The following is a 114523-nucleotide window of genomic DNA, read 5'->3' as shown; positions in this document are numbered from 1 at the left end:
CGACAACGTCGACGGACCGACCGGCGTGTCCTTCGAACACGTGTTTGATCCTTCCCGCCGTCGGCGCTACCTTCTCGGATCAGGAGCACGCAGCGTCACCGGCACCGCCGTCCGCCGTCGGGTCGTCGTCGCCGGGGCTCACGCTGCGAACGGAGGAGGACTCATGGCTGGACGTCGACGCGAGGGAGCGACCGACCCGCCGGGCACGGACGACGAGGCGGCCGGGGTCGCCGCGGCCGTGACCGCGGAGGTGCACGCGTTCCCCGACCGGGAGCCCGAGCCCTCCGGCTCCGGCGCCCCGGGCCTCACCCCGCGCCAGCGCAAGGTCCTCGAGGTCATCCGCGACTACATGGACCGGGTCGGCTACCCGCCGAGCGTCCGCGAGATCGGGGACGCGGCCGGGCTGACGTCGACGTCCTCGGTCGCGCACCAGATGAAGGTCCTGGAGAAGAAGGGGTACCTGCGCCGCAACGCGAGCCGGCCCCGCGCCCTCGAGGTGTTCATGCCCGAGGACCTCGACCCGGAGCTCGGCGGCGGCGCCGAGACCGAGGGCGTGCGCGCCGACCGGCCCACGCCCTCCTACGTCCCCGTGGTCGGCCGGATCGCCGCCGGTGGGCCGATCCTCGCCGAGCAGGCCGTGGAGGACGTCTTCCCGCTGCCCAAGGAGCTGGTCGGCGAGGGCTCGCTGTTCCTGCTCAAGGTCGTGGGCGACTCGATGGTCGACGCCGCCATCACCGACGGCGACTGGGTCGTCGTGCGCCAGCAGCCGAACGCCGAGAACGGCGAGATCGTGGCCGCGATGCTGGACAACGAGGCCACCGTGAAGACCTACAAGCGCAAGGACGGCCACGTCTGGCTGCTCCCGGCCAACGAGGCCTACGAGCCGATCCCCGGCGACGAGGCGACGGTCCTGGGCAAGGTGACCGCGGTCCTGCGGCGCCTCTAGGAGCGCCGGCGCCACCACCAGAGCGAGCCCGCGGCCAGCGCTGCGGCGAGGACGACACCCGCGAGCACGCCGCCGAGGTCGTCCGCGTCCCGCTCGGCGGTCGCGGCGGGGGCGGCCGGGGTGGCGGCAGGCGCTGCCCGCGCCGGGGGCGGGCCCGAGGGCACCGCGACCTCGTGCAGGCGACCGAGCTGCCCGGACGACGACTCCCCCGCCGACAGCAGCGACCCGCCGTCGGTCAACGCGATCGCCTCGCCCTGCGGCTCACCGGGCAGCGGGACCTGGGTGGGGGCCGCCCGCAGCCCGGCCACCACGTCGTCGGCCGTCGGGCCGCCGACCGGAAACAGCCACGCGTCGGTGTACGTGCGCAGCGCGGCCGTCCGCCCGTCGGCGGAGAGCGCGCCACCCGTGATCAGACCGCGCCCGAGGAAGCTCGCCGGGCCGCCCTCGGTCGTCGACGACGGCAGCCGGACCTCTCCCTCCGCCCGCAGCGGGACCGGGCCCTCGCCGGCGTCGGTCACGGACGCGTCGGTCGTGTAGACCCGGCCGGTCCCGCCGCCCTCCTTCGTCACGACCACGGGGCGTCCGTCGTCGGGCAGCAGCAGCGCCTCGGCGTCGTGCGGGCCGTCCGGGTAGGACAGCCGCACCACCGCGCCCCGGCCCGAGGTGGGCAGCCGGAGGAGGGCGATCGTCGAGCGTTCCCGGTCGTTGTCGCCGATGTCCGCGAGCCACAGCGCGCCGTCCGCGCCCTGCGCGAGGTCCTCGACGTCGCGGCCCTTCACACCGACCGCGCGCGTCGCGGCCACCGAACAGTCCGCGCGCAGCGTGAACACCACCGTCGCGTTCCCACTGTCGTTCACGACGGCGGGTCCGGACGGGGTGGACACGAGTCCGGACACCTCGGCGAGCCGCGGGTCGGCCAGGGCGCAGTCGGTCCCCGGCAGGGCGACCAGCCCCGCCGTCAGGGCCGCCGCGAGGATCAGGGGACCGGGACGGCCACGGCCACCCGCTGCACGGCCGTGGCCAGCTCCGGCGCGACCCGGGCGTGCAGCACCGTGCCCTCCGCGACGTGGCGCTCGGCGAGGACCTCGCCCTCGGCGTGCACCCGCGCGACGAGGGCGCCCTCGGTGAACGGCAGCACGACCTCCACCTCGACCTCCGGACGCGGGAGCGCCTCGGCGATGCGGCGGCGGAGGAGGTCGATGCCCTCGCCGGTGCGGGCGGAGACGAACACCGCGCCGGTCAGCGTGGCCCGCAGCTGGGCGAGCGCCATCGGGTCGGCGTCGTCGACCTTGTTGACCACGAGCAGCTCCGGCGCCGTCGGGAGCGCCCGCTGCGGGTCGTCCCCGCGCGACGGCGGCCGCGGCTCGTCGGGCCCGCGGCCGATCTCCGCGATCACCTCGCGCACCGCGGCGATCTGCTCCGTGGCCGACGGGTCCGAGCCGTCGACCACGTGGACGATCAGGTCGGCGTCGCCGACCTCCTCCAGCGTCGAGCGGAAGGCCTCGACGAGCTGGTGGGGCAGGTGCCGGACGAAGCCGACGGTGTCGGTGAGGGTCGCGACCCGGCCGTCGGCGGTCTCCCACCGGCGGGTGGTGGGGTCGAGGGTCGCGAACAGCGCGTCCTCGACGAGCACGCCCGCGTCGGTGATCGCGTTGAGCAGCGAGGACTTGCCGGCGTTGGTGTACCCGGCGATCGCCACGGCGGGGACGTCCCGACGGCGGCGGCGGTCGCGCTGGGTGTCGCGCACGGTCTTCATGCCCTCGAGCTCGCGCCGCAGCTTCGCGATCCGCTGGTGGATGCGCCGCCGGTCGGTCTCGAGCTTGGTCTCACCGGGCCCACGGGTCCCGACGCCGCCGCCTCCGGCGCCACCGCCACCTCCGGCGCCACCGCCCTGCCGGGACATCGACTCACCCCACCCGCGCAGGCGCGGCAGGAAGTAGCGCAGCTGGGCCAGCTCGACCTGCGCCTTGCCCTCCCGGGAGCGGGCGTGCTGGGCGAAGATGTCGAGGATCAGCGCGGTCCGGTCGACCACCTTGACCTTGAGCTTCTCCTCGAGCTGGCGCAGCTGGCCGGGCGAGAGCTCGCCGTCGGCGATCACCGTGTCGGCGCCGGTGGCCTGGACGGTCCCCCGCAGCTCGGCGACCTTGCCGGAACCGACGAACGTGGCGGGGTCGGGCGAGGAGCGCCGCTGGACCAGACCGTCGAGGACCTCCGAGCCCGCGGTCTCGGCGAGCCGGGCGAGCTCCACCATCGAGGCGTCGGCGGCTGCAGAGGTCCCCGAGGTCCACACCCCGACGAGCACGACACGCTCGAGGCGCAGCTGCCGGTACTCGACCTCGGTGACGTCGGTGAGCTCGGTGGACGCCCCGGTCAGACCCGGCACCCGACGGAGCGACGAGCGCTCCTCGAGTTCCAGGGTGCCGGTGGTGGGGTCGTCGTCCTCCGGATCCAGGTGGATCGGGCGTCCGAGGGGACGGGGGTCGGGGGACGCGGGGCGACGAGCGGGTGCAGGTTCAGTCATCTTGACGTCCACTGTCCCACGACCCGGACCGCCTCACCACGTCTTATCGACGGCTGCTACGCGCGAGCCGCCTCCGCCACGCGGGTGCACGCGTACGGCTCGTCGGCCGAGCCCGCGAGCTCGACCTCGCCGCGCGCGATCAGCACGGCCGGGCCGGTCAACGTCGTCGTCGCCGGGGTGACGCCGACCCGCAGCACGCCACCCGGCGTCGTGACCGTGACCGTGCCGGTGGTCCCGCCCGCCGCGCGGAGCCCCGCGACCGCCCCGGCCACCGTGCCGGTGCCGCAGGACCGGGTCTCCCCCGACCCGCGCTCGTGGACGCGCAGCCGCGTGGTCAGTGTGTCGGTGAGCGGGGTGAGGAACTCGACGTTCACGCCGTGCGGGAAGAGCTCGGGATCGTGGCCCGGGGCGACCGTGAGGTCGAGGGCGTCGACGTCGGCCGACGTCACGCAGGCCAGGTGCGGGTTCCCGACGTCGACGGCCACCCCAGGGAACGACGTCACCGACCCGACCGGCCCCGCCGTGGACGGCACGATCGCGGTCGACTCCGCGCCCACGACCGCGGGCCCCATGTCGACGGTGACCTCGCCCGCGTCCCCGACGACGACGGACCGCAGGCCGGCCCGCGTCGCGACCGCGAACTCCGTGCTCGTGACCAGCCCCGCCTCCACCAGGTAGCGGGCGAACACGCGGACGCCGTTGCCGCACATCTCGGCGAGCGAGCCGTCGGCGTTGCGGTAGTCCATGAACCACTCGGCGCCCGGGACCTCGGACGGCGCGACCCGCAGCACGCCGTCCGCGCCCAGCCCGCGGCGGCGGTGGCACAGGGCCCGGACCGTGGCCGGGGTGAGGTCGAGCCGGCCCTCGGCGTCGGGCAGCAGCACGAAGTCGTTCTCCGTGCCGTGGCCCAGGACGTACTCCATGGGGTCCACCCTACGAACGCCCGTCCACCAGGGTCAGGACCTCGTCGACGAGCGTGGGCGACGCCGCGTCGAGCCACACCACACGCGCGTCGCGGCGGAACCACGACCGTTGACGGCGTACCAGCCGCCGGGTCGCGACGACGATCCGGCGTCGGGCCTCGTCGAGGTCGTCGGGGAACTCCAGGATCTCCTTGTACCCGACCGCGCGCGAGGCCGTCTCGCCCTCCCGCAACCCGCGTGCGACGAGCGCGCGCACCTCGTCGACGAGCCCGGCGTCGAACATCGCGTCCACCCGCTCCTCGATCCGGGCGTCCAGCGCGGCGGTGTCGCGGTCGAGGCCGACGAGCAGGGCGTCGTGCCGCGGACGGCCGGGACGCGGGAGGCTCGCCGCGAAGGGCCGGCCGGTGATCTCGACGACCTCGAGCGCCCGCACGATCCGGCGTCCGTTGCCGGGCAGGATGGTCGCCGCGGCCTCGCGGTCGACGCGGGCCAGCCGGTCGTGCAGCGCGCCCGGGCCGACCTCGGCCAGCTCGCCCTCCAGCCGCGCCCGCACCGCCGGGTCGGTCCCGGGGAAGTCGAGGTCGTCGAGGAGGGCCTGGACGTAGAGGCCCGACCCGCCCACCGCGATCGGGGTCCGTTCCCGACGGCGGATCGCGTCGAGGGCCGCCCGTGCGTCGCGCTGGTAGGCCGCCACGCTGGCCGTCTCGGTGACCTCGAGGACGTCGAGCAGGTGGTGCGGGACCCCGCGACGCTCGGCGGCCGGCAGCTTGGCCGTCCCGACGTCCATCCCCCGGTAGAGCTGCATGGCGTCGGTGTTGACCACCTCGCCGTCCCGGCGCAGGGCCAGCTCCAGCGCCAGGTCGGACTTGCCCGTGGCGGTGGGCCCCACGAGCGCGATCGGCCTGGTCATCGAGGCCATGGTCCCGTGGGGTCGGTGTGCGGTCGTGGGGCGGGTGGGGTCGCCGGGTCCGGGTCGTCGCAGGTCGGGGGTGCGGCACCGCCGGGATTGCTGTTTGAATGCCCGGACGATCGAGCGGGAGGTGTGCGGCGCATGGCCGACGAGCAGGCCAACGGGGTGGCCGGCGCGGTCCCGACAGCGGACGGGGCGACGGACGACGTGACGGACGACGTGACGGAGCAGCAGCCGACCATCGACGGGACGCTCGAGGAGCCCGTCTCCGCCTCCCCCGCCGCCACGGCACCCGACCCGGACCCGGCTCCGGCCGACGAACCGCAGTCCGCCGGCGCGACCGACGTGGCACCGGACGAGCTGGTCGCGGCCTCGCCGGCGGCGACCGCGCCGGACCCGGAGGACGCCGCAGACCCGGAGGATGCCGGGACTGCGGAGACCGTGACGTCCGAGACGCCCGAGACGCCCGAGGAGCCGGTCTCCGGGTCTCCCGCCGCCACGGCACCCGACCCGGACCCGGCTCCGGCCGACGGGCTCGACGCGGTCGACGACACCCCCGCGCCCCCGGTGCCCGCCCCTGGACCGGGCCCGGCCGCGGCCGACCCGTCGTCGGGAACGTCCGCCGAGGGCACCCCCGAGCCGACCCCGGCCGCTCCGGCGTCCGACGTCGCCGAGCTGCCGACCGTGCCCGCCGCGACCGACGACCCCGCGCAGTGGGGCCGGGTCGACTCCGACGGCACCGTCTACACCGTCGCCCCCGAGGGCGAGCGCGCCGTCGGCTCGTGGCAGGCCGGGGACGCCACGGAGGGCCTCGCGCACTACGCGCGCCGTTTCGACGACCTGCGCACCGAGGCCGACCTGCTCGTCCGCCGGCTGAGCTCCGGCCGTGACGCCGCGGGGGTCCTGCGCAGCGCGACGGTGCTGCGCGAGCGGCTGGACGTCGCGTCCGTCGTCGGGGACCTGCCCGGCCTCGTCGTGCGCCTCGACGCCGTCATCGGGGCCGCCGAGCAGGCCGGCAAGGCGGAGAAGTCCGCGAAGGCGGGCGCCCGCGAGCAGGCCGTGGCCCGCAAGGAGGCCCTGATCGGCGAGGCGGAGACCCTCGCCGAGGAGACCACCCGCTGGAAGCACGCCGGCGACCGCTTCTCGGCGATGCTCGAGGAGTGGAAGACGGTCCGCGGGATCGACCGCAAGACCGACGACGCGCTGTGGAAGCGATTCGCGAAGGCCCGCGAGACGTTCACCCGCCGTCGGGGGGCGCACTTCGCCGAGCTCGACCGCGCCCGCGCGACCGCCAAGGCCCGCAAGGAGGAGCTGGTCGTCGAGGCGGAGTCGCTGCAGTCCTCGGACGACTGGGGGGCGACCGCCGGGCGCTACAAGGAGCTCATGACGGAGTGGAAGGCGGCCGGGCGGACGTCCAAGGACGCCGACGACGCCCTGTGGGCCCGTTTCCGCGGCGCGCAGGACGCCTTCTTCTCCCGCCGCTCCGCGACCTTCGACGCCCGCGACGCCGAGTTCACCCAGAACGCGACCGCCAAGGAGGCGCTCCTCAAGGAGGGCGCGGCGATCGACCTCTCCGACACCGACGCGGCCCGCTCCGCCCTGCGGTCGCTGCAGGAGCGGTGGGACGAGATCGGCAAGGTCCCCCGGGAGCGGGTGCGCGAGTTCCAGAACCGGCTCAAGGAGATCGAGGACCGCGTGCGCGCGGCCGTCGACAAGCGTTGGTCGCGCACCGACCCGGAGAAGGAGGCCCGCGTCGGGCAGTTCCGCGAGCGGGTCGCGTCCTACGAGGCCCAGGCGGCCAAGGCCCGCGCGGCCGGCGACGAGCGTCGGGCGAAGGAAGCCGACCAGCAGGCACAGACGTGGCGCGAGTGGCTCGCGGCGGCGGAGCGCGCGACGGGCTAGTGCCCGTCGTCGGGCGTGCCGGGCGCCACGAAGATGCAGAACGGGTGCCCCGCCGGGTCGGCGTACACGTAGAGCGGTTCGTGCTCGTCGTCGGACCGGTCCAGGAGCATGGTCGCGCCGAGGTCGAGGGCGCGCGCGTGCTGGCGCTCCAGGTCGGGCGTGGTGGGCACCGTGAGGTCCAGGTGCACCCGCTGGTACCCGTGGGGCCAGTCGACCGGAGGGAGCGTCTCGACCGGCTGGACGGCCAGCACCGGCATCCCGTGCGCGTCGCGCAACGCGAGCCACTCGGTGGCCTGCCGGTCGGGTGCTCCGTCGGTCGGCGGCTCGTCGCCGATGCGGTAGCGCAGGCCGAGGAGCCGGCGGTAGAACTCGGCGATCCCGCGGGCGTCCACGGCGTCGAGCACGGTCTGGCGCAGGACCGGGAAGTCGACCATGGCGCCCACCATGCCCCGGGGGTCTGACATCGTCGATCCGTGGGCACCACCCGGACGGCGGCGACGCTGATGCTGACCTGCGGTCTGCCCGGCTGACGACACTGCGATCGAGCCGCAGGACGTCCTCCGCGAGCTCCCGCTGTGGACCCGGCTCGAGCGGGACGAGCTCCTGAGCAGGGCCCGATCCCTCGGCGTGCGGGTCGAGCTCCATGTCACGGACGCGCCCGTCGACGAGCTCTGGTGCCGGATCGAGGCCCGCAACGCCGAGCCGCCCTGGGACCGGGAACCGATCACGCGCGCCCGCCTCGACCGGTGGGTCGAGCAGTTCGAACGGCCCGGGCCGGAGGAAGCGGCACTGTTCGACGGGCCGTGACTGTCGGACCTCCGTACTAGTGTTCGAATCGTGGCCGCAGTGCTGGAGACTGAGACCCCCGGCGGGGACCCGTTCGCGGGCATCCCCGCCGGCCCGGAACTCGCGGTCGCCCTGGCCGCGGTCGAGGTGGCCGAGCTGCCCGGCCAACAGGTCGCGGCCTGGATGCGCGCCACCTTCCGGCAACGCAACCACGACGACGCCGTCCTGCTCGACGCCATCCGCCAGGCCTGCCGCTCCCGCGCCGACGACTGCCGCCGCGTGTACGACGACGGCTTCGCCCCCCGCATCGCCGCGGCCAACCTCGGCTGGTCCGCGGTCACCGCCTCCGCGCGCTACGGGCTGGCCTGCTTCGTTCACGACGCCCAACCCGCCCTCGGCGCCGCCATGCACTCCGGGGAGTTGGAGGAACGCAAAGCCGCGATCTTCGACGCCGCCACCGAAGGCCTCGATGACAACCAGATCACCGAAGTCGTACGCATCGTGCTCCCCGAAGCCCCCGGCCTGGCCTACCAGGCCCTGCGCGAACGCATCCTCGAAGTCGCCCGCGCCCTCGACCCGGCGTGGGCCGCCGGCCGGCTCGCCGCCGCCGTCGCCCGCGCACGGGTTGCGGCCCGACCCTCCCCGTCGGGCGCGGTCGACCTCGTCGGCTACGACCTGCCCCCCGACCTCGCCCAGGACGCCAAAGCCCACCTCGACGCCCTCGCCCACCGCGTCCAGGCCCGCATGGCCGACCTCGGCGCCGACCTCGGCGTCGGGTTCATCTCCGCGCGCATCTTCACCCGCCTGCTCGACGGCACCCTGACCGGCCTCGACGACCCCGCCATCACCGACGCCATCGTCACCGAATTCTGCAGCGGCCGCCCCGACGACGGGCCCGATGACAGTCCGCACGACAACGGGCCCGGTGACGGTCCGCACGACGACGGGCCCAACGGGCCCGACGGTCCCGACGAGGGCCCCGACGACCCGGACAGCGGCCCGAATGCCAACGGCCCCAACGGGCCTGACGGGCCTGACGGACCGACCGGCCCGACACCCGATGACGGCCCGCACGGCCACCGACCCGACGGCGACCCCGCCGGCGACCAGCCGGACCGGTCGAGACGAAAAGGCTCTGCTGCCACAGGGCCCGCACCGGACCGCTCACGCGCCGATGAGCCGGCCCGCGAGCCGGTCGTCGAGCCCTACCCGGCCGAGGTCGCGCTACGGATCCGCCTGTCGACCCTGCTCGGCCACGACCGACACCCCGCCGAACTCCCCGGACTCGGCGGCACCCTCCCCGAGATCGCCCACCGCCGCGCCCGCGAACTCGGCGCCGCCACCTGGCAGATCCTCGTCCACGACCACCACGGCCGCCTCCAACACCTCCTCGGCCTGCGCGCCCCACCCGACGCCGCGCGCCACCCCCGCCACCGCCGACGCACCGTCCAAATCACCGCCCCGGCGGCACTGCTCGACGCCCTCGGCCACACACAACAGGACGAGCCGTGGCTCGCCGGCCTGCTCGCCGCCTACCACCGCTCCCGCGACCGTCCACCCCACGAACACCCCGCCACCACCGACCGGGACGCCGACCGCCGCCTGCCCGGCGCTGCCCTCGCCCGCTGGATCGACGCCCGCGACCCCACCTGCATCGCCCCCGGCTGCTCGGTGCTCGCGAAGCGCTGCGAACACGACCACACCCTCGACTGGCACCACGGCGGCCGCACCCGCGCCCAGGGCCTCGCCAACCTCTGCAAGGCCGACCACCGCGCCAAACACCTCGCGCGGTGGCTCTACGAGCAACCCGAACCCGGCCGCTTCCAGATCACCGACCCCACCGGAACCGTCCACCACACCGCGAGCCGCGTCGTCCGCCCACTCCCCGACCCCGTCGCACCCCACAGCCCCATCCCCGCAGCACTGCTCGACCCCCACCGACCCACCGACGAATTCCTCCTGGCCACCCGCCCCACCCGACGAGCCGCCACACCCCCGCCCGAGGAGGACGACGACCCACCCTTCTAACGAGCGATCAGGTCCACCAGGCCGTCGGGGTAGAGGACGGCCCGTCCCGCCACGACATCGGCGAGCGGCAACCACCGCACGGGCGTGCCCGTGTCGAGGACCGGTCCCGGGTCGGCACGCTCGTAGAAGCCCGGGTCGGCGATCGACGCGGTGTAGAGCACCACGATCTCGTGCCCCGGGACGCCCTCGTACTCGAAGACGTTCTCCAGCACGCCACAACGCGCCACGTCGGTCAGCTCCACCCCGAGCTCCTCGCGGAACTCGCGGTGCAGCGCCTGCTCGGAGAGCTCCCCGAACTCGATGCCCCCGCCGAGGAGCCGGTAGAAGGTCTGCTGCTTCACGGAGTCGTGTCCCTCGAGCACCAGTAGCTCGTCGCCCCGCCGCACCACGCCCAGCACGAGGGGACGGATCACGACCGCCGTCCGACCGCTCGCGCGACCAGGTCCGAGTACAGGGCCGGCAGCTCGATCCCCGCCGCTGCGGCCATCACCGCGACAACGCTCGACGGCGAGAACGAGCAGTACGGGCCGGCCTCCAGGAACCAGGGCCGGCCGTCGGGGTCGATCCGGAAGTCGAACAGCCCGTAGTCCCGGCACCCCAGCGCCGCGTAGCAGAGCCGCGACGCCGCCCACACGGCGTCGACGACGGGGTCGGACGGATCCACGATCCACGCCCGACCCTCCCCCTTCGCGACGAGACCGAGGTCGCCCGAGTCGTTCCGGGCGAGCTTGTCGGCCTGCCCGCGGATCGGGGCGAGGTCGCCCACCGGGTACTCCTCGAGCGGCAGGCACTCGAGCCCCTGCCCGCGGTCCAGCACGCCGCAGCGCACCTCCCGCCCGGCCGGCACGAACCGCTGCACCAGCGCCCGGTCCGAGTGTTCGAACGCCGCCGCCAGCGCGTCCGGGTACTGCCCGGCCGCACGCACGAGCGTCGTCCCGACGGAGTTGTCGGCGTCGGCCGGCTTCACGACGACGGGTGGCGCGAGGCGGGGCGACTCCCCCGGCACCAGCACCTCCGACTCCGGCACGTCCACGCCCGCCGCCCCGACCAGCGCGTTCGCCCGCGGCTTGTCCATCGACGCCGCCATGACCTCGGGCGGGTTCCCGACGTACGGCACGCGCAGCACGTCGAACAGTGCCCGGTACGACGTCATCCCGGCCGGGCAGAACATCTGCGGCAGCATGACGTCGGGCGCCGTCCCGGCCAGGTGCGCGACGGCTCCGGCCAGGTCCACCGACGGTGCGGCCGCCAGCGACTCCGGGGACAGATCCCGCGGGAACGACCACCGGCCGTCCGGCGACACGTGGGCGACGACGTCGTCCGGCGACCCCACGGCCGCGAGCGCGCCCCGCGCATAGAGCCGGGACAGGTCGGCGAAGAACTCGTCGGTGGGCGACCCCACCAGGTGGATCGTCCTAGTCACCGCCCGGCTCCACGAGCTTGCCGATGTTGACGTCGATCTTCACCCAATCCCGGCCCGCGAGGAGGTTCGCCCAGAGCAGCGACGGGATCTGCAGGTGGTGCACCAGTAGGAACGGCAGCGGGTCGTGCACGGAGAAGATCGCGTCGGTGCCCTCCCACAGGGTCCGCAGCCGCTCCCCCACCGACGCCGGGTCGGTCAGCAGCCGCCACAGCTCCTGGTAGAGCCAGTACGTCGGCCGGCTCTCCGGCGTGGGCCGCAGCGTCCCGCCGTCGTCGGACAGATAGGCCGACGCCAGCGCGGGGCCCTGGTCGTAGAACATCGTGATCGCCGAGTGCGTGCGCGGGTTGCACTCGATGGCACGGACCGCGCCGTCCCGCGCCACGATGAAGTCGAACGAGTACTGCCCGGTCAGCTTCTTGTCGGCGACGAAGCGCGTCACCCACGCCTCGATCTCCGGGACGTCGACGTGGGCGTAGTTGAGCTGGAACGCCGACGACTCGCAGCAGCAGTACACGGTCAGCACGCCGTCCCGCGCGGTGCCGTGCGTGCAGTACTCGGTACCCGGCACGAATTCCTGCAGGATCCACGGGCGGTCCTCGGACATCGGCTTCGACGCCGCGAACGCCCGGGTCTCGTCGACCGACCCCCGCGGCAACGGCGTCAGGTCCAGCCGGTTCACCGCGTCGTAGGGGATCGACTTGAGCACGTACGTCGCGTGCGGCGGGAAGTCGAACGACGCGACGGAGTCCGCCGAGGTCACGCGGTGCGTGTCCGGCACCCCCAGGCCGGCCTCGCGGGCCGCCGTCGCGAACGCGCCCTTGTCGTCCACGGTGCCGATCGCCTCGGCGTCGCCGTGCACGACCTCGCAGTACTGCTCCAGCAGCGGCTTCGCCAGCGCGTCGTACCAGCTCGACGCCGGGCTGCACACCGGGACGTACACGTCGACGCCCTCAGCACGCACCACGTCGACGAGTGCGTCGGCGTAGCGCGGGGAGTCCGGCGGCGGCACCACGTGGAACGCGTCCACCGCCCTCGAGAACCGGTGCCCGGTGAACCGGTACTTCGCTGCCTCCACCAGCACGACCCGGTGCCCCGCGGCGTGGAACGCCCGCGCCAGCGCGAGCGCCTTCGTCATCTTCCCGCCGCTGATCATGACGGTGCGCGGCCGCTCCGGGCGCTCCCGGTCGGGCGTCCCGACGACGGCGCCCCACGCCAGCGAGCCGGCCGTCACCGCGAGGTTCGCCGGCAGCGCCGCGGCGAGCAGCGCCTGCATGCCGAGCGTGCGCAGCACCCGGTGCATCAGACGACCCGGATCAGCGTGATGCCGTCGCGCAGCGGCACCACGACCTGCTCCACCCGCGGGTCCGCCGCCACCGCGGCGTTGAAGTCGGCGATGGCCCGGCCGTTCGCCGTGTCCGGCCCCGCCCACGGCTGCCCCTGCATCAGGGTGTTGTCCACGCAGATCAAGCCGCCCGGGGCGAGCAGACCCGTCGTCAGGATCGTCTCCAGGTAGTCGGCGTAGCCCGCCTTGTCGGCGTCGACGAAGATGAGGTCGAACCGGTCGCCGGCCAGCGCCGCCAACGAGTCCGCGGCCGGACCGACCCGGACGTCGATCCGCCGGCCCGCCGCCGACCCGGCGAACTGGTCCTCGGCGAACGCCGCCACCGAGGCGTCCAGCTCCAGGGCGACCACGGACCCGTCGTCGGGAAGGGCCTCCGCGAGGGCGAGCGCCGAGTAGCCGGTGAACATCCCGACCTCGAGCACCCGCCGGGCGCCCGTCGCGTGCGCGAGCATCGCGAGGAACCGCCCCTCGACGTGCCCGGAGAGCATCTCCTGCTCGAGGGCCCCGGACGCGTCCCGCCAGTCGTGCGCCGCGGTGGCGGCGGCCAGGCGGTCCAGCGCCTCCGACGACGGCGAGGTCATCGACTCGACGTACGGGTCCAGCCCGACGGCGAGGTCGCGCACCGCGCGCAGCTCGTCCTCGAGCCCCGACCCGGCCGCCCGCTCCACGAGCGCGGAGAGGCGGACCGCCAGGATCGACGTGGGCGTGACCGGCCGCGCCGCGCCCGGGGCGGTCTTCATCAGGCCTCGCCCGGCACGACGAACATGTCCTCGCCCTCGCCCTGGCGCGGGTAGGACTGCACGACGCGCTGGTGCGTCTCGACGGTCTCGGTCAGCTCGTCGGCCGTGAGGTCGTTGATGAAGAAGCACGTCCCGATCGGCCGCGGGACCGCCGCGCGCAGCTGCCCGTTGCGGGTCTGGGTGATGGAGTCCGTGGCCTTCGCGAGCAGCTCCGGCGTGAGGTACGGGCTGGTCAGGGTCAGGCCGATCCGGCTCACCAGCCAGAAGATGCGGTCGCGCTCGCTGACCGATATGTACCCGCGGCGCTCGGCGAGCGTCGTGGACAGCGCCATGTCGATCGAGATCGCGTGCCCGTGGAAGTAGGGCAGCTCGGGCGTGAGCTCGATCGTCGGGCTCCAGGTGTGGCCGAACGCGATGACGCGGTCGAGGTCGAGCTCCCAGAGGTTGGGCACCTCGAGCTCGAGCATGGTGCGGATCGCGTCGTAGGTCAGCCGGTGGGCGATCTCGCGCAGCTCCGGCGTGCCGTCGAGGTGGCCGAAGCGGGTGTGCAGCAGGTCCTCGCCGTACTTCTCGAGCAGCTCGAAGATGCCGGCGTTCCCGACCGTCGAGATCTTCACCAGCTCCGCCATCCCGTTGCGGACCTGGTCGACCGGCAGCGTCCGCAGGAACGAGAAGTCGAGGATCACCTGCTGCGAGGCGTGGAACGCCCCGAGGCGGTTCTTGTTCTTCCCATGGTTCACCGCGACCTTGATCGCGACCGAGGCGTCGATCAGGCCGATCAGCGTCGTCGGGATGCGGATGTATGGCGTCGAGCGCCGGAACATCGAGCAGGCGGTGCCGGTGACGTCGGTGATCAGGCCGCCACCGACGACGAGCACCGGCTCGGTCCGGTTGAGCCCGAACTCCCCGAACGCGTCGACGATCGTCTCGACGGTGCGCAGCGTCTTGTCCGGCTCGCGGATCAGGACCGGGAAGGTCGTGAGCTCGAGGCCGTGGTGGTCGAAGTAGGCCTGCATCTGCTCGCCGTAGAGCTCGTGCACCGTGCGGTCCACGATCATCAGGGCGCGCCCGTAGGGCCGGTAGGTGTCGGCGAGCTGGGTGTTCGCGGGGTCGAAGACGCCGTCGACGTACACCAGCGAGTAGTCGATCTTCTCGTAGGCCTCGACGTGGAAGGCGGTGTCGGTGGCGGTCAGCGTGGGCTGGGGAGTCGGCTGCGGGGCGGCCATGGCGTGGGCTCCTGGGTGGTTCGGGCAGGTCGGAGGGCGGCCCGGCGCCTGGCCGGGCCGCGGGGCCGGAGGGGGTCCTCCGACCTACGCCAGGGCGCGCAGCTCGGCGAGGTTCAGCGCGTCGACGCGCGTGTCGGCCGCGGCGAAGTCGTGTCCCGCGGTGTTGGCGTTGGGGAACGCCACGGTCGTGATGCCGGCGTCCTTGGCCGACCGCACACCGCCGACGTTGTCCTCGATCGCGACGGCGTCGCCCGGCTCGATCCCCAGCTCGCGCAGCGCGGTGCGGTAGGCCTCGGGGTCGGGCTTGACGTTCTGCACGCGCGAGGTGTCCTCGACGACGTCGAAGTCGGCCTCGCGGATGTCCGGCTCCAGGGCGGCCAGCAGCGCGCGGACGTTGTCCCGGCTCGTCGTCGTGACGAGGCCCAGCTTCAGGCCGGACTCCTTTGCGCCGCGGACGACGTCGACGACGCCCGGCCGCGGCTCGGTCGGCCCGTCGGCGAGGGACTGCTGGAAGATCGCCGACTTGGTGGCGTGCACGGCGGCGGCGTCCACCTGCTCGCCGCGCTGCTTCGCGTAGTCGGCGACGCGGTCGGCGCCGCCGTTGCTCTGCAACATCGAGAGGTACTCGTCGCGGTCCCACTCCCAGCTCAGGCCGTGCTCGGCGAACGCACGGTTGAAGGCCTGTCGCTGCAGTTCGGAGGTGTCGACGACGGTCGAGATCGAGCCGAAGAGAATCGCGGAGGTCACGGAACGAGGGCTACCCGGGGTTCTCCGGCCCTAACGTGCGGACTCGGCCACTCCGCGCGCCAGCGCGAGGCCCGCGACCAGCGCCAGCACCGCGACGGGCAGCCACAGGTTGTACGGGTGCGGCAGCAGGGCCGTCGCCACCGCGACCGCCACGGCCCCCCAGAGCACCGCGAGCACCCGGCCGAGGGTCGGCGCGTCCCCCGGGCGCCGGGCGGTGCGGCGGTAGCCGGACAGGATCGCCTCGAACTCGTCCTGCTCCCGGGCGTCCAGCGGCCGCTCGCCGTCGTGGGTCACGTCCGGCGGTTCGTCGCGGGCACGGCCGCCGGTTCGGCCCGGAACCGGACCGTCTCCCCCGGTCGGAGCTGACCCGCGACGTCGGTGTCCGCGTCGAGCACCACACCGATCACCGGGTAGCCCCCGGTCACCGGGTGGTCCGCGAGGAACACCGTGGGCCGGCCCGACGGCGGCACCTGCACGCTGCCCCGGACGACGCCCTCGCTGGGCAGCTCGGCCGCGGCGTACCCCTCGGCCCGGGCGAGCTCCGGGCCGTCCAGCCGGAACCCGACGCGGTCGGCGTCCCCGGTCACGGTCCACGTGGTCCGCAGGAGGGCCGCCGGGTCGGCGAACCAGTCGTCGCGGGGCCCCAGGACGACGCGCAGCACCCCGTCCGTGCGGGGCGGCGGGGCGAGGTCGACCCACGGCACCGGGTCGGCGGGCTCCGGGCCGACCGGGACCTCGTCGTCCTCGGCCACGACGGCGGGACCCAGGCCGGCGACGACGTCGGTCGAGCGGCTCCCCAGCACCGGCTCGACCGCGATCCCGCCGCGCACGGCCACGTAGGTGCGCAGGCCGGTCGACGGCGTCCCGAGGCGCAGCTCCGACCCTGCGGGCACGACGACGGGGCGGAACGGGTCCGCGGCGCGTCCGCCGACCCAGACCGGCGCCGGCGCCCCCGTCACCGCGACCACCCCCGTCGTCGGGAAGGTCGCGGCGAAGCCGCCGAGGGTGACCTCGAGGCCCGCGGCGTCGGCCGGGTTGCCGACGAGCCGGTTCGCGAGCGCCAGGGCGCGGCGGTCCGCCGCCCCGGACACGCCGACGCCGAGGTCGGCGCGGCCGGGCCGTCCGGCGACGTCCTGGACCGTGGTGCGCGGACCGGTCGCGAGCACCCTCACGCGACCACGAACCGGATGCGGGCGCCCGGGACGAGGACGGCGGGCGGGTCGTGGTCGAGGTCCCACAGCACGTGGTCGGTGCGGCCGATCAGCTGCCAGCCGCCGGGCGAGGACCGCGGGTAGACGCCGCTGAACTCCCCCGCGAGGCCGACCGCGCCGCCCGGCACCCGGGTCCGCGACGACTCGCGCCGCGGCACGTGCAGCCGGTCGTCGGACCCGACCAGGTAGCCGAACCCGGGGGTGAAGCCGGCGAAGGCCACCGTCCAGAGCTGCCCCGTGTGCGCCTCGACGACGGCGTCGCGGTCCAGGCCGGTGTGCCGGGCGACGTCGTCGAGGTCCTCGCCGTCGTAGGTCACGGCGATCTCGACGACGCCCGCCTCCTGCCTGCGGTCGACCTGCCGGCCCTCCCGCGTGCGCAGGTCGTCCGCCACCGACGCCAGGTCGGCGGCCGACGCGACGCGCACCAGCACCGTGCGCGCCGCGGGGACGAGGTCGACCGCGCCGGGCGGCGGGTCCGCGGCCAGGGCCGCGTGCAGGGCGAGGACGTCCTCGAGCGAGTCCAGCTCGACGAGCAGGCCGGTGTCGCCGCAGGGCCGGAGGGTGCGCATCACTGGAAGATGGTGGGGATCCTCGCGACCGACTGCACGCCCGCCACGACGGTGAACACGAACGCGATCGCGCCGATCACCAGCAGCCAGGCCGGTTGGCGCAGACCGGCGAGCAGGTCGCGGCGGCGCCAGCCGATCCACAGCAGCAGCGCGAGCCCGAACGGCAGGATCAGCCCGTTGAAGGCGCCGGCGAACACCAGCAGCGCGGACGGGGCCTGCCCGAGCAGCAGGAACGCGATCGTGCAGACGGTGATGAAGGCCGAGATCGTCAGGTTGAAGCGCCGGTCCACGAACCCGGACAGGGTGCGCAGGAACGTCGCCGAGGTGAACGACGCGCCGATCGTGGAGGTCATGCCGGCGGTCCACAGGACGACGCCGAAGAGCACCAGCCCGACCGGCCCGAGGGCGAACTCGAAGGCCGAGCCCGCCGGGTCGGTCCGCGAGAGCTGGGCCCCGGCCGCCACCGCGCCGAGGATGCCCAGGAACAGCAGGATGCGCAGCACGCCGGTGACGAGAATGCCGTTGACCGAGCCGCGGCTGATCGTGCGCAGGTTCTCCGGCCCCGTCGTCCCGGACTCGATCAGCCGGTGCGCACCCGCATAGGTGATGTAGCCGCCGACCGTGCCCCCGATCAGCGTCAGCACCGGCAGGAAGTCCAGCCCGACCGGCGCGACGGTGCGCAGCGCGGCCTCGCCGACCGGCGGCGCGGTGACGACCGCGACGACCGCGATCAGCCCGATCTTGAGCACGCCGAGCACCAGGACCGCGCGGTCGATCGTGCCCTCGAGCGCCCTATAGTTGAAGATCGCGATCGCGAGGACCGCGCTGATCACGGCACCGATGCGGATGTCGAGACCGAACACGTCGTGCAGGCCCAGGCCCGCGGCGCTGATGTTGCCGATGCCGAACACCAGCCCGCCGACCACCACGAGGAACGCGAGCACGTGCCCGGAGTACGGCACCACGCGGTTGGCGAGGTCCTGCGCCCGCATCCCGGAGAGGCCGATGATGCGCCAGACGTTCAGCTGGATCGCGACGTCGATGAGCACGCTGGCGACGATCGCCGCCGCGAACGACGCGCCGTACTGCGCGGTGAAGGTGCCGGTCTGGGAGATGAACCCCGGCCCGGCGGCGGACATCGCCATGAGGAACATGGCGCCCGCGACGGCGAACGTCCGCTTGACGTCGACCTTCGGCGTCGACGTGTCGTTCTCCTCCGGGACCGTCATCCGCCCAACGTAAGGATCGTTCAACAATCCGTCAACGGGCTGTCAGGTGCGGGAGAACGCCCAGCCCGCCCAGCGGCCGGTGAGCACCACCATCGCGAGCAGCGCCAGGACGAGCCCGAACCCGGGACCGCCGCCGGGCACGGTGTTCTGCGACCACACCGCCCACACGCCGGTCACCGAGGTGACGGCGCAGCCGGCCGCCGTCACGAACACGACGACCCAGCGGCGGGTCATCACCGAGGCGACCGACGCCGCGACGCCGAACACGAGGGCGAGGACCGAGAACAGCCGCGGCAGGGCCGTGACCCCCGGGTCCCCGGCGACGACCTGCCATCCGGTGGCGCCGGACGCGGTCCAGCGCAGGATCGCCGCGACGAGCAGCACGAAGATCGCGATCGCGACGACGAGCACCTGGGGCCCGAAGTCGACCTCGCGGGAGATGGAGGGGCGGGCGGGCTGCGCCTCGGTCTCGGTGTCGTGGTCGAAGGGGTTCACGCGGGGCTCCCGACGGTGCTGTTCTCGACGCCGCATCCCGAGGTGGCGGGCAACGGCTCCGGCTTCCCCATCGCCGGCAGCCCCAACCCGACGCGCGGGGTCGTCGGGCGGGTGCCCGCCTCGTGGGCGTCGCCGGCGCGGGTGCGGCGGTGGTGCAGGACGTCGCCGTCGGCGACCACGTGGTGCGGTGCGCCGTACGTGGCGCGGACGGTGACGACGTCGCCCGGGCGGATCTCCTCCGCGACCCCGGTCGGGGTGAAGTGCACGAGCCGGCCGTCGCGCGCGCGCCCGGACATCCGTCGGGTCGCGGCGTCCTTGCGCCCCTCACCGGTCGCGACGAGCAGCTCGAGCTCGCGCCCGACCTGCTCGCGGTTGCCGGCCAACGACATCTCCTCCTGCAGCGCGACCAGCCGCTCGTAGCGGTCCTGGACGACCTGCTTGGGCACCTGGTCGGGCAGCGTCGCGGCCGGGGTCCCGGGGCGGGGCGAGTACTGGAAGGTGAACGCCTGGGAGAACCGGGACTCCTCGACCACGCGCAGCGTCTCGGCGAAGTCCTCCTCGGTCTCGCCCGGGAAGCCCACGATGATGTCCGTGGTCAGCGCCGCGTCGGGCATCGCCTCGCGGACCTCGGCGACGATGTCGAGGTAGCGCCGCGCCCGGTAGGAGCGCCGCATCGCCTTGAGCACGCGGTCCGACCCGGACTGCAGCGGCATGTGCAGCTGCGGGCAGACGTTCGGCGTCTCGGCCATCGCGGTGATGACGTCGGAGGTGAAGTCCCGCGGGTGCGGGCTGGTGAAGCGCACCCGCTCCAGCCCCTCGACGTCGCCGCAGGCCCGGAGCAGGTCCGCGAACGCGGTGCGGCCGGTGGCCCGGTCCTCGAAGCCCACCCCGTAGGCGTTGACGTTCTGGCCGAGCAGGGTCACCTCGAGGACTCCGTCGTCGACCAACATCGCTATCTCGCCGAGGATCTCACCGGGACGGCGGTCGACCTCCTTGCCGCGCAGCGACGGCACGATGCAGAACGTGCACGTGTTGTTGCAGCCGACCGAGATCGACACCCAGCCCGAGTAGGCCGAGTCCCGGCGGGCGGGCAGGTGCGACGGGAACGTCTCGAGCGCCTCGAGGATCTCGACCTGCGCCTCGCCGTTGTGCCGGGCGCGCTCGAGCAGCGCCGGGAGCGACCCGACGTTGTGCGTGCCGAACACGACGTCCACCCACGGCGCCCTCGACGTGACGGTGCTGCGGTCCTTCTGCGCGAGGCAGCCGCCGACCGCGATCTGCTGGTCCGGGCGCGCCGCCTTCACCGGCGCGAGACGCCCGAGCTGGCCGTAGAGCTTGTTGTCCGCGTTCTCGCGGACCGCGCAGGTGTTGAACACGACCAGGTCGGCGTCCTCGACGGCCTGCCCCTCCGGCGCCGGCTCCCAGCCGGCCTCGACGAGGACGCCCGCCAGGCGCTCGGAGTCGTGCACGTTCATCTGGCATCCGTGGGTGCGGATGGCGAAGGTCCTGGCGCCGTTCATCGGTCCCCAGGGTAGGCGCGGTAGCTGCGACGATGTCCGGGTGGACCCCGTCCTCGGCCGACGCGCGGCGCTCGTGGGCGCCCTGGCGCTCGGGGCCGCCGCGTGCACCCGCGGCCCGGCCGGGACACCGGTCGCGCTCGCGAGCGGCAACCCGGTCGGGGTCTACCACCGGCTCGGGGCGGCGCTGGTGGACGTGTGGCGCTCCGACCTCGGCGCGGCGACCACCCTGCTCGACAGCCAGGGGTCGGTGGACAACGTCGGCATGCTCGCGTCGGGCCTCGCCGACGTCGCCTTCTGCGCCCTGGACGTGGCCGCCGACGGCGCGGTGGACGGCGCCCGCCCCGACCGGCCGCTGCAGGCCCTGGCGCGGATGCACGACGACGCGATCCACGTCGTCGTCCCGGCGGCCTCCGACATCCGCCGGCTGGCCGACCTGCGGGGACGGCGGGTCTCCGTGGGCGCCCCCAACTCCGGGGTGCTCGTGATCGCGCCGCGGCTGCTGGCCACGGTGGGGCTGTTCCCGGAGACCGGCCTGTCCGCGGTGCAGCTGGGCCTGGGCGAGTCGGTCGAGGCGCTGCGCGCCGGCCGCATCGACGCGTTCCTCTGGTCCGGCGGGGTCCCGACGGCGGGGGTGGAGGACCTGGCGCGGACGCTCCCGCTGCGCCTGCTCGACCTCACCGCGGAGGTCGACGCCCTGCGGCGGGCCTACCCCGTCTACGACGTCACGACGGTCCCGGCGCGCACCTACGGCCTGCCCGACCCGGTCACCACGGTGGCCGTGCGCAACGTGCTGCTGGTGACGGCGGCGATGGCGGACACGACCGCGCGCGACCTGACGCGCGTGCTGCTCGACCGCGTCGACGCCCTGGTCGCCGCCGACCCGGCGGGCCGCTCCGTCGACCCGCGCACCGCCATCGGGACGCAGCCGGTGGCGCTGCACGCCGGCGCGGCCGAGGCGTACCGGGCGCTCAAGCCCTGGTCGTGACCGCCGGTGCTGGCGGGAACCACCGCAGCACGACCCGCAGCCCGCCGTCCTCGGGCAGCTCCAGCGTCAGGTCCGCACCGGCCCGCTCCGCGCCGCGCGCCGCGATGGCCAGGCCGAGCCCGGACCCGCCGTCGGGACCGGCGCGCCAGAAGCGCTCCGTGGCGTGCCCGAGTTCCTCGGGGGGCAGCCCCGGCCCGTGGTCGCGGACACCGATCTCGACGGTGCCCTCGACGCGGCTCGTCGTCAGCTCGATCGTCGACCCGGCGGGCGAGTACTTGACGGCGTTGTCCAGGACCGCGTCCAGCACGGTCGTGACCGTGACCGGGTCGGAGCGGACGACGAGGCCGCGGGCGCCGGCGCGGTGCAGGTCCAGGCCGGCGTGGTCGGCGAGCACCGACCAGGTCGCGACGCGCTCGTCGAGGACCCGGTCGAGGTCGACCTCGACCGGCGGGGCCACGCGGCCCTCGGTGCGGGCGAGCGCGAGCAGCGCATCGAGCACCGCGGCGAGGCGGTCGATCTCCTCGATCGCGACGCCCGGGCCGTCGCGGACCTCGTCGGGCACCGGGGCGTCCGCGAGGTCCTCGGCGTGGGTCGCCAGCCGGAGCCGGAGCGCGGTCAGCGGGTTGCGCAGCTGGTGCCCGGCGTCCGCGACGAACGACCGCTGCGCCTCCAGCGTGGCGCTCACGGTGGCCGCCATTGCGTCGAAGTCGCGGGTGAGGCGGCGCAGCTCCGGCGGGCCGCGCTCGCCACCGACCGGGTCCGCCGGGCGGCCCGCGCGCACGGCGGCGGCGACCCGGGCGGTCCCCGCGTCCAGCTCCTCGACCGGCGCCAGGATCCACCGCACGAGCGGCAGCGCGGCCAGCGCCGCCGCCGCGAGCGCGACCAGGCCGGCGAGGGCGAGCCCGCCCCAGACCAGCAGCACGCCGGTGCGCAGCGCGCCGGTCGGCGAGACGGTGACGGCCGCCCCGCGGACCTCCCCGCCGACCAGGACCGGCTCCGCCAGGAGCATCGGGCGGGCGTCCCACGGCCAGACCGTGTCGACCGGCGGCGAGCGGCGGCCGGCGAGCGCGAGGGCGATGCGGGCGTCGTCGTCGGGCGCGGCGGCCAGGGCTCCCGGCCGGGAGGCGACCAGGACGTCGCCCTGGCGGTCGAGCACGGCGGCGGAGGCGTCGTAGAGCTGGTCGTAGCGGGCGAGCTCCGCGCCCAGCGCGGTCGTGTCCGAGTCGGTGACCGCGCGCTGCGCGAGCGCGGCGAAGCGGGTGGTGTCGCCCAGCCGGTCGGTGAACACCTCCGCCGTCGAGCCGGCCGCCGCCGACATCGCGAGCGGGATCCCGAGGCCCACCACCACGGCCACCACCAGGACCGACACGACGACGAGCAGGCGGGTGCGCACGGGCTCAGCGGCTGAGGCGGTAACCGACCCCGCGGACCGTCGCGACGAGGTCGGGGCGGCCCACCTTGGTGCGCAGCGTGGCCACGTGGACGTCCAGCGTGCGGTTCGCGCCCGGCCAGGTCCGGCCCCACACCTCCGCGACGATCCGGTCGCGGGTGCACACCGCCCCGTCCGCCCGCGCAAGCAGGGCGAGCACCGCGAACTCCTTGCGGCTCAGCGGCAGGGCGGAGCCTCCCGCCCCGTCGTCGCGGACCTCCCGCCGGGCGAGGTCCACGACCAGCCCGCGCCCGAGGTCGACGACGTCGGCGGCCGGCTCCGGGCGGCGGCGCCGCAGCACGGTGTGGATGCGGGCCAGCAGCTCCCCCGCGTCGTAGGGCTTGACCAGGTAGTCGTCCGCGCCGGAGTGCAGGCCGAGGATGCGGTCGTCGACCTCGCCGCGGGCGGACACGACGATCACGGGGGTGTCGCCGGCCGCCCGGATCCGGCGGCACACGTCGATGCCGTCGACGTCGGGCAGGCCGAGGTCGAGCAGCACCACGTCGATCCCGGCGAGGTGGGCGACGACGTCGCGGCCGGTCGCGAGGCGCTCCACCTCGATCTGCTGGCGGCCGAGGGCGGTGCGCAGGGCGGCGGCGACGCGGTCGTCGTCCTCCACCAGCAGGATGCGCACGCGTCACCTCGTTCCGGTCATGTGACGGCAACCCTAAGCCTTCCTCAAGAGGCCTGGTCGCCGCGGCGGGGCGTGGGCACAGTTCACCTCCGGCCCGCATCGATGTGAGGAGGACCACTCATGACGCCGATGGTGCGCCTGGCCGGGGTGAACAAGCACTTCGGGGACCTCCACGTGCTGCGCGAGATCGACCTGGAGATCGCTCCGGGAGAGGTCGTCGTCGTGCTCGGCCCGTCGGGGTCGGGCAAGTCGACGCTGTGCCGCGCGATCAACCGGCTGGAGCCGATCGACGAGGGCACGGTCGAGATCGACGGGAAGCCGCTGCCCGCGGAGGGCCGCGACCTCGCCGCGCTGCGCAGCGACGTGGGGATGGTGTTCCAGCAGTTCAACCTGTTCGCCCACAAGACCATCCTGGAGAACGTCACGCTCGCGCCGCTCAAGGTGCGCAGGACCTCGAAGGCGGACGCCGAGCAGCGGGCGAGGACCCTGCTCGACCGGGTCGGCATCGGCAACCAGGCCGCCAAGTACCCGGCCCAGCTGTCCGGCGGTCAGCAGCAGCGCGTGGCGATCGCCCGGGCGCTCGCGATGGACCCGAAGGTCATGCTCTTCGACGAGCCGACCTCCGCGCTCGACCCGGAGATGGTCGGCGAGGTCGTCGAGGTGATGGCCGACCTCGCCCGCGACGGCATGACGATGGTCGTGGTCACGCACGAGATGGGCTTCGCCCGGCGGGCCGCGCACCGCGTGGTGTTCATGGCCGACGGCGAGATCGTCGAGGACTCCACCCCGGACGCCTTCTTCGCCCGCCCCTCCTCGGACCGGGCGCGCGACTTCCTCGGCAAGATCCTCACCCACTAAGGAGATACGGACATGAGACGCGTCGGCGTCATCCTGGTGGCCCTCGCCGCCCTCGTCCTCGCCGGCTGCGGCCGCGAGGGTGCACCCGGAGCGGCTCCGACGGAGCAGCTCAGCTACCCGGTCGCGCAGAACGTACAGGTGCCGGGCTCGGCGACCTTCGCGAAGATCCAGCAGGCCGGCCGGATCAAGATGGGCGTCAAGAACGACCAGCCCGGCCTCGGCGTGCAGGACCCGACCACGGGGCAGTACACCGGCTTCGACATCGAGATCGGCCGCATGATCGCCGCCGGCCTGGGCGTCCCGGCCGACCGCATCGACTACGTGGTCGTCCCGTCGGCCGCCCGCGAGGACGCGATCTCCCGCGGCGACGTCGACTACTACGTCGGCACGTACACGATCAACGACAACCGCAAGCAGCGCGTCGGCTTCGCCGGGCCCTACTACCTCGCCGGCCAGGACCTCCTCGTCCGCGCCGACGACCCGTCGATCACCGGCCCCACGACCCTGCAGAACAAGCGGGTCTGCTCGGTCACCGGCTCCACCCCGATCCAGCGCGTGCGCCAGCAGAACCTGACCCAGCCGCAGAACGTGGTCGAGTTCCAGAACTACTCGCAGTGCGTGGACCAGCTGATCGCGGGCCAGGTCGACGCCGTCACCACCGACGACGCGATCCTCAAGGGCTTCGCCGCCCAGGACCCGCAGCGGCTCAAGGTCGTGGGCCAGGTCTTCTCGCAGGAGCCCTACGGCGTGGGCGTCCCGCGTGACGACGTCGCCTTCCGCAACAAGGTGAACGACCTGCTCCAGCAGGCCGAGACCGACGGCACCTGGCAGCGCATCTACGACGCGACGCTCGGGAAGTCGGGCACGCCGGCCACCCCGCCGGCGATCCAGCGGTACTGATCGTTCGGTGACGACGGGGCCCGGTGCGAGCCGGGCCCCGTCGCGAGCGGAGGTCTGACATGAACGTCCTGATCGACAACCTCGGCGAGTTCGGCACCCGCTTCCTCGGCACGATCGAGCTGTTCGTGCTGTCCGCGATCGCGTCGCTGGTCCTCGGCACCGTGCTCGCGGCCATGCGGGTCAGCCCGGTGCCCGCGATGCGGATCGCGGCCACGGCCTACGTGACGCTGCTGCGCAACACGCCGCTGACCCTGGTCATGTTCTTCTTCGCGCTGGGCTTCCCGCGCCTGGAGATCGTCGACCTCTCCTACTTCACCCTCGCCGTCGTCGCCCTGTCGCTCTACACCGCGGCGTTCGTCTGCGAGACGGTGCGCGCGGGGATCTCGACCGTGCCGCCCGGCCAGGCCGAGGCCGCCCGCGCGCTCGGGCTCGGGTTCGGGCAGTCGCTGACCCTGGTGATCCTCCCGCAGGCGATCCGGGCGGTCGTCCCGCCGCTGACCAGCGTGCAGATCGCCCTGATCAAGAACACGACGGTGGCGGCCGGGTTCTCGGTGGTCGAGGCCGGCGGCATCTACTCGACGCTCTCCGAGCGGGGCTACTCCACCCTGGTGGGTCTGCTCTGGGTGGCCCTCGGGTTCATCGTCCTGATCACCCCGATGACGCTGCTGCAGCGCTCGCTGGAGCGCCGCTGGGCGGCGTCGTCGGGCGGAGTCCGAGTGGGGGCCCGATGAGTGCACCGACCGCCGTCCTGTTCGACGTCCCCGGCCCGAAGGCGCGGGCCCGCAACGGCGTCCTGGGCGTCGTCGCGGTCGTCGTCGTCGCGGCGCTGCTCGCCTTCGTGATCGTCCGGCTGGCCGCGACCGGCCAGTTCGACGGCGCGGTGTGGGAGTGGATCCTCTACGAGAACATCCAGCTCGCCCTGCTCGAGGGCCTGGGCAACACCCTGCGGGCGTTCGCGGCCGGCGCGGTACTGGCCCTGGTGTTCGGGGCGGTGTTCGCGCTCGGGCGGCTCTCCGACCACGCGTGGGTCCGCGGGATCTCGACGGCGGTCGTGGAGTTCTTCCGGGCCGTCCCGCTGGTCGTGCTGATGTTCATCTTCTACTTCGGCATGCCGTCCGTCGGGGTCACGGTCTCGACCTTCACCGCGGTCGTCGTCGGCCTGACCCTCTACAACGGGTCGGTGCTCGCGGAGATCTTCCGCTCCGGGGTCCAGGCCGTGCCGCGCGGGCAGTCGGAGGCGGCGTACGCGCTGGGGATGCGCAAGTCCGCCGTCATGCGGTTCGTCCTGCTGCCGCAGGCGATCCGGTCGATGCTGCCCACGATCGTCAGCCAGCTCGTCGTGCTGCTCAAGGACTCCGCGCTCGGGTTCCTGATCCTCTACCCGGAGCTGCTCTACCAGGCCCGGGTGCTCGGCTCGTCCGGTCAGCTCGGCCGGCCGCTGCTGCCGGTGGCGTTCGTGGTGGCGGTCGTCTACATCACGCTGTGCCTGCTGCTCACCCTGCTCGCCAACCGGCTGGAGGCCCGCACCCGCCGCTCGGCGGCCGCCACGCCGGTCCCGGTCGACGGGGGCGCCTGAGGTCGGGCCAGCTCACCGGGCCAGGTCATCGGGCCAGGTCGAGGACCTCGTCGAAGCCCGCGGCGAGGTCCTCGGCGAACCCGTCGAGGTCGGTGATCGCGGCCGCGTCCAGGTTCGCGGCCACGCAGCAGGCGTCGCCGTGGGTGATCATCGCGATCATCGCCGCGCACCCGGGCAGGGGCGCGAACGGGTAGCTGCGCCGGATGCGGGCCCCGGCGAGGTAGACCTCGCCCTGCAGGCCGGGGATGCTGCTGGCCTGCAGGTCGTTGGCCCCGGTGGTGCTGCCGCCCGCGCGGGCGACCACCGCCCCGGGCAACCGGATCAGCAGCGGCGCCACGACCTCGACGCTCTCCAGTGCCGGTTCGGCGCGCGCCGCCCGGACGCGCTCGTGGACGTCGGCGATGCGCGCCGCGGGGTCGACGAGGCCGACCGGCGCCGAGAGCCGGGCGGGCGCGAAGTGGTTGCCGCCGGCCTCGTGCTCCTCGCGCCGCACCGACACGGGCATCGTCACGGGCATGAGCCGTCCCGGGGGCAGCGGGTCCCCGCACCGGGCCGAGTAGCGGCGGAACGCGCCGAGCAGCGCGGCGACGTAGGCACTGTTCACCGAACCGCCGGCGGCCCGGCCCGCGGCGCGCAGCTCATCGAAGGGCACGTCGAGGGTGCGGAAGCGCCACGACGGGCTCCGATCCGCCAGGACCGCCAACGGCGCGGCGGGCGGCGGCGAGAGCACCCGGACGGCCGAGGCGATGTAGCCGAGGGCGTCGCGGACCGCGCGGTCGGGCCGCGTCGCCGCGAACGCCAGGACGCCCCGGGCGGCGCTGCCGAGCAGGGCGAGATCGGTGGCGGCCTGCCGGGCCAGGGCCCGGCCCGGACCGAGCGGGGCCGCCGCGGGGGCCGCGGGCTGGGGCTTGTCCGGCGTCGGCGCGCGGGTGCGCGAGTGCAGCCCGGCGAGCAGCTGGGCGATCCCCATGCCGTCGGAGAGCACGTGGCTGAGCTTGAACAGCAGCGCGGCTCCGCCGTCGGGCAGCCCGCCCACCACGGTCGCCTCCCACAGCGGCCGGGACGGGTCGAGCGGGGTCATCGCGACCTGCTCGGCGAGCTCGAACAGGTCACGCTCCCCCGCGCCGTCGTGGAGGCGGAGCCGGCGCAGGTGGTAGTGCAGGTCGAAGTCGGGGTCCACCGACCAGAACGGCGTGCCGGCGCCGAGGAAGGGCGCGACGATCCGTTCCCGCAGGCGGGGCACCACCCGGGAGGCCCAGTCGGTCGCGGCGACCATGCGGTCCCAGTCCGGGGCGCGGTCGAGGATCTCGACGACGACCACCGTCGAGCGCATCCGCGGGTTCGCCTCGACCCGCCACATCAGGGCCTCGAACCCGGTCAGCTCCGCCGACCGGGACCACAGCAACCGGCCGTCGGGGCCGCGCGGCGGCGCAGGATCGACGCTCACGCGGCCCCCTCCCGGGTCGTCAGGTGCCGACGGGGCCGATCGAGTCGGCCGGCAGCGGCGAACCGTTGTCCGGGCCGGCGTCGTCGAGCGAGCGCTTGCCGGTGGCGTCCTTGCGCTCCAGGTCCTCCCGCTTGAAGATCTTGCGCCCGAGCCACACCAGCGGGTCGTACTTCGTGTCGACGACGCGCTCCTTCATGGGGATCAGCGCGTTGTCGGTGATCTTGATGTGCTCGGGGCAGACCTCGGTGCAGCACTTGGTGATGTTGCAGTAGCCCAGCCCGTGGTCCTCCTGGGCGGCGTCCTTGCGGTCGCGGACGTCGAGCGGGTGCATGTCGAGCTCGGAGACCCGCATCAGGTAGCGCGGGCCGGCGAACTCCTCCTTGTTCTCCTCGTGGTCACGCACCGCGTGGCAGGTGTTCTGGCACAGGTAGCACTCGATGCACTTGCGGAACTCCTGCGGCCGGTCGACGTCGACCTGGCTCATCCGGTACTCGCCCGGCGCCAGGTCCTCCGGCGGGGCGAAGGACGGGATCTCGCGCGCCTTGACGTAGTTGAAGTCGACGTCGGTGACGAGGTCCCGGATCACCGGGAACGTCCGCAGCGGCGTGATCGTGACCGTCTCGGCCTCGTCGAAGGTCGACATTCGCGTCATGCACATCAGCCGCGGGCGGCCGTTGATCTCCGCCGAGCAGCTGCCGCACTTGCCGGCCTTGCAGTTCCAGCGCACCGCGAGGTCACCGGCCTGGGTGGCCTGCAGCCGGTGCACGATGTCGAGGACGACCTCGCCCTCCTCGACGTCCACGTCGAACGGCTGGAGCGCGCCCTCCCCGGAGGAGTCGCCGCGCCAGACCTCGAACTTCGCCCGGTATCCCATGGCTCACATCCCCTGATCCGCGCGGTGGGCGCCGAGCTCGTCACCGGTGTAGTACTTCTTCAGCTCGTCGAGCTCGAACAGGTCGAACAGGTCGGACCGCATCGCCGGCTGCGGCTGGTGGGCCAGCTCCACCTGCGGGCCCTCGGGGCCGTCGACCAGCGAGCAGTTCAGCAGCTCCCGCCGCCAGTTCTCGTCCATCGCCGGGTAGTCGTCGCGGGTGTGCCCGCCACGGCTCTCCTGGCGCTCCAGGGCCGCCATCGCGATGCACTGGCTGACCATGAGCATGTTGCGCAGGTCCATCGCGAGGTGCCAGCCCGGGTTGTAGGCCCGGCCGCCGGTGACGCCGACCCGCGGGATCCGGTCGCGCAGCTCCGCGAGCCGCTTGAGCGCCATCTCCATCTCGTCGGCCCGCCGGATGATGCCGACGAGGTCGTTCATCGTCTGCTGCAGCTCGGCGTGCAGCGTGTAGGCGTTCTCCTCGCCGCGCACCGAGAACGGCTTCTCGGCCTCGGCCAGCGCCGCGTCGACCCCCTCGTTCGTGACGACGGGTGTGCCGGCCAGGCCGTCGAGGTAGTCCGCGGCCCCCGCACCCGCGCGGCAGCCGAAGACCAGCAGGTCGGACAGCGAGTTGCCGCCGAGCCGGTTCGAGCCGTGCATGCCGCCCGCGACCTCACCGGCGGCGAAGAGCCCGGGGACGATCGTGGACGCGGAGTCCGGGTCGACCTCGACGCCGCCCATGACGTAGTGGCAGGTCGGGCCGACCTCCATCGGCTCGGCGGTGATGTCGACGTCCGCCAGCTCCTTGAACTGGTGGTACATCGACGGCAGACGCTTGCGGATGAACTCGGTGGTCCGGCGGCTCGCGATGTCGAGGTAGACCCCGCCCGACGGCGACCCGCGGCCCTCCTTGACCTCGTTGTTGATCGCCCGGGCCACCTCGTCGCGCGGCAGCAGCTCGGGGGGCCGACGGTTGTTGTCGGCGTCGTCGTACCAGCGGTCGCCCTCGTCCTCGCTGGTCGCGTACTGCTCGCGGAACACGTCGGGGATGTAGCGGAACATGAACCGCTCGCCCTCGGAGTTCTTGAGGACGCCGCCGTCGCCGCGCACGGACTCGGTGACGAGGATGCCCTTGACGCTGGGCGGCCAGACCATGCCCGTCGGGTGGAACTGGACGAACTCCATGTTGATCAGGCGGGCGCCGGCGCGGAGCGCGAGGGCGTGCCCGTCGCCGGTGTACTCCCAGGAGTTGCTGGTGACCTTGAACGACTTGCCGATCCCGCCGGTCGCCAGCACCACGGCGGGGGAGTGGAAGCACAGGTACTCGCCCGTGGGGCGGCGGTAGCCGAAGGCGCCGGCGATGCGGTCGCCGTCCTTGAACAGCTCCGTGACCGTGAACTCGTGGAAGACCTTCAGGTCCGACTCGTAGTCGCCGGTGCGGGCGTGGTCCTCCTGCTGCAGCGAGACGATCTTCTGCTGCAGGGTGCGGATCAGCTCGAGGCCGGTGCGGTCGCCGACGTGGGCGAGGCGGGGGAACTGGTGCCCGCCGAAGTTCCGCTGGCTGATCTTGCCCTCGGGCGTCCGGTCGAACAGGGCGCCGTAGGTCTCGAGCTCCCAGACGCGCTGCGGCGCCTCCTTGGCGTGCAGTTCGGCCATGCGCCAGTTGTTGAGGAACTTCCCGCCGCGCATGGTGTCGCGGTAGTGGACCTCCCAGTTGTCGCGGGGGTTCGCGTTCCCCATCGACGCGGCGATCCCGCCCTCGGCCATCACCGTGTGCGCCTTGCCGAACAGCGACTTCGACAGGATCGCGACCCGCTTGCCGCGCATCCGCGCCTCGATCGCGGCGCGCAGACCCGCGCCGCCCGCGCCGATGACGAGGACGTCGTAGGTGTGGTGGACGACGTCCGGCATGCTGGTGTCGGCCATCAGTTCACGATCCTCAGGTCGGAGATGGTGCCGCTCGCGACGAGCATGATGTAGAGGTCGGTGAGGATCAGCGTCCCGATGGTGATCCACGCGAAGAGCATGTGCCTCGTGTTGAGCGCCGAGACCCCCGTCCAGACCTTGTAGCGCACCGGGTGTCGCGAGAAGTGCTTGAGCCGCCCGCCGGTGATGTGCCGGCAGGAGTGGCAGGACAGCGTGTAGAGCCACAGCCCGATCACGTTGACCAGCAGGATGACGTTGCCGAGCCCGATCCCGAACCGGGCCGAGCCGTCCGGGGCGTCGCTCTGGAACGCCACCACCATGTCGTAGGTGTTGATCAGCGAGATCAGGAACGCCATGTAGAAGAAGTAGCGGTGCGCGTTCTGGAGGATCAGCGGGAAGCGCGTCTCGCCGGTGTACTTCCCGTGCGGCTCGGAGACGGCGCACGCCGGCGGCGACATCCAGAACGCCCGGTAGTACGACTTGCGGTAGTAGTAGCAGGTGAGCCGGAAGCCGAGCAGGAACGGCAGCGACAGCAGCGCGAGCGGGATCCACGGCGGGAACTCCGGCAGGAAGGTGCCGAAGTGGCTCGACCCCGGCACGCAGCTCGCCGAGAAGCACGGCGAGTAGAACGGCGAGAGGTAGTGGTAGTCCGCGACGTAGTACGCGGACCCCCAGAACGAGCGGATCGTCGCGTACACGACGAACGTCATCAGGCCGAGGGCGTTCACCAGCGGCGCGAGCCACCAGCGGTCGCGGCGAAGGGTTCGGGCCCGGATGTCGGCCCGGCCGGGGTTATCGGCCGAAGGCGCTCCGGGGTCGTGCGCTGTGGTGGTCACTCGCACCGGTCCTCGTCGACGGGGCTCGCGCGACGGCCGGGTCCGGCTGCTCGGACGTGGTGGAGAGCGCCTGACCACGGCGTCACGCCGTGTGGTGCGCAGCACACTACGACGCGGTGTTCCCGGCTGTCGTCCGGGTCACAGGTGATGTTGCCGTGATCCCCATCACCCGCTCGGTGGCGGAGCGTGACCCGACCGGTCAGACCTCGTCGTCGTCCGGGATCTCGCCGTCGAGCTCCGCCCCGCGATTGGCCATCTCGGTCCGGACCACCTCGTAGGCCAGGCCCGCGCCGTACCCCTTGCGGGCGAGCATCCCGACGAGCCGGCGGGCCGCGGCCTGCGGCTCCGCGCGGTCGAGCGACGGCAGGCGGCGCCGGACGAGCTCGACGGCCTTGGCCCGCTCGGACTCGGGGTCGAGCTCGTCGAGCGCGGCGTTCGCGACCTCGGTCTCGACGCCCTTGCGCCGCAGCTCCTGCGACAGCGCCCGCCTGCCCAGCCCCCGGTGGCGGTGCCGCGAGTCGACCCACTGCTCGGCGAACGCGGTGTCGTCGAGCAGCCGGACCTCCTCGAGGCGGTCCAGCACCGTGGCCGCCACGTCGTCGGTGACGTCGCGGCGGGCCAACTCACCCGCGAGCTCGGACCGGGTCCGCGCGCGGACGGTGAGCAGGTTCAGGCAGATGGTGCGTGCCACCGACTCCGGGTCGGCCGGCGGGTCGGGCGGGGCGTCCCGCTCCGGTTCCTCCCGGGCACGGCGTCGAGGCCGCTGCCCGAGCGCCATCAGAAGTCGACCGGGGCCGGGGCGGGCTCGGTCTCGTCGGCGTCGAGCTTCGGACCGACGCCGAGCTTCTCCTTGATCCGCTTCTCGATCTCGCCGGCGACGTCCGGGTTCTCCTTGAGGAACTTCCGGGCGTTCTCCTTGCCCTGGCCCAGCTGGTCGCCGTCGTAGGTGTACCAGGCACCCGACTTGCGGACGAGGCCCTGCTCGACGCCGACGTCGATCAGCGAGCCCTCCTTGGAGATGCCGTGCCCGTAGATCATGTCGAACTCGGCCTGCTTGAACGGCGGCGCGACCTTGTTCTTCACGACCTTGACGCGCGTGCGGTTGCCGACCGCGTCGGTGCCGTCCTTGAGCGTCTCGATGCGGCGGATGTCCAGGCGCACCGACGAGTAGAACTTCAGCGCGCGGCCACCGGTGGTGGTCTCCGGCGAGCCGAACATGACGCCGACCTTCTCGCGCAGCTGGTTGATGAAGATCGCCGTGGTGCCGGAGTGGTTCAGCGCGCCGGTGATCTTGCGCAGCGCCTGGCTCATGAGGCGGGCCTGCAGGCCGACGTGGCTGTCGCCCATGTCGCCCTCGATCTCGGCGCGCGGCACGAGCGCGGCGACCGAGTCGACGACGATGATGTCGAGCGCGTTCGACCGGATCAGCATGTCCATGATCTCGAGCGCCTGCTCGCCGGTGTCGGGCTGGGCGACCAGCAGGGCGTCGGTGTCGACGCCGAGTGCCTTCGCGTACTCCGGGTCCAGCGCGTGCTCGGCGTCGATGAACGCCGCGACGCCGCCCTGGGCCTGGGCGTTGGCCACGGCGTGCAGCGTCACGGTCGTCTTCCCGGAGGACTCCGGGCCGTAGATCTCCACGACGCGGCCGCGCGGCAGGCCGCCGACGCCGAGCGCGACGTCCAGGGCGATCGACCCGGTGGGGATGACGCTCACGGGCGCCCGGCCCTCGTCGCCGAGCCGCATCACCGAGCCCTTGCCGAACTGCTTGTCGATCTGCGCGAGGGCGAGCTCGAGCGCCTTGTCGCGATCCGGGGCCTGAGGCATTCGGGGTTCCCCCTCGGGACGGGTGTGGTCTTCGGCGACGACGTTAGGACAGGGGTCCGACAACGTCGTACGAGCTTCTCCGGCGGCTGTGGACAACTGCGGCGGCCGGTGCCGGTGGGGACGGCCGCCTACGGCGTTCAGAGTAGACGAACACGTGTTCGATCCCGAAGGGGGACACGCCGGTCACCGTCGCGAGACCGGCACGTCGAACTCGGCGCACACGGCGCGCCACACGTCGCGCGGTTCGTCGCCGTCCTCCAGCGCCTGTTCCACGGTGCGGCCCGCCAGGGCGGAGAACACGTGGTCCCGCGCGATCGAGGACGCCCGCACCGCACCGAACTCGTCCTCCATCAGCTGGCGGAAGTGGGTCAGGCGCACGCCGTCGAGGGTAGGTCCCGACCGGTCGTCGGGAACCAGCCCCTCAGGAGACGTCGAGGTGGCGCTCCCGGTCCCAGATCGCCGACCACGGCTCCTGACGGCCGGTGAGCAGCCACAGCTGCGTGCTGTCCGGGTCCCGGGCGTCGCCGAGCGTGGCCACCTGCCGGGCGGCGGCGAACGACCCCCGGAGCGGCCCCGGCCCGGTCCCGATCCAGAGCGCCGCGTCCAGCTCCTCCGACGGCGGGGCGAAGTACCCGTAGCTGCGGTTGAGCGAGTGGGCCCCCGGGGTCCCGAGCCGCGCCGAGTACACGTCGACGTAGGTCGCGTAGATGTAGGACTCGCCGACGATCGCCGTCCGGTCCCGCAGCCCCGCGGGCAGCGCCGCGTACGCCGCCGCCGTCCCGTCCGCGACCCGCTCGGGCACCTCCGGGCTCGCACTGCCCGCCCCGAGGTGCAGCACGACGGCCGCCAGCGCGACGCTCAGCACCGACGCCGGCCACGCCACCCACCGCCACCGCGTGCGCCCCGCCTCCCGGCGCCGCTGCAGGCCGACCGCCCCGGCCGCGGCGAGGAGCCCGTAGAGCCCGGCGAGGTAGTACGGCCGCCCGCCGGTCGCGACGAAGAAGACCCCGAGCGCCACCGTCGTCACCCCCAGGAACCGCAGGTCGGGGCGCCGGAGGAGACGCACGAGGCCGTAGCTGCCGAGCACGGCGCCGAGCAGGCCGGCCCCGACGACCATCTGGACGGCCACCCCGGGCCGGCCGCCGTAGAGGTACTCGGCCTCACCGGCCACGACCGGGCCCATGGCCAGCTGCGGCCACCCGTGCAGCGCCTGCCAGACCAGCGTCGGCGCGGCGATGACCGCGGCCAGCAGGACCCCCACCCACAGGGCCGGGCGCCGCAGGAGCGCCCGCGGGCCGCACACGGCGACCGCCACGACCAGCACCGCGCCCAGCAGCAGCACCTGGAACTTGGTCTGCGCCGCGACCCCCGTCACCAGACCGAGGGCGACCAGGAGCCGGTCGTCGCGCACCCGCACCCAGCGCACCACCAGCCACGCCAGTGCCAGCCACTCGACGGGCTCCAGCGCGTAGGACGTCAGCCAGTGCCCGTAGAAGGCGGCCCAGATCCCGGTGGCCTGCGCGAGGGCCGTGAGGGTCTGGGCGCGGCCGTCGCCCCCGAGCTCGCGGGCGATCAGGCCCGCCAGCAGCACCGCGCCCGCCGTCGCGAGGACCGCGGGCAGGCGCATCAGCCACTGCTGGTCCGGGGCGAGCGAGTCGGCCGCGGCGGCGAGCAGCGGCGCGACGGGGGGCTGGTCGGCGGAGCCCCAGTCGAGGTGGTGCCGGCCGATCGCGAGCATCAGCATCTCGTCGAACCAGCGGCCGTCGGCGAACGACAGCACGAGGTGGACGAGCCCGACGACGCCGGCGACGGCTCCGACGGACCTCGCGAGGGGCGCGACGCCCCACCCGGCGACGGGTCGGGGCGACTCGGGCGCGGACGTCTCGGTGACCATGACGACGAGCCTGGTCCGGGCGGGCCGGTCCGCGCCTCCGGTGTTCGTCCCCGGTCGGGTCGACCTTCGGCCATCGGGAGGTCGACCTTCGGACGAGGCGGACCGTCGGGGGGCGGCGCTACGGTCCGTGCCGTGACGGACACCGGTGCACGCCGTCGACTGGCGGACGTCGGCGCGCTCGCCGTCGCGCTGCTCGGCGTGTGGATGGTGCTCGGTCCCTACTCCCCCGTCGTCCCCGTCGAGGCACCGGCCTGGTGGTGGGTGGACCTCGTGGGCGGGCTGGTGGCGGCCGCGCTCCTCCTGGCCCGGCGCCGCGCCCCGCTCGCGGTGACGGTGGCCGTGTCCGTCCTGGGGCTGGTCGTGACGACCGCGTGGCTCGCCGGCCCGGTGGCGGCCTTCGCGCTCGCCCTCCGGCGGCCGTGGTACGTCGCCGCCGTCGTCATCGCCGTCTCCCTGGCGGCGAGCCCCCTCCAGTGGACGTTCCGCGCGCTCACCCCGGCCGAGTCGTCCTGGGGATCGCTCGCCTACGCCGCCGCGATCTCCGCGGCCGTGATCGGGACCGGGGCCGCGGTGCGCGCTCGGCGCCAGCTGCTGGACTCCCTGGTCGAGCGGGCCGAGCGGGCCGAGCGGGAGGCCGCCCTGCGGGCCGAGGCGGCGCGCACCGGCGAGCGCACGCGGATCGCCCGCGAGATGCACGACGTGCTCGCCCACCGGCTCTCGCTGGTGTCCATGCACGCGGCAGCGCTCGCCCACCGCCGCGGTGGCGGACGCTCGGTCGACCCCGCCGAGCTCGACGACGCGCTCGACGTCATCCGTCGCGGCGCGCAGGACGCCCTGGGCGACCTGCGGACGATCCTCGGGGTGCTCCGGGCCGACACGGACGAGCTGGACTCCGCCGGCCGGGCGCCCCAACCGACGCTCGCGGACCTCGACCGCCTCGTCGAGGGGGTCCGCGCCGCCGGGGCCGACGTGGCGCTGCACGACGACCTCGACGGCGGGGCCGCCGCCGTGCCCGCCGAGAGCGGGCGCACGCTCTACCGCATCACCCAGGAGGCGCTGACGAACGCGACGCGGCACGCCCCCGGCCGGCCGATCGAGGTCCGCCTGCGGGGGCGCCCCGGGGCCGACGCCGAGCTCGACGTCGTCAACCCGCTCCCGGTCCCGACGTCGGGCGGTCGCCCGACCGCGGGGGCGGGCGCGGGCCTCGTCGGGATCAGCGAGCGGGTCGAGCTCGCGGGCGGCCGGGTGCTCTCCTGCGGTCCCGACGGCGGGTCCTTCCGGGTCGCCGTGCGGGTGCCTGGCGGGCAGGAACGTGACCCGCGTGACCCGCGTGATCCGCGTCCTGATCGTCGACGACGACGCCCTGGTCCGGTCCGGGCTGCGTCTCATGCTCGGCGGCGCCGACGACCTCGAGGTGGTCGGCGAGGCGGCGGACGGCGACGAGGTCCCGGCCGCGGTCGCCGAGCACGCCCCGGACGTCGTGCTGATGGACCTGCGGATGCGCCGGGTCGACGGGGTCCGCGCGACGGCCGGCCTCGCCGCGCGGGCGGACGCCCCCGCCGTCCTGGTCCTGACCACGTTCGAGTCCGACGACGACGTCCTGGACGCGCTGCGGGCGGGCGCGGTCGGCTACCTCGTGAAGGACACCGCCCCCGCGGAGATCGAGGACGCGGTGCGGCGCGCCGCGCGGGGCGAGCCGAGCCTGTCGCCCGGGGTGGCGCGGCGGGTCATCACCGCGGCGACGGGCGGCCCGAACCCCGCCCGGGAGGCCACCGACCGGCTCGCCGCCCTCTCCGAGCAGGAGCGGGCCGTGGCGGCCGCCGTCGGGCAGGGCTGGGGCAACGCGCGGATCGCGGCCGAGCTCCTGCTCTCGCTGTCCACGGTCAAGACCTACCTGTCCGGGGCGCTCACGAAGCTGGACCTGGAGAACCGCACGCAGCTGGCCCTGCTGGCCCGCGACGCGGGGCTGGAGGTGCCGGGCGGCCGGTAGTCTCGGTGTCGTGGATGTCGTGTTCGCGCAGATCGGTATGCCGACCCCGGCGGGCTACGAGTGGCTCGGACCAGTCCTCGCGGTGCTCGGCCTGGTGGCGGCGCTCGTGGTGCTGCTGCGCTGGTGGTTCTCGCAGCGCCGGTGATCGGCCGGTGGCTGTCGGACCCCTGGGGTATCCATGACGTTGTGACCGTCCTCGACCGCTTCTCCCCCGCCACGCGCGACTGGTTCACCGGCGCCTTCGGTGAGCCCACCGCCGCGCAGGCCGGCGCGTGGGACGCGGTCGCCGACGGGGAGCACGCGCTGGTCGTCGCCCCCACCGGCTCGGGCAAGACGCTCGCCGCGTTCCTCTGGGCGCTCGACCGGCTGGCGGCCGAGCCGGTGCCCGACGAGCCGCAGCGCCGGTGCCGGGTGCTCTACGTCTCGCCGATGAAGGCGCTGACGATCGACGTCCAGCGGAACCTGCGCTCCCCGCTGGCCGGTCTCCGCCAGGCCACCCACCGCCTGGGGCTGCCGGAGCCGGACATCACGGTCGGCTCGCGCACCGGCGACACCCCGGCCGACGAGCGGCGCAGCTTCAACCGCACGCCGCCCGACGTCCTCGTCACCACCCCCGAGTCACTGTTCCTGCTGCTCACCTCGGCGGCGCGGGAGTCCCTGCGCGGGGTGGACACCGTGATCGTCGACGAGGTGCACGCCGTGCTGGCGGGCAAGCGCGGCGCGCACCTCGCGCTGTCGCTGGAGCGCCTCGACGCGCTGCTCGACGCCCCGGCCCAGCGGATCGGGCTGTCGGCGACCGTGCGGCCGGTCGAGGAGGTGTCGACCTTCCTCGCGGGCGGGCGCCCGGTGCGGGTGGTGCAGCCCGAGTCGACGAAGGTCGTGCAGGTCGGCGTGGTGGTGCCGGTCGAGGACATGAGCGCCCTCGACGCGGGCGACAACGCGAGCGGGCCGGGGGTCGAGGAGGAGGTCGAGGGCTCCGCGGCGGGGGCGGCGCAGCGGGCGTCGATCTGGCCCGCGGTGCAGGAGAAGGTGCTCGATCTGGTCGAGGCCCACCGCTCCACGATCGTCTTCGCCAACTCCCGGCGGCTGGCCGAGCGGCTGACCGCGCGGATTAACGAACTGGCCACCGAGCGGGCGGCGATGCAGGCCGCGGAGGCCGAGCCGGTGGACCTCGACGACGAGGCCGACGAGATCGCGCCCGTGGTGGGCCGGGTCGGCCCGTTCCCGGCCGAGGCGGTGGGGCAGTCCGGGGTGGCCGAGCCCGCCGAGGTGATCGTGGCGCGGGCGCACCACGGGTCGATGAGCCGCACCCAGCGCACGCTCGTGGAGGAGGCCCTCAAGTCCGGGCAGCTGCCCTGCGTGGTCGCCACGTCGAGCCTGGAGCTGGGCATCGACATGGGCGCGGTGGACCTGGTGGTGCAGGTGGAGGCGCCCCCCTCGGTGGCGAGCGGGTTGCAGCGGGTGGGCCGGGCGGGCCACCAGGTCGGGGCCGTCTCCGAGGGCGTGGTGTTCCCGAAGTACCGGGGCGACCTCGTCTCGTGCGCGGTCGTGGCCGAGCGGATGGCCGGCGGGAAGATCGAGGCGATGCGCTACCCGCGCAACCCGCTCGACGTCCTCGCCCAGCACGTCGTGGCCATGACCGCCATGGAGAACTGGTCGCTCGCGGACCTGACGGCGCTGGTCCGGCGGGCGGCCCCGTTCTCCGGGCTGCCCGACTCGGCGATGGCCTCGGTCCTCGACATGCTCGCCGGCCGGTACCCGAGCGAGGACTTCGGCGAGCTGCGCCCCCGGATCACGTGGGACCGGGTCACCGACGAGCTCGCGGGCCGCCCCGGCGCCCAGCGGCTGGCCGTGACCTCGGGCGGCACGATCCCCGACCGCGGGCTCTACACCGTCGTCACCCCCGGCTCCGGGGAGAACGGCACGGGCGGGTCGCGGGTCGGCGAGCTCGACGAGGAGATGGTCTACGAGTCGCGGGCGGGCGACACGTTCCTGCTCGGGTCGACCAGCTGGCGGGTCCTGGACATCACGCGCGACCGCGTGATCGCCGAACCCGCACCCGGCGTCCCCGCGCGGATGCCGTTCTGGAAGGGCGATGCGCAGGGCCGCCCGCTCGAGCTCGGCCGGGCGCTGGGCGCGTTAGTCCGCGAGGTCGCCGCGGCCGACGACACCGCCGCCCGCGAGCGGGCCGCCGCCGCCGGGCTCGACGCCTGGGCGGTCGACAACCTGATCGGCTACCTCGGCGAGCAGCGGGAGGCGACCCGGCACGTCCCCAGCGACCGGACGATCGTCGTGGAACGGTTCCGCGACGAGCTGGGCGACTGGCGGATCGTGGTGCATTCACCGTTCGGCGCCCAGGTCAACGCGCCGTGGGCGCTGGCGATCGCCGCGCGGTTCCGCGAGCAGCGGGGCCTGGAGGTCTCGGCGGCGTCGGCCGACGACGGGATCGTGCTGCGGCTGCCCGACACCCTCGACGAGGCCGGCGCGGAGATCCTGCCCGGTGCGGAGGACGTGTTGCTCGACCCGGACGAGGTCGACCAGCTGGTGACCGCGGAGGTCAGCGGCTCGGCCCTGTTCGCGGCCCGGTTCCGGGAGTGCGCGGCGCGCTCGCTGCTGCTGCCGCGCCGCGACCCGACGCGCCGCACCCCGCTGTGGCAGCAGCGCCAGAAGGCCGCGCAGCTGATGAGCGTGGCGTCGAGATACGAACAGTTCCCGGTGGTGCTGGAGACCTTCCGGGAGTGCCTGCAGGACGTCTACGACGTGCCCGGCCTGGTCGAGCTGATGCGCGACGTGCGGTCGCGGACGGTGCAGGTGGTCGACGTCGCCACGCCGTCGGCGTCGCCGTTCGCGCGCACGCTGATGTTCGGCTACGTGGGGATGTTCCTCTACGAGATGGACGCCCCGCTGGCCGAGCGACGGGCCGCCGCGCTGTCGCTGGACTCCACGCTGCTCGCCGAGCTGCTCGGGTCCGAGGCGATCCGCGAGCTGCTCGACGTCGACGTGCTCGCCGAGGTCGAGTCCGGCCTGCAGCGCACGGACCCGGAACGGCACGTCCGCGACGCCGAGGGCACCGCCGACCTGCTGCGCTTCGTCGGCGACCTCACCACCTCCGAGGCGGCCGCCCGCGGCGTGCGCGAGGAGTGGCTGGAGTCGCTCGAGTCGTCGCGGCGGGCGCTGCGGGTGAAGATCGCCGGCGAGACGCGGTGGGTGGCGATCGAGGACGCCGGCCGGCTGCGCGACGCGCTGGGGGCGGGCCTGCCGGTCGGGGTGCCGGAGGCGTTCACCGAGCCGGTCGCCGACCCGCTGGGCGACCTGCTGGCGCGCTACGCCCGCACCCGCGGCCCGTTCCCGGCGGCCGCGGCGGCGCGCCGGTTCGGGCTCGGTCCGGCCGTCGTGGCGTCAGTGCTCGAGCGGATGGCGGGCGCCGGACGGCTGGTGCGCGGTGAGCTGCGGCCGACCGATGCGCCGCCGGTGCCGGGCGAGAGCGGATCGCCCGAGGGCGGCATCGACTTCTGCGACGCCGAGGTGCTGCGGCGGATCCGCCGCGGGTCGCTGGCCCGGCTGCGGGCCGAGGTGGAGCCGGTGGAGCCGGCGGCACTCGGGCGGTTCCTGCCGTCGTGGCACGGCATCGGCGGGCGGCGGCGCCGGTCCCCGACGCCGGACGACGTGCTGAACGTGATCGAGCAGCTCGCCGGCTCACCGGTCCCCGCCAGCGCGTGGGAGTCGCTGGTCCTGCCGACGCGCCTGCCCGGCTACACCCCGGCGCTGCTCGACGAGCTGACCAGCGCCGGGGAGGTGACGTGGACCGGGTGCGGCACGCTGTCCGGCGGCGACGGGTGGCTCGCGGTCGCCCCGGCCGACGTCGCCGACCTGATGCTGCCGGACCCGGAGTCGGAGCTCGCGGAGTCGCCGCTGCACCGCGCGCTGCTGGAGGCGATGGAGGGCGGCGGGGCGCTGTTCTTCCGCACGCTCGCCGACCGGGCCGGCACGATCCTGCGCGACGCCGGCGAGTCGCTGCCGGACGACCCCACGACGGTCGAGGCGCTGTGGGACCTGGTGTGGGCGGGGTTCGCGACGAACGACACGCTCGCGCCGGTCCGCGCGCTCGTGTCGGGGGGCGGGGGCCGGTCGAAGGCGGCCCACCAGAAACGGCGGGCGCCGTCGCGCGGGCGCTACGCCCGGGTCGGGCGGCCCCAGATGCCGTCCCGCACCGGACCGCCGACGGTGGCCGGGCGGTGGTCGCTCGTGCCGGAGCGGGAGCCGGACGCGACCCGGCGGGCGCAGGCGCGGACCGAGTCGTTCCTCGAACGGCACGGCGTGCTGACCCGCGGGGCCCTCGACACCGAGCGGGTCACCGGCGGGTTCGCCGGCATCTACCCGGTGCTGCGGGCGATGGAGGAGTCCGGGCGGTGCCGGCGCGGCTACGTGGTGGAGGGGCTCGGCGCGGCCCAGTTCGCGGTGCCGGGCGCGATCGACCGGCTCCGCGCGACCTCCCGCGACGACGACGCCTCGGCCCGAGGGCAGGCGGCGCTGGTCCTCGCGGCCACCGATCCCGCCCAGCCCTGGGGCGCCGCTCTGGAGTGGCCGCCGACCCGGGCGTCGCAGGACGGCACCACCGGGCACCGTCCGGGTCGCAAGGCCGGCGCGCTGGTCGTGCTGACCGACGGCGAGCCGACCATCTACGTCGAGCGGGGCGGCAAGTCGCTGCTCTCGTTCACCGACGACGCCGACCGGCTCACCGAGGCCGCGAACGCGCTGACGGCCGCCGTCCGCGACGGGTCGCTCGGCGGGTTGTCGGTGGAGCGCACCGACGGGTCGAGCGCCCTCGACGGTGTGCTCGCCGAGGCCCTGTCGGAGGCCGGGTTCCGCAACAGCCCGAAGGGCCTGCGCATCCGGGCGTGATCCCCGGGACCGTGCGCGGGCCCGACGGCGGCCGGGCATGATGGGGCACGGCATGGCCGCCCGAGGAGGGAGACCGATGGCGCTGGCGTGTCCGAGCTGCGAGGCCGCGGCCGCGGAGTACGTCGGGATGGCGGACGACGGCCGCAACGAGATGCGGTGCACGGCGTGCGGCCACCACTGGATGCTCGGGGCGAAGCCGGTGTCGCCGCGGGCGGTGACACCGAAGCCGGTGAAGACCCCCACGCCCCGGGCGGCCCGGGCGCCGAGCACCCCGCGGGCCGTGCGGACCGCCCCGGCCGCGTCGGCCGCGTCTTCCGTGGAGGCCGCCCCCGTCGTCCGGCGGTTCCCGACCCTCGACGACGTGCCCGACGAGAAGCTCCGCCGGCTGGCGGCGCTCAAGGCGGCCTGGCCCCGCGAGCGCCCCCGGCCCGACCCCTACGCCGCGGACTTCCGGCGGCTCTACGAGCTGATGTTCAGCCGCGCCGGGCTGCCGCACGCCGAACCGGGCCAGCTCAAGGACTTCGTCACCTCCGACGTGCTGGCCCTCTCGGGGAACACGTCCTCGTTCTCCCGCGAGTGGCGCAAGCTCGGCGACCGGGACGCGTCGCGGCGGTTCCGGGACGCGGTCGAGTACCTGCTGCGCGGCGAGAGCGGCGACGACGAGCAGTCCCCGGACGACCCGCCGCTCGAGGACCGCTTCACCGCGCTCGCCGACCAGACCAGCCCGCACGCGATGCCGGGCGCCCGCGAGGCCGTGCTCACGCACGTGCTGGCCGTCGCCCGCCCGGAGCGGTTCCTGCCGGTCCTCACCGTCGACGGCGGGTCGGGCGGCGAGGGCAAGCGCGAGCTCGTCGCGTCGGTACTCGGCCTCGAGCTCCCCGCGGTCGACCGGACCCGGCACACGATCGGCCGGGTCGCGTGCGGCTCGAACGACCTGCTGGTGGACGCGCTCGGCGCCGGGTTCTCCGACCTCGACGACGCGGCGGCCTTCCTGCTCCGGGCGCACGCTCAGGGCTGAGCGGCCCAGGCGGCCACCTCCTCCCGGAGCTCGGCCCGACGGGTGTCGTCGACGAAGGCGGCCTCGACCGCGTTCGACGCGAGGGTGTGCACCTGCGCCCGCGTGAGGTGCAGCGCTTCCATCACGGCCCGGTGGTTGTCGTCGACGTAGCCGCCGAAGTACGCCGGGTCGTCGGAGTGCACGCTCACGGCGAGCCCGGCGCCCAGCATCAGCGGCAGCGGGTGGGCCGCCAGCGTGCGCACCGCCCGGAGGCGCACGTTCGACAACGGGCAGACCGTCAACGGCACCGCCTCCTCGGCGAGGCGTGTGACGAGGGCCTGGTCCTCCAGGGCCCGGATCCCGTGGTCGACCCGCTCCACGCCCAGCACGTCGAGGGCCTCGCGCACGTACGCGGCCGGACCCTCCTCCCCCGCGTGCGCCACGAGCCGCAGCCCGGCGGCCCGCGCCCGCGCGAAGACGTCGGCGAACCGGCCGGGCGGGTTCCCGGCCTCGGCGGAGTCGAGCCCGACGCCGAGCAACGGGACCCCGCTCGCCAGCAGCGCATCGAGGACCTCGTCGGCCTCCTCGGCGGGCCGGTCGCGCAGGAAGCACGGGATGAGTCCCGTCGTCATGCCGGCCGGCGCATCCGCCAGCCCGGCGGACACCCCCTCCAGCACCACCGGCACCCCGACGCCCCGGGCCAGGTGGGCCTGCGGGTCGACGAACAGCTCCACGTGCCGCACCCCGGCCCTCGCCGCCCGCTCCAGGTAGGCCCGCGTCATCGTCGCGAAGTCCTCCGCCTCCCGGAGGACGGCCATGTTCGCGTAGTACAGGTCGAGGAAGTGGGAGAGGTCGGTGAACGCGTACCGGGCGCGCAGGTCGTCGAGGTCGGCGTAGGGCAGCTCGACCCGGTTCCGCTCCGCGAGCGCCATGATCAGCTCGGGTTCGAGCGTGCCCTCGACGTGGACGTGCAGCTCGACGGCGGGCGGGGTGGCGGTCATGGGTCCGGATCCTGGCTCACGCCTCCCCGGCCGAGTCCCGCGGCACCGGGACCATGCGCACGGTGCCGCGTTCCGCGGGGTCGCAGCCGACGCGGTAGAGCCGCTGGGTCACCGCGCCGGGGGTGCGTCCGAACCGGTCCCCCAGCTCGTCGAGCACCGCGGTGCGGGTCTTCTCCGGGTCCGCCGCGAGCCACGCCTCGCGCAGGGCGGCGTCGTCCTCGGCCGACCACGGCAGTCCCCCGTTGACCGGGCGGGCCCGGCGCCAGGGAGACCGCGGGAACGGGACGAGGTCGCCGGGGGCGCGGTCGTCCTCCGGCCAGTCGTCCCGCCAGCCGAAGCGCAGCCGCTCCTCGGTGTACGGGTCCTCCTCGGGCTCCGGCTCGACGGCCGGCCACAGCGGCGGGTCGAGGGGGCCGTACGCCCCGAACTGGTCGTCGGCCCACGCGGCCCGCAGCAGGGCGTGCAGCCGCCGGGCCGGGAGCGACACCGTGAGGCCCGGGTCGGCGTCGTCCGGGTCCTCGTCCCGGCCGACCGGCACCACGGCGACGTACGCCCGGGCGTCGACGACCTGGATCCGCAGTTCGTGGTCCGCCTCGCGGACCGTGATCATCTCGCGCATGGCAGCCAGGGTCGGGCCGACCCGGCGGCCACGGCAACGAGCCCGCGGGCCCCTGTGGACAGGCGCCGGTGATCCACAGGAGCCGCTGCTCCGAACGCCCTCGTCAGGCCACCTCGTGGGCCTCCGGGACGGCGGAGAGCCCGCCCGCGGGGTCGGACCGTCCCAGCTTCGTGCGCACCCACTCGTGGAACGCGCCGATGTGGTGCTCGGTCGGCACCAGCACCCCGCCGTCGGCGTAGACGCGCGACGACATCCCGTGCTGGCAGCGCTCGCAGGCGTCGAAGTCCTGCCGGTTCACGCGGTCGAAGAGCTCGACCGAGCGGGAGACGTCCGTGCCGGCCGCCACGACGGCCGGGTCGACGAGCCAGTCGCACTCGATGACCGTCCGGTCGACCGCGAGGGGGAACATGCGGTGCACGATCACGTGGTCGGGCACCAGGTTGACGAAGACCTGCGGGGCGATCGTCACCGCGAAGTAGCGCCGGTCCTGCTCGTCGGTGACGCCGGGCAGCCGCCCCAGGCCCGCGGACCCGTCGACGGTGAAGCCCTCGGTGCCCATCACCGCGCCGAGCCCGACGTTGGTCTGCGCCGCGTAGCCGCCCGCGAACTCCGGGAGCACCTCGGTGAGCTCCGGGTGGATCGTCGCGCAGTGGTAGCACTCCATGAAGTTCTCGACGACGAGCTTCCAGTTCGCGGCCACGTCGTAGGTGATCCGGCGGGCGAGGGAGAGTCCCTCGATGCCGTACGCGTGCACCGCCTCGCGGGACCCGAGACGCTCGCCCACGACGTCCTCGACGGTCTCGGCGAACGACGGCGGGTCGTCCGCCAGGCAGACCCACACGTAGCCGAGCCACTCCCGGACGGCGATGGTGCGCAGGCCGTGGGCGGTGCGGTCGAGCCCGGGCATCGACGACAGGTGCGGCGCGGAGACCAGCGAGCCGTCCAGCCCGTAGGTCCACGCGTGGTACGGGCACTGGAACGACCGGCGGACGGTGCCGGACTCCTCGGTGCACAGCCGGGCCCCTCGGTGCCGGCACACGTTGAAGAAGGCCCGCACCTGACGGTCCCGGGACCGGGTGAGCAGGACGGACTCGCGCCCGACGGTGACGGTCCGGAAGGACCCGGCGTCGGGGAGGTCGGCGGAGGCCACGGCGCAGAACCACGAGGCCTCGAGGACGTGCTCGCACTCGGCGGCGTGGGCGGCGGGGTCGACGTAGGCCGAGCCGGGCAGCGTCGGGAGCAGGGACGGGTGGGACGGTGCGGTGGTCATCGTGCGTGCTCCAGCGGACCGGTGGGGTGCAGGGCGTGGGGGAGGTCGGGGGTGCTCGGGTCGGGGGTCATCGGACCTCCCGGTCCACGACCCGGCCGGGCAGTCGGCGGCCGAAGTACTCCACCGACAGTGCGGTGCCGGGCTCGGCCAGCCCGGCGGGGACGACGGCGAGGGCGAGCGAGACGTCCTCGGTGGCGGAGGCCTCGGCGACCGCGACGCGCCCGACGCAGTCGTCCCCGGCCAGCACCGGCTCGTCGCCGACGACCACCTCGCCGGGGTCGTCGAGGGCGAGGGTGACCAGGCGGCGGGACGGTGTCGTGGCCGTGAGGGCGGCCTCCCGCCCGAGGAACGGGCCCTTCGCCGGGTCGACGAGGTGGCCGAGGCCGGCCTCGGCCGGGGTCAGCGAGGCGTCCACCCCGCTGCCGAGGGTGCGCAGGCCGGACTCGACGGCGAGGCTGGTGACCGCGCGGGCCCCGGCCGCGACGACGCCGAGCGTGGCGCCGGCGTCCCAGAGCACGTCCCAGAGTGCGGCGCCCAGGTCGGCCGAGGTGCGCAGCTCGACCCCGTCCACGCCGATCGGCGTCCCGCGCAGCGCGAGGGCCGGGACCGGGCCGACGTGGGTGTCGGCGACCGTGGCGGTCGCGGTGCCGCGGCGGCGGGCGACCGGGTCGGTGAGCCGGGAGAGCAGGACCCCCGACGCCGGGCCCCACACGCCCAGCGCGCACGTACCGGCCGAGACGTCACGCACGCTCACGTCCCCGAGCACGTGCTCGTCGATCCAGCGCGCCTCCAGGCGGGTCCCGACCGCGACCGTGAAGCGCTCCGGGCCGAGCCGGGCGACGTCGAGGTCGGCGCGGATGCGGCCGGCCCCGTCGAGACACAGGGCCCGCGTGCGCGACCCCACCGGCCGGTCCAGGTCCACCGTCGCGAGCTGCTGGAGCAGGCCGAGCGCGCCCGCGCCGGTGATCTCGAGCCGGTGCGCGCTGGTGAGGTCCACGAGGGCGACCGCCCGGCGGACGACGAGGGCCTCGGCGCCGGCGACCGGCGACCAGTGCCGCCCCGCCCACTCGCGGCGCGGCCGGACCTCGCAGACCTCGGGGAGGTCGGCGTTGTCGGCGAACCAGGCCGGGACGGCCCAGCCGTCGCGCTCGGCGACCACCGCGCCGAGCTCGCGGTGGCGGGCGTCGAAGGGTCCCGTGCGCAGCGGGCGCGAGGACGTCGACAGGCCCTGCGGGTGGGCGATGTCGTAGACCTCGTCGAAGGCGGTGCAGGCCCGGCTGCGCACCGTGGACGGGGCGAGCACGGCCGGGTCGAAGCGGTCGTGGTGGGCCGCGGAGACGTCGACCGGGTCGGCCGCCCCGGAGCCGTCCAGCGCCGGCAGCGACGGGACGCCGTCGACCATCCAGCTCGCCACGGCCTGCGCGACCCCGGCGGAGTGGGTGATCCACACGGCCTCGGCCAGCCAGAAGCCGGCGACCGAGGTCTCGCCGAGCAGCGGCAGGCCGTCCGGGGTGAAGGAGAACAGGCCGTTGACCCCCCGTTCGACCTTGGCGTCGCCCAGCGCGGGCAGCAGCGCCTGGGCGGCGGCCCAGCTGGGCTCGAAGTCCAGCTCGGTGAACGCGCGCTCGCTGGGCATCTCGCCGCGGTCCGGCCCCGAGCGGTCCAGGCCGGTGGGGTCCGCGGGCATCGCGCGGTGGCCGTAGGCGCCGACGCCGAGCCGGTCGCCGTGCTCCCGGAAGTACAGGTCCGCGTCCTGGTGGCGCAGCATCGGCAGCACCGCCCCGCCCGGGTCGACCAGGCCGCGGAGCTTCTGCAGCACGTCCAGCTCACGCAGCGGCGTGGTCCAGGCGTACTGGTGGGCCATCGGCGAGAGCGGGACCCCGACCCCCGCCATCGCGCCGAGCAGCGGTCCCCACATCCCGGCCGCCGACACCACCACGTCGGCCGCCACCGGGCCCTCGGAGGTCTCCACGCCGCGCACCCGGCCGCCGCGGACGTCGACGCCGGTGACCCGGACGCCGTGGCGGAAGGTCGCGCCGCGGGCCGTGGCCGCGCGGGCCTGCGCCTCGGCCGCCCCGAGCGGCACGGCGAGCCCGTCGGACGGGATGTGCAGGCCGCCCAGCACCACGTCGCGGTCGATCAGCGGGTGCAGCGCCGCGCACTCGCCCGGGTCCAGCAGGTGCGACTCGATCCCGGCGGCCGTAGCCCAGCCGTGCCGGCGGCGCAGGTCGGTCAGCCGTTCCCGGGTCGCGGCGACCTCCAGCCCGCCGACCGGCCGGAAGCAGGCCCGGCCGTCGATGCGCAGGGCGCCGTACTTGGTGGCGGTGGCCCGGGCGAACCGGGTCATCGTCGGGTGCCCGGTGGTCTGGAAGACCAGCCCGGGAGCGTGCGAGGTGGAGCCGCCGGTCCGGACCGGTTCGCCCTGGTCGAGCACGGTGACGCGGGTCCACCCGCGTGCCGTGAGCTCGTCCGCGAGGGCGCAGCCGACGATGCCGGCTCCGACGATGACGACGCGAGGTCCCATGGGCGTCTCCCGGTCGGCCGAGTCGAAAGACTCGTGTTGCGCATTGCGCACCGTGTTTTGCGTACCGCAACACCGTGGGATTTCTGCCCGAGCCCTGTCAAGGGGTCGCCGGGGGTGGGTCGGCAGGCGTAACCAGGCTGTTTCCCGACGACGGGAGTACTCGCGGGTAGTCCGGGGTGGTGGAGAGGCGCGTCAGCGCAGCGCGCTGCCCGACCCCGGTTCGACCCAGCCGAGCTTCGCCGAGAGCTCGCGGGCGGCCTCGCGCATGTCGGCGACGATGGCGCGGGCCCGGCGGCGCGGGAGCCGGTAGGACGGCCCGGAGGCGGACAGCGCCGCGACGACGGTGCTGTCGTGCGCCCAGACCGGCACGGCGACCGCGTGCAGGCCGACCTCGAGCTCCTCGAACGAGCGGGAGTAGCCCTCGTCGATCACCCGGGCCAGCTCCGCGCGCAGCGCCGCGGGCTCGGTGATCGTGGCCTCGGTGTAGCGCGGGAGCCGCCGGCGCAGCAGGGCCCGCTGCTCGGCCTCGTCCATGTGCGCGAGCAGGACCTTGCCCGCCGAGGTGGCGTGCAGCGGGGTCCGGCGCCCGACCCAGTTCTGGGTGCTCACCGTGGACGTCCCGAACTCCTGGGCCACGTTGATCGCGGCCTCGCCGTCGGACACCGCGATGTTGACGGTCTCGCCGACGACCTCGGCCAGGGCCTGGCACGTGGGTTGCCCCAGCCGTGCGAGGTCCATCCGACCGGTGGTGGCGGCGGCGAGCCGCACGATGCCGAAGCTGAGCGCGTACTTCCCGCGGTCGCCGAGCTGTTCGAGCAGGCCACGGCGCTGCAGGGCCGAGACCAGCCGGGACGCCGTGGACTTGTGGACGCCGAGTTCCTCGGCGATCTCGGTGATCCCGGCCTCACCGCGCGCAGCCAGGATCTCGAGGATCGTGACGGCGCGGTCCACCGACTGGACGGACGAGCGCTCCCCCCGGTCACCGTCCGCCCTCGACACGCCCGGAAGTGTAGGCGTCCCGCGCGCCCCGCACGCCACCCACGCACCCGCGCCTCTTGACGCGATCCCGGAATACGTCCCACGCTGTTGCGTATCGCGCCCACCGTTCCCCTGTGCGCAACAACCCCTCGATCCGGAGTGTGGCCCGATGCTCGTCCCCGTCCGTCCCCTGTCCGACCTCTCCCCCGGCGACGCGGTCCGCCTCGAGCCGGAGCACACGCTGGACCCGACCGGCCCGGGCGTCGCGATCTTCTGCACCGACGACGGCGAGCTGCACGCCATCGAAGACTCGTGCACCCACCAGGACGCCGCCCTGTCCGACGGCTACCTCGAGGGCTGCTTCATCGAGTGCCCCCTGCACGCCGCGCTGTTCGACCTGCGGACGGGGGAACCGGACGGGCCGCCCGCGTCCGTCCCGGTCCGGACCCACCCCGTCGTCGTGATCGAGGGCTGGATCCACGTGGACCTCGGCGGAGCGACCGAGATCGCCGCCTGACGGAGGACCCGCTCACATCCGCGGGTCCCTCCGTCCGGGTCGGTACGCGAGGGTCCAGACTGAGAGCCGTGTCCGAGACGCGGGTCGACGCCGAGCCCTCGCGCGCCGACCCCGCCCAGGAGCACGGCACCCATCCGCGGCCGCCGGCCGCCCACGTGGTGCACCGCGGGCCGGGTCCCCTGGACCGTGCGGGGCTGCGCTGGCTGCGCGTCGACGGCCTCGGCCTCGCGGTCGGGGTGGCGTTCGGCTCGCTGGCGATGACGCCGTCGCTGATCCCGCGCGACTGGTTCGTGCAGGGGCTCGCGACCGGCCTGTCGGCGGCGGTCGGCTACGGCGTGGGGACCGTGCTCTGGTTCCTGATGCGGCGCACGCGGGTGGGCATCCGTCTCTTCGCGCGGGCCCGCGCGCGCGTGCCGGCCCGCGTGCGCCTCGCCGCGTGGCCGATCCTGCTCGTCGCCGCCGCGGTCGTCGTGCTCGTCATGCTCGTGGCCGGGGCGCAGTGGCAGCGCGACATCGCCCTCCTCGTCGGCATCGAACCGCCGACGCTGCTCGGCTACGCGCGGGCGGTCCCGCTCGGCGTGCTCGTCGCGGCGGCGCCGATCGCGGTCGTCCGCCTCGTGCGCCACGCCGACCACCTGCTCGTCCGGGGCCTGCGCCGCTACGCCCACCTGCCACGCCGGATCGCCGGCGCCGTCGCGGTCGTCCTGCTCGCGATGGTCATCGCCGCGGTCGTGAACCAGATCGTGCTCCGCGGCACACTGACGGTCGTCGACCAGGCCTTCTCCGGCGTGAACGACGAGACCTACCCCGGGTTCGACCGGCCCACGAGCCCCACGCGCTCGGGCTCCCCGGCGTCGCTGGTGCCCTGGGAGACCCTCGGCAAGGAGGGACGCCGCTTCGTCGCGGCCGGTCGCGACGCGGCCACGCTCGCGGCGGCGGGCGGACGTCCGGCGGTCGAGCCCGTCCGGGCCTACGTCGGCCTCGAGACCGCCACGGAGCCCCAGGCGCGCGCCGACCTCGCGGTGCGGGAGCTGGAGCGCGAGGGCGCGTTCTCCCGGCCCGTCGTCGCGGTGGTGACGACGACGGGCACCGGCTGGGTGGACGACCCGGTCGCGGACTCGCTGGAGGCGCTCTACGCGGGCGACTCCGCGATCGTGGCCACCCAGTACTCCTACCTCCCGAGCTGGCTGTCGTTCCTCTTCGACGGGCCGCGGGCCGAGGAGGCCGGGCGGCTGCTGATCGACGCGGTGCACGCCCGCATCCAGGCCATCCCGCCCGGTGTGCCGCGGCCCCGCATGATCGTGTTCGGCGAGAGCCTGGGCTCGCAGGGCTCGGAGGGCGCGTTCTCCTCGCTCGCGGACGTCCGCGCGAACACCGACGGGGTCCTGTGGGTCGGCCCGCCGAACTCGAACCGGCTGTGGTCGCAGATCGTCACCCGCCGCGACCCGGGCTCGCCCGAGGTCCTGCCGACCTACTCCGACGGGCTGGTGGTCCGGTTCGCGGGCGGGCCCTCGACGGCCGCCGTGGCGCAGAACCCGTCGACGCCCTGGATCGCGCCGCACGTCCTCTACCTCCAGCACCCGTCCGACCCGGTGGTCTGGTGGTCACCGGACCTGCTGTGGGAACGCCCGGACTGGCTCGTCGAGCCGCGTGGCTCCGACGTCGTCGGCGCGATGAGCTGGTACCCGGTGATCACGTTCTGGCAGGTGTCGATCGACCTGGTGAACGCGGTGAACGTGCCGCCGGGGCACGGGCACGTCTACACCGACGAGATCCTCGACGGGTGGGTCGCGGTCGCGGCGCCCCCGGGATGGACGGCCGCCGACACCGCGCGCGTGCGCCAGGCCCTGGCGGGCTGACCCCTCACGGCACCCCCACGGCCCCGGATGGCACGGTGGAGGCGATGACCGTCCCCGCCGCCGCACCGTCCGCTCCCCGCCGGGTCCCCGCCGCCCTGGTCCTCTCGGCCGTCGTCGCGGTGGTCGCGGCCGGGCTGGTGGCGTGGAACAACCTGCTGGTCCCGGCGCTGCCCGCGGACCCGGTGGTCCGGATGATCGCGAACGTCGCCGGGGTGCTGGTGCTGGTGCTCGCCGCGCGGGCCGGTGGGCTCACCTGGCGGGACCTCGGGCTCTGCCCGACGACGTGGAGTGCGGGCCTGCGCTGGGGTGGCGCGGCCGTCGGGGTGGCGGCCCTGGGCTACGGCGTCGCGTTCCTGCTGCCCGCGACCCGCCCGCTGCTCGAGAACCCCGGCGTCGAGTCCAGCCCGACGTCCGCGCTCGTCCTGCGCGCGCTGCTGCTCATCCCGGTCGGCACCGTGCTCTGCGAGGAGCTCGCCTTCCGCGGCGTGCTCCACGGCCTCACCGAGCGGGCCTGGGCCGGCCGGCTGTGGGCCGGGCGCGGCGTGGTGTTCGCGGTCGCCTCGGCGTTCGCCGTCTGGCACCTCGCGGGGGCGCTCGCCGCCCCCGTCGGGGGCGTGCCGGTGTTCGGCGTGCTGGTCGTGCTCGGCGTGACCGCGCTCGGCGGCGTCCTCATGTCGGTGGTGCGGCGCCGCACGGGCTCGCTGTTCGCCTCGATCGGCATCCACCTGGGCACGAACGTGGTCGGCCTGGTGGCCGTCCTGCTCGCCACCCGCTGAGGGTGAGATAGGGAATATCCGGGCACCGGGAGCCGTTCCGCACGTCTAGTGTTTCGTTGCGCAATACACGAAACCGGGTGGAATCGGAGGACGGGTGGCGCAGGCTGAGATCGGCCGGACGGAGACGAAGCCGGCGCTGGTCGTGGCGGTCCTCTCGTCGGTCGGCCTGATCGCGTCCCTCTGCATGACGCTGGTGGTGCCGATCGTCCCCCAGCTCCCGGCCCTGCTGGGCACCACGCAGGCCAACGCGTCGTGGGTGATCACCGCGACCCTCCTCGGCGGCGCGGTGGCCACCCCGATCGCGGGGCGTCTCGGGGACATGGTCGGCAAGCGCCGGGTCCTGGTCGCGACCCTCGTCCTGCTCGTCGTCGGCGCCCTCATCTGCGCGGTCACCTCCTCGCTGGTCCCCGTCCTGGTCGGCCGGTCCCTGCAGGGTGTCGCGGTGAGCGCGGTGCCCCTGGGCATCAGCCTCATGCGCGACGCCCTGCCGCCCGAGCGGCTCGGCTCCGGCATCGCCCTGATGAGCGCGACCCTCGGCATCGGTGGCGGGCTCGGTCTCCCGCTCTCCGCCCTGATCGTGCAGGTCGCCGACTGGCACGCGTTGTTCTGGACGGCGGGTGCGCTCGGCGCCGCCGGCGTCGTGCTGATCCTCGCGGTGATCCCCGAGTCGGCCCAGCGCTCCGGGGGCCGGTTCGACGGCGTCGGCGCGGTCGCCCTGACCGTCGGGCTCGTGCTCGGGCTCCTCGCGATCTCGAAGGGCGCCGACTGGGGCTGGACCAGCGCCACCACGCTGGGCTCGGCGGTCGGCGCCGTGATCGTGCTCCTCGCGTGGGGGGCGTGGGAGCTGCGGGTCACCGACCCGATCGTCGACCTGCGCATCTCCGCCCGCCGCGCGGTGCTCGTGCCGAATCTGGTCTCCGTGCCGGTCGGCGTCGCGATGTTCACCGGCATGGTGACCTTCCCGCAGCTGCTGCAGGCCCCGACGTCGTCGGGCTACGGCCTCGGGCTGTCGCTGCTCGCCGCGGGCCTGGTGCTCGCCCCCAACGGCGTCGTCATGATGGTCATGTCGCCGGTCACCGCGCGGGTGTCCGCCCGGTTCGGGCCACGGACCTCGCTGCGGATCGGCCTGGTGATCATCTCGGTCGCCTACGTGCTCGGCGTGTTCCTGCTGTCGGCGCCGTGGCACGTCGCGCTGGTGATCTCGCTGGTCGGCGCCGGGGTCGCCCTGGCCTACGGCTCACTGCCCGACCTGATCATGCGGGCCGTGCCGACGGACCGGACCGCGGCGGCGAACGGGCTCAACACGCTGATGCGCTCGGTCGGCACGTCGACCGCCTCGGCGGTGGCGGCGGTGGTCCTCTCGGCGATGACCATCCGCGTCGGACCGGCCACGGCGCCGACGTTCGCGGGGCCCTCGCTCGCCGGGCTGCAGACCACGCTGTGGATCGCGGCCGGCTGCGGGCTGGTCGCGCTGGCGGCGACGGCGCTGATCCCGGTGCTGCCGCGGTCGCGCTCGGTGGACGAGGTCGTGATCGACACCGCGAACGCGGCGCCGGACGACGCGGCGCCTGGCCCGGCCGTGCACGGGCACGTCCGGCTGGCCGGGGGCGCCCCGGCCGCGGAGGCGCACGTGACGCTGGTGGACCTGCAGGGCCGCCAGCTCGCCGTCGTCCCGGTCGACGCCGACGGCGCGTTCTGCGCGCCCGTGGACCACCCGGAGACGGTGCTCGTCATCGCGAGCGGCCCCGGCGGCCGCCCGACCGCCGAGCACGTGTCCGTGGCCGACCGCTCCGCGCCGCGGGCCCTGGTGCTGGCCAGCTGAAGCGTCAGGTCGGCGGCAGCTCCGTCGACCACAACGACGCCCCGGTGGCGTCGCGCAGGTCGACCCGCATCCGACCGCCGCTGATCGACACCTCGCCGAAGTGCTGGAACCCCTCGGCCGGGGAGACGTTCGACGTCGTCGGGGCGTGCACGAACACCTGCTCCGGTCCGAACGTCGGGTCCAGCGGGCTCGCCGGGAAGGCACCCGCGTGGGCCGGGCCGGAGACGAACTCCCAGAACGGGTCGGCGGCGATCCCGGTCCGCTCGGGGGTGTAGCGGTTGGCCGCGGTGTAGTGCACGTCCGCGGTGAGCCACACGGTGTTGCGCACGCCGCGCTCGCGGATGCCCGTGAGGACCCGGGCGATCTCGGCCTCCCGGCCCGCCGGCGCCCCTGGCGCGTTGTTCGCCACCGCCTCGATCCCGGTGTCGCCGTCCTTCACGACGATCCCGAGCGGCATGTCGGCGGCGATCACCTTCCAGGTGGCACGGCTGGCCGCGAGGCCGTCGAGCAGCCACGCGACCTGCTCGTCGCCGAGGATGCGCGACGCCGGCGCGGTGAGCGCCTCGGGGTTGGAGCCCCGAAACGTGCGCATGTCGAGCACGAAGACGTCGAGCTGCGGCCCGTAGGGGACCCTGCGGTAGACCCGCTCGCCCTCGATCGGCATCCACTCGCGGAACGCCTGCGCGGCCCGGGCCGTCAGCACGTCGACGCGCTTCTCGGTCGCGTACTTCGCGTCCGTGAGGACCTCACCGGGGTACCAGTTGTTGGTCACCTCGTGGTCGTCCCAGCTGGCGATCGTCGGGACGGCGGCCTGGAAGGACCGGTAGTGCTCGTCGAGCAGGTTGTACGCCCACTGGCCGCGGAACTCGGCGAGGGTCTCGGCGACCTTCGCCTTCTCCGGCGTCACGACGTTGCGCCAGGTCGAGCCGTCCGGCAGCGTGACGGTCTCCTCGACCGGCCCGTCCGCGTAGACCGTGTCGCCCGAGTGCAGCAGGAAGTCCGGGTCGCGGCCCTGCATCGCGCGGTACAGCGCCATCCCGCCGCGGCTCCCGTCGATCCCCCAGCCCTGCCCGACGACGTCACCGGTCCACACAACGCGGACGTCCTCGGTGCCCGACGGCGGGCGGCGGAAGGTCCCGACGACGGGCTCCGAGCCGTCGGCGGAGACCCGGTAGAAGGTGGTCCGGCCGGGAGCGGCGGGCACACGGAGTCGTCCGGTGAAGTCGGTGTCCGGCGTCAGCGGCGGGCCCTCGAGGCGCCGGGCGTTCCCGAACGACGGGTCGGAGGCGACCTCGACGACCATCCGCGCGGGCCGGTCGGCGCGCGTCCACACCAGCGCCGAGTCCGCCGTCACCTCGCCGGCCTGCACCCCGTGGGTCAGCACCGGGCGGTCGGAGCGCACCAGGCCCGGCCCGGTGCTCCCCGCGCACGCGGCGAGCAGGCCACCCCCGCCGAGGACGAGCCCGGCCCGGAGGACGTCACGACGGTTCGGCATCGTCGGAGATCATGACCCGACGACGTGAACGGCCGGTGGCGGCGGGTGAGACGGACGGTCATGATCACGTCGGGGGGACCACGATGGCCCGCCGGTAGATCGACATCAGCCAGGACCGTCCCCTCGTCGTGATCATGAGCCGTCCCGGCGACGGATGGAGTCGCCGCCCGCAGGGCACCATGGGGACATGCCCGAGGGTGACACCGTGTTCCTCGCCGGCCGGCGCCTGGACGACGCGCTGGCCGGGAAGGAGCTGACCCGCGGCGAGCTGCGGCACCCCCGGCTGATCCAGCACGACCTCGCGGGCCGGACGGTGGAGCAGGTCGTGTCCGTCGGGAAGCACCTGTTCACCCGGTTCGACGACGGGCGGAGCCTGCACAGCCACTTCCGGATGGACGGGTCGTGGCACCTGTACCGGCCGGGGCGCCCGTGGCGGGGCGCCGACCACGACATCCGGGCCATCCTCGCCACCGAGGAACGGGTCGCGGTCGGCTTCCGGCTGCACGACCTGGAGCTCCTGCCGACCGACGAGGAGGACCGGTTCGTCGGGCACCTCGGCCCGGACCTGCTGGGCGACGGCTGGGACGACGCGGCGGCCGCGGAGGTGCTGCGCCGGCTCCGGGCGAACCCCGACCGGGAGCTCGGGACGGCGCTGCTGGACCAGCGGGTGGCGTGCGGGGTCGGGAACCTCTACAAGGCCGAGATCTGCTTCCTGCTCAAGGTGTCGCCCTGGACGAAGGTCGGTGACCTGACCGAGAAGCAGGCCGTCGACGCCGTGACCTGGTCACGCAAGCTGCTCCTGCGCAACGCGTGGCGCCCGGAGCAGTCCACGACCGGCGACCTCGGAGAAGGCGCCCAGCACTGGGTCTTCGAGCGGGGCGGGCGCGGGTGCCGGCGCTGCCGCGACGTCGTCGCCGTGGCCCGGCAGGACGACGGGACGAAGGACGCCGAGGACCGCGTCGCTTACTTCTGCCCCACCTGCCAGCCCGGGCCGCACCCGGAGCTGCCGCGGGGCCGGGGAGGGCACGGCGGGCGGCGGCCGCAGCAGCAGACGGGGCGGCGGGCCCGCTACTAGCGCGGCTGCCGCTGCGCGCGGGGCGGGACGCCGTCGGGGCCGGTCAGGTCGAGGGCGTAGCCGCCGATGACGGCGGCCATCGCCCGGGTGTTGCGGTCGAGGGCGACCCGGTCGACGTTGCGGAGGTCGTCGCGGGGGCTGTGGTAGTTCGGGTCGAACGCCTGGCCCGCGGTGCCGCCCCACCGGGCCGCCTGCTCCGGGGTCTTGACCTCCTCCGCCCCGGTGAACAGCCCTCCCGCGGGGATGCCGGCCTCGATGAACGGCCCGTAGTCCGAGCGCCCGTCGAAGTCCGTGCCCGACCCCTGCACCCCGACCTGGCCGAGCGCGGCGAGCATCCGGCGCTCGATCGCGTCGGACCCGGGCGGGCCGGCAGGTGCCCCTTGCCGGTCGGAGTCGTCGCCGTCGTAGGCCAGGTAGCCGGCGTTCGGCGAGGCGACCATGTCGAAGTTCAGCAGCATCGCGATGTCGCGGCGGCGCTCCGGGTCCAGGCCGGCCACGTAGGCCGTGGACCCGATCAGCCCCTCCTCCTCGGCGCCCCACCAGGCGAAGCGGACCGCGTTCGTCACGGCGGGGGCACCCCCGAGGCGCAGCGCGGTGTCCAGCAGCGCCGCGGAGCCCGAGCCGTCGTCGTTGATGCCCGGGCCCTCGGCGACGCTGTCGAGGTGGGCGCCGGCCATGACGACCTCGTCGGTGCGCCCGGTGGTCGTCTGCGCGACGACGTTGCGGGTCGTGCGGCTCTCGGCGCGGGTGTCGAGGACGAGGGTCGCGGCGCTCCCGCCGCGCGCGAACAGCGGGTCGCCGTCCGTACGGGACAGCCCCGCCGTCGGGATGCGGGACTCGGCGACGGAGCCCACCGTCCCGTTCAGGGGGCCGGGCTCGGTGTTGACGACGACCATGGCGGCCGCGCCGGCGTCGGCGGCGAGGGCCTGCTTCTGGGCGAACGGGCACACGCCGCGGCGGGCGACGACGATCGCACCGCGCGTCGTGGGCGGGAAGTCCGTGGCCTCGCAGGCCGGGGTGGCGTCGGCCGGGGCGTCGGGCAGGACGACCAGCGGCGCGGTGACGCCGCCGGGCGGGGTGGGCCGGGAGTAGGTCAGCGCGACGGCGTTCGGCACCGGTGTGCCGGCCACGACCAGGGTCTGGGCGCCCGCGGAGAAGAAGTCGAACGGGACCGTGGGCGTCTCCACCTGGAACCCGGCCCGGCGGGCCTGGTCGGCGACGTAGTCGACGCTCTGCTCGTGGCCGGGCGACCCGGAGGCGCGGTTGCCGCCGTTCCGGTCCGCGATGCCCTGGAACTGCTGCAGGTGGACGAACGCCCCGTCGCCGGAGACCTGCTGGGCGAGCGCGGCGGGAAGCGCCGGGTCGGGCGGGGGCGGCGGGGGCGGCGGCGTCGGACCTCCGCAGGCCGCCACCATCGCGAGCACGAACACGACGACCAGCCCCGAGCGCACCATCCCCGGGGACTCTAGGACCCCGGGGACGGTCGCGCTGTGCTCGTGGCGGTCAGTTCTGCTGCGGCGGCGCGTACTGCTGGGTCGGCTGCGCCGGGGCGGGCTGCGCCGGCTGCGTCTGACCTGCGGCGGGCTGGCCCTGGGTGACCTGGCCCGTCCCCTGCATCGACGCCCGGATCTGGTCGAGGCGGTTCTGCCCCGCGTAGTCGGTGGACGCCTGCTGCACCTCGAGCATGCGGCCCTGCACGCTGTTCTGCGCCAGCTCCGCCTGACCGAGGGCGGTGGTGTACCGCTTCTCGATCTTGTCGCGGACCTCGTCCAGGGACGGGGTGTTGCCGGGGGCCGCGACCTCGCTCATCGAGCGCAGCGAGGCGGACACCTGCTCCTGCATCTTGGCCTGCTCGAGCTGGCTGAGCAGCTTCGTGCGCTCGGCGAGCTTCTGCTGCAGCACCTGGGCGTTGCGCTCGACGGCGCCCTTGGCCTGCTGCGCCGCGCCGATCGACTGGTCGTGCAGGGTCTTGAGGTCCTCGACGTTCTGCTCGGCGGTCACCAGCTGGGTGGCGAACGCCTGCGCCGACTGCTCGTACTGCTGCGCGGCCTGCTCGTCGCCCTTGGCCCGCGCCTGGTCGGCCATCGTCAGCGCCTGCCGCGCGGACGACTGCAGCTTCTCGATGTCACCGAGCTGGCGGTTCAGCTTCATCTCCAGCTGACGCTGGTTGCCGATCACCGAGGCCGCCTGCTGCGACAGCGCCTGGTGCTGGCGCTGGGCGTCCTCGATCGCCTGCTGGATCTGCACCTTGGGGTCCGCGTGCTCGTCGATCTTCGACGAGAACGCCGCCAGGAAGTACTTCCAGGCCTTCACGAAGGGGTTGGCCATCTGCTCCCGCCCAACTCGTCACCGTCCGCACAGGCCAACTGCGCCGACCTGGTCTCGCGCTCCATCGTGTCAGCTCTCCGCGCACTGTTCCACCGAGGCCCGGCCTCGGCGCGCAATCGGTGATCGCGAGCGCCGAACGGTCAGGCCGCCGACGGCACCGGGTCGCGGGCGAGCGTGACCAGCTCGACCAGGCGCAGCTCGCCGCCCGACGCCACCGTGTCGTCGGCGTCGTCCGTGTCGACGTCCGCGTCGGGCGCCGGCGTCTCCTCCGCCAGGTCGACCACCGTGGCCTCGCTGCCGTCCGTGGCCACCGCGGCGTCGTCGGAGGCCGGCCCGGGCTCCGGCGCGGCCTCGGTGGAGCCCTCGAACGCCTCCTCGACCGCCGAGCGCAGGGCCGCGTCGACGGAGATCTTCCCCGTCGCTCCGCTCGCCCCGACGAGACGCCGGTCCGCCAGACGTGCGGGGACGCGGGGAGCGACCGGCTCGGGCCGCATGGTCGCGGCGACGTCGTCCAGCAGGTCCGGCAGCGGCAGCGCGAGGGCCTCGCAGATGGCGGCGAGCAGCTCGCTCGACGGCTCCTTGCGCCCACGCTCGATCTCGGACAGGTAGCCCAGGCTCACCCGTGCGTCCCGCGAGACGTCTCGCAGGGTCCGTCGACGCTCGGTGCGGGCGCGGCGGATCGTGCCGCCGATCGCCTCGCGCAACAACAGCGCCATGTGAGCACCTCCCGGCCGCACCCGCCGTCGGGAACTCGCGGCCCCGACCAGAGCCCGGCATCGATGACCGTTCCGACCACGGTACCGATTCGCCGGCGACCGCGTCGGGGCCGAGCACCGCGTTCACCGTGGGCGAACGCGCCTGCTCACCGCATCGCCGCCCGGCGCAGCCGCACGGCCTGCGCGACGTAGTCCAGCCCCGTCACCACTGTCACCACGACCGCGAGCAGGAACAGCGTCGCGACGGCGGGCTCGGCCACCGCGGGCAGCGGCATGATCGCCAGCCCGAGCGCGAAGGTCTGCAGCACCGTCTTGAGCTTGCCCCCGCGGCTGGCCGGGATCACCCCGTGGCGCAGCACCCAGAAGCGCAGCAGGGTCACGCCGAGCTCCCGCACGGCGATCACGATCGTCACCCACCACCCGAGCTCGCCGAGCAGCGACAGCCCGACGAGAGCCGCCCCGACGAGGGCCTTGTCCGCGATCGGGTCCGCGATCTTGCCGAAGTCGGTGACCAACTCCCAGCGGCGGGCGAACTCGCCGTCGAAGGTGTCCGTGACCGAGGCGAGGGCGAACACGCCGAACGCGATCCAGCGCCACCCGGCGTCGTGCCCCCCGGCCGCGAACAGCGTGACCAGGAACACCGGCACCAGCACCAGGCGCACCACGGTGAGCGCGTTGGCGATGTTCACCAGGGGGACGACGCGCTCCACGGCGTCCTTCCCGTCCACGGCCTGCTGGGTCACCGCGCACCCGCCGCGGCGGGCACCCGGTCGGTCCCGGGGGCGAGCACCTCGAGCGCCTCGACGACCAGGTCCACCCCCTCGGAGGCGACGACGCGGCCGCGGACCATCGTCCCGCGGGTCAGGTCCGCCAGGAGGTCGTCGGAGCCGGTGAGCAGGCACTCGCCGTCGACGTCGGGGCCCTGGTGGGCGGCGCGACCGATCCAGACCAGGTCGCCCGGCTCGGTGTCGGCGGCCTCGGCGGCCTCGTCGGGCTCGTCGTCGGCGAACTCCACCATCGCGGGGTCGGCGTCGAGGCCCAGGTCGGCGAGGTCCAGGTCCTCGACGTCGGCGAGGTCCGGGTACTCCGCCGCGGCCGCCTCGGAGAGCTCCTGGCGCTCGACGAGCACCTCGACCTCGGTGCCCACCCGGCGGGCCGCGCGGTCCGCGGTGAGCACCTCGACCAGCGAGGTCACCCGCTCCACGCGGGCGGCGACCTCGGCGGGGTCGATCTTGTCCGGGAGGTCGGCGGCCTCGGTGCCGTCCTCGTCGGAGTAACCGAAGACCCCCACCGCGTCCAGCTCGGCCTCGGCGAGGAAGGCCTCCAGCTCGGCGAGGTCCTCCTCGGTCTCCCCCGGGAAGCCGACGATCACGTTCGACCGGATGCCGGCCTCGGGCGCGAGGGCGCGGATCTCCGCGCACAGGGCCGTGAACGACGACCGCGACCCGAAGCGGCGCATGCGGCGCAGCAGCGGGGCGGACGCGTGCTGGAAGGACAGGTCGAAGTAGTCCGCGACCCGGTCGGTGCGCGCGATGGCGGCCAGCAGCGGCGGGCGGACCTCGGCGGGCTGCAGGTAGGACACCCGCACCCGCCGCATCCCGGGGACCTCGGCGAGGTCGCCCAGCAGCCGCTCCAGCGCCCCGCCCGCGGCGCCGCGGGCGTCGATGTCCTTGCCGTACGACGTGGAGTTCTCGCTGACCAGCGTCACCTCGGCCACGCCGTGGTCGGCGAGCCAGGCGGCCTCCGCGACGACGTCGGCCGGGTCGCGCGAGACGAACGCCCCGCGGAACGACGGGATCGCGCAGAAGGCGCAGCGCCGGTCGCACCCGGAGGCGAGCTTCAGCGGGGCCACGGGCGCGTCGTCGAGCCGCTTGCGGGGGATCTCGGGCAGCCAGTCGTGGCCGGGGATGCTGCCGTCCCGGACCGCCTCGGGGCGCTTCACGGGGCTGAGCGGGAGCAGCGTGCGGCGGTCGGCCGGCTGGTGGGAGGCGAGGGGCCGGCCGGCCAGGACGTCGTCGAGCCGCTCGCCGATCGCGCCGTAGTGGTCGAAGCCGAGCACGGCCGTCGCCTCGGGGAGGGCCTCCGCGAGCTCGGCGCCGTAGCGCTCGGCCATGCAGCCGACCGCGACGACCTTGGAGTCGGGCCCCCCGGCGGCGAGGACCGCGTCCACGGAGTCCTTCTTGGCCTGCTCGACGAAGGTGCAGGTGTTGACCAGCACGACGTCGGCCGACCCGTCGTCGGCACCCGAGATCTCCCAGCCCTCGGCGGCGAGCCGCCCGGCGAGCTCCTCGGAGTCGACGTCGTTGCGCGCGCAGCCGAGGGTCACGAGCGCGACGCGGCCAGGGTTCCCGGATCGCTGCGGCACCCGTCCAGGGTAGACGCACCGGCGCCGTGCCCCGGCGTCGGCGGTGCCTAAGGTGGCACTCCGTGACATCCGCGTCGACATCGCCGCCGACCTCGCCGATCCTGCTCCGCCGCGCCCGGACGGCCGACGTCCGCGGGATCAAGGCCCTCGTCGACTCGTTCGCCGACGACAACATCCTGCTGCGCAAACCCCTGGTTACCCTCTACGAGACCGTGCAGGAGTTCCGGGTGGCGGTGCGCGGCCGCGAGGTCGTCGGGTGCGGGGCCCTGCACGTGCTCTGGGAGAACCTCGGCGAGGTCCGCACCATCGCGGTGGACCCGTCCACCCAGGGCGGCGGCGTGGGTCACACCCTGGTCGACGAGCTGATCGCGCAGGCGCGCGCGCTCGGGCTCGCCAGCCTCTTCGTCCTCACCTTCGAGGTGGACTTCTTCCTCCGGCACGGCTTCCGGGAGATCGACGGCTCGCCGGTCAGCGAGGAGATCTACCTGGAGATGATGCAGTCGGCGGACGAGGGCGTCGCGGAGTTCCTCGACCTGGCCTACGTCAAGCCGAACACCCTCGGGAACACGCGGATGCTGCTGGACCTGTAGGGACTCAGGCGGCCTGCGCCGGACCGGCCTCCGGCGTCGGGGCGACGGTCGGGGCGGACGGGGCGGGCGGGGCTGCGACCGGGCGGACGACCTCCGGGCGGGTCCCGGTCGGCAGCACCACGCGGACCGCGAGGGCGCCGGTGGTCGAGGTCACCTCGACGGTCCCGCCGAGCAGCGCCGCCCGCTCCTGCAGGGCCGGCGGGACCTGCGCGGCGCGGGACCCGGGCAGGCGGCCCCGTCCGCAGGTCACCTCGAGGGCCAGGGCGTCGGCCCGGTGCTCCACGGACACGCCGGCCGCGACCGGTCCCGGGCGCGACGCGACCTCGGTGACGAGTTCCGCGAGCAGGCGGGCGGCCAGCAGCCCGACCTCCGGGCGCTCCGTGGCGGGCACCCCGCACACCAGGACCGACGGCGGACGGCCGGTCCGCGGCGCGGCCTGCTGGGCGGCGGCCACGAGGACCGCGACCCGGCCCTCGTCGAGCACGCCGTCCCCCGGGGTCGACGGCCCGGGCGCCAGGTCCACCGCGGTCAACGCGGGGAGCACCCCGTCCAGGCGGTGGCGGGCGACCCGCACCCGGCGGGCCTCGGCCTCGCCGGACGCGAGGACGGCCAGCTCGGCGAGCAGGGTCCGGTGACCCGCCGTCGAGAGCCCCAGGCGGGCGTGGGCACCGCACCGGCCGTGGGCGTCCACGGCCCCGAGCCAGCGGCGGCGACGGTTCGCGACGGCGGCGCGGCGGCGGTGGAGCCCGACGCCCCAGGCGACCGCGAGCACCACCCCGAGCAGCAGGCAGGCGCCGGACTCCGGCTCGGTCCCCACCGGGAGATCCACGGTCCCGGCGATCGCCCCGGCCGCGGGGGCGGCCGTCGTCGCGAACGGGGCGGCGGCGGCGAGGACGCCGAGGACCAGGGCGAGGGCGGCGCCGGAGGCGGCCGGCGGGGCGTGGCGGGCGGTCACGGCGATCGCGACCGCGAGGCCGAGCACCAGCAGCGGGCCGGCGGCGACGGAGGCGGGGAGCAGGACCACGACGAGCGCGACCAGGGCCAGCACGACCGACCCGGCCGCGGTCGCGAGCAGGACGAGCGGCCAGCGCACGCCGTGCTCCGGGGACCCGACCTCGGGCAGCCCGCCGAGGGCGGCGGCGCGCTCGGTGGCGTCCAGGGCGGCGGCCGCGTACCGCGGGGCCTGCTCGTCCCCGGCGGCCTCGAGGTCGTGCAGGTGGCCGACCACGACGGCCCGCAGGTCGGCCGCGACGCGCTCCCGCTCGTCCCGCACGAGGCGCGTGGCGTCCTCGTCCGTCCCCGACTCGTCACCGATCATGTCCGCCACTCCCGACCCCCGTAGGACGCCAGCGGGAGGCAGCCTGGCAGACCACGCTCCGTGGCCTGCCGGGACACGCGGGGCCTCGTCAGGCCTCCACCCGATCCGGGTCCCCGTCCTCGGCCGGGTCCGCCCCGTCGGTGCGGGGTGCGGGGGCCGGCTCACCGCGCAGCGAGGCCAGGAGGTCGGGCAGCTCGTCGGGCTTGAACAGCACGTCACGGGCCTTGGAGCCCTCGCTGGGCCCCACGACGCCGCGCGTCTCGAGCAGGTCCATCAGCCGGCCGGCCTTGGCGAAGCCGACCCGCAGCTTGCGCTGCAGCATCGAGGTCGACCCGAACTGACTGGTCACGATGAGTTCGGCCGCCTGCACGAGCAGCTCGAGATCGTCGCCGATGTCCGGGTCGATCTCCTTCTTCTCCGCCGCGGCCTCGGTGGTGACGGCGTCGTCGTAGTCCGGCTCGGCCTGGGCCTTGGTGAAGTCCACCATCGCCGAGATCTCGTCGTCGCCGACGAACGCGCCCTGGAGGCGGTTGGTCTTGCCCGCACCCATCGGCAGGAAGAGCGCGTCGCCCATGCCGATCAGCTTCTCGGCGCCGGGCTGGTCGAGGATGACGCGGCTGTCGGTGAGCGAGCTCGTCGCGAAGGCGAGCCGGGACGGCACGTTCGTCTTGATCAGGCCGGTGACGACGTCGACCGACGGGCGCTGCGTGGCGAGCACGAGGTGGATGCCGGCGGCCCGCGCCTTCTGCGTGATCCGCACGATCGCGTCCTCGACGTCGCGCGGGGCGGTCATCATCAGGTCGGCGAGCTCGTCGACGATCGCGAGGATGTACGGGTAGGGCCGGTAGACGCGCTCTGAGCCCGGCGGTGCGGTGATCTTGCCGGAGCGCACCTGCTCGTTGAACACGTCGATGTGGCGCACCCGGTTGGCCTGCATGTCCGCGTACCGCTGCTCCATCTCCTCGACGAGCCACTGCAGCGCGGTCGCAGCCTTCTTCGGCGAGGTGATGATCGGCGTGATCAGGTGCGGGATGCCCTCGTAGGGCGTCAGCTCGACCATCTTCGGGTCGATCAGGATCATCCGGACCTCGTCCGGTGTCGCCCGCGCCAGCAGCGAGACCAGCATCGAGTTGACGAAGCTGGACTTACCGGAGCCGGTGGAGCCCGCGACGAGCAGGTGCGGCATCTTCGCGAGGTTCGCCAGCACCATCTGGCCCTCGATGTCCTTGCCCAGGCCGATGACCATCGGGTGGGTCTCGCGGCGCGCGGTGGTGGACGTGAGCACGTCGGCCAGCCGGACCATCTCGCGGTCGGTGTTGGGCACCTCGATCCCGACGGCGGACTTGCCCGGGATCGGCGCCAGCAGCCGCACGTTCTCCGTCGCCGCGGCGTAGGCGAGGTTGCGGTGCAGCTGGGTGATCTTCTCGACCTTCACCCCGTGCCCGAGCTCCACCTCGTACCGGGTGACCGTCGGGCCGCGCACGAAGCCGGTGACCTGCGCGTCGATCTTGAACTGCTCCAGGACCCCGGTGATCGCGTCGATCATGGCGTCGTTCGCCGCGGAGCGGGCCTTCGGCGGGTCGCCCGCGGTCAGCAGGTCCGGCGGGGGCAGGTGGTAGTCCTGCTCGCCCTCGGGGGTCTCGCGGTGGCTGGAGAAGGACTGCGCCGCCCGCGGGTCGGTCTCGGTCTCCTCGACGACGGGCGGCGTCTCGGGGATCTCGGCCGCGGGCACCTTCTTCCGCGGGGCCTTCTTCTCGACGGCGGGTGCGGCCGGTTCCGGTTCCTCGGCCGCGGCGGGGGCGGCCTCCGCGTGCTCGCGGTGGCGGGCCGGGTGGGCGTCCGCGTCGAGTTCCTCGCCCTCGCCGGCGGCCTCGTCCTTCTTCCGGCGGCGCCGGGGCTTCTCGATCACCTCGGTGGCCGCGACGTCCTCGTCGACCTCGTCGGCCGAGCCCCACTCGTCGTCGTACTCCTCGTCGAAGGCCTCCCCGGTGACGAGGGCGCGGACCCGGTGCGGCACCTCGCGGACCGGGGTGCCCGTGAGCACCAGCAGGCCGAACGCCGCGACCAGCACCAGCACCGGCATGGCGAGCCAGATGGTGACGCCGGCGGTGAGCGGGTCGGCGACCCACGCGCCGATCACCCCTCCCCCGGCCTGGCGCCCGGGGAGCGGCCCGGGCGCGCCGACGGACAGGTGCCAGGCGCCGAGCACACCCACCGCGAGGAGCAGGGCGCCGACGACGGTCCGCGGACGGGTCTCCGGGGAGGGGTCGGTGCGCATCAGCACGAGGGCGATCCCGAGCAGGATCACGGGCAGTGCGAGGGCGAGGGACCCGAGGACGGTGCGGACGGCGATCTGCAGCCCCGTCCCGACCGGCCCGCCGGCCCCGAGCCACAGGCCGGCGGCCGTGACCAGCGCCAGCACGACGAGGGCCAGCGCGATCCCGTCCCGACGGTGCGCGGCGTCGATCTCCCGGCCGCGGCCGATCGTGCGGGCCACCGACCCCAGTCCGCGCGCCGTCAGCGTCCAGGCACCGCGCACCCCGCGGGCGAGCGGGCCCGGCCCGGAACGCCGCGGGGCGGGCTTGCGCGCCGTGGCACGACCGCGTCCCTTCGCCGGGGCCCGTCGGCCGTTCGAGCGCGACGGCGAGGCGGTCGCGACCGTGCGCTCCGGCGTCCGCCCGCCGGTGAGGGGGCGGCTGCGCTGCGAACGCGTGTCGGTACGGGCCATGGCGGACACGGTAACCGCGCCGCCCCACGCGTCCCGGCAGCCACACGCGTCCGGCCGGGTGTCGGGCGGATCGCAGCACTCCCCGCCTCGCCCCGACGAGAGGTCCCTCATCGGGCTCCGGCGGTACCGCCCGGCCCGATGAGGGACCTCTCGTCGTCGGGCGGGATCAGGCCGGACGCGTGGCCCAGCGGCGGACGACCAGCGGTGCCGCGCCCGCCGCGACGGCGGAGAGCAGCCCGAGTGCGAGGACCGCCGTCGACAGGCTGCCCAGCGGCGCGGACGCCGCGAGGAGGACCAGCGGGCAGAAGAACTGGCCGATGAACATCGCCGCGGTCCACATCCCCGTGCCCCGGCCGCGCTCGGCGAAGCCCAACCCGGAGAGGGCCCAGGTCAGCAGGGTCGGCAGCAGCAGACCGGTGCCCGCCGAGGCGATCACGGCGCCCACCGCGATGACCGGCACCGCCGACGAGACGCCCATGACGACGAGCCCGACGCCGGCCAGGCCCAGGGCGATCGGCAGCAGCACCCCGGTCCCCCGGCGTGCGACCCGGCCGAAGGTGAAGCCACCGGCCGCCGTCGCGAGCGAGGCGATGGCGCTGAGCAGCCCGATCGTGGCCGTCGAGGTCACGCCGACCGAGGCCAGGACCAGGGAGAGCTCCGCGATCGGCGTGTAGAAGACGATCCCGCCGAACAGGGTCACCGCGCACGGGACCGCGATCAGGCGCCACGGCACCGGCGGCAGCGCCGCGGCGGGCGTCCGGCCGGTGTTGCGCACGAAGACCGCGGCGAGCACGGCGATCACCAGGCTGGACACGTACAGCACGAACGGCGCCCGCCAGCTGACGGCGCCGAGCGCGCCGCCGAGGCCGAAGAACACCGTGGCCGCGAGCGTCGTCGCGATGGTCTGGCGCGCGAACCAGCGGTCGCGGGCGGTGCCGTCGAAGAGGTCGGCGAGCAGGGTGGTGCAGGCGGTCATGATCGCGGCCTCGCAGATCCCGACGCCGACCCGGCTGGCGACGATCGCGCCCAGGGAGGAGAGGTAGAGCGGCGCGGTGCCGAACAGCGCGTAGAGCACCAGGGCGACGAGCAGCACCCGCTTGCGGCCGGCCGCGTCGACCAGGCGGCCCGCGACCGGGGCGAGCAGGCCGATCATCAGCGCCGGCGCGGTCAGCACGATCGGGACGAGGACCGAGACCCCGGCCGTCGTCGCGAACGCCTCCGCCATGCGCGGCAGGACCGGCGCGAGCAGCACCGAGCCCAGGATCGGCAGGCAGCTCCCGGCCAGCAGGATCGCGCCCTGCCCGACCGGCGGCCGCGTGCCCGCCCTCCGGCCCTGGTCCTGGTCCTGGTCCTGGTCCTGCGAGTCTCCGACGACCGTCACGGCCGACCTCCCTGTCGCCTCGTCGAGGGGCCGTGATCGGCACCACACGTTCCGCGGAAGTGTCGAGGCGCGGACGAGGTGATCGGAAATCACTCCGGTTGGGGGGCACCATCCATCGGGCTGATGGTCGGGAGGTTCGCACCCACGTCGGCCAGCAGGGCCCGCAGCCAGCGGTGGGCCGGGTCGGCGTCGTAGGTGGGGTGCCACCACATGGCCTCGACCAGCTTCGAGGCCGCGAACGGGCACGGCAGCACCCGCAGCCCGTCGTCGGGACGCAGGCGCGCCGCGAGCCGGCCCTGCAGGAGGGCGACGCGGTCCGTGCCCGCGACGAGGTCCGGGATCGGGGCGAACGACTCCACGACGACCTGCGTCCGCGGCTCGATCCCGTGCGCCCGGAGCTGCTGGGCGGCCGGGGTGAACGCGGTCGGCCGGTGGTAGACGGTGACCCACGGCAGCGCGGCGAGGTCGTCGAGGGTCACCGTCTCGCCCACGCGCTCGTTCGACGCGGCGACCAGCACCACCCAGTGGTCGGTGTAGAGGTCCAGGTAGGGCAGGTCGTCGACGAAGCCGTGCGGCACGAGCAGCCCGTCCACGCCACGGAGCCGCTCGGCCGCCCCCGCGACGTCGTCGGGCCGGTGCGGGGAGAGCCGGAGCCGGGCCTGCGGGGCCGCGGCGGCGAAGGCGGCCGCCAGCGGCGCGCCGAGCACGCCGGTGGCGTAGTCCGAGACGAGCAATGTGAACTCGCGGGTCGTGGCGGCCGGGTCGAAGTCCGGGGCCGCGGAGAACACCCGCTCGATCCCGGCGACCGCGGTCTCGGTGCGGTCGACCAGCAGCGCGGCGAGCGCGGTCAGCTCGTAGCGGTTGCCGACCCGGGTGAGCAGCTCGTCGCCGAAGTGCCGGCGCAGCCGCGCCAGGGCCGCGCTGACGGCGGGCTGGGACAGCCCGAGGGCGGCGGCGGCGCGCGTGACGTTCCGCTCGGCGAGCAGCGCGCGCAGCGAGAGCAGCAGGTTGAGGTCGAGGTTGACCAGGCGGGCCGCCCCCGCCCGCTCCTCCTGCGGCGGCCCCGCCCCGGTGCGCATCGCACAGGCTTACCGCATCGGAGCCCTACCGCGGGCTCGCGACCTCGCGCCGTACGTGGTCCAGCAGCTCGGACAGGTCGTGGGCCACGTGCTGCGCGCCGGCCTCGACGAGCTCGTCGTCGGAGAACCCGCCCGTGCGGACCGCGAGGAACGGCACCCCGGCGCGGACGCCGGCCTGCCCGTCCCACACCGAGTCGCCGACGAGGACCGCGTCGCGCGTGTGCTCCCGCTCGAGGGCGAGCTCGATGAGGTCCGGCGCCGGCTTGCTGGCCTCGACGTCGCCGGAGGTGATCACGTCGTCGGCGTAGGACCGGCCGTCGATCAGGTCGAGGAAGTGCTCGGCGTGCTTGCTGCCGCCCGACGTCGCGAGGACGAGACGCAGGCCCTGCTCGCGCAGGCCGGAGAGCAGCGCGTCGGTGTCGGCGAAGGCGGCGACCTCGTCGATGAGGACGTCGAACTCCTCGGAGTGCTGCGCGCGCAGGTCGTCGCCGTGGGCGTCCTCGACCTCCTGCCCGGCCACGTGGGCGACCAGCTGGTCGCCGCCCATGCCGATCGCGCGGTGCAGGTGCCAGACGGGGACGGTCACGTCGTACCGGCGGAAGGCCCGGTACCACGCGAGGGCGTGCTGGTAGTTCGAGTCCACCAGGGTCCCGTCGACGTCGAGGATGACGGTGTCGGCCATGGCCCGGCGGTTGCCCGGTCTGCGGGCCCGGTGAATCGGGCACCTCGCGCGGCCCGATCGGGTGATTGGAACTTCGCCGGGTGGGCAACCCGGCCCCGGGTCCACCACGGCGGCCGTCGTCCGCCGGGCCCACGCCCATCCCGTCGTCGACCGGAGGGGACCCGTTGTCCGACCTCACGCTGGACCTCGCGTCGTGCCGCGAGCACGGCGACGAGATCGCCGGGCGCTACCAGCTCGGTCCCGCCCTGCGCACCACCGCACACGGCTGCACCCATCGCGCGTACGACGAGTTGCTGCAGCGGGACGTGAGTCTCACGTTGGTGGAGGCCGGCGGGGAGACGTCGGACACCCTCGCACTGCCGGAGCAGTCGTGGCAGGGCCGCGAACCCGACGCGGCCGAGCTCTTCGACGGCGGTCGGGAACGTGACCGGGTCTTCTACGTGACCCACCACCCGGAGACGCCGACGCTGGCCGAGACGACCCCGCCTGCGGGCCTGCCCGCGGTCGGCGTGCGCGACCTCGGGGTCGCCGTCGCCACCGCCCTGCTCCCCCTGCACCGCCAGGGGCGCGGCCACGGCGGGCTCGGGGCCAGCACCATCTCGTGGTCGCCGCACGGCGCGACGTTCTCCGACGTCGGTCTGCTCCCCTGGCTCGCGCGGTGGTCGGACCTGGATGTGGCCCCGCCCTTCCCCGCCCCCGAGCAGGACGGGAGCGCCACCGGATCGGGCCCGGCGACCGACGTGTACGCCCTCGGCCGGCTGCTGCGCGAGGTGTCCCCGCCGCAGGGCCTGCACCGGGACGTCCGCAGCCTGCTCACCGACATGACCAGCGCGTCCCCCGAGGCACGTCCCGGGCTCGAGGAGGTGCTCCGTCGGCTCGGTGCGGGGCCCGCCCGGCCCCGCCGGCTGCGGACTGCGCTCACGCCGGGTCCGCGCGGCCGACGGGTGGCGGCCGTGGCCGCCGCGTGTGCCGTCCTCGCCGCCGGACTCGGGCTCGGCGCCGCGGCGACCTCGACGGCGTCCGGCGCGACCGAGGACGGCGCCGCGGTCGTGGCCGGGGACGCCGGCGTGCCCGGCGTGCCGCTGCTGCCCGAGATGCCTGCGGCGCCGCCGGACCGGGACGGTTCCGGCGCCGCCGGGAGTTCCGCGGGTGCGGGCGCCGAGGCCGACTCCGACGGGGGTGGCGACGACGGGGCCGGTGAGGTCCGCGTGCCGTCCGGTCGGACCGGCGTCACCACGGCGTCCGACGACGAGGGCGGCGCGCACGGTGGCCAGGGCAGCTCGCACCGCGCGTCGTCCTGGTCGCCCCCGAGGACGTCCGAGTCGTCCGAGTCGTCCGAGCCCTCGGAGCCCTCGAAGACCTCGGAGCCCTCCTCCGGCGACGACGACCACCGGGACGGCACCGAGGACCGTCGGAATCAGGAGGCCGACGACGACGGCTCGTCCCGCGAGCAGGCCTCCGACCGGGACGAGGACCGGGACGACCGGGACCGTGCCGGATTGCTCGGCCGCCTCGTCGACCGTCTCGACGGCGACTCCGGTCGGGACGCGGACCGCGGCTCGGACGACCGGCAGCACCGCGACCACCGTTCCCCGGAGCGAACGGACTGAGTTCCGGGTGGGGATCGACCTCGTGGATGCCCACCATCAGCAGTTCGGCCTTCCGGCCCCTGCCCCTGCCCGCGCAGAGTCGTGTGGACGACACCGACTCTCACCGCGGAGGGCGCATGATCAGGCTGGGGACGTTCTCGCGCCCCGGGGACGACCGACGGTTCGCGGGGCTCGTCACCGACGCCGGCACCGTGGTCGACCTGGGCACCACCACGCGGGACCTGCTCGCCGACTGGGACACCGCCCTGGCCGGGCTCGACGCCCGGACCACCGAGGACGGCACGCCGCTCGCGGAGCTCACCGTGCACGCGCCGCTCGAGCCCGGGCAGATCCTGCAGTCCGGGGCGAACTACCGGACCCACGTGATCGACCTCGCCGCCGCCCACCACGGTGAGCGGGGCACCCGTCCGGACGACGAGATCCGGGCCGAGGTCGCGGAGCTCATGGACCGCCGCGCCGCCGAGGGCACGCCGTACCTGTTCGTCGGCCTGCCGAGCGCGGTCACCGGGCCGGACGACGACGTCACGATCCCGCCGTGGACGCAGCAGTTCGACTGGGAGCTCGAGCTCGCCGCCGTCATCGGGCGCGAGGCGTTCCGGGTGGGCCGCGACCGGGCTCTCGACCACGTCGCCGCCTACACGATCGCCAACGACCTCACCGCCCGCGACCACGTCTTCCGCCGCGACATGCCCGAGATCGGCACCGACTGGTTCCGCGCCAAGAACGGTCCCGGCTTCACCCCGCTGGGTCCGTGGCTGGTCCCGGCGCGCGACGTCGACCCCGCCGACCTGCGGATCCGGCTCGAGCTCAACGGCGAGGTGATGCAGGACGAGACGACCAAGGACATGCTCTTCGACGTCGCGGCCCTCGTCGCCGCGGCCTCCGAGGTCACGCCGCTGCGTCCGGGTGACCTCGTGCTGACCGGCAGCCCGGCCGGCAACGGCATGGCCCGCGGGCGGCTGCTGCGCGACGGCGACGTCATGACCGGCTCCATCACCGGCCACGGCGTCGACCTCGGGACCCAGCACACGCGGACGGTGGCGCCGTGACGAGCACCGACACCAGCGCCGTCGTCGCCGCCGGGTACGACCCGGCGAAGCCCGAGGAGGCCGTCGCGGCCGCCGTCGCCCGCGTCTCCCGCTGGGGCCGCTGGGGTGCCGACGACGTCCTCGGCTCGCTGAACCTGCTCACCCCGGCCAAGCGGCTCGAGGGCGCGGCCTGCGTGCGGACGGGCACCACGTTCTCGTTGTCGCAGGCCTTCGACATGGACGGCCCGCAGTCGGGCTGGCGGCGGCGCACCAACCCCGTCCACACGATGCTCGACACCGGCCGCGAGGCCCTGGACGGCGTGTTCCCGCACGGGATCGGCGGGGCGGACGACGTCATCGCGATGCCGCTGCAGTGCTCCACGCAGTGGGACGGGCTCGGCCACATCTTCGACCACGGGAAGGCCTGGAACGGCCGGGACGCCGCGGCGGTCGTCACGAGCGGCGGCGACGCCGTCACCGGGATCGAGACCGCGGCGGCCCACCTCGCCGGGCGCGGCGTGCTCCTGGACGCCGGCCGCGTGCTCGGCGACGAGCGGGGTGAACTCCCCGACTCCTATCCGATCACCCCCGAGGAACTGGACGAGATCGCCCGGCTCCAGGGCGTGGACGTCCGGTCCGGGGACATCGTCTGCGTGCGCACCGGCCAGTACGCCCGGACCCGCCGGGAGGGCTGGGGCGGGTACGCCGGCGGTCCGGCGCCCGGCCTGTCGTTCACCACGCTGGACTGGCTGCACGACTCCGACGTCGCCGCGATCGCCACCGACACCTGGGGCGTGGAGGTCCGGCCGAACGAGTTCGAGGTCGCGTTCCAGCCGCTGCACCAGGTCGCCATCCCGCACCTGGGCCTGTTCCTCGGCGAGATGTGGGACCTGGACGGTCTCGCGGCCGACTGCGCGGCCGACGGGCGCTACGACTTCTTCCTGACGGCGGCCCCGCTCCGGATCACCGGCGCCGTCGGCTCCCCCGTCAACCCGATCGCGGTGAAATGATGATCTCGTCGACTCTCGTCGTCGGCGGCGGTGCCGCCGGAGCGGCCACCGCCATCCTGCTCGCCCGCGCCGGGGTGGCCGTCGACCTGGTCGAGGCCACGCCCGACGTCGGGACCGCCGGCTCCGGGATCACGCTGCAGGGCAACGCGCTGCGGGTGTTCCGCGAGCTCGGCGTCCTCGACGCGATCCTCGCCCACGGCTACGCGTTCGACGAGGTCGGCCTGCGGGCCCCCGACGGGACCGTCCTCGCCGTCATCCCGGACGCCCGCACCGGCGGCGACGACCTTCCCGCCACCGTCGGCATGCCACGCGCCGTGATGGCCACGCTGCTGCTGGAGGCGGCGACGGCGGCCGGCGCGAAGGTGCGCACCGGCACGCGGGTCACGGAGGTCCGCCCCGACGGCCGCGCCACGCTGGACGACGGCACGACCGGTACCTGGGACCTCGTCGTCGCCGCGGACGGGCTGAACTCCGGGGTGCGCGCGTCGCTGGGGGTCGAGACCCGTCCGGAGCCGGTCGGGATGGGCATCTGGCGGGTGTTCACGACCCGGCCGGAGAGCATCACCCGCACCGACCTCGTCTACGGCGGCGCCGCGTACATCGCCGGCTACTGCCCCACCGGCGACGACTCGATCTACGCCTACCTCGTGGAGGACGCCGCCGATCGGACCGGGCTGGACCCGGACGCCCGGCTCGCGACGATGCGCGACCTGGCCGCGCACTACGGCGGGCCGTGGACGGAGATCCGCGAGCGCATGACGGACGCGGCCCGCGTCAACTACACCTGGTTCACCCACCACCTGGTCGACGGGCCGTGGCACCGGGGGCGGGTCGTGCTCGTCGGCGACGCCGCGCACTCCTGCCCGCCCACCCTCGCCCAGGGCGCGGCAATGGCGCTCGAGGACGCCTCGGTCCTCGCCGAGCTCGTCCGCGACACCGGCGACCTGGACGCCGCGCTCGCGAGCTACGCCACCCGCCGTCGGGAACGGGCCGGAGCGGTGGTGGCGGGCTCGGTGCAGCTCGCGCGCTGGCTGCTGGACCACGACCGTACGGCCGACGTCCCCGGGCTGATGGCCCGCACCTCCGCGCTGCTCGCGCAGCGCCCCTGAGAGGACCAGACATGGACCGCCTGATCACCCACCTCCGGCACGTCGACCTCGCCGTGCCCGACTTCGACCGCCAGCTCGAGTTCTACCGCGACCTCTGGCAGCTCTCCCCCGAGACCACCGACACCGGCATCGCGTTCCTGGCCGCGCAGGGCTCGCCCGAGCAGTACCAGGTGCGGCTCCGCGCGGACGCCGAGAAGCGCGTCGACCTCATCGCGTTCGGCGCCGATACCCCGGCCGACGTGGACGCGCTCGCCGAGAAGCTCGGCCGCGAGGGCGTCACGCTCGTGTCGACGCCGGACAAGCTGCAGACCCCCGGCGGCGGCTACGGCTTCCGCTTCTTCGACCTCGAGGGCCGCACCATCGAGGTCTCGGCCGACGTCGCGACCCGCGTGCACCGCAAGCTGGAGGAGGGTGAGTCGGCGCCGGTCAAGCTCTCGCACGTCGTCATCAACTCGCCGCAGCCCGAGGCGCTGGTCGCCTGGTACGACCGCCACCTCGACTTCACGCTGTCGGACACGCTCTTCTCCCCGCACATGGGCGAGATGATGTGGTTCCTGCGCTGCAACCCCCAGCACCACTCGCTCGCGATCGCGCGCTGCCCGCACGTGTCCCTGCACCACGCGAGCTTCGAGCTGCGCGGCATCGACGAGTACATGCGCGGGACCGGGCGGCTGCTGCGGGCGGGCGTCGAGAAGGTGTGGGGCCCGGGCCGGCACATGGCCGGCAACAACACGTTCTCCTACTTCCTCGACCCGCACGGCAACACCGTCGAGTACACGACCGAGCTGGAGTGCCTCGACGAGGACACCTGGCACCCGTCGCTCTACGACTTCACGAACCCCGAGGTCTCCGACCAGTGGGGCACCGCGAACCCGATGAGCGAGTTCGTCGCGAAGAAGTCGTTCAACGACCCCGACCGCGGCGTCTTCGTCGCTCCCCCGGTCTGATGCGGATCGCCACGGCTCTTCTCGACAGAGCAACTGAGCACGCCGATAGGGGGTCGGTGCGGGTCGGGCGGGTGGTCGGAGACCCTGCCGACGCCGTGCACCTGCTCGACTCCCCGGTCACCGTGCTCGACCTGCTGCGGGACGGGACCCTGCTCGACGCGGGCCGGGACGCGCTGTCCGTGCGGCCGGTCGCCCTGGACTCCGTGCGCCTGCTCGCGCCGCTGCAGCCGCCGACGGTGCGCGACTTCGTCTCGTTCGAGGAGCACGTCGAGGGGATGCGGAACCTCACCGGCGTGCCCGAGGCCTGGTACGCCGCGCCCGCGTTCTACTTCTCGAACCCCTACGCGACCCTCGGCCCATCCGACGACGTGCCGATGCCGCCCGGGTCCGCGGTGCTGGACTTCGAGCTCGAGGTCGCCGCGGTGATCGGGCGGACCGGGCGCGACCTCACCCCGGAGCAGGGCACGTCCGCGATCGCCGGGTTCACGATCCTCAACGACTGGTCGGCGCGCGACCTGCAGTTCGCCGAGATGCAGGTCGGCCTCGGCCCGGCGAAGGGCAAGGACACGGCGACGACGCTCGGGCCGTGGCTCGTCACCGCGGACGAGTTCACCTCGGACTCCGAGGGCTTCCTCGACCTGGCGCTGACGGCGTCGGTCGACGGCACGGTCGTGGGCAGCGACCTGCTCTCGAACATGGGCTGGCCCTTCGGCGACCTCGTCGCGTACGCCTCGCGGGGCACCGAGGTCCGGCCCGGCGACGTCCTGGGTTCCGGCACGTGCGGCCACGGCGGGTGCCTCGGCGAGCTGTGGGGCCGCGGGGTGTCGCGCGACGAGCTCCCGCCGCTGGGCCCGGACAGTGTGGTGACCCTCGAGGTGGAGGGCATCGGCACGCTCACCAGCCATGTCGTCGCGGGCGCCGAACCCACGGCGATCCCGCCCGCCCGTCGTCGTCCTCGAGCACGTCCCCGTGCCAGCAATGCGTCACTGCTTGCACTGGACGCCAGGAAAGCCACATTGTCGGGAGCGACACCGTGAGCCCCACGACCGACGTCCACGCCCACCTGCTCGTGCCCGCGGCCGAGGGCCTCGTCGCGGACCGACCGGAACTGGGCGCCGCCCGGGCCGTCGAGGCGCGCGCGGCGGGCGAGGCCAGCAGTCGGGTCAACCGCGAGCAGATCGCCGCCCTCGGACCCGCCCTGACCCGCCTCGACCACCGCCTCGCCGCCATGGACGCCGCCGGCATCGAGGTGCAGCTGGTCAGTCCGATGCCGATCCACCACCCGTGGGCCGACGAGGACCTCGCCGCGCGATACGCCGCCGCGGTCAACGGCGGACTCCTGGAGCACTGCGCCGGCGCGCCCGACCGCCTCCTCGCCCTCGGCACTGCGCCCCTGCAGCACCCGGACCTCGCCGTCGAGGTGCTGCGGCAGGCGGTCCGCGACGGCCTGCGCGGTGTCGAGGTCTCCACCCACGTGACCGGCCCGGACGGCCGTCGTCGGGAACTGGACGACCCGGACCTCGCCCCGTTCTGGGCCGCCGCGGCCGAGCTCGAGGTGGTCGTCTTCGTCCACCCGTGGGGCTGCACGCTCGGCGAGCGGCTGGACGTCGGGTACCTGTCGAACAGCGTCGGGAACCCGGTCGAGACGACGGTCGCGCTCTCGCGGCTCGTCGCAGCGGGTCTTCCCGACGACGGCTGCCGGTTGCTCGCCGCGCACGGCGGCGGCTTCTTCCCGTACGGCACCGCCCGCCAGGACCACGCCTGGCACGCCCGCCCCGGCGACCGCGCGGCCACGGCGCCGCCGAGCGAGGCGCTGCGCCGGATGTGGTTCGACGCACTGGTCTACACCCCGGAGGCCCTGCGGCACCTGGTCGCGGTGGCCGGGGCGGACCGGGTGGTGCTCGGCACCGACTATCCCTTCGACATGAGCGTCACCGACCCGCTCGACCGGCTCGCGGCCGCGGGCCTGGACCCCGAGGACGCCCAACGCATCCGGGGAGGGAACGCGGCCGAGCTGCTGGCGCCCGTGCGGTCACCCGCCTGATCAAGCTTCGAGCCGGACGAGCGACCGGTCGAGGACGGTCACGAGCAGGAACACCACGGCCGCCCCGAGCATGACGAAGGCCAGGACGTGCAGGCCCTGCGTGGTCGCGCCACCGGAGTAGGCCAGGCCGCCGGTGGTGCCGGCGACGATCGCGCCGAGGTAGAAGAAGGTGCGCATCAGCCCGGCCGACGACGCGACCCGCGCGGGGTCGGCCTGGCGGTACACCGCGTTCTGCACCGCGAGGTTGTTCAGCCCCTGCGGGACCCCCGCGACCAGGGCCACCACCACGAGCAGCCAGATCGGGCTGGCCGAGGACAGGAACAGGAGCAGCACGGCCAGCACGACCTGCCCGCCCGCGCCGACGAGCAGCTTGCCGCGAATCTCCCGGCGGCGGCCGGTCAGCGCCGCGACCCCGATGCCGGCCACGAAGATCGGCAGCAGGGCGAGGCCGGCCGCCGACGCCGAGAGCCCGCGGCCCTGCTCGAGCCACTGCGTGTAGCCGTAGAGGACCGCGTAGGACACCGTCGCCCCGAGCAGGGCCCGCAGGAACGTCAACAGCAACGGGCCGTTGCCGGCGAGCACCCGCAGGTCGAGGAAGGGGTGCCGGGCCCGCAGCTCCCACCGCACGAGCGCCGCCCCGGCGACCACGGTGACGGCGGCGAGCGGCCACCACGACGGCCGTTCGAGCACGAGCAGCAGCGACACCAGCGTGGCGGTGAACAGGCCGATGCCCAGCGGGTCGACGAGAGAGACCACGGAGTCGCTCGAGCGCTCCCGACCGAGCGCGCGGGGCATCGCCCACCACCCCACGGCCAGCGCGACGACGGCCAGCGGCACGTTGACCGCGAACGTGGTGCGCCACCCGCCGAGACCGATCAGCAGGCCGCCGAGCGTCGGGCCGATCACCGCGATCGTCTGCGTCGACACCGACAGCACGGTGAGCACCGATTCCGGGCTGTCCCGGCCCGTCCGGTCGGCCTCCCGGCGCACCAGAGCCATCGCCGCCGGGTAGCCCGCGCACGTCCCGAGCCCGATCACCACGCGCGCCGCGGTCAGCGTGCCGATGTCGGGCGCGACCACCCCGAGCACGCCCCCGATCCCGACGAGCGCGGTCCCGACCAGGTACAGCGGGCGCGGCCCGTAGAGGTCGACGAGCCGCCCGGTCACCGGCTGGCCGACCGCGGTCGCCAGGTACAGGCCGGACACCAGCCACGCGGTCTGCGAGGCCGGCGCCCCCAGGGCGATCCCGATCGGCACGAGGGCGACGGCGATCAGCGACGAGTTGACCGGGTTGAGGATCGAGCCGAGCACCATCGGGGCGAGAAGGCGGCGGTCGAACGCCGCGGCCGGGTGCGGCCCGGTCACCGCCGGGCGACCGCGAAGATGCGCCGGAACGGGAACCAGGTGGAGCCGTCGACGTTCGCCGGGTACGCCTCGCGCAGTCGAGGGGCGAGGTCGGCGGTGAAGTCGCGGTACGCGGCGTCGGACAGGGCGTCGCGGACCGGGCGCAGCGCGGTGCCGGAGATCCAGCGCAGCACCGGGTCCTCGCCGGTCAGGCGCTGCAGGTACGTGGTCTCCCAGACGTCCACCGACGACGCCGCGGCCAGGTCCTCGGCGTACCCGGCCGGCTCGGCGACCGTGGCGGCGTCGCGCAGGTCGACGTCGAACCGGTCGGCCACCTCGCGGGCGAGCTCGTGCGACGGCGCGCTGAAGTTGCCGGGGACCTGCATGGCGAGCCACCCGCCGTCGGGAAGGGCCTCCAGCCAGCGCCGCAGCAGCGCGCGGTGCCCGGGGACCCACTGCAGGACGGCGTTCGTGACGACGACGTCCCCCTCCGGCGCCCAGTCGGTCACCGACTCCTGCACCGCGTCGATCCCGCGCTCGCGGGCGGCGGCCACCATCTCGGCGGAGGAGTCGAACGCGGTGACCCGGGCGCCGGGCCAGCGCTGCGCGAGCACCTGCGTGAGGTGGCCCGGACCGCACCCGGCGTCGACGACGTGGCGCGGGGCGCGGGCCCCGACGCGGGCGAGGAGGTCGAGGAACGGGCGGCTGCGCAGGTCGTCGAAGTCCAGGTAGAGCGCCGGGTCCCACGTCGTCATCACAGGGACGCTACTCCCGCGATGATCAGCACGAGCCCGCTCACGCCGGCGCCGAGGAGGCCCCCGACGACGACCTGGGCGAGGTCGTGCGCGGTGAGCCGCAGCCGCGCCCACCCCACCGCCGGGACCGCGAGCCACGACAGCGCCCACCACCCGCCGCCGAGCAGGGTCAGCACGCACGCGGCGGCCGCGACCACGGCGACGTGGAAGCTGACCTTCCACCACAGCGTGACCGTGGTGGCGACGACGGTCGTCGCGAGCACCGCCACCTGCAGGGCCACGATCGCGCGGGGAGCACCGGCGAGCCACAGCACACCGAGGCCGACCAGCACCGACAGCGCGGCCAGCCCGAGCGGGACCGCGCGCTGCTCGCGGCGGGAGAGGTGGTGGTCGGTGTAGCGGCCGCGCCGAACGCCCACGTCGACGATCGCCGCGGGGATCACGACCGTGAACACCATCCCCAGCAGCGACCACGCGATCCCGACGGGACCCGCCGCGAGCGCACCGACGACGGGGTAGAGCACGGCGAGCAGCAGCGTCGGGGAGGTCACCGTGCTGATCCGGGTCGCCGCCGTCGCCGCCGTCGTCACCGGTCCAGTCTCTCCTCACTCCCCCGTCGCATCGCAGTTCACCCCTTCGTGGGCTCACGCGGCGGCGCGTCGTGGCGACATGGTCAGCGACTGCGTCCGAAGGAGTGGCCTTGCAGGTCGAGTACTACCCCGCCCCACCGCCACCGGGACCGCGCGTCGCGGGTCTCGAGCTCGACGCGATCCTGGCCAGCGCCGCGGACCTGGAGCTGCCGAACTACGCCCGCACCGTCGATGCCCTCCTCGGGGGCGGCGCCAACTTCGCCGTCGACCGCGCCGCCGCCGCCGAGCTCCGGCGCATCGACCCGCTCGTCGAGGCCCGCGCGCGGGCCAACCGCGCCTTCGTGCGTCGGGCCGTGCGCCACGCCCACGCCGAGGGCATCGACCAGTTCCTCGACCTCGGATGCGGCATCCCGTCGATCCAGTCGGTGCACGGCGTCGTCCACGCCGTGAACCCGCACGCCCGGGTCGCCTACGTCGACCTCGACCCGGTGGTGGTCGCCCACGCGCGGGAGCTCGTCGCGGACCTGCCCGAGGTGTCCGTCACCTGGGCCGACCTCCGCTCCCCGGGCTGCGTGCTCGACGCCACCGAGATCGCGGGCCGCCTGGACCCGTCGCGCCCGATCGCGTTGCTGGCCTGCGGGGTGCTGCACTTCGTCCACGACGACCTCGCCGCGCTGCTCGCCGGCTGGCGTGAACTCCTCGCCCCCGGCAGCGTCGTCGCCGCCACGCACCTGACGGCGCCCCGGACCGCGGCCCGGTCCGCCGCCGTGACGACCGTCGACCGCATGTACTCGCGGGGCCTGGCCGGGCTCGCCCTGCGGGACCCCGCCGAGGTCGGCGATGCCCTCGCGGTCGTCGGACCGGTCGTCGACGTCGTCGACTGGCCCCACGCCGGGGCCGGCGGCCGGCACCGGATGAACTACCTCGGCGCGGTCGGCACCGTCTGACCCGCCCCTCGACCCGTTCGGGTAGGAAGACCGCATGAGCCGCGGCAGCCACCTCGTGCTCGCGGTCGTCACGGCCGCGCCGGGCGTGCTGCTGCTGCACCGGCCCGGCGAGACGCCGCCCGCCGTGCTGCCGGGCGGGCGGCCCGAGCCGCGCGAGTCGGTCGGCGCGACGGCGGAGCGCGGCTGCGCGGAGGAGACCCGGGTGCGGATCCGGGCGGGCAAGGTGCTCGGGCGCGACGTCGTCGACGGGATCGCGACCACCTACGTGGCCGCGCGTCCCGTCGTCGAGCCGGCCCCGGGCGACGCCGCGGTGAGCCTGCACGTCGCCTGGTACCGCCCGGAGCAGGTCGACCTGGTGCTGCCGGACCTGCCGTCATTCGTCACGGGGTGGCTGCGCCCGGGCCGGTGAGCCGCCTCAGGCGCCCGGCGGGTACTCGTCGTGGAACCGCAGGCCCGGCCCCCCGGCGTGCAGGCCGAGCGCCTCGGCCCGTCCCGCCGGTTCCTCCCAGGCCTGCTGCCGACCCAGGGCCGTCAGGTCGAGGTACGCGCTCGTCGTGCCGGTGTCCTCGAGCGCGCGGGCGAAGCCCGACCACGTGTGGAAGACGCGGTCGCCGTCCCGCAGGAAGGCGCTCACCCCCGGGTGGTCGCCCCGGCGGTGCGGTCCCCACTCGATCCCGGCCGCGGCGAGCTCGGGCTCGGGCTCGGAGCGGAAGTTGAGCAGGACCGGGGCGACCCGGTCGTCGACGGTGGACCAGAAGTCGTAGCCGAAGCGGGAGCCCTGCGACGAGTACCAGGGGAACGTCCAGCCCATCCGCTCGCGGAAGGCTGCGATCGTCGGGTAGGGCGCCCGCGTGACGGCGGCGAGCGTGGTGTTCGCCGCGTGCAGGTGCTCGAGGCGCCCGATGTCGTCCGCGGTGGCCGAGCAGCTCGGGCAGCCGGTGTCCTTCGGGTGCTCGACGCCGTCCTCGTCGACCTCGTGGTCCCACATGAACTGGTGCAGCACGAGCTGACGGCGGCCCTCGAACAGGTCGACGAGGGTCAGCGGGCCGTCGGGTCCGGTGAAGCGGTAGTCCTCGGTCACCTCGACCATCGGCATCCGGCGCCGTTCGGCGTTCACCGCGTCGCGGGCCCGGGTCAGCTCCTTCTCCTTCGCCAGCAGCGCGCGGCGCGCCACCAGCCACTCCTCGCGGGTGACGATCTCGGGCAGGCTCATGCGGAGAGCTCCTTCCGGGCGGGCAGGAACGCCGCGGCGAGTGCGCCGGCGGCGACGACGGCGGCGCAGACGCCCATGGCGGGGGCGAAGCCGGCGAGGAAGGCGGCCGGGTCGGCGTAGCCGCCGTGACCGGCGAAGACGGCGACGAGGACCGCCAGGCCCAGGACCCCGCCCAGCTCGCGGACCATCGACGTGACCCCGCTGGCAGCGCCCACGTCCGCGGGGCCGACCCGGGCGAGCACGGCGCTCGCCAGGGCCGGCATCGCGCCCGACCCGCCGACCGCGGACAGGACGAACGGCCCGATCAGGTCCGGGTAGGTGACGCCCGGCTCGGCCACCAGGGCGATCCACGCCGTCCCCGCGGCCGCGAGCACCAGACCGGCGACCCCCACGGGCCGGTTCCCGATCCGGTCGGCCAGCCGTCCGGCCAGCGGGCCGAGGACGAACAGCGCCGACGTCCAGGGGAAGAGCCCCAGCCCGGCCTCCAGGGGCGTGAAGCCGAGGGAGACCGCCAGGAGCTGGGAGTAGAAGAACACGCCGCCGAAGATCGAGGCGTAGAGCCCGATCGTGGCCAGGTTCCCGGCCACGAAGCCCCGGACCCGCAGCAGGTGCGGGGGGATCACCGGGGCCGCGACCCGGGCCTGGCGGCGCAGGAACAGTCCGAGCAGGAGCAGGCCCACCAGCGCCGCCCCGACGACCTCGGGCGCCGACCACCCCACCGGGTTGCCGCGCGAGAGCGCCCACAGGAGCCCGAGGGCGGCCCCGGTCACGAGCAGCACGCCGGTGACGTCCAGCGGCCGGGACTCGTCGTCGTGCCCCTCCCCCGCGGTGCGCAGCACCACCGGCAGCAGGAGCAGGCCGATCGGCACGTTCAGCCAGAAGATCCACTCCCAGCCGAGGGTGCTGGTGACGAGCCCGCCGAGGCCGGGCCCGGCCAGCACCGCCAGTCCGGTGACGCCCTGCAGCACGCCCAGCGCGGCGCCGCGGCGCTCCGGCGGGTAGGCAGCCGCCACGAGGGCCATGCCCAGGGCTGTGACGAGCGCGGCACCCGCGCCCTGGACGGCGCGGGCCAGGGCGAGCAGGGTCGCGTCCGGCGCGAGGGCGCACACCGCCGAGGCCGCGACGAACAGGCCCAGGCCGGCCGCGAACATGCGGCGCCGCCCGTAGCGGTCGCCCAGCGACGCGGCGGGGACGAGGAGCACGGCGAGCGCCAGGTTGTAGGCGTTCACCGTCCACTCCAGCGCCTCCACCGAGGCGCCCAGGTCCAGGCGGATCGTCGTCAGCGCCGTCGACACGACCAGCGTGTCCAGGGCGCACATCAACGAGGCCACGGACGCGACGGCCAGCAGCACCCGTCGTCGGGATTGCGTCCGGTGCTCGTCGGTGGCGCAGTTCTCCGTCTCGCAGACGGTCATGGCCGGTCCCTCCGGCTCGGGGCGGGGCGTCTCCCCGCCGTCAGGAGGACCGACGAGCTCAGCGGCGCGGATTCATCGGTGCGTCGGGCGGGAGTTCCGCCGGCATCCCGCACCGGGCCACGTGTTCCGGGCCGATGAACGCCGTGACCTGCGCGATCCGGTCCTCGCGCAGCGTCAGGACGTCGAGGACGTAGGCACGGAACACTCCGTCGTCCTCATCGCGCTGGTAGCCGACGACGGCGGGCTGCCCGTTCGCCGTCGTGAACCGGTGGCGCCAGGCGCGGGACAGCGGCTGGTCGAGCAGGAAGTCGGTGACGGCGTCGAGCCCGGCGTACCAGTGCGGCAGCGGCGGCATCGACCAGGTCACGTCCTCGGTGAGCAGCCCGACGAGGCCGGCGGCGTCCCCGCGCTCGAGGGCGGAGGCGTAGCGGCCGACGATCTCGTGGAGCCGGGCGTCGCCCAGCGCGCGCAGCGTCCGTTGCTGGGACGGGTCGGGGACCTTCTCCCGGACGACGGCCCGCGCACGCTGCAGGGCGCTGTTCACCGAGGCGCGGGTGGTCGCCATCTGATCGGCGATCTCGTCCGCGCTGAACCCCAGCACCTCGAAGAGCAGGAGGGCCGCGCGCTGGTTGCCGGGCAGGTGCTGCAACGCGGCGACGAACGCGAGCTCGACGGACTCGCGGTCCTGGACGCGGTCGTCGGGTCCCTCGGGCCACGGGCCGAGCCAGGCGATGTCGGTCGCGGGCTCGCCCCGCTGTGAGCGCTCGCTGGACGGGCCGAGGTCCATCGGGAGCGCTCGACGGCCGCGGCGCTCGATCGCGGTGAGGCAGACGCGGGTTGCGATGCGGTGCAGCCAGGTGCGCACCGAGCTGCGTCCCTCGAAGTCCGCGAACGAGCGCCAGGCGTTGACCAGCGTCTCCTGGGCCGCGTCGTCGGCGTCGGCGGCCGACCCGAGCATGCGGTAGCAGTGCGCGTGCACCTCGCGGCGCCACGGCTCGACGACGGCGGCGAAGGCCGTGGCGTCGCCCGCGCGGGCGCGGGCGACGGCCTCCTCGGTGGTCATGCGGCCGGAGCCTAGTGAGCCCCCGTCGTCCGGAGGGCCTCCGAACTCGACCGGGAACTCAGACCGGCAGGACGGTCGGCACGATCATCGGCCGGCGACGGTAGGTCTCGCCGACCCACTTGCCGACCACCCGGCGCACCGACTGCGCGATCCGGTGGGTGTCGGTGATGCCCTCGGCCTCGGTGCGCGAGAGCTCCATCTCGACGAGCGAGACGACGTCCTCGAGCGCCTTCGGGTCGTCGGAGAACCCGCGACCGCTGATGCGCGGCGGCGCGACGGCCCGACCGGTCGCCGCCTCGACGGCCACCGTGATGGCGATGAACCCGCCCTCGCCGAGGACCAGGCGGTCCGACAGCGTCGTCTCGCCGACGTCGCCGACCTGGTTGCCGTCGACGTAGACGTGCCCGACCTCGACCCGGCCCGCGATGGCGGCCTTCTTCTCGACGAGGTCGACCACGACGCCGTCCTCGGCGATGACGACCCGGTCGGACGGCACCCCGGTGCGTTGCGCGATCGCGGCGTTGGCCCGCAGGTGGCGCCACTCGCCGTGCACCGGCATGACGTTGCGCGGGCGCAGGGCGTTGTAGAGGAACAGCAGTTCGCCGGCGCTGGCGTGCCCGGAGACGTGGACCTTCGCGACGCCGGAGTGCACCACCTCGGCGCCGAGCCGGGTGAGCCCGTTGATGACGGCGAAGACCGCGGTCTCGTTGCCGGGGATCAACGACGAGAGCAGGACGACCGTGTCGCCCGGCGTGATCGTGATCTGGCGGTGGTCGCCGCGCGCCATCCGGCCGAGCGCGGAGAGCGGCTCGCCCTGCGACCCGGTGGAGACCAGGACGACGTCGCGCTCGGGCATCGCCAGAGCGTCGTCGAGGTCGACCAGCAGGCCCTCGGGGATGTCGAGCAGGCCGAGGTCGGCGGCGATCCCCATGTTCCGCACCATCGAGCGCCCGGTGAAGCAGACCTTGCGCTTGTGCTGCTGCGCGGCGGTGAGCACCTGCTGGACGCGGTGCACGTGGCTGGCGAAGCAGGCGACGATCAGCCGGCTGGGGGCCTTGCGGAACACGTCGTCGATCACCGGCGCGATGTCGCGCTCCGGGGTGACGAAGCCGGGGACCTCGGCGTTCGTCGAGTCGACCAGCAGCAGGTCGACGCCCTCGTCGCCGAGCCGGGAGAACCCGGCGAGGTCGGTGAGGCGCCCGTCGAGGGGCAGCTGGTCGAGCTTGATGTCCCCGGTGTGCAGCACGGTGCCGCCGGGGGTGCGCACGGCGACGGCCAGGGCGTCGGGGATCGAGTGGTTGACCGCGAAGAACTCGCAGTCGAACGTCCCGTAGTGGCTGCGCTCGCCCTCGCGGACCTCGAGCAGGCGCGGGGTCAGGCGGTGCTCCCGGCACTTGGCCTCGACCAGCGCGAGCGTGAAGCGCGACCCGACGATCAGCAGGTCGGGCTTGAGCCGCAGCAGGAACGGCACGGCACCGATGTGGTCCTCGTGGCCGTGGGTGAGCACGAGGGCGTCGACGTCGTCGAGGCGGTCCTCGATGGTGCGGAAGTCGGGGAGGATCAGGTCGACGCCGGGCGAGTCCTCGGACGGGAAGAGCACGCCGCAGTCGACGATCAGCAGCCGGCCGCCGTACTCGAGCACCGTCATGTTGCGCCCGACCTCGCCGACGCCGCCGAGCGCGACCACGCGCAGCGCGCCCTCGGCGAGCGGCTTCGGGAGCGCCTCGGCGTCCCGCGGGACCGACTGGGTCGGGGTCCCGGTGCCGCCGCAGTCGTGCTGCTGGGACTGCTGGTGTTGCTGCTGCTGGCCGCCGTTCTTGCGGCGCGACGCGGTCGATCGGCTCACCGGGCAGCTCCGGTGGTGTTCAGGTGGGAGATGGGTTCCTCCTGGTCAGGGGGCGGCGCCCGGCACACGCGTTCGTGACGCCGGGTGCGCGGGCAGCCGCCCGCGGGTGCGGCTGCTCGGCAGCCGCGGGAAGTCTCGGGTGGCACGCTGCGGGGTCGCGCCTCGTCGGCCGCTCCGGGCCGGGGTCCACGCTCGCTGTCATGCCGGGTTCAGCGTACCGCGCCCGGGCTCCTAGAGGCCGCGGTCGGTCGCCTTCGTCGCGGCCACGTCCGCGGGCTCGCCGTCGAAGGAGACGACCGCCTGCTCGCGCCCGCTCGCGTAGACCACCAGCTCCCCCGGCTCGCCGGTGATCGTCACCGTGCGCGGGCCGGACTTCACCGCGTGCTCCGCGCCGTCCGGGCGGCGCAGCGTGACCCCGACCGGGCTGGAGCGGAAGGCCAGCTTGCCCAGCATGCCGAGCTGGGACCACAGGATCGCGTCGCGGGCCTCGTCGGCCGGCCGCGGCGACCAGCCCTCGCGGGCGCGCCGGACGTCCTCGTGGTGGATGAAGTACTCCTGCACGTCGACCCCGACGAGGAACGGCAGCGCGATCGGGCTCCACAGGGGCGGGCCGCTGCGGATCAGCGCGATGTTGGCGCCGTAGTCGCGGTCGGCGGCCTGGTTCTGCACTCGCTGCGTCCAGAACGACAGCGGCTTGACCAGGATGCCGGGCGCCGCGTCGGGTCGGCGCTCGCGGATCACGAGGTGGGCCAGCAGGTCGCGCGTGGTCCACTCCCCGCACAGGGTGGGCGCGTCGGGCCCCTCGCGCAGGAGCGAGTCGGCGAGGGCGTTGCGCTCGGCGGCGGCGACGGAGGCTCCACTCATGCGCGTGTCCTACCCACGGTGGCGGGAGACGAAGCGCAGCAAAGCTCGACCCGGGCGTACTGCCCGGTCACCCTTCGGCGACGAACGGGCTGGACGCGACCCGGGAGCCGTTCGGCAACTCCGAGATGACGAAGTCGGCGAACACGTTCGGCACCTCGGCCTGCAGCGCCTCCAGGCACAGGATCGCCAGGTCGCGGATCTCGACGTCGGCGTGCTCGGAGGCGCGCATCGCGACGAAGTGCCGCCACGCCCGGTAGTTGCCGGTGACGACGATGCGGGTCTCGGTGGCGTTCGGCAGCACCGCCCGCGCGGCCTGCCGGGCCTGCTTGCGGCGCAGCGTGCGGTTCGGCTCGTCGGCGAACCGCTCCTCCAGGCCGGCGAGGAGCTTCTCGTACGAGGCCAGCGCCGCGGCGGACGCCTCCTCGAACAGGGCGTGCAGCTCCGGGTCCTCCGCGATCACGGTCGGCTCGACCATGGCCGCGTCGGTCTCCGGGACGTAGCGCTGGGAGAGCTGCGAGTAGGAGAAGTGCCGGTGGCGGATCAGCTCGTGGGTGAGGCTGCGCGACATCCCGGTGAGGTAGAAGCTCACGGTCCCGTGCTCGAGCACCGACAGGTGGCCGACCTCGAGGATGTGCCGCAGGTAGCCCGCGTTGGTGGCCGTGGCCGGGTTCGGCTTGCTCCACGACTGGTAGCAGGCCCGGCCCGCGAACTCGGCCAGCGCCTGCCCGCCGTCCGCGTCGGTCTCCCACGGCACGTCGGCCGGCGGCACGAACGCCGTCTTCGCGATGAGCTGCACCCGGGGCGTCACGGTCTCTGCCACGCGGCCACGGTAACCGGCACCCCCGACAGCCACGGCAGACACCGCGTGGTGTCGTTCTCCGACAGCAGAACTCCTTGCCGTGGTGTCGTCATGGTGTCACTGTGGTGCCCATGGACCTCACGCCCTACGTCACCGCGCTGCGGGACGACCTCGCCGCCGCGTCGTCGGTGGGCGACGAGCAGACCGCCCGGGCCGGCACCGCGCTGGCCGGGGCTCTCGAGCCCGCCGTCCGCCTCGCGCTGCAGAACGCCCTGTCCGACCTCACCGCCGAGATCTCCGAGAAGCTCGACGACCACGCGGTCTCCCTGCGCCTGCGCGGGCGGGAGGTGGAGGTGGTCGTGGACAGGGAAGGACCCGCGAACGCCGGCTCCGACGAGCAGTCCGGCTTCTTCGCCGGCCCCTCGTCCAGCCCGTTCGCCGGTCCCGGCGGACCCTTCCGACGGCCCGGCGAGCAGCCCGGCTTCACCCCGCCCGGCCGACCCGGCGCGGACATGGGCGACATCTCCCGAATGACGCTGCGCCTGGTCGACCAGATCAAGGGCCAGGCCGAGCAGGCCGCGGCCTCACAGGGGATGTCGTTGAACTCCTGGATCTCCCAGGCCGTCCAGGGCGCGCTGCGCGACAACCTGGGTCACGGCCACGGCCGCCGTCGGTGGGAGGGGTCCTGGGGCCCGGACGAGCGTCCCGAGCGGCCGGAGCGCCCCTCGGAGGGCCCGAAGGGCTCCTCCTCCGACGACGATCCCGACGACGAGGGCGGCTCCGGCGGCTCCGGGGTCTCCGGGTGGGTGCGGGGATGAGCGCGCCCGAGGAGATGCGCCGGTCCGAGCGGTTCCCCACCACCGGGCCCGCCGAGCTCGTGGTGGAGATCGACGCCGGCCGGGTGGACGTGCGCCTCGACGCCACCGCCGGCGCCGACACCGTGTCGGTCGAGGTCGCGGCCGACGCCGAGGGCGCTCCGGGCTGGGTGCGCGGCCTGGCGGGCCTGGTCGACGCCGCGAGCGGGCTCGAGGCCCGGTTCGGGGTCGACCTGGGCTCCCTGGCCGGGCTGGGCGTGCGGCGCGACGAGTCGCCTGAGGAACGGGCCGCGCGGGCGGTCGCGGAGACGACGATCGCGTGGGAGGCCGGTGCCCTGCGGGTCCGCTCGCCGCAGGAGGTCGCGCTGCGCACCGTGCCCCTGGCCGTCGTCGTGCACGCCCCGGAGGGCTCCGCCGTCACGGTGCGGGCCGGGGCCGCGCCGGTCGACGTCGCGGGACGGCCGGGCACGGTCGAGGTCGCGACCACCGGTTCCGTCTCGCTCGACCGCACCGCCGAGCGCTCGCGCATCCGCTGCGGCGCCGGTGACGTGACCGTCGGCCGGGTCGAGGGCCCGCTGCGGGTCAAGGGCGGCGCGGGCGACGTGTTCCTCGACGGGGTCACCGCGGGCGTCGAGGTGGTCACCGGCAGCGGGTCGGTCACCGCCGGCCGGGTCGCCGCGGACCTCGCGGTGCGCTGCGGCAGCGGGAACGTGACCGTCCGAGACGCCTCGGCGGGCGACCTGGACCTCTCCACCGGGGCCGGGACGATCCAGGTCGGCGTGCACGCCGGGGTCGACGCGTCGGTGGACCTCCGCTCGGCGGCCGGGCGCTCGACGTCGGACCTGCCGGTGTCCGCCACCCGGAGCGAGCACGACCGGTCGTCGGGAACGGTCCGCATCCGCGGGCGCGCGGCGGCGGGCGACACCCGGGTGGTGCGCGCCGGGGCCTGAGGTCGCCGTCCCCCTCGCGGAACGAACGACCCGTTCGTGCAGATAGAGGCCACGAACGGGTCGCTCGTTCCGATCGACGGCCGAGGCCCGGTGCACGCACCAACCCGGAACCACGAACGGCCCGTTCATCACGGAAGATCGTGACGAACGGGCCGTTCGTGCGTGCGGGACGGACCTAGTCGCTCCGCGCCCCCGCGAGGGTGGCGCCGAGGACGTCGTGGTTGAGCTGCGAGATCGACGCCAGCGGGATGCCCTTGGGGCAGACCTCCGCGCACGCGCCGACGTTGGTGCAGCCGCCGAAGTCGAGCTCGTCCTGCTTGGCCAGCATGGAGATCGCGCGGGTCTGGCGCTCGGGCTGGCCCTGCGGCAGGAGCCCGAGGTGCGTGATCTTGGCGGCCGTGAACAGCATCGAGCTGCCGTTCGGGCAGGCCGCGACGCAGGCGCCGCAGCCGATGCAGGTCGCGGCGTCGAACGCGTCGTCGGCCGAGACCTTGTCGACCGGCGTCGCGTGCGCCTCCGGCGCGGACCCGGTGTTGACGCTGACGTAGCCGCCGGACTGGATGATCTGGTCGAAGGCCGACCGGTCGGTCACCAGGTCCTTGATGATCGGGAACGCCCGCGCCCGCCACGGCTCCACGTCGATCGTGTCGCCGTCCTTGAAGTGCCGCATGTGCAGCTGGCAGGTCGTCGTGTTCTTCTGCGGGCCGTGCGGCTGGCCGTTGATGACCATCGCGCACGAGCCGCAGATGCCCTCGCGGCAGTCGTGGTCGAACGACACCGGGTCCTCCCCGGCGAGCTGGAGCTGCTCGTTGAGCACGTCCAGCATCTCGAGGAACGACATGTCCTCGTCGACGTCGTCCAGCTTGTACTTGACCATCTTGCCCTTGGCGTCAGCGTTCTTCTGACGCCACACGCGCAGTGTGAGCTTCACTTGTAACTCCGCTGACTCGGGTGGACGTAGGAGAACTCGAGGTCCTCCTTGTGCAGGACCGGCTTGCCGCCGTTCCCGTACTCCCACGCGGCGACGTAGGAGAAGTTCTCGTCGTCGCGCTGCGCCTCGCCGTCCTCGGTCTGGTGCTCGACGCGGAAGTGCCCGCCGCAGGACTCCTCGCGGTGCAGGGCGTCGGTGCACATGAGCTCGGCGAGCTCCATGAAGTCGGCGACGCGGCCGGCCTTCTCCAGCGACTGGTTGAACCCGTCGCCGGTGCCGACGATCTTGACGTCGCGCCAGAACTCCTCGCGCAGCGAGGGGAGCCGATCGAGGGCCTTCTCCAGGCCCTCCTTGCTGCGGGCCATGCCGCACTGGTCCCACACGAGCTGGCCGAGCTCGCGGTGGAAGGAGTCCACGGTGCGGTTGCCGTTGGCCGAGAGCAGCGTGTCGATGCGGTTGCGGGTCGCCTCGACGGCCTCGACGACGGCCGGGTGGCTCTCGTCGATCGGGTCGAACGGCCCGTCGGCGAGGTAGTTCGGCACCGTCGTCGGCAGCACGAAGTACCCGTCGGCCAGGCCCTGCATCAGCGCGGAGGCGCCGAGGCGGTTCGCGCCGTGATCGGAGAAGTTGGCCTCGCCGCCCACGAACAGGCCCGGGATCGTCGAGCGCAGGTCGTAGTCGACCCACAGCCCGCCCATCGTGTAGTGGATGGCCGGGTAGATGCGCATCGGCGTCTCGTACGGGTCGTCCCCGGTGATGCGCTGGTACATCTCGAACAGGTTCCCGTACTTGGCCTCCACGGCGTGCCGGCCGAGACGGCCGATCGCGTCCTTGAAGTCCAGGTACACGCCCAGCCCGCCCGGGCCGACGCCGTGCTCGGCGTCGCACATGTTCTTCGCGGCGCGCGAGGCGATGTCGCGCGGCACCAGGTTGCCGAAGCTGGGGTACTGCCGCTCCAGGTAGTAGTCCCGCTCGTCCTCGGGGATCTGGTTCGGCGGGCGCGAGTCGCCGCGCTCCTTCGGCACCCAGACGCGGCCGTCGTTGCGCAGCGACTCCGACATCAGGGTCAGCTTCGACTGGTACTCGCCGGAGACCGGGATGCAGGTCGGGTGGATCTGCGTGTAGCAGGGGTTCGCGAACAGCGCCCCCCGCTTGTGCGCCCGCCAGGCGGCCGTGACGTTCGAGCCCTTGGCGTTCGTCGACAGGTAGTAGACGTTGCCGTAGCCGCCGGTGCAGAGCACCACGACGTCCGCGAGGTGGGTCTCGATCTGCCCGGTGAGCACGCTGCGCGTGACGATGCCGCGCGCCCGGCCGTCGGCGACGATCAGGTCGAGCATCTCGGTGCGCGGGTGCATCTCGACGGTGCCGGCCGCGATCTGGCGCTCCAGGGCCTGGTAGGCGCCGAGCAGCAGCTGCTGGCCCGTCTGGCCGCGGGCGTAGAACGTCCGCGAGACCTGCGTGCCACCGAACGACCGGGTGTCGAGCAGGCCGGAGTACTCCCGCGCGAACGGGACGCCCTGCGCCACGCACTGGTCGATGATGTTGACCGACGCCTCGGCGAGACGGTGCACGTTCGACTCGCGTGAGCGGAAGTCGCCGCCCTTGACGGTGTCGTAGAACAGCCGGTGCACCGAGTCGCCGTCGTTGCGGTAGTTCTTCGCCGCGTTGATCCCGCCCTGCGCGGCGATCGAGTGCGCGCGCCGCGGCGAGTCCTGGAAGCAGAAGGACTTGACGTGGTAGCCCGCCTCGCCGAGCGTCGCGGCGGCCGCGCCGCCCGCCAGACCGGTCCCGACGATGATCGCGGTCATCTTGCGGCGGTTGGCCGGGTTGACCAGCCGCGCGGAGAACTTGCGGTCGTTCCACCGGTCGCCGATCGGGCTGTCCGGTGCACGGTTGTCGGCGATCGGGTCACCGAGCAGCCAACGCCCCTCGCCCTGGACCGCCGTGGGCTCGTCCTGCAGCTCAGACATCTCTCACCTCACCAGACCGATCATGACCGACACCGGGACGATCGCGAATCCGACCGCGATCACGACGCCGACACCGATGGAGAAGGACTTCAGGGCGTGCTGGCGGACCGCGCTGTTGCCGCCGAACGTCTGCGTGGCCGACCACAGCCCGTGGCTGATGTGCAGGCTCAGCGCGACCATCGCGAGGATGTAGAAGATCGCCACGACCGGGCGGTCGAAGCTCGCGACGAGCTTGTCGTAGGCCGTCGCGTCGCCGTCCGCGGGGTTCACCGTGCCGGTCGTGAGGTCGAGGATGTGCCAGATCACGAACAGCGCGATGATCACGCCGCCCCAGCGCATGGTGCGGGCGGCGTAGCTGCCCTGGTGGCCCTTGTGCTGGTAGCCGACCGGGCGTGCCTTCTTGGCCCGGTACCAGAGGCTGAACGCCGCGACCATGTGCAGCACGACCGAGGCCAGCAGCACGACGCGGATGCCCCACAGCACGCCCTCGTAGCCGAAGATCTCGGCGCCGAGCGTGCGCAGGTGCTCGGAGTAGGAGTCGAACGTCTCCTGCCCGAAGAAGATCTTCAGGTTGCCGATCATGTGGGCGATCACGTACAGCAGGAAGATCACGCCGGTGACGGCCATGACGAACTTCTTGCCGACGGACGTGCCCCACGTCCTCGTCACGATGTTGCGCTGCTGGGTCAGGACCACGACGACACGCTAAGCCCGGGAACACGCCGACTGCCAATGCATGCAAGACGGTTCAGCGATGCACATAAGCTATCGGAGTGACCCTCAAACAGCTCAGGTACTTCCTCGCTGTGGCGGACACCGGCCGGTTCGTGCAGGCAGCGGCGGATGTGCGCGTCGCGCAGCCCACCCTGAGCCGCCAGATCCAGGCCCTCGAAGATGATCTCGGTGAGACCTTGTTCACCCGGGGTCGCGATCACGTCACACTCACCTCGGCGGGTGACACCCTGCTGCCGCTCGCCCGCCGCATCGTCGCCGACGTCGAGACCGCCCGGCTGGAGATCGCCGAGCTCGCCGACCTCCGCCGCGGGCGCCTCCGGCTCGGTGCCACGCCCTCGCTGTGCGTCAGCGTCGTGGCCGACGTCCTCGCGGTGTTCCACGCCTCCTACCCCGGCATCTCGCTGCAGATCTCCGAGGGCGGCTCGCAGGACCTGGTGGCCGACCTGGAGGACGGCCAGCTCGACCTCGCCCTGCTCATCCACCAGGCCGACCGGCTCCCGACGGCGGCCCTCGCGCTGACCCCGGTGCTGCGCGAGGAGCTGGTCGCGGTGTCGGCGACGGCGGGGCAGACCCCGCTCGACGAGGTGCTCGGCGACCACGCGGGCATCGCCGAGATCGCCCGGCACCCGATGGTGCTCAACCGCCCCGGCTACGAGCTGCGCGAGGCGGTGCTCTCGGCGTGCGCCGCGGCCGGGGTGACGCCGCGCATCGCCGTCGAGGGCGGCGAGATGGACGCCGTGCTGCGCATGGTCGAGCGCGGGCTCGGGGTCGCGATCGTGCCCAGCCTGGTGCTGGCGGGACGCTCCGGGCTGCGCCCCACCCGGCTGGACGGCTCCGGGTGGACGCACCGCACGATCGCGCTCGCGCACCGCACCGACGTCTCCCCCACCCGCGCCGCGGAGGCGTTCCGGGAGACCCTGCTCGCCGTCCTCGCGCGGACCTCCCGCACCGGCGGCCTCCCGCCGGGCGTGCGGTTCATCCACCCCGCGTGAGCCCACCGAGCACCTCCCGGGCAATGCCGCCGGCGCGCAGCACCTCGGCGGGCGCCGCGCCGAGCGCGGCCCCGGCGTCGTCGTCGGAACCGAACTGGAACGGCACCTGCGTGACGTAGCAGCACGCCGCCGCGACCTTGCGCTCCAGCACCGACGCCACGTCCACCGCGACCTCGCGCCCGGCCACGTGGTCCATCGGCACCGCGTCGGGGCGGCGGAGCACGTAGGGGGTGTCGCGCCACCACGCGACGCGTGCGGGGTCCACGAGTTCGGACACCACCGCGGAGACCCACTGGTGGTCGACGTGGTCCCCGAGCGCCTGCGGGGCCAGCACGACGTCGGCGTCGGCGAGCAGCGGCGCCAGGGCCTCGGCCAACGGACCGGCCACCACGTCGTCGTCGTGGCGGCCCGCGAACAGCTCGGGGGCGGAGTCGTACCCGCGGTGCGGCGCCTCGAGCAGCCCCAGGTGCCGCCCCGTCACCCCGAGGGTCTCCAACGCGCGCCGGTCCTCCTCGCGGCGCAGCGCCATGTAGTCCACGTCGGCCGCCAGTCCCTTGTCCAGCTGCGTCGACAGGCCGAACGGGGTCACGACGGCGGGATCGGTCGAGCCGGTGAAACACGTGACGACGAGGGTGTCGGCCCCCAGCCGCGCGAGCGTGCCGCCGACCGAGAACACGGCGTCGTCGAGGTGCGGGCTGACCGCGATCACCGTCATCCCCCCGTCGCTCCGCTCGCCTCCGGTCACAGCAGGTGCGGGGCCGCGCGGAACCGGCAGGACGGGTCCACGGGTGGGTCGGGGACGGCGGGGACCGGCACGTCGCGGACTCGTCGGGAAGCACCGTCGTAGACGTCGGTGACCCGGTCGGCGATCACCGGCCACGACCACACGGCCCGCACCTCGTCGAGCGCGCGCCGGGCCATGCCCACCCGCAGCCCGTCGTCGTCGAGGACCCGGGCGATCCCGGCAGCCAGTGCGGCCGGGTCCTTCGCCGGCACCAGCACGCCGTTGTCGCCCGGCCGCACGCAGTCCCGGACCCCGACGACGTCCGTGGAGACCACCGGCAACCCGGAGGCCATCGCCTCGAGGATCGTGTTGGAGAACCCCTCCGCGTAGGTGGGGCTGACGAAGACCTCGCCGCGCCCGTACACCTCGTGCGCCTGCTCGTAGGGCGTGTAGCCGAGCTGGTCGACGTGGTCGTCGAGGCCGAGCTCGGTGACGCGCTCCGCCACCAGCGCGGTGTCCGGCCCGATCCCGGAGACGACCAGGCGGACCGTGCGGCCGGCGTCGAGCAGCATCCGGTGCGCCTCGAGCAGGTCGAGCACGCCCTTCCGGGCGTCGACGCGACCGTGGTAGAGCAGCACGGGCTCCGCGGAGAGCGCCCCGGGGTCGTGCGCCGGGGTGAACCGTTCGGTGTCGGTGGCCCCGGAGACGATCGTCCAGCGCGCCGGGTCGACCTCGTGGCGGGCGGACACCTCGGCCGCGAACGACGGCGAGCCGATCACCAGCGCCGGCGCGTGCGTGAACACCGCGCGGACCAGCTCGCGGTGGGTGGTGCAGCACGTGCCCACCCAGTGGCCGTCGCCGCCCTGCACGCTCACGACGGCGGGCAGGCCCAGCTCGTGCGCGGCGCGCAGCACGGCCAGGCCGTTGGGGTAGGCGTACTGGGCGTGCAGCACGTCGAACGGGCGCTGCGCGTGCAGCCGCGCGATCGTCGCCCGCATCGTCTCGACGTCGGCCTCGAAGTCCGCCGGGCGGCCGGCGGCGACCTCCTGCTCGCCGAGGGCCTCGAGCGCCACCACCTCGACGCCGTCGGGCACCCGCTCCGGTGGCGGCGGTCCGCCGCCGTACACTGCGCGGCCCTCCGGGTCGCCGCGGTACTGGGAGATCATCGTGACGTCGTGGCCCGCCCGGACGAGGTGGCGCAGCAGGTTCTCCGCGTACGCGCTCATCCCCGAGACGGCCGGCCAGTAGCGGCGCGAGACGAAACAGATCCTCATGTGTCCTCCTCCCCGTTCTCCAGCGCCCGCAGCGTCGCGATCGCCTCCGGCACGAGCCGGTCGGCGCGGTGGGAGTCGCGGGAGAGCTCCAGGCTGACCAGCCCGCGGTGCCCCACGTGGCGCAGCGCGCCGACGACGGCGCCCAGGTCCATGTCGCCCTCACCGGGGGCGCGGTGGTCGTGCACGCCGCGCGGCATGTCCTCCACGGCGACCGCCCCCAGGTGCCCGGCGAACGCGCGCACCGCGGCGGCGGGCTCCCAGCGGCCGGAGACGATGCAGTGGCCGGTGTCGAGGGCCAGCGTGATGTCGGGGACCTCGGACTGCAGCGAGGTCCAGTCGTCGAGGTCGTCGACCAGCATCCCGGGCTCCGGCTCGACGGCGACGGTCACGCCGCGGCGCCGCGCGTGCTCGGCGACCGTCGCGACGCCGTGCACCAGGTGCTTCCAGGCGTCGTCCGCGTCCAGCTCCGGCGCGAGTACCCCCGCCCAGAACGACACCGCCTCGCTGCCGAGGTCCGCGGCGACGTCCACGCACAGCCGCAGGAAGTCGATGCGGCGGGCCCGGTCCGAGGCGTCGGCACTGACCAACGTGGGGTGGTGCTTGCGGCGCGGGTCGAGCAGGAACCGGGCGCCGGTCTCGACGACGCTGCCCAGTTCCAGGTCGCGCAGGCGCTCGGCCAGGGTCGCGGTGCGGGCCGCGAGGTCGGGGGCGAACGGGTCGTGGTGGGCGACGTCGAGGGTCAGCGCGACCCCGGCGTACCCGTGGTCGGCCAGCATCTCCAGGGCGTCGTCGAGCCGGTGGGACGTGAGGCCGTTCGTGTTGTAGGCCCAGCGGATGGTCATCCGAACCGCACCTCCTCCCCCGCGGCCACGCGGGCGACGGCGTGCCGGGTCGGTTCGCGGTAGAGCGGGTAGAGGTCGCCGACCACCCGGTCGACGCGGTCGCGGTCCAGCCAGGCGCGGTCGCTGCCGCGCTCGTCGGACAGCCGCGCCGCCTCGTCGTCGGGGAGCAGGACCGGCAGGGCCGCAGCGTGGGGTGGGTCGCCGAGCCCGACCAGCCCGAAGGCCGGGTCGTGCGGGTCGCTCGCGCGGTCGAGCAGCCGGTCCACCCCGCGGCGGCCGATCCGCCCGTAGGACATCGTCTCGACCTCCAGCCCCGGGACGATCACCTTGGCGACACAGGCGCCGTCGTCATCGGCCAGCACGGCGAGCACGTCGAACTCCCGCAGCCGGCCCATGAGGTCGTCGAGGAGCGCGACCGGGGTGTGCACGGGCGTCGTGGGCAGCTCGTCGAACCGCACGCGCGAGTGTTCGGCCAGCACCGGTTCCAGCAGGTCGCGCAGGTCGTCGGCGCGGCGCCCGGCCCAGTCCTGCATGGCGCGGAAGGCGCGGGCCTCCTGCGGGGGCAAGGGCTGGGCGAACTCGCGCTCCCAGTAGCTCGCGGGGGCGAGCGGGCGCACCGTGTCGAGGTCGGCGTGCGCGAACGTCTTGCGCACGCGGGCGGAGCAGAACTCCAGCACCGCCTTCTGCAGCGCGACCTCGCGGTCGGGGTGGGCGGCCTCGCCGCAGGCGGTCAGCGCGATCGGGTGCGGCGGGTCGCCGGCGACGTCGTACCCGACGACGTGCAGGTCGGTGACGCCGAACGCGGTCGAGGCCAGCTTCGGGACGACGCGCAGCCCGGCGTCGCGCAGGCGCCCGAGCAGCGCGCGGGTGTCCGGGTCGGCGACGAGCTCGTCGTCGCGACCGGTGTCGATCACGAGGCCGCGGTCGAGCGCGCGGAACGCGGTCGCGTTGCCGTCGCGCTGGAGGAGCTCCCCGAGGGCGTGGGCGAGCGCGCGCTCGACGGTGTCGCCGGCACCGCAGCCGTTGGTGATGACGGTCGTGAGCCGCTCCGCCGGGTCCTGCCACGGCAGGTCGACGGGGTAGGCGGCGGCGAACTCGGCCGGCACCAGCACGGTCTCCCCCGTCCGCACCCGCGTGGCCGGCAGCCACCAGCGCTCGGCGTCCGGGTCGTAGCGCGTCCCGGCGGGCAGGACGAGGCGGACCGGGTCGACCACCCGGGCATCGCCGAGGCGGGCCCGCAGCGCGGTGTAGGAGTCGCGGGTGCGCGCCAGGGTGCGCAGGTGGCGGGAGAGCAGCATCTCCTCGGCGAGCTCCGCGCGGGCGGCGACCCGGGCGCGGTCGGCGGTGAGCCCGTAGCCGAACGCGCCGGAGCGGGGCCACTCGCCGGAGGGGTCGGCGAAGTCGGCCGCGATCACGTGCACCCCGGTGTGGTCGACCGACCCGAGGGCGATCTCGTCGGTCTCCCCCGACGGCAGGGCGTCCGTGTAGGCCTGCGCCACGGCGTCCAGGTCGGCGTCGAGGGTCACGAGAGCTCCGCCAGCGGGATCGGACCCGCGACCGGCTGCGCGGACAGCAGCCGGTCGTAGAGCGCGAGCACGTGGGCGGTGGTGACGCCCTCGACGAACTCGAACGGCGTGGCGACGGCGTCGAAGTCCAGGGAGCCGATGATCTTGTAGGCGTCCCGGATCTCCTGGTGGGAGAGCGGGATCTGCGCGTGGTAGGCCTTGTGGGCGGAGAGTCCGGTCGCCCGGCCCTCGTCGTCGAGCGCCGCCTTGAGCATGTCGCCGCAGAACAGCACCCGCCGGCGCTCGTCGTGCAGCACCATGTGGCCGTCGAAGTGCCCGCCGGTGCGGTGCGCGACCAGGCCGGGCGCGAACTCGTGGCGGTCGTCGAGCGGCCACGTCACCCGGAACGTCTTGGTCCACTCCAGGTCGCGCACCCCGATCGCCATGACCGGCGGGTCCAGGGCGTCCTGGAGCTGGAACAGCGCGCCGTACCCGTGGACGTGGCTCGCGGCCAGTGCGATCAGGCCGCCCCGGCGACGGATCTCGGCGAGGCCCTCGTCGGGGTAGAAGCCGGCGCCCTCCCAGCCGACCAGCCCGTCGTCGGTCTCGATCACCCACCCGCTCGTGCCGAGCCCGACCTGCGGCTCGCACCAGAACCCGGTGATCCCCGGCCGCACCTCGGCCCAGCGCGCCTCGCGGCCTCGCGCGATCTCGTCCAGCGGCCGGAAGTCCCACCCGTCGTCGGGCAGGGCGTTGCGGACGTCGGTGCAGACCGGGCAGGCCGGCGGGACGGCGAACCAGCGCTGCCAGTGGCCGCAGTTGGTGCAGGTCCAGGGGCTCAGGGGCACGTCGACTCCTCGGGTCGGTCTGCGCGGGCGAGTGCGTCCAGCAGCAGTTCGTGCAGGGCGAGGTCACGGGCGAGCGGCCAGGGCCACGGGCGTTCCCCGCGGACGGCGGCGCCGAACGCGGCGATCTGCCGCTCGAACGGGCCGTCCGGGTCGAACGTGACCGACTCCGCGGCGCCGGTGGCGGCGTCGTGCAGCGTCAGGGTGCCGCCGGCGACCTGGCCCAGGGTGTCCTCGGCGACCAGCTGCCCGCGCGTGCCCACCAGTTCCAGGCGCCGCCGCGGCAGCGCGTCGGGCAGGCAGAAGCTCACGTGGGCGTCGAACAGCGTCCCGGACGCGGTGGCGCCGACCAGCACGGCGCCGTCGTCGGCGGCGGGGTCGGCGTAGTCGTGGACCCGGCGGCGGGTCAGCGCGGTCAGGCGGGTGAGGTCCTCGCCGAGCAGGGTCCCGACCAGGTCGATGCCGTGCGGCGCCAGGTCGATGGCCGCCCCGCCGCCGGCGAGCGCGGTGTCGACGCGCCAGTTGGTGTCGTCGCGGGTGTGCGGCGGCCGCCACGACGGCGGGAGCCAGCAGCCGTAGACGATCCGGGCCGCCGTCACCGTGCCCAGGCGGCCGTCGGCCACGAGCCCGCGGATCGTCGCGTGGGCGGGGTGGAAGCGCTGGTCGAACGCGGTCGCGACCAACCCGTCGCCCGCCGCGTCCACCATGGCCCGCGCGTCGGCGACCGTGTGCGCCATCGGCTTCTCACACAGCACCGGCAGCCCGGCCGCGGCGAGGGCGGACACCAACGGCCGGTGCGCGTGGTTGGGGGTGGCGACGTAGACCGCGTCCGGGCCGGCGTCGACGAGCGCGGCGAGGTCGTCGGTGGCGAGGACACCGTCCGGCAGGTCGGCGAGCGCGCCCGGGTCGCGGTCGCACACGCCGACCAGGCGGGCGTGCGGGTCGGCGGCGATCGCGGGGAGCACGTGGTCGCGGGCCACCCACCCCAGCCCGACCACGCCCCACCCCGTGCTCACCAGCGCTCCGGGAGCTCGACGAGCACGCGTCGCCGCGCCGCCTCGTCGTCGGGAAGGTCCTCGGGTCGGTGCTCGGGGAGGTACTCGGCGGCGCGCGCGCCGTACTCCTCGCCCCACCGCGCGTTCGGCCACTCCCGCACGCCGTCGCGGTAGAGCGGGTTCGGGTGCAGCGGTGCACCCGGGGACGGGTCGAGCAGGCCCGCCCGCGGCGTCGCGTCCGCGTGGTCGAGGGCGAGGGCGACCGCCTCGGTGGACCGCAACCCGTTCCCGACGGCGGGTCGGGCCGGGCGGCCCGCCAGCGTCGCGTGCGTCAGCTCCTCCTCGGCGTAGGTCAGGGCGTCCGGCAGCAGCGCGGCCCAGGCGTCGACCGTCAGCGGGTGCCCGGCGGCGCCGAGCGGGTGCTCGGCGTTGTGGCAGTGGGCGGCGAGGACGGCGCCGCCGGGGCCGGCGAGCGCGACGGCGCGGTGCAGCACGTCCGCGGGGTCGTCCAGGAAGTACAGGGCGTCGTGGCAGCAGACCCAGCGGTCGCCGTCGGGCTCGATCGGCCACGTCGCGCGCAGGTCCGCGCAGACCAGAGCCACCTCGGCATCGGCCGGCAGGACGAAGCGCCGGGCCAGCCAGAGCTTGCCGAAGACGACGTCGACCCCGGTGGCGGGCCCGACCTCGCCGGGCTCGAGGACCAGGCGGCGCAACAGGTGCCCGGCGCCGCAGGCGAGGTCGACGACCGGTCGCCCGGCCGGCGGGTGCGTGGCGACCAGCGCGGTGACGGCGAGGCCGGACGGGTCGTGGTCGCGGTGCAGGAAGTAGTCCCCGACTCGGCCCAGGCCCAGCCCGCGGACGGCGTCGCGCAGGGTCGTCGCCGGGTCGGCCGCCGCCTCGTACAGCGCGGCCAGCCGCTCCGGCGGTGGCGGCGGCTCGTCCCACCAGTCGTCGTTGTCGGCGAGGAGCACCGCGGCCGCGTCGCCCGGCCGCCCGTCGTCGAGGGCCGCGAGGGCCCACTCGACGACCTCGTCGCGGTCCACCCGCAGGTACGGGATGCCGTCGAGCACGGGCCAGCGCCGCCGACCGTCGGTCAGCGAGTGGTCGGTGTCCGCGTGCAGGGGGCGGCCCGAGAGGGGGTCGATCACGGCAGCAGGCCCGCCTCGGTGAGGACGGCGTCGTGGTAGGCCGACACCGGGGACACGTGGACGAGCTCGAGGTCGACCAGCGCGTCCTTCGCGGTGAACGCGGCTGCGCGAGCATGGTGGTGGACCTGCAGCACCCGGTCGAGCACGTCCGCGGCGTGGAAGGCCCGGCCCAGCGGGGTGTCGGCGTCCGAACGGGCCGCGAGCAGCGGCCGCAGGCGGTCGGCGAGTGCGGTCGGCAGCGTGGCCAGCTCGCGCTCGGTGAGCCGCTCGAGCACGGGCTCCAGGTGGTCGCCGAGCAGGATCTCCCCCGCGAACCCGGCGTCGGGCATGGCGACGTTGTGCAGGTGGTGGGCGAGCCCGAGCAGGAACGCCTCGCCCCGGTCCGCGCCGTGCTGCTCGGCCAGCAGGGCGCCGTAGACGGCGACCGCCCAGCAGTGCTCGCCGTGGTCCTCGGGCGGCTCGACGATCAGCCGGGGCCGCCCGGGAGCGGTCGCGCCGGCCCGGGGCTGGTCGACGAGGACGGCCGCGAACGCCGGGGCGTGCGCGAGGTCCTCGACGGGGTTGGGGGCGTCGACCAGGCGGTGCCGCGTGTCGTCGGGGAGCGCCGCGCCGACCTCGGCGATCGCGCGGGCCCGGACCGCGCGGGCCTCGTCGTCGTGAAGACCCGCGTCCCGGAGCACGCCGGCGTCGAGGCCGGCGAGCCGGGCGCCCGCCACCGCGGCCGCGCACTCGGCGTCGGCGACGCTCGTCGGGTCGGCGCCTCCGGCCAGCGCCGACCACGCGCGCAGGAAGGCGTGGTCGGCGATCGAGCCGGGCCGGCCCGCGACGTGCACCCGCTTGAGGTCGCCGATCTCGCGGAGGCAGCCGACCAGGTCCACGAGCGTGCTCGTCATCCGAGCCACTCGCGCAGGACCTGCTCCTGGCGGTAGAGGGCGTGCACCGGCTCGGAGCCGTCGCGTGTGATCGGCGCCTTGAAGAAGTAGCCGAGCTGCTCCTGCGCCCCGCCCTCCTTGCGCCGGGCGGCCTCGTCGACCATGCGCGCCAGCTCGAGCACCAGCGGCGCCGCGAGGATCGAGTCGCGGCACAGGAAGTCGACCTTGATCTGCATCTTCTGACCGAGGAAGCCGGTCAGGTCGACGTTGTCCCAGGCCTCCTTCTCGTCGCCGCGGGGCTTGTAGTAGTCGATCCGGACCTGGTGGTCCTCGACGTGGTAGCCGAGGCACTGGTCGAGGACGTTGCCCTTGGTCTGCAGCTTCGCCTGGAGGGAGTCGGCGTCGTCGAGGACCTGGCCGTCGCGGTTGCCGAGGATGTTCGTGGAGTACCACCCGTCGACGTGGAGCGAGCGGGACGCGAAGGCCGGCGCCAGCACCGTCTTGATCATCGTCTGGCCGGTCTTGCCGTCCTTGCCGGCGACCGGGACGCCGCGCTGCAGGGCGAGCTCGAGCAGGGCCGGGATGTCCGCCGAGGCGCTCGGGGTGAAGTTGACGTACGGCGAGTCCGTGGTGATCGCGGCGTAGGCGTACACCATGCTGGGGCTGATCACCGGGTCGTCGGCGTCGACGGCCTGCTCGAAGGCCTCCGGCGTCTGCAGCGCCGGCAGCGTCAGGTCCGGCCAGCGCTCGGTCGACGCGAGGTTCACGACGACGACGCGGTCCAGGTCCTGCTCCGTGCGGAACCGCTCGATGTCCGCCCGGACGTGGTCGATGCGACCACGCACCGACGAGATGGGCACGACGTTGGCCCCCACGGCGTTGCGGCAGTACTCCGGGTCCGCGACGGCGGGCCACGGCGCGACGGCGGCGAGTCCCGCACCCGACGCCTCGATGACGTTCGGCTCGAGCACCCGGTGCAGGTGGGCGGCCTTCGCGAGGTCGTCGCCGTCGAGGTCCCAGCCGCCGAACACCAACGACGTGTAGGGCACCAGCGAGGTGACGTCGGCGAACGGCAGACCGTCCGTCCCGCACGCACCGACCTTCAGCAGCTCCACCCCCGCGATCGCGGTGGTCGACACCGCGCCGCCGACCCCGACGACGGCCACCCCGACCTTGCGCTGCTCGTCCGACACCCGACGTCCTCCTCGTTGCCAGGCCCCGGCGCGTCCGCGGGCCGACTCCCTGAGTGCTCCCCGGCCGGTCCTCGTCGGCAAACGGCAGCTTCTCCGGGACGTCCGGTCGGTGTGCGGCGGTGTGCCGTCGCGCCGAGCGGGTAGCCGCGCCGATGCACCTGCTCGTCCTGGGTGGCGGCGGCTTCCTCGGCCGCCACGTGGCCGCCGCCGGACTCGCCGCCGGGCACGACGTGACCGTTCTCTCCCGGCGCGGGTCGGCCCCGGTGGAGGGGGTCGAGGCGCTCGCCGGCGACCGGCAGGGCGACCTCTCCGCCCTGGACGGCCGCCGCTTCGACGCGGTGCTCGACACCTTCTCCGACCCCGGCGCGGTGGCGCGGACCGCGGCGCTGCTCGACGGAGCGGCGGGCGCGTACGGCTACGTGTCGGGCATGAGCGTGTACCACCCGGAGGGCCCGGCGGTGCCCGGCGCGGGGGACCCGGTGCGACGTCCCGGCGACTCCGACGACGCGTTGCAGGAGCGCTCGCTGGAGAAGCTGGGGGCCGAGGCGGCGGTGGCCGGGCACTTCGGCGGGCCGGCGCCCGTGTTCCGGGTGGGGATCATGGTCGGGCCGCACGACCCCACCGACCGCTTCACCTGGTGGCCGGTGCGCCTGGCCCGGGCCCTCGTCGGGGAGGCGGACCGTGAGGTGTTGGCGCCGGGCGACCCTGGTCGCGTGGTGCAGTACAGCGACGCCCGCGACATCGCGGCGTTCATGGTCTCGGCGCTGGACCGGCGCTTGGACGGTGTGTTCGACACCGTGGGCCCGGGGCGGGCGCAGCCGCTGTCGGCGGTGCTCTCGGAGTGCCTGCTCGGGGTCGGGGGCCGGCCGGAGGACGTCTCGTGGGTGTGGGCCGGGGAGCAGTACCTGCGGGAGTCGCTGGCCGACGTCGAGGAGGAGGCCCGCCCGCTGTGGTTCCCGGAGGACCAGATCCCGCAGGACGCGATCGACTCCTCGTCCGCGATCACGGCGGGGCTGCGCTTCCGGCCGGTCGCCGAGACCGCGCGGGACGTGCTCGCCCGGGTGCGCGAGGAGGGCCGGACGGAACTCGCGGCGGGTCTGGACCCGTCGTTCGAGCGCGCCCTGATCGCCGGGCGGTGACGGCCCGGGCGAACTGCGTCCTCGAGTGCGACACCACGCAGGATCCGGGGCCACCGGACCTGCGCCACGTAGCACTCGGCGGGCTCAGACGGGCTGCAGCAGGGCGCGTGAGAGCTGCGGCGCGAGCGGGCCGCCCTCGACGACCACGTCGTCCAGCCCCAGCCACGCCGCCATGTCGCGCAGCGCTCCCGCCAGCTCGGCGGCGACCCGGGCCTCCTCCGCACCGCGCTCGATGCACTCCGGCTCCGCGAAGGCGGCCGGCACCCGCAGCACGCCGGCGGCCCGGTCGGTCTTGAGGTCGACCCGCCCCACGAGCTGCCCGTCGAGCAGGAACGGGAAGACGTAGTACCCGTGGGTGCGCTGATCGGCGGGCGTGTAGATGCCGATCCGGTAGGTGAAGCCGAAGATCCGTTCGGTCCGCGGGCGGAACCAGATCAACGGATCGAACGGCGCCAGCAGCGCGCGCCCCGTGATCCGCCGCGGCACCCGCAGGCCGGGCAGGCGGTAGGCCGGCGCGCCCCACCCCGCGACCTCGACCTCCTCCAGCTCGCCCGCGTCGAGGAGCTCGGCCACCGCCACGCGGCTCTCCGCGGGCGGCAGCCGGTAGTGGTCGCGCAGGTCGGGCTCCGTGGCGACCCCGTGCGCCGCGGCCGCCCGCAGCGTCAGCGCCCGCATCGACTCCGCACGGTCGGGCTCGCGGGCGTGGATCCCCGGCGGGATGACGTCCTCGGCCACCGAGTAGGCACGCCGGAAGCCGCGCCGCGTCCCCGTCGTCAGGACCCCCGTCGCGAACAGATGCTCGCAGGCCACCTTGACGTCGGAGCGGTGCCACCACCCGCCATGGGCGCGGGCCTTGCGCTCCCCGCCGTCGCCGAGCACCTCCTCGACCTGCCGGGCCTCCAGCGGGCCGTGCGCGGCGACCGCGTCGTGCACCGCGTCCAGGATGTCCGGCCGGTGGTCGAGCGCGGTGCCCAGCCAGCGGCTCGTGCGCGCGGTGTTGTCCCGCATCCGCCAGCGCAGGAGCGGCCAGTCCTCCACCGGGATCAGGCTCGCCTCGTGCGCCCAGAACTCGACGAACGCCCGCCGCCGGCGGTCGGCCGCGGTCTGCGGCCAGGCGAGCGCGTCGAGAGCGTCCCGGTCGTAGCCGCCGAGCCGGGCGAACACCGGTGCGTAGTGCGCCCGCACCGCCACGTTGACCGAGTCCAGCTGCAGCAGCCCGAGGTGCCGCACGAGCCGCGTCAGATGGCCCCGGTTCGGTGGGCCCGACCGCGGCGGCGCGTCCAGCCCCTGCGCGCCGAGCACCGCCCGGCGCGCCGCCGCCGCACCCATCCGCTCCGGTGACCCCACGCCGGCGATCGTGCCAGCCACCCCCGACAACCACCGGAACAGGAGCGGCCACACCGGCGTTGACCAGGGAGAACACTGAAGGAGGACCCATGATCGGAGATCGCGTCGAGATCGTCGTCGACGCCGGCGGCACCACCCGCAGCTGGGACGTGGAGGCCACCCGTGCCGGTCGCCGGGTGGAGATCGCGCACGGGCGCGGCGTCGTCGAGGTCAGCGAGGTGACCCGCGGCGGCACCCCGGTGCGCACCGCGCGCTTCATGTCCTCGCGGGTGCTCGCCCTCGTCGAGCACCCGGCCTCGGCCACCGTCCGACTGGCCGACGACGAGCCGCCCGTGCTGCCCCTGCCGCGCCCGGCCTGATCAGGCCAGCAGCGGGGCGAGCCGCCGGGCGGTCTCGCCCGCGCGGCTGACCGTCACCAGGTGGACGCCGTCCACGAGCCCGGAGTCCCGCAGCGCGACGACGTGCTCACAGGCGGCGTCGACCCCGGCGTCGGGATCGTCGTCCAGCGCGTCCAGCAGCCCCGCGGGCAGCTCGAGGTCCGGGATCGCCCGCGCCACCCCGTCAGCCATCCGCGGCCCGGTCGGCACCAGCACGCCCGCCCGGACCGGCACCTCCACCTGCGCGTGGGAGCGCCACCGCTCCACCGCCTCGACCGAGAACGCCGGCGGCAGCCACAGCACGTCGGCCGCCCGCTTCCACCGCGCGAGCGGCTTCCCCAGCGGCGCCACCACCCCGACCCGCAGCGCCACCTCGTGCTCGTCGGCGAACGCCCGGGTCTCGTCCAGCATCGCCCGCACCCCGAGCGGGCCGTCCTCGGCGTCGTCGTCGGGCGGGTCGCCGCGCAGCAGCAGCACCTCGCCCACGCCCAGCGCCACCAGCCCGAGCAGGTCGCGGCGCAGCCCGAGCCGGTTGCGGTCGCGGGCGTTCAGCACCGCGGTCACCCGGGCGCCCGCGGCGCGGGCCGCCGCGGTCACGGCGACACCCGACACCGCCGCCCGCCCCGTCGGGTTGTCGGGGGCGAGGACGTGGTCGGTCAGCGGGGCGAGGTCGGCGACCTGCCGCCGGACCGGGTCGAGGTCCGGGCGGTGCGGGACGTCGATCTCGGCGACCACGTCCAATGTCACGACACCTCGGTCAGCGTGCCCGCGTCGACGTCGTAGACGAACCCGCGCACCGCGTCGGTGTGCAGCAGGAACGGGCTGGAGCGCACCGCGGACAGCGAGTCGCGGACGTCCTGCTCGGTGTCGGAGAACGCCCCGGGCCGCCACGCGGGCCTCTGCCCGCAGTCGTTCTCCAGCTCGCCCACGAACTCGTCGTCGTCGAACGTCGCCATCCCGCACTTCGTGTGGTGGACGAGCACGACCTCCGTCGTACCCAGCTTGCGCTGGCTGATGGTGAGCGAGCGCAGCACGTCGTCGGTGACGACCCCACCGGCGTTGCGGATGACGTGCGCCTCGCCCGGGCCCAGCCCGAGGGTGCGGTAGACGTCGAGGCGGGCGTCCATGCAGGCCACGACGGCGACGTGGCGCGACGGCGGGCCGGGCTGCCCGCCGTCGGTGAAGCCGGCGGCGAAGGACTCGTTGGCGGCGACGAGCTCGTCGGTGACGGACAACGGGTGCTCCCTGTCTGGTCGGCGTATGCGTCGGAACTGATCATTCCCGACGGCGGGTGGGGTCGACGTCGGGGCGTGACCGGCGTCCTACCGCCGTGATTAGTGTCGGGGCATGGCGATCGCGCACGTCCGCCCGGCCACCCCCGACGACGCCGCCGCCGTCACGGCGGTGCAGCGGGAGGTCTGGACGACGGCGTGGGCCGGCTTCCTGCCGCCCGGGCTGACGGAGGGTTTCGACGACGAGGCCGTGGCCGCGGCCTGGTCGCGCGCCGTGGACGGCCTGCTCGTGGCCACCGAGGGCGACACGGTCGCCGGCTTCGCGCTGGCCGGTCCGGCCCCGGCGGAGGACCTCGCGGACGCCGTCGGGGCCCTGCCCGAGGACGCCGGGTCGGTCGGGCTCGTCGCGACGCTGCTGGTCTCGCCCCGCTGGGGCCGCCGCGGGCACGGCGGGCGGCTGCTCGTGACGGCGGCCGCGGCGCTGCGGGACGCGGGCGCCGTGCGTGGGGTGACGTGGGTGCCGGAGCGCGACCCGGCCTCGCGCGCCTTCTACGCCCGCGCCGGGTGGGAGCCGGACGGCACCGTGCGCACCCTCGACGCCGGCGGGCGCCCGCTGCGCGAGGTGCGGCTCGGCGGCCCGCTGGACCTGGAGTTCGCCGTCCGCCCGACCGCCGAGGACCTGGGCCTGCCGCTGCTCTGAACGGCGGCACCCCGCAACCCACGAACGGGCCGTTCGTCACGATCTACCGTGACGAACGGCCCGCTCGTACGGATCGGGAGCGGCCTCAGTCCAGGTCGAGGACGGACTCGAGCCCCACCGTGAGCCCCGGGCGCGAGCCCACCGAGCGGACGGCCAGCAGCACGCCCGGCATGAAGGAGGCGCGGTCGAGCGAGTCGTGCCGGATCGTCAGGGTCTCCCCCGCGCTGCCGAGCATGACCTCCTGGTGCGCGACCAGCCCCGCCATCCGCACCGCGTGGACGTGGACGCCGTCGACGGTGGCGCCGCGGGCGTGGTCCGGGTCGTGCGTGGTGGCGTCCGGTCCGGGACCGAGCCCCGCGGCGGCGCGCGCCTCGCCGATCATCTGCGCCGTGCGGGTCGCGGTGCCCGACGGCGCGTCCGCCTTGTTCGGGTGGTGCATCTCGACGATCTCGACGGAGTCGTAGAACCGCGCCGCCTGCGCCGCGAACCGCATCATCAGCACCGCGCCGATCCCGAAGTTCGGCACCACCATCAGGCCGAGCCCGGGAGCCGCGTCGAGCCGGCCCCGCAGCTCGTCGAGGACCTCCGTCGTCATCCCGCTGGTCCCGACGACGCCGTGGATGCCCTGCTCGACGAGGTACCGGACGTTGTCGGCCACCGCGGTCGGGTGGGTGAAGTCCACCGCCACCTGCGTGCCGGCGTCGGCCAGCGCGGAGATGGGGTCGCCCTCGTCGACGGCGGCGACCAGCTCGAGGTCGTCCGCCTCGGAGACGACCCGGCACACCTCGGACCCCATGCGGCCCCGGGCGCCCAGCACGCCGACACGGGTCATTCCGCCACCTCGCGCACCTCGTCGGGAAGATCGTCGGCGTCAGCGTAGGGCCCGACGACGGCGGCCGTGACCGGCGCGTCCAGCAGCTCCGCGGCGAGCGACGAGACGTCGTCCACCGACACCGCCGCCACGCGGGCCAACGCCTCGCCGAGGTCGAGCGGGGTGCCCGGACCGTCCAGCTCGCGGCGGCCGAGCCAGCTCATCCGCGACGACGTGTCCTCGAGCCCCAGCACGTACTCGCCCCGCAGCTGCCCGTGCGCCCGCGTGAGCTCCTCCGGGGTGACGCCGTGCCGGGCGAGGTCGGCGAGCTGCGTGCGCAGCACCCCGGCCGCGGTGCCCAGGCGGTCCGGGGCGCAGCCGACGTACACGCTGAGCACGCCGAGGTCGGAGTAGCCCGTGGCCGCGGAGTACACCGAGTACGCGAGTCCGCGGCGCTCCCGGACCTCCTGGAACAGCCGCGAGCTCGTCCCGCCGCCGAGCACGGTGGAGAGGACCAGCTGGGCCTCCCACCGCGGGTCGCCGCGGCGCACCGACGGCACCCCGAGCATCAGGTGTGCCTGCTCGGTGTCGTCCTCGCGCACGGAGAGCCGCTGCGCGGGAGCCGGCACGACGACGGGGGTGTCCGGCCGGTGCCCGGCCGCGGCGGCCGCACCCGTGAGCCGGCCCGCGAACGCGGCCGTGACCGCGTCGAGGACGTCGGCGTGCACGACGTTGCCCGCCACGGCCAGCACGGAGCGCTCCGGCGTGTAGTGCGCGGCGTGGAACCGGGCGAGGACCTCCCGGGACATCTCGGCGACCGACTCCTCCGAGCCCACCACCGGGCCACCCAGGGGGTGGTCGCCGAGCAGCAGGTCGTCGAAGTCGTCAGTGAGCAGGTCCTCGGGGTCGTCGTCGCGGCCCGCGATCTCGGAGAGCACCACGTCGCGCTCGATCTCGACGTCGGGCGCGGCCATGACGCCGTCGAGGACCACGTCGCACACCACGTCGACCGCGAGCGCGAGGTCGGAGTCGAGCACGTGCGCGTAGAAGCAGGTGTGCTCCTTGGAGGTGAACGCGTTCAGGTCACCCCCGACCGCGTCGATCTCCTCCGCGATCTGCCGGGCCGTGCGCCGCGAGGTGCCCTTGAACAGCAGGTGCTCGAGGAAGTGCGCGGCGCCGCGGGCGGCCGGGTCGAAACCCGGCTCGTCCCGTGACCCGACGTCCACCCACAGCCCGACCGACGCCGACCGGGCGCCGGCCACGTGCTCGGTGACCACCCGAAGGCCCCCGGGCAGCACGGTGCGTGCGACGCCGGGGGCCGGGTGCTCGGTCCCGAGGGACTCTGCCGTCCGTGCCGTCCGTGCTGCCGTGCTCAGGAACGGCCTCCACCGATGGCGCCGGTGGCGGCCTCCTCGGCGGGCGGGGCGCCCGCGCCCTCGGCGCCGGTGCCCTGGGGGGCACCGTCGGTGGCCGGGGCCGCCGCGGCGTCCGTGCCGTTCGCGGCCACGTCCTCCTCCTTGACCGGCAGGAGGCTGATCTTGCCGCGGTTGTCGATGTCGGTGATCTCGACGCGAATCTTGTCGCCGACGTTCACCACGTCCTCGACCTTGCCGATCCGCTTGCCGCCACCGAGCTTCGAGATGTGGACCAGGCCGTCGCGGCCCGGCACCAGCGAGACGAACGCGCCGAAGGCGGCCGTCTTGACGACGGTGCCGAGGTAGCGCTCGCCGATCTTCGGCATCTGCGGGTTCGCGATGGCGTTGATCTTGTCGACCGCCGCCTGGGCGCTGGGACCGTCGGCCGCACCGACGTAGATCGTGCCGTCGTCCTCGATGGAGATGTCGGCGCCGGTCTCCTCGGTGATCGAGTTGATCATCTTGCCCTTCGGGCCGATGACCTCGCCGATCTTGTCGACCGGCACCTTCACCGTGGTGATGCGCGGCGCGTAGTCGCTCATCTCGTCGGGCGCGTCGATGGCCTCGGCCATGACGTCGAGGATCGCGAGGCGGGCGCCGCGGGCCTGGGTCAGGGCCTTCGCGAGCACCTCGGAGGGGATGCCGTCGAGCTTCGTGTCGAGCTGCAGCGCCGTCACGAAGTCCTTGGTGCCCGCGACCTTGAAGTCCATGTCACCGAAGGCGTCCTCGGCGCCGAGGATGTCGGTGAGGGCGACGAAGGTGTCCTTCCCGTCGACCTCGCCGGACACCAGGCCCATCGCGATGCCGGCGACCGGCGCCTTCAGCGGCACCCCGGCGTTGAGCAGCGACATCGTCGAGGCGCAGACCGACCCCATCGACGTCGAGCCGTTGGAGCCGAGGGCCTCGGAGACCTGCCGGATCGCGTAGGGGAACTCCTCGCGGGTCGGCAGGACCGGCACCAGCGCCCGCTCGGCGAGCGCGCCGTGGCCGATCTCGCGGCGCTTCGGCGAGCCGACGCGCCCGGTCTCGCCGGTGGAGAACGGCGGGAAGTTGTAGTGGTGCATGTAGCGCTTCGTCGTCTCCGGGGTCAGGGAGTCGATCGACTGCTCCATGCGCAGCATGTTCAGCGTGGTGACGCCGAGGATCTGGGTCTCGCCGCGCTCGAACAGCGCCGAGCCGTGCGCCCGCGGGATGACCTCGACCTCGGCGGCCAGCGGCCGGATGTCGGTGACGCCGCGACCGTCGATGCGGAAGCCCTCGGTGAGGATCTTCTTCCGCACGGTCGACTTGGTGAGCGACCGGAACGCCTCGCCGATCTCCTTCTCGCGGCCCTCGAACTTCGGGGCGAGCTCGGTGACCAGGCGCTCCTTGACGGCGTCCTGGGCGTTGTCGCGCTCCTGCTTGCCCGCGATCGCCAGGGCCTTGTCCAGCTCGTCGCCGGCCGCGGAGGTCACGGCGTCGAGCACGTCGGACTGGTACGGCGGGAAGGTCGGGTAGTCCTTCGTGGTCGTCCCGAGGCTCGTGTAGAGCGCCTGCTGCGCCTCGCAGAGCGTGCGCAGGAACGGCTTCGCGGCCTCCATGCCGGCGGCCACGATCTCCTCGGTGGGCGCCTGGGCGCCGCCGGCGACCAGCGAGACGGCCTTCTCGGTCGCCTCGGCCTCGACCATCGAGATCGCGACGTCGGAGCCGTCGGAGGTGATCGATCCGGCGATCACCATGTCGAACACGGCGTGCTCGAGCTGGTCCCAGGTGGGGAACGCGACCCACTGGCCGTCGATCAGGGCCACGCGGGTGGCGCCGACCGGGCCCTCGAAGGGCAGGCCGGAGATCTGCGTGGAGGCCGACGCGGCGTTGATCGCGAGGACGTCGTACGGGTCCTTCGGGTCCAGGCTCTGGACCGTGACCACGACCTGGACCTCGTTGCGCAGGTTCGCCGCGAAGGTCGGGCGCAGCGGGCGGTCGATGAGCCGGCAGGTGAGGATCGCGTCGGTCGAGGGGCGGCCCTCGCGACGGAAGAACGAGCCGGGGATGCGCCCGACCGCGTACATGCGCTCCTCGACGTCCACCGTGAGCGGGAAGAAGTCGAAGTTGTCCTTCGGCCGCTTCGACGCGGTGGTCGCCGAGAGGAGCATCGTCTCCTCGTCGAGGTACGCCACGACGGAGCCGGCGGCCTGGCGCGCCAGGCGCCCGGACTCGAACCGGATGGTGCGGGTGCCGTAGGCGCCGTTGTCGAGCACGGCGGTCGTCTCGTGGACACCGGTCTCGGTGTCGACGACGGCGGGGGTGGCGGAGTTCGCCATGGGTGGTCCCTCCGGGGGATCGGGTGACGAGTCCCCGCGGCCTCCGCGGCTCCACCGACGTGACCGGTCTTCGATCGAAGCGCCCGGAACGCGTGTTCCGGGAGCCACTGTCGAGGA

At 74.5% G+C, this 114523-nt stretch carries 104 protein-coding genes and 1 pseudogene; 35 read left to right on the top strand and 70 right to left on the bottom strand.

The window, feature by feature from the left end; translation table 11 throughout:
- The first annotated feature begins 163 nt into the window (after positions 1 to 163).
- The gene (gene lexA, locus WCD74_RS09435) at positions 164 to 946 is read left to right on the top strand and encodes a transcriptional repressor LexA (RefSeq protein ID WP_337694584.1); all 783 of its coding nucleotides are present in this window, start codon (positions 164 to 166) and stop codon (positions 944 to 946) included.
- Here the strand turns inward: lexA and WCD74_RS09430 are convergent.
- The 4 genes from WCD74_RS09430 to miaA form a co-directional block, all read right to left on the bottom strand.
- Entirely contained in the window at positions 943 to 1830 is an 888-nt protein-coding gene (locus WCD74_RS09430; protein ID WP_337694583.1) for a hypothetical protein, read from the bottom strand. The two genes, lexA and WCD74_RS09430, sit on opposite strands and share 4 nt — an antisense overlap.
- Before the next feature lie 92 nt (positions 1831 to 1922).
- Positions 1923 to 3467 carry a GTPase HflX gene (gene hflX, locus WCD74_RS09425; RefSeq protein WP_337694582.1) on the bottom strand — a complete coding sequence of 515 codons (1545 nt, stop codon included), beginning with the start codon at positions 3465 to 3467 and terminating at the stop codon, positions 1923 to 1925.
- A gap of 56 nt (positions 3468 to 3523) precedes the next feature.
- Complete coding sequence (gene dapF, locus WCD74_RS09420; RefSeq protein WP_337694581.1) at positions 3524 to 4390, bottom strand: diaminopimelate epimerase; 867 nt, start codon at positions 4388 to 4390, stop codon at positions 3524 to 3526.
- Positions 4391 to 4400: 10 nt separating this feature from the next.
- Positions 4401 to 5300, bottom strand: coding sequence for a tRNA (adenosine(37)-N6)-dimethylallyltransferase MiaA (miaA, locus tag WCD74_RS09415; RefSeq protein WP_337694580.1), 900 nt, complete (start codon positions 5298 to 5300; stop codon positions 4401 to 4403).
- A gap of 567 nt (positions 5301 to 5867) precedes the next feature.
- Between miaA and WCD74_RS09410 the strand changes: the two genes are divergently transcribed.
- Positions 5868 to 7202, top strand: a complete 1335-nt coding sequence (locus WCD74_RS09410) for a DUF349 domain-containing protein (RefSeq protein WP_373696054.1) — start codon at positions 5868 to 5870, stop codon at positions 7200 to 7202.
- On the opposite strand, the gene WCD74_RS09405 is transcribed toward WCD74_RS09410, so the two are convergent.
- On the bottom strand, positions 7199 to 7666 hold the full coding sequence (locus WCD74_RS09405; protein WP_373696049.1) for a VOC family protein: 468 nt from the start codon (positions 7664 to 7666) through the stop codon (positions 7199 to 7201). The two genes, WCD74_RS09410 and WCD74_RS09405, sit on opposite strands and share 4 nt — an antisense overlap.
- A 76-nt stretch (positions 7667 to 7742) precedes the next feature.
- On the opposite strand from WCD74_RS09405, the gene WCD74_RS09400 reads away from it, so the two are divergent.
- Entirely contained in the window at positions 7743 to 8009 is a 267-nt protein-coding gene (locus tag WCD74_RS09400; protein WP_337694784.1) for an AAA family ATPase, read from the top strand.
- Positions 8010 to 8039: 30 nt separating this feature from the next.
- Positions 8040 to 10016: an HNH endonuclease signature motif containing protein gene (locus WCD74_RS09395; RefSeq protein ID WP_337694579.1), complete on the top strand. Its 1977-nt coding sequence runs from the start codon at positions 8040 to 8042 to the stop codon at positions 10014 to 10016.
- Here the strand turns inward: WCD74_RS09395 and WCD74_RS09390 are convergent.
- The 12 genes from WCD74_RS09390 to miaB all read right to left on the bottom strand — a co-directional run bounded on the left by WCD74_RS09390 (position 10013) and on the right by miaB (position 20518).
- Entirely contained in the window at positions 10013 to 10429 is a 417-nt protein-coding gene (locus WCD74_RS09390; protein ID WP_337694578.1) for an NUDIX hydrolase, read from the bottom strand. The genes WCD74_RS09395 and WCD74_RS09390 overlap by 4 nt on opposite strands.
- On the bottom strand, positions 10426 to 11439 hold the full coding sequence (locus WCD74_RS09385; RefSeq protein ID WP_337694577.1) for a D-alanine--D-alanine ligase family protein: 1014 nt from the start codon (positions 11437 to 11439) through the stop codon (positions 10426 to 10428). The genes WCD74_RS09390 and WCD74_RS09385 overlap by 4 nt, the downstream gene beginning before the upstream one ends.
- Positions 11432 to 12739 carry an ATP-grasp domain-containing protein gene (locus WCD74_RS09380; RefSeq protein ID WP_337694576.1) on the bottom strand — a complete coding sequence of 436 codons (1308 nt, stop codon included), beginning with the start codon at positions 12737 to 12739 and terminating at the stop codon, positions 11432 to 11434. The genes WCD74_RS09385 and WCD74_RS09380 overlap by 8 nt, the downstream gene beginning before the upstream one ends.
- The gene (locus WCD74_RS09375) at positions 12739 to 13521 is read right to left on the bottom strand and encodes an O-methyltransferase (protein ID WP_337694575.1); all 783 of its coding nucleotides are present in this window, start codon (positions 13519 to 13521) and stop codon (positions 12739 to 12741) included. The genes WCD74_RS09380 and WCD74_RS09375 overlap by 1 nt, the downstream gene beginning before the upstream one ends.
- Positions 13521 to 14747, bottom strand: coding sequence for a sedoheptulose 7-phosphate cyclase (locus tag WCD74_RS09370; protein WP_337694574.1), 1227 nt, complete (start codon positions 14745 to 14747; stop codon positions 13521 to 13523). Before WCD74_RS09370 ends, WCD74_RS09375 begins: the two co-directional genes overlap by 1 nt.
- 84 nt (positions 14748 to 14831) lie before the next feature.
- Complete coding sequence (locus tag WCD74_RS09365) at positions 14832 to 15494, bottom strand: HAD family hydrolase (RefSeq protein ID WP_337694573.1); 663 nt, start codon at positions 15492 to 15494, stop codon at positions 14832 to 14834.
- A 30-nt stretch (positions 15495 to 15524) separates the two neighbouring features.
- A complete protein-coding gene (locus tag WCD74_RS09360; RefSeq protein ID WP_337694572.1) occupies positions 15525 to 15788 on the bottom strand; it encodes a hypothetical protein in 264 nt (87 codons plus the stop codon).
- Entirely contained in the window at positions 15785 to 16666 is an 882-nt protein-coding gene (locus tag WCD74_RS09355) for a 5-oxoprolinase subunit C family protein (RefSeq protein ID WP_337694571.1), read from the bottom strand. Before WCD74_RS09355 ends, WCD74_RS09360 begins: the two co-directional genes overlap by 4 nt.
- Entirely contained in the window at positions 16663 to 17274 is a 612-nt protein-coding gene (locus tag WCD74_RS09350) for a 5-oxoprolinase subunit B family protein (RefSeq protein WP_337694783.1), read from the bottom strand. Before WCD74_RS09350 ends, WCD74_RS09355 begins: the two co-directional genes overlap by 4 nt.
- The gene (locus WCD74_RS09345) at positions 17274 to 18503 is read right to left on the bottom strand and encodes an NRAMP family divalent metal transporter (RefSeq protein ID WP_337694570.1); all 1230 of its coding nucleotides are present in this window, start codon (positions 18501 to 18503) and stop codon (positions 17274 to 17276) included. Before WCD74_RS09345 ends, WCD74_RS09350 begins: the two co-directional genes overlap by 1 nt.
- A gap of 42 nt (positions 18504 to 18545) precedes the next feature.
- On the bottom strand, positions 18546 to 18998 hold the full coding sequence (locus tag WCD74_RS09340; protein ID WP_337694569.1) for an Rv2732c family membrane protein: 453 nt from the start codon (positions 18996 to 18998) through the stop codon (positions 18546 to 18548).
- Positions 18995 to 20518, bottom strand: a complete 1524-nt coding sequence (miaB, locus tag WCD74_RS09335) for a tRNA (N6-isopentenyl adenosine(37)-C2)-methylthiotransferase MiaB (protein ID WP_337694568.1) — start codon at positions 20516 to 20518, stop codon at positions 18995 to 18997. Before miaB ends, WCD74_RS09340 begins: the two co-directional genes overlap by 4 nt.
- A 40-nt stretch (positions 20519 to 20558) precedes the next feature.
- On the opposite strand from miaB, the gene WCD74_RS09330 reads away from it, so the two are divergent.
- Positions 20559 to 21503, top strand: a complete 945-nt coding sequence (locus WCD74_RS09330; RefSeq protein ID WP_337694567.1) for a TAXI family TRAP transporter solute-binding subunit — start codon at positions 20559 to 20561, stop codon at positions 21501 to 21503.
- On the opposite strand, the gene WCD74_RS09325 is transcribed toward WCD74_RS09330, so the two are convergent.
- Both WCD74_RS09325 and WCD74_RS09320 read right to left on the bottom strand, forming a co-directional pair.
- The gene (locus WCD74_RS09325) at positions 21487 to 22896 is read right to left on the bottom strand and encodes a sensor histidine kinase (protein ID WP_337694566.1); all 1410 of its coding nucleotides are present in this window, start codon (positions 22894 to 22896) and stop codon (positions 21487 to 21489) included. The genes WCD74_RS09330 and WCD74_RS09325 overlap by 17 nt on opposite strands.
- A gap of 4 nt (positions 22897 to 22900) precedes the next feature.
- Positions 22901 to 23566 carry a response regulator transcription factor gene (locus tag WCD74_RS09320; RefSeq protein ID WP_337694565.1) on the bottom strand — a complete coding sequence of 222 codons (666 nt, stop codon included), beginning with the start codon at positions 23564 to 23566 and terminating at the stop codon, positions 22901 to 22903.
- A 129-nt stretch (positions 23567 to 23695) separates the two neighbouring features.
- Between WCD74_RS09320 and WCD74_RS09315 the strand changes: the two genes are divergently transcribed.
- From WCD74_RS09315 to WCD74_RS09300, 4 genes are read left to right on the top strand one after another with little or no spacing between them, the layout of a single operon-like run.
- Complete coding sequence (locus tag WCD74_RS09315) at positions 23696 to 24424, top strand: amino acid ABC transporter ATP-binding protein (protein ID WP_337694782.1); 729 nt, start codon at positions 23696 to 23698, stop codon at positions 24422 to 24424.
- Between the two features lie 12 nt (positions 24425 to 24436).
- Complete coding sequence (locus WCD74_RS09310) at positions 24437 to 25324, top strand: glutamate ABC transporter substrate-binding protein (protein WP_337694564.1); 888 nt, start codon at positions 24437 to 24439, stop codon at positions 25322 to 25324.
- A 59-nt stretch (positions 25325 to 25383) separates the two neighbouring features.
- On the top strand, positions 25384 to 26055 hold the full coding sequence (locus WCD74_RS09305; protein WP_337694563.1) for an amino acid ABC transporter permease: 672 nt from the start codon (positions 25384 to 25386) through the stop codon (positions 26053 to 26055).
- Positions 26052 to 26900, top strand: coding sequence for an amino acid ABC transporter permease (locus WCD74_RS09300; RefSeq protein WP_337694562.1), 849 nt, complete (start codon positions 26052 to 26054; stop codon positions 26898 to 26900). The genes WCD74_RS09305 and WCD74_RS09300 overlap by 4 nt, the downstream gene beginning before the upstream one ends.
- A gap of 25 nt (positions 26901 to 26925) precedes the next feature.
- Here the strand turns inward: WCD74_RS09300 and WCD74_RS09295 are convergent, their stop codons facing one another.
- From WCD74_RS09295 to WCD74_RS09260, 8 genes are all read right to left on the bottom strand, one after another.
- Positions 26926 to 28347, bottom strand: coding sequence for a wax ester/triacylglycerol synthase domain-containing protein (locus tag WCD74_RS09295; protein WP_337694561.1), 1422 nt, complete (start codon positions 28345 to 28347; stop codon positions 26926 to 26928).
- A gap of 19 nt (positions 28348 to 28366) precedes the next feature.
- On the bottom strand, positions 28367 to 29221 hold the full coding sequence (locus tag WCD74_RS09290) for a succinate dehydrogenase/fumarate reductase iron-sulfur subunit (RefSeq protein ID WP_337694560.1): 855 nt from the start codon (positions 29219 to 29221) through the stop codon (positions 28367 to 28369).
- A 3-nt stretch (positions 29222 to 29224) separates the two neighbouring features.
- Positions 29225 to 31129 carry a fumarate reductase/succinate dehydrogenase flavoprotein subunit gene (locus WCD74_RS09285; RefSeq protein ID WP_337694781.1) on the bottom strand — a complete coding sequence of 635 codons (1905 nt, stop codon included), beginning with the start codon at positions 31127 to 31129 and terminating at the stop codon, positions 29225 to 29227.
- Positions 31130 to 31143: 14 nt separating this feature from the next.
- On the bottom strand, positions 31144 to 31980 hold the full coding sequence (gene sdhC / locus WCD74_RS09280; RefSeq protein ID WP_337694559.1) for a succinate dehydrogenase subunit SdhC: 837 nt from the start codon (positions 31978 to 31980) through the stop codon (positions 31144 to 31146).
- A gap of 199 nt (positions 31981 to 32179) precedes the next feature.
- Entirely contained in the window at positions 32180 to 32758 is a 579-nt protein-coding gene (locus WCD74_RS09275; protein WP_337694558.1) for a regulatory protein RecX, read from the bottom strand.
- Positions 32758 to 33804, bottom strand: coding sequence for a recombinase RecA (gene recA, locus WCD74_RS09270; protein WP_337694557.1), 1047 nt, complete (start codon positions 33802 to 33804; stop codon positions 32758 to 32760). Before recA ends, WCD74_RS09275 begins: the two co-directional genes overlap by 1 nt.
- A 183-nt stretch (positions 33805 to 33987) precedes the next feature.
- Positions 33988 to 34182, bottom strand: a complete 195-nt coding sequence (locus WCD74_RS09265) for a DUF3046 domain-containing protein (protein ID WP_337694556.1) — start codon at positions 34180 to 34182, stop codon at positions 33988 to 33990.
- 43 nt (positions 34183 to 34225) lie between these two features.
- Complete coding sequence (locus tag WCD74_RS09260) at positions 34226 to 35698, bottom strand: ArnT family glycosyltransferase (RefSeq protein WP_337694555.1); 1473 nt, start codon at positions 35696 to 35698, stop codon at positions 34226 to 34228.
- A 204-nt stretch (positions 35699 to 35902) separates the two neighbouring features.
- Between WCD74_RS09260 and WCD74_RS30040 the strand changes: the two are divergent.
- The 5 genes and pseudogenes from WCD74_RS30040 to WCD74_RS09230 all read left to right on the top strand — a co-directional run.
- Positions 35903 to 36514: pseudogene (locus WCD74_RS30040) on the top strand (histidine kinase dimerization/phosphoacceptor domain-containing protein); the annotation flags it as partial.
- Between the two features lie 505 nt (positions 36515 to 37019).
- A complete protein-coding gene (locus WCD74_RS09245) occupies positions 37020 to 37688 on the top strand; it encodes a response regulator transcription factor (RefSeq protein WP_337694552.1) in 669 nt (222 codons plus the stop codon).
- A gap of 10 nt (positions 37689 to 37698) precedes the next feature.
- Complete coding sequence (locus WCD74_RS09240) at positions 37699 to 37833, top strand: hypothetical protein (protein ID WP_286052646.1); 135 nt, start codon at positions 37699 to 37701, stop codon at positions 37831 to 37833.
- A gap of 41 nt (positions 37834 to 37874) precedes the next feature.
- Positions 37875 to 42590, top strand: coding sequence for an ATP-dependent helicase (locus WCD74_RS09235; RefSeq protein WP_337694551.1), 4716 nt, complete (start codon positions 37875 to 37877; stop codon positions 42588 to 42590).
- A 76-nt stretch (positions 42591 to 42666) separates the two neighbouring features.
- A complete protein-coding gene (locus WCD74_RS09230; protein ID WP_337694550.1) occupies positions 42667 to 43608 on the top strand; it encodes a hypothetical protein in 942 nt (313 codons plus the stop codon).
- Here the strand turns inward: WCD74_RS09230 and WCD74_RS09225 are convergent.
- The 5 genes from WCD74_RS09225 to WCD74_RS09205 form a co-directional block, all read right to left on the bottom strand.
- On the bottom strand, positions 43599 to 44588 hold the full coding sequence (locus tag WCD74_RS09225; protein WP_337694549.1) for an adenosine deaminase: 990 nt from the start codon (positions 44586 to 44588) through the stop codon (positions 43599 to 43601). The two genes, WCD74_RS09230 and WCD74_RS09225, sit on opposite strands and share 10 nt — an antisense overlap.
- Positions 44589 to 44604: 16 nt before the next feature.
- Entirely contained in the window at positions 44605 to 45207 is a 603-nt protein-coding gene (locus WCD74_RS29945; RefSeq protein ID WP_373696048.1) for a hypothetical protein, read from the bottom strand.
- A 103-nt stretch (positions 45208 to 45310) separates the two neighbouring features.
- Positions 45311 to 46477, bottom strand: coding sequence for an aromatic ring-hydroxylating oxygenase subunit alpha (locus WCD74_RS09215; RefSeq protein WP_337694548.1), 1167 nt, complete (start codon positions 46475 to 46477; stop codon positions 45311 to 45313).
- A 67-nt stretch (positions 46478 to 46544) separates the two neighbouring features.
- Positions 46545 to 49001 carry an FAD-dependent oxidoreductase gene (locus WCD74_RS09210; protein ID WP_337694547.1) on the bottom strand — a complete coding sequence of 819 codons (2457 nt, stop codon included), beginning with the start codon at positions 48999 to 49001 and terminating at the stop codon, positions 46545 to 46547.
- Positions 49002 to 49193: 192 nt separating this feature from the next.
- A complete protein-coding gene (locus WCD74_RS09205; RefSeq protein WP_337694546.1) occupies positions 49194 to 50000 on the bottom strand; it encodes an IclR family transcriptional regulator in 807 nt (268 codons plus the stop codon).
- Between the two features lie 148 nt (positions 50001 to 50148).
- Here WCD74_RS09205 and WCD74_RS09200 point away from each other — a divergent pair, with 148 nt between their 5' ends.
- The 4 genes from WCD74_RS09200 to WCD74_RS09185 all read left to right on the top strand — a co-directional run bounded on the left by WCD74_RS09200 (position 50149) and on the right by WCD74_RS09185 (position 54953).
- Positions 50149 to 50496, top strand: a complete 348-nt coding sequence (locus WCD74_RS09200) for a bifunctional 3-phenylpropionate/cinnamic acid dioxygenase ferredoxin subunit (RefSeq protein ID WP_337694545.1) — start codon at positions 50149 to 50151, stop codon at positions 50494 to 50496.
- A 68-nt stretch (positions 50497 to 50564) separates the two neighbouring features.
- Positions 50565 to 52355, top strand: coding sequence for an alpha/beta hydrolase (locus WCD74_RS09195; RefSeq protein ID WP_337694544.1), 1791 nt, complete (start codon positions 50565 to 50567; stop codon positions 52353 to 52355).
- 44 nt (positions 52356 to 52399) lie between these two features.
- Complete coding sequence (locus WCD74_RS09190; RefSeq protein WP_337694543.1) at positions 52400 to 53131, top strand: CPBP family intramembrane glutamic endopeptidase; 732 nt, start codon at positions 52400 to 52402, stop codon at positions 53129 to 53131.
- A 94-nt stretch (positions 53132 to 53225) separates the two neighbouring features.
- Entirely contained in the window at positions 53226 to 54953 is a 1728-nt protein-coding gene (locus WCD74_RS09185) for an MFS transporter (RefSeq protein WP_337694542.1), read from the top strand.
- A 4-nt stretch (positions 54954 to 54957) separates the two neighbouring features.
- On the opposite strand, the gene WCD74_RS09180 is transcribed toward WCD74_RS09185, so the two are convergent.
- Positions 54958 to 56448, bottom strand: coding sequence for an alkaline phosphatase D family protein (locus tag WCD74_RS09180; protein WP_337694541.1), 1491 nt, complete (start codon positions 56446 to 56448; stop codon positions 54958 to 54960).
- 187 nt (positions 56449 to 56635) lie between these two features.
- Between WCD74_RS09180 and WCD74_RS09175 the strand changes: the two genes are divergently transcribed.
- Positions 56636 to 57523 (top strand): DNA-formamidopyrimidine glycosylase family protein, encoded by an 888-nt coding sequence (locus WCD74_RS09175; RefSeq protein WP_337694540.1) that lies wholly within the window; start codon positions 56636 to 56638, stop codon positions 57521 to 57523.
- Here the strand turns inward: WCD74_RS09175 and WCD74_RS09170 are convergent.
- The 5 genes from WCD74_RS09170 to WCD74_RS09150 all read right to left on the bottom strand — a co-directional run bounded on the left by WCD74_RS09170 (position 57520) and on the right by WCD74_RS09150 (position 62932).
- Positions 57520 to 58977, bottom strand: a complete 1458-nt coding sequence (locus tag WCD74_RS09170; RefSeq protein WP_337694539.1) for a M28 family peptidase — start codon at positions 58975 to 58977, stop codon at positions 57520 to 57522. The two genes, WCD74_RS09175 and WCD74_RS09170, sit on opposite strands and share 4 nt — an antisense overlap.
- A 49-nt stretch (positions 58978 to 59026) precedes the next feature.
- The gene (locus tag WCD74_RS09165; protein WP_337694538.1) at positions 59027 to 59851 is read right to left on the bottom strand and encodes a PspA/IM30 family protein; all 825 of its coding nucleotides are present in this window, start codon (positions 59849 to 59851) and stop codon (positions 59027 to 59029) included.
- Positions 59852 to 59991: 140 nt separating this feature from the next.
- A complete protein-coding gene (locus tag WCD74_RS29940) occupies positions 59992 to 60567 on the bottom strand; it encodes a helix-turn-helix domain-containing protein (RefSeq protein ID WP_373696047.1) in 576 nt (191 codons plus the stop codon).
- 146 nt (positions 60568 to 60713) lie between these two features.
- On the bottom strand, positions 60714 to 61310 hold the full coding sequence (gene pgsA / locus WCD74_RS09155) for a CDP-diacylglycerol--glycerol-3-phosphate 3-phosphatidyltransferase (RefSeq protein ID WP_337694537.1): 597 nt from the start codon (positions 61308 to 61310) through the stop codon (positions 60714 to 60716).
- Positions 61307 to 62932: a MiaB/RimO family radical SAM methylthiotransferase gene (locus WCD74_RS09150; RefSeq protein ID WP_337694536.1), complete on the bottom strand. Its 1626-nt coding sequence runs from the start codon at positions 62930 to 62932 to the stop codon at positions 61307 to 61309. Before WCD74_RS09150 ends, pgsA begins: the two co-directional genes overlap by 4 nt.
- A 62-nt stretch (positions 62933 to 62994) precedes the next feature.
- Here WCD74_RS09150 and WCD74_RS09145 point away from each other — a divergent pair, with 62 nt between their 5' ends.
- Positions 62995 to 63522, top strand: coding sequence for an amino-acid N-acetyltransferase (locus WCD74_RS09145; protein WP_337694535.1), 528 nt, complete (start codon positions 62995 to 62997; stop codon positions 63520 to 63522).
- A gap of 4 nt (positions 63523 to 63526) precedes the next feature.
- Here WCD74_RS09145 and WCD74_RS09140 read toward each other — a convergent pair whose 3' ends face one another.
- From WCD74_RS09140 to WCD74_RS09120, 5 genes are all read right to left on the bottom strand, one after another.
- Positions 63527 to 64840 carry a hypothetical protein gene (locus tag WCD74_RS09140; RefSeq protein ID WP_337694534.1) on the bottom strand — a complete coding sequence of 438 codons (1314 nt, stop codon included), beginning with the start codon at positions 64838 to 64840 and terminating at the stop codon, positions 63527 to 63529.
- 88 nt (positions 64841 to 64928) lie between these two features.
- Positions 64929 to 67568 carry an FtsK/SpoIIIE family DNA translocase gene (locus tag WCD74_RS09135; protein WP_337694533.1) on the bottom strand — a complete coding sequence of 880 codons (2640 nt, stop codon included), beginning with the start codon at positions 67566 to 67568 and terminating at the stop codon, positions 64929 to 64931.
- Positions 67569 to 67734: 166 nt separating this feature from the next.
- The gene (locus WCD74_RS09130) at positions 67735 to 68949 is read right to left on the bottom strand and encodes an MFS transporter (RefSeq protein ID WP_337694532.1); all 1215 of its coding nucleotides are present in this window, start codon (positions 68947 to 68949) and stop codon (positions 67735 to 67737) included.
- An 89-nt stretch (positions 68950 to 69038) separates the two neighbouring features.
- The gene (locus tag WCD74_RS09125; protein ID WP_337694531.1) at positions 69039 to 70028 is read right to left on the bottom strand and encodes a LysR family transcriptional regulator; all 990 of its coding nucleotides are present in this window, start codon (positions 70026 to 70028) and stop codon (positions 69039 to 69041) included.
- A 25-nt stretch (positions 70029 to 70053) separates the two neighbouring features.
- Positions 70054 to 70710 carry an HAD family hydrolase gene (locus WCD74_RS09120; protein ID WP_337694530.1) on the bottom strand — a complete coding sequence of 219 codons (657 nt, stop codon included), beginning with the start codon at positions 70708 to 70710 and terminating at the stop codon, positions 70054 to 70056.
- 164 nt (positions 70711 to 70874) lie between these two features.
- Between WCD74_RS09120 and WCD74_RS09115 the strand changes: the two genes are divergently transcribed.
- From WCD74_RS09115 to WCD74_RS09085, 7 genes are all read left to right on the top strand, one after another.
- A complete protein-coding gene (locus tag WCD74_RS09115; RefSeq protein ID WP_337694529.1) occupies positions 70875 to 72320 on the top strand; it encodes a serine/threonine-protein kinase in 1446 nt (481 codons plus the stop codon).
- 116 nt (positions 72321 to 72436) lie between these two features.
- Positions 72437 to 73369 carry a fumarylacetoacetate hydrolase family protein gene (locus WCD74_RS09110; RefSeq protein ID WP_337694528.1) on the top strand — a complete coding sequence of 311 codons (933 nt, stop codon included), beginning with the start codon at positions 72437 to 72439 and terminating at the stop codon, positions 73367 to 73369.
- Positions 73366 to 74358 carry a cyclase family protein gene (locus WCD74_RS09105; protein WP_337694527.1) on the top strand — a complete coding sequence of 331 codons (993 nt, stop codon included), beginning with the start codon at positions 73366 to 73368 and terminating at the stop codon, positions 74356 to 74358. Before WCD74_RS09110 ends, WCD74_RS09105 begins: the two co-directional genes overlap by 4 nt.
- Entirely contained in the window at positions 74358 to 75467 is a 1110-nt protein-coding gene (locus tag WCD74_RS09100; protein ID WP_337694526.1) for an FAD-dependent monooxygenase, read from the top strand. The genes WCD74_RS09105 and WCD74_RS09100 overlap by 1 nt, the downstream gene beginning before the upstream one ends.
- An 11-nt stretch (positions 75468 to 75478) precedes the next feature.
- Entirely contained in the window at positions 75479 to 76414 is a 936-nt protein-coding gene (locus tag WCD74_RS09095; RefSeq protein WP_337694525.1) for a VOC family protein, read from the top strand.
- Positions 76414 to 77451 (top strand): fumarylacetoacetate hydrolase family protein, encoded by a 1038-nt coding sequence (locus WCD74_RS09090; protein WP_337694524.1) that lies wholly within the window; start codon positions 76414 to 76416, stop codon positions 77449 to 77451. The genes WCD74_RS09095 and WCD74_RS09090 overlap by 1 nt, the downstream gene beginning before the upstream one ends.
- Positions 77448 to 78458, top strand: coding sequence for an amidohydrolase family protein (locus WCD74_RS09085; RefSeq protein ID WP_337694523.1), 1011 nt, complete (start codon positions 77448 to 77450; stop codon positions 78456 to 78458). Before WCD74_RS09090 ends, WCD74_RS09085 begins: the two co-directional genes overlap by 4 nt.
- Here WCD74_RS09085 and WCD74_RS09080 read toward each other — a convergent pair whose 3' ends face one another.
- From WCD74_RS09080 to WCD74_RS09070, 3 genes are read right to left on the bottom strand one after another with little or no spacing between them, the layout of a single operon-like run.
- Positions 78459 to 79823, bottom strand: a complete 1365-nt coding sequence (locus tag WCD74_RS09080) for an MFS transporter (protein WP_337694522.1) — start codon at positions 79821 to 79823, stop codon at positions 78459 to 78461.
- Positions 79820 to 80557 carry a trans-aconitate 2-methyltransferase gene (locus tag WCD74_RS09075; RefSeq protein WP_337694521.1) on the bottom strand — a complete coding sequence of 246 codons (738 nt, stop codon included), beginning with the start codon at positions 80555 to 80557 and terminating at the stop codon, positions 79820 to 79822. The genes WCD74_RS09080 and WCD74_RS09075 overlap by 4 nt, the downstream gene beginning before the upstream one ends.
- On the bottom strand, positions 80557 to 81147 hold the full coding sequence (locus WCD74_RS09070; RefSeq protein WP_337694520.1) for a hypothetical protein: 591 nt from the start codon (positions 81145 to 81147) through the stop codon (positions 80557 to 80559). The genes WCD74_RS09075 and WCD74_RS09070 overlap by 1 nt, the downstream gene beginning before the upstream one ends.
- Before the next feature lie 110 nt (positions 81148 to 81257).
- Between WCD74_RS09070 and WCD74_RS09065 the strand changes: the two genes are divergently transcribed.
- Together WCD74_RS09065 and WCD74_RS09060 are read left to right on the top strand one after the other, a co-directional pair.
- Entirely contained in the window at positions 81258 to 82094 is an 837-nt protein-coding gene (locus WCD74_RS09065; protein ID WP_337694519.1) for an SAM-dependent methyltransferase, read from the top strand.
- A 34-nt stretch (positions 82095 to 82128) separates the two neighbouring features.
- Positions 82129 to 82503, top strand: a complete 375-nt coding sequence (locus WCD74_RS09060; protein WP_337694518.1) for an NUDIX hydrolase — start codon at positions 82129 to 82131, stop codon at positions 82501 to 82503.
- Positions 82504 to 82509: 6 nt separating this feature from the next.
- Here the strand turns inward: WCD74_RS09060 and WCD74_RS09055 are convergent, their stop codons facing one another.
- The 6 genes from WCD74_RS09055 to thyX form a co-directional block, all read right to left on the bottom strand.
- The gene (locus WCD74_RS09055) at positions 82510 to 83307 is read right to left on the bottom strand and encodes a DUF899 domain-containing protein (RefSeq protein ID WP_337694517.1); all 798 of its coding nucleotides are present in this window, start codon (positions 83305 to 83307) and stop codon (positions 82510 to 82512) included.
- A complete protein-coding gene (locus tag WCD74_RS09050) occupies positions 83304 to 84722 on the bottom strand; it encodes an MFS transporter (RefSeq protein ID WP_337694516.1) in 1419 nt (472 codons plus the stop codon). The genes WCD74_RS09055 and WCD74_RS09050 overlap by 4 nt, the downstream gene beginning before the upstream one ends.
- Before the next feature lie 58 nt (positions 84723 to 84780).
- On the bottom strand, positions 84781 to 85785 hold the full coding sequence (locus WCD74_RS09045; RefSeq protein ID WP_337694515.1) for a sigma-70 family RNA polymerase sigma factor: 1005 nt from the start codon (positions 85783 to 85785) through the stop codon (positions 84781 to 84783).
- A 58-nt stretch (positions 85786 to 85843) separates the two neighbouring features.
- Positions 85844 to 87631: a ribonuclease J gene (locus WCD74_RS09040; RefSeq protein WP_337694514.1), complete on the bottom strand. Its 1788-nt coding sequence runs from the start codon at positions 87629 to 87631 to the stop codon at positions 85844 to 85846.
- A 231-nt stretch (positions 87632 to 87862) separates the two neighbouring features.
- The gene (locus WCD74_RS09035) at positions 87863 to 88495 is read right to left on the bottom strand and encodes a TIGR03085 family metal-binding protein (protein ID WP_337694513.1); all 633 of its coding nucleotides are present in this window, start codon (positions 88493 to 88495) and stop codon (positions 87863 to 87865) included.
- A 67-nt stretch (positions 88496 to 88562) separates the two neighbouring features.
- On the bottom strand, positions 88563 to 89315 hold the full coding sequence (gene thyX / locus WCD74_RS09030; RefSeq protein ID WP_337694512.1) for an FAD-dependent thymidylate synthase: 753 nt from the start codon (positions 89313 to 89315) through the stop codon (positions 88563 to 88565).
- Between the two features lie 110 nt (positions 89316 to 89425).
- Here thyX and WCD74_RS09025 point away from each other — a divergent pair, with 110 nt between their 5' ends.
- Entirely contained in the window at positions 89426 to 90112 is a 687-nt protein-coding gene (locus WCD74_RS09025; protein WP_337694511.1) for a toxin-antitoxin system HicB family antitoxin, read from the top strand.
- Positions 90109 to 91059: a DUF4097 family beta strand repeat-containing protein gene (locus WCD74_RS09020; RefSeq protein ID WP_337694510.1), complete on the top strand. Its 951-nt coding sequence runs from the start codon at positions 90109 to 90111 to the stop codon at positions 91057 to 91059. Before WCD74_RS09025 ends, WCD74_RS09020 begins: the two co-directional genes overlap by 4 nt.
- 175 nt (positions 91060 to 91234) lie before the next feature.
- Here WCD74_RS09020 and WCD74_RS09015 read toward each other — a convergent pair whose 3' ends face one another.
- From WCD74_RS09015 to WCD74_RS09005, 3 genes are read right to left on the bottom strand one after another with little or no spacing between them, the layout of a single operon-like run.
- Positions 91235 to 91990, bottom strand: a complete 756-nt coding sequence (locus WCD74_RS09015; RefSeq protein WP_337694509.1) for a succinate dehydrogenase/fumarate reductase iron-sulfur subunit — start codon at positions 91988 to 91990, stop codon at positions 91235 to 91237.
- On the bottom strand, positions 91987 to 93960 hold the full coding sequence (locus tag WCD74_RS09010) for a fumarate reductase/succinate dehydrogenase flavoprotein subunit (RefSeq protein ID WP_337694508.1): 1974 nt from the start codon (positions 93958 to 93960) through the stop codon (positions 91987 to 91989). The genes WCD74_RS09015 and WCD74_RS09010 overlap by 4 nt, the downstream gene beginning before the upstream one ends.
- Before the next feature lie 3 nt (positions 93961 to 93963).
- Entirely contained in the window at positions 93964 to 94656 is a 693-nt protein-coding gene (locus WCD74_RS09005) for a succinate dehydrogenase cytochrome b subunit (RefSeq protein WP_337694507.1), read from the bottom strand.
- 77 nt (positions 94657 to 94733) lie between these two features.
- On the opposite strand from WCD74_RS09005, the gene WCD74_RS09000 reads away from it, so the two are divergent.
- Complete coding sequence (locus tag WCD74_RS09000; RefSeq protein ID WP_337694506.1) at positions 94734 to 95687, top strand: LysR family transcriptional regulator; 954 nt, start codon at positions 94734 to 94736, stop codon at positions 95685 to 95687.
- Here the strand turns inward: WCD74_RS09000 and WCD74_RS08995 are convergent.
- Genes WCD74_RS08995 through WCD74_RS08955 form a run of 9 tightly spaced genes read right to left on the bottom strand, consistent with a single transcriptional unit; the run spans position 95671 to position 105085 of the window.
- On the bottom strand, positions 95671 to 96402 hold the full coding sequence (locus WCD74_RS08995) for a PIG-L deacetylase family protein (RefSeq protein ID WP_337694505.1): 732 nt from the start codon (positions 96400 to 96402) through the stop codon (positions 95671 to 95673). The two genes, WCD74_RS09000 and WCD74_RS08995, sit on opposite strands and share 17 nt — an antisense overlap.
- Positions 96403 to 96428: 26 nt before the next feature.
- The gene (locus WCD74_RS08990) at positions 96429 to 97685 is read right to left on the bottom strand and encodes a glycosyltransferase family 4 protein (RefSeq protein ID WP_337694504.1); all 1257 of its coding nucleotides are present in this window, start codon (positions 97683 to 97685) and stop codon (positions 96429 to 96431) included.
- Positions 97682 to 98527, bottom strand: a complete 846-nt coding sequence (locus WCD74_RS08985) for a sugar phosphate isomerase/epimerase family protein (protein ID WP_337694503.1) — start codon at positions 98525 to 98527, stop codon at positions 97682 to 97684. The genes WCD74_RS08990 and WCD74_RS08985 overlap by 4 nt, the downstream gene beginning before the upstream one ends.
- Entirely contained in the window at positions 98524 to 100053 is a 1530-nt protein-coding gene (locus tag WCD74_RS08980) for a YcaO-like family protein (protein WP_337694502.1), read from the bottom strand. Before WCD74_RS08980 ends, WCD74_RS08985 begins: the two co-directional genes overlap by 4 nt.
- Positions 100050 to 100880 carry an MBL fold metallo-hydrolase gene (locus WCD74_RS08975; RefSeq protein WP_337694501.1) on the bottom strand — a complete coding sequence of 277 codons (831 nt, stop codon included), beginning with the start codon at positions 100878 to 100880 and terminating at the stop codon, positions 100050 to 100052. Before WCD74_RS08975 ends, WCD74_RS08980 begins: the two co-directional genes overlap by 4 nt.
- Positions 100871 to 101893 (bottom strand): Gfo/Idh/MocA family protein, encoded by a 1023-nt coding sequence (locus tag WCD74_RS08970; RefSeq protein WP_337694500.1) that lies wholly within the window; start codon positions 101891 to 101893, stop codon positions 100871 to 100873. The genes WCD74_RS08975 and WCD74_RS08970 overlap by 10 nt, the downstream gene beginning before the upstream one ends.
- A complete protein-coding gene (locus tag WCD74_RS08965; protein WP_337694499.1) occupies positions 101890 to 103020 on the bottom strand; it encodes a class I SAM-dependent methyltransferase in 1131 nt (376 codons plus the stop codon). Before WCD74_RS08965 ends, WCD74_RS08970 begins: the two co-directional genes overlap by 4 nt.
- Positions 103017 to 103913, bottom strand: coding sequence for an HD domain-containing protein (locus tag WCD74_RS08960; RefSeq protein WP_337694498.1), 897 nt, complete (start codon positions 103911 to 103913; stop codon positions 103017 to 103019). Before WCD74_RS08960 ends, WCD74_RS08965 begins: the two co-directional genes overlap by 4 nt.
- Positions 103910 to 105085, bottom strand: a complete 1176-nt coding sequence (locus WCD74_RS08955; protein ID WP_337694497.1) for an inositol-3-phosphate synthase — start codon at positions 105083 to 105085, stop codon at positions 103910 to 103912. Before WCD74_RS08955 ends, WCD74_RS08960 begins: the two co-directional genes overlap by 4 nt.
- Positions 105086 to 105237: 152 nt before the next feature.
- On the opposite strand from WCD74_RS08955, the gene WCD74_RS08950 reads away from it, so the two are divergent.
- On the top strand, positions 105238 to 106224 hold the full coding sequence (locus WCD74_RS08950) for an NAD-dependent epimerase/dehydratase family protein (RefSeq protein WP_337694496.1): 987 nt from the start codon (positions 105238 to 105240) through the stop codon (positions 106222 to 106224).
- Between the two features lie 84 nt (positions 106225 to 106308).
- Here the strand turns inward: WCD74_RS08950 and WCD74_RS08945 are convergent, their stop codons facing one another.
- Positions 106309 to 107553 carry a winged helix-turn-helix domain-containing protein gene (locus tag WCD74_RS08945; RefSeq protein ID WP_337694780.1) on the bottom strand — a complete coding sequence of 415 codons (1245 nt, stop codon included), beginning with the start codon at positions 107551 to 107553 and terminating at the stop codon, positions 106309 to 106311.
- Positions 107554 to 107660: 107 nt separating this feature from the next.
- Here WCD74_RS08945 and WCD74_RS08940 point away from each other — a divergent pair, with 107 nt between their 5' ends.
- Positions 107661 to 107930, top strand: a complete 270-nt coding sequence (locus WCD74_RS08940; protein WP_337694495.1) for a DUF8836 family protein — start codon at positions 107661 to 107663, stop codon at positions 107928 to 107930.
- Here the strand turns inward: WCD74_RS08940 and WCD74_RS08935 are convergent, their stop codons facing one another.
- Complete coding sequence (locus WCD74_RS08935; RefSeq protein ID WP_337694494.1) at positions 107931 to 108695, bottom strand: hypothetical protein; 765 nt, start codon at positions 108693 to 108695, stop codon at positions 107931 to 107933.
- A complete protein-coding gene (locus WCD74_RS08930; protein WP_337694493.1) occupies positions 108692 to 109183 on the bottom strand; it encodes a beta-class carbonic anhydrase in 492 nt (163 codons plus the stop codon). Before WCD74_RS08930 ends, WCD74_RS08935 begins: the two co-directional genes overlap by 4 nt.
- A 112-nt stretch (positions 109184 to 109295) precedes the next feature.
- Here WCD74_RS08930 and WCD74_RS08925 point away from each other — a divergent pair, with 112 nt between their 5' ends.
- Positions 109296 to 109880, top strand: coding sequence for a GNAT family N-acetyltransferase (locus WCD74_RS08925; RefSeq protein WP_337694492.1), 585 nt, complete (start codon positions 109296 to 109298; stop codon positions 109878 to 109880).
- An 85-nt stretch (positions 109881 to 109965) separates the two neighbouring features.
- Here the strand turns inward: WCD74_RS08925 and dapB are convergent, their stop codons facing one another.
- The 3 genes from dapB to WCD74_RS08910 all read right to left on the bottom strand — a co-directional run bounded on the left by dapB (position 109966) and on the right by WCD74_RS08910 (position 114406).
- Entirely contained in the window at positions 109966 to 110712 is a 747-nt protein-coding gene (gene dapB, locus WCD74_RS08920) for a 4-hydroxy-tetrahydrodipicolinate reductase (protein ID WP_337694491.1), read from the bottom strand.
- Positions 110709 to 111989 (bottom strand): M16 family metallopeptidase, encoded by a 1281-nt coding sequence (locus WCD74_RS08915; protein WP_373696046.1) that lies wholly within the window; start codon positions 111987 to 111989, stop codon positions 110709 to 110711. The genes dapB and WCD74_RS08915 overlap by 4 nt, the downstream gene beginning before the upstream one ends.
- Positions 111990 to 112063: 74 nt before the next feature.
- Positions 112064 to 114406 carry a polyribonucleotide nucleotidyltransferase gene (locus tag WCD74_RS08910; protein ID WP_337694489.1) on the bottom strand — a complete coding sequence of 781 codons (2343 nt, stop codon included), beginning with the start codon at positions 114404 to 114406 and terminating at the stop codon, positions 112064 to 112066.
- Positions 114407 to 114523: the final 117 nt, after the last annotated feature.

It is taken from the genome of Actinomycetospora aurantiaca (assembly GCF_037401875.1).
GTDB lineage: Bacteria > Actinomycetota > Actinomycetes > Mycobacteriales > Pseudonocardiaceae > Actinomycetospora > Actinomycetospora aurantiaca.
Note: the sequence above shows the minus strand (reverse complement) of the source record. Positions and strands in the feature narration are given on the sequence as shown.

Coding starts and splice junctions, on each gene's coding strand:
- WCD74_RS09165 (WP_337694538.1), bottom strand. CDS start 59,851: ATGGCCAACCCCTTCGTGAAGGCCTGGAAGTACTTCCTGGCGGCGTTC.
- WCD74_RS08990 (WP_337694504.1), bottom strand. CDS start 97,685: ATGAGGATCTGTTTCGTCTCGCGCCGCTACTGGCCGGCCGTCTCGGGG.
- WCD74_RS09210 (WP_337694547.1), bottom strand. CDS start 49,001: ATGGGACCTCGCGTCGTCATCGTCGGAGCCGGCATCGTCGGCTGCGCC.
- WCD74_RS08945 (WP_337694780.1), bottom strand. CDS start 107,553: ATGGGTGCGGCGGCGGCGCGCCGGGCGGTGCTCGGCGCGCAGGGGCTG.
- WCD74_RS09060 (WP_337694518.1), top strand. CDS start 82,129: ATGAGCCGCGGCAGCCACCTCGTGCTCGCGGTCGTCACGGCCGCGCCG.
- dapB (WP_337694491.1), bottom strand. CDS start 110,712: ATGACCCGTGTCGGCGTGCTGGGCGCCCGGGGCCGCATGGGGTCCGAG.
- WCD74_RS09050 (WP_337694516.1), bottom strand. CDS start 84,722: ATGACCGTCTGCGAGACGGAGAACTGCGCCACCGACGAGCACCGGACG.
- WCD74_RS09310 (WP_337694564.1), top strand. CDS start 24,437: ATGAGACGCGTCGGCGTCATCCTGGTGGCCCTCGCCGCCCTCGTCCTC.
- WCD74_RS08910 (WP_337694489.1), bottom strand. CDS start 114,406: ATGGCGAACTCCGCCACCCCCGCCGTCGTCGACACCGAGACCGGTGTC.
- WCD74_RS09090 (WP_337694524.1), top strand. CDS start 76,414: ATGCGGATCGCCACGGCTCTTCTCGACAGAGCAACTGAGCACGCCGAT.
- WCD74_RS09095 (WP_337694525.1), top strand. CDS start 75,479: ATGGACCGCCTGATCACCCACCTCCGGCACGTCGACCTCGCCGTGCCC.
- WCD74_RS08960 (WP_337694498.1), bottom strand. CDS start 103,913: ATGACGAGCACGCTCGTGGACCTGGTCGGCTGCCTCCGCGAGATCGGC.
- lexA (WP_337694584.1), top strand. CDS start 164: ATGGCTGGACGTCGACGCGAGGGAGCGACCGACCCGCCGGGCACGGAC.
- WCD74_RS09230 (WP_337694550.1), top strand. CDS start 42,667: ATGGCGCTGGCGTGTCCGAGCTGCGAGGCCGCGGCCGCGGAGTACGTC.
- WCD74_RS09200 (WP_337694545.1), top strand. CDS start 50,149: ATGCTCGTCCCCGTCCGTCCCCTGTCCGACCTCTCCCCCGGCGACGCG.
- recA (WP_337694557.1), bottom strand. CDS start 33,804: ATGCCTCAGGCCCCGGATCGCGACAAGGCGCTCGAGCTCGCCCTCGCG.
- WCD74_RS08940 (WP_337694495.1), top strand. CDS start 107,661: ATGATCGGAGATCGCGTCGAGATCGTCGTCGACGCCGGCGGCACCACC.
- WCD74_RS09380 (WP_337694576.1), bottom strand. CDS start 12,739: ATGCACCGGGTGCTGCGCACGCTCGGCATGCAGGCGCTGCTCGCCGCG.
- WCD74_RS09075 (WP_337694521.1), bottom strand. CDS start 80,557: ATGACGACGTGGGACCCGGCGCTCTACCTGGACTTCGACGACCTGCGC.
- WCD74_RS09290 (WP_337694560.1), bottom strand. CDS start 29,221: ATGGGATACCGGGCGAAGTTCGAGGTCTGGCGCGGCGACTCCTCCGGG.
- WCD74_RS09350 (WP_337694783.1), bottom strand. CDS start 17,274: ATGCGCACCCTCCGGCCCTGCGGCGACACCGGCCTGCTCGTCGAGCTG.
- WCD74_RS09110 (WP_337694528.1), top strand. CDS start 72,437: ATGATCAGGCTGGGGACGTTCTCGCGCCCCGGGGACGACCGACGGTTC.
- WCD74_RS09285 (WP_337694781.1), bottom strand. CDS start 31,129: ATGCCGGACGTCGTCCACCACACCTACGACGTCCTCGTCATCGGCGCG.
- hflX (WP_337694582.1), bottom strand. CDS start 3,467: ATGACTGAACCTGCACCCGCTCGTCGCCCCGCGTCCCCCGACCCCCGT.
- WCD74_RS09125 (WP_337694531.1), bottom strand. CDS start 70,028: ATGCGCACCGGGGCGGGGCCGCCGCAGGAGGAGCGGGCGGGGGCGGCC.
- WCD74_RS09275 (WP_337694558.1), bottom strand. CDS start 32,758: ATGGCGCTCGGGCAGCGGCCTCGACGCCGTGCCCGGGAGGAACCGGAG.
- WCD74_RS09260 (WP_337694555.1), bottom strand. CDS start 35,698: ATGGTCACCGAGACGTCCGCGCCCGAGTCGCCCCGACCCGTCGCCGGG.
- WCD74_RS09020 (WP_337694510.1), top strand. CDS start 90,109: ATGAGCGCGCCCGAGGAGATGCGCCGGTCCGAGCGGTTCCCCACCACC.
- WCD74_RS09225 (WP_337694549.1), bottom strand. CDS start 44,588: ATGACCGCCACCCCGCCCGCCGTCGAGCTGCACGTCCACGTCGAGGGC.
- WCD74_RS09405 (WP_373696049.1), bottom strand. CDS start 7,666: ATGTCAGACCCCCGGGGCATGGTGGGCGCCATGGTCGACTTCCCGGTC.
- WCD74_RS08925 (WP_337694492.1), top strand. CDS start 109,296: ATGGCGATCGCGCACGTCCGCCCGGCCACCCCCGACGACGCCGCCGCC.
- WCD74_RS08985 (WP_337694503.1), bottom strand. CDS start 98,527: ATGACCATCCGCTGGGCCTACAACACGAACGGCCTCACGTCCCACCGG.
- WCD74_RS09135 (WP_337694533.1), bottom strand. CDS start 67,568: ATGGCCCGTACCGACACGCGTTCGCAGCGCAGCCGCCCCCTCACCGGC.
- WCD74_RS09215 (WP_337694548.1), bottom strand. CDS start 46,477: ATGACCACCGCACCGTCCCACCCGTCCCTGCTCCCGACGCTGCCCGGC.
- WCD74_RS09175 (WP_337694540.1), top strand. CDS start 56,636: ATGCCCGAGGGTGACACCGTGTTCCTCGCCGGCCGGCGCCTGGACGAC.
- WCD74_RS09180 (WP_337694541.1), bottom strand. CDS start 56,448: ATGCCGAACCGTCGTGACGTCCTCCGGGCCGGGCTCGTCCTCGGCGGG.
- WCD74_RS09035 (WP_337694513.1), bottom strand. CDS start 88,495: ATGAGTGGAGCCTCCGTCGCCGCCGCCGAGCGCAACGCCCTCGCCGAC.
- WCD74_RS09190 (WP_337694543.1), top strand. CDS start 52,400: ATGACCGTCCCCGCCGCCGCACCGTCCGCTCCCCGCCGGGTCCCCGCC.
- WCD74_RS09025 (WP_337694511.1), top strand. CDS start 89,426: ATGGACCTCACGCCCTACGTCACCGCGCTGCGGGACGACCTCGCCGCC.
- miaA (WP_337694580.1), bottom strand. CDS start 5,300: ATGACCAGGCCGATCGCGCTCGTGGGGCCCACCGCCACGGGCAAGTCC.
- WCD74_RS09345 (WP_337694570.1), bottom strand. CDS start 18,503: ATGACGGTCCCGGAGGAGAACGACACGTCGACGCCGAAGGTCGACGTC.
- WCD74_RS29945 (WP_373696048.1), bottom strand. CDS start 45,207: ATGCGCGAGATGATCACGGTCCGCGAGGCGGACCACGAACTGCGGATC.
- WCD74_RS09140 (WP_337694534.1), bottom strand. CDS start 64,840: ATGATCGGTGACGAGTCGGGGACGGACGAGGACGCCACGCGCCTCGTG.
- WCD74_RS09370 (WP_337694574.1), bottom strand. CDS start 14,747: ATGGCCGCCCCGCAGCCGACTCCCCAGCCCACGCTGACCGCCACCGAC.
- WCD74_RS09170 (WP_337694539.1), bottom strand. CDS start 58,977: ATGGTGCGCTCGGGGCTGGTCGTCGTGTTCGTGCTCGCGATGGTGGCG.
- WCD74_RS09055 (WP_337694517.1), bottom strand. CDS start 83,307: ATGAGCCTGCCCGAGATCGTCACCCGCGAGGAGTGGCTGGTGGCGCGC.
- WCD74_RS08950 (WP_337694496.1), top strand. CDS start 105,238: ATGCACCTGCTCGTCCTGGGTGGCGGCGGCTTCCTCGGCCGCCACGTG.
- WCD74_RS09300 (WP_337694562.1), top strand. CDS start 26,052: ATGAGTGCACCGACCGCCGTCCTGTTCGACGTCCCCGGCCCGAAGGCG.
- WCD74_RS08995 (WP_337694505.1), bottom strand. CDS start 96,402: ATGACGGTGATCGCGGTCAGCCCGCACCTCGACGACGCCGTGTTCTCG.
- miaB (WP_337694568.1), bottom strand. CDS start 20,518: ATGAACGGCGCCAGGACCTTCGCCATCCGCACCCACGGATGCCAGATG.
- WCD74_RS09375 (WP_337694575.1), bottom strand. CDS start 13,521: ATGAAGACCGCCCCGGGCGCGGCGCGGCCGGTCACGCCCACGTCGATC.
- WCD74_RS09305 (WP_337694563.1), top strand. CDS start 25,384: ATGAACGTCCTGATCGACAACCTCGGCGAGTTCGGCACCCGCTTCCTC.
- dapF (WP_337694581.1), bottom strand. CDS start 4,390: ATGGAGTACGTCCTGGGCCACGGCACGGAGAACGACTTCGTGCTGCTG.
- WCD74_RS09045 (WP_337694515.1), bottom strand. CDS start 85,785: ATGACCACCGAGGAGGCCGTCGCCCGCGCCCGCGCGGGCGACGCCACG.
- WCD74_RS29940 (WP_373696047.1), bottom strand. CDS start 60,567: ATGGCGCTGTTGTTGCGCGAGGCGATCGGCGGCACGATCCGCCGCGCC.
- WCD74_RS09100 (WP_337694526.1), top strand. CDS start 74,358: ATGATCTCGTCGACTCTCGTCGTCGGCGGCGGTGCCGCCGGAGCGGCC.
- WCD74_RS09010 (WP_337694508.1), bottom strand. CDS start 93,960: ATGTCTGAGCTGCAGGACGAGCCCACGGCGGTCCAGGGCGAGGGGCGT.
- WCD74_RS09120 (WP_337694530.1), bottom strand. CDS start 70,710: ATGGCCGACACCGTCATCCTCGACGTCGACGGGACCCTGGTGGACTCG.
- WCD74_RS09315 (WP_337694782.1), top strand. CDS start 23,696: ATGGTGCGCCTGGCCGGGGTGAACAAGCACTTCGGGGACCTCCACGTG.